Annotated in this window: 81 protein-coding genes, 1 tRNA gene, 3 pseudogenes and 1 riboswitch (2 of these 86 only partly in view); of the genes and pseudogenes, 48 read left to right on the forward strand and 37 right to left on the reverse strand. The window is 59.2% G+C overall.

All coding sequences use genetic code 11. The annotated features are described in order from the left end of the window. The 6 genes from H3V09_RS06545 to H3V09_RS06570 form a co-directional block, all read left to right on the forward strand. Positions 1-1,016: the 3' portion of a PfkB family carbohydrate kinase gene (locus H3V09_RS06545; protein ID WP_198191209.1), read on the forward strand. Its footprint begins 856 nt before the window's first position; the window shows 1,016 of its 1,872 coding nt (coding positions 857-1,872); its start codon lies off the left edge, out of view; the stop codon is at positions 1,014-1,016. A gap of 514 nt (positions 1,017-1,530) precedes the next feature. Continuing rightward, positions 1,531-3,600, forward strand: a complete 2,070-nt coding sequence (locus H3V09_RS06550; RefSeq protein ID WP_198191208.1) for a glycoside hydrolase family 31 protein — start codon at positions 1,531-1,533, stop codon at positions 3,598-3,600. Between the two features lie 466 nt (positions 3,601-4,066). Continuing rightward, the gene (locus H3V09_RS06555; RefSeq protein WP_198191207.1) at positions 4,067-5,233 is read left to right on the forward strand and encodes an ImmA/IrrE family metallo-endopeptidase; all 1,167 of its coding nucleotides are present in this window, start codon (positions 4,067-4,069) and stop codon (positions 5,231-5,233) included. After that, positions 5,230-5,763, forward strand: a complete 534-nt coding sequence (locus H3V09_RS06560; protein ID WP_198191206.1) for a DUF4411 family protein — start codon at positions 5,230-5,232, stop codon at positions 5,761-5,763. The genes H3V09_RS06555 and H3V09_RS06560 overlap by 4 nt, the downstream gene beginning before the upstream one ends. 117 nt (positions 5,764-5,880) lie before the next feature. Further along, complete coding sequence (locus tag H3V09_RS06565; RefSeq protein ID WP_110425957.1) at positions 5,881-6,276, forward strand: VOC family protein; 396 nt, start codon at positions 5,881-5,883, stop codon at positions 6,274-6,276. A gap of 303 nt (positions 6,277-6,579) precedes the next feature. After that, positions 6,580-7,473 (forward strand): 3-hydroxyacyl-CoA dehydrogenase, encoded by an 894-nt coding sequence (locus H3V09_RS06570; RefSeq protein ID WP_198191205.1) that lies wholly within the window; start codon positions 6,580-6,582, stop codon positions 7,471-7,473. A gap of 181 nt (positions 7,474-7,654) precedes the next feature. Here H3V09_RS06570 and H3V09_RS06575 read toward each other — a convergent pair whose 3' ends face one another. Genes H3V09_RS06575 through H3V09_RS06585 form a run of 3 tightly spaced genes read right to left on the reverse strand, consistent with a single transcriptional unit; the run spans position 7,655 to position 13,035 of the window. Continuing rightward, positions 7,655-8,899, reverse strand: a complete 1,245-nt coding sequence (locus tag H3V09_RS06575; RefSeq protein ID WP_198191204.1) for a glycoside hydrolase family 1 protein — start codon at positions 8,897-8,899, stop codon at positions 7,655-7,657. Between the two features lie 5 nt (positions 8,900-8,904). Further along, positions 8,905-11,751: an alpha-L-rhamnosidase gene (locus H3V09_RS06580; RefSeq protein WP_198191203.1), complete on the reverse strand. Its 2,847-nt coding sequence runs from the start codon at positions 11,749-11,751 to the stop codon at positions 8,905-8,907. Positions 11,752-11,766: 15 nt separating this feature from the next. Next, positions 11,767-13,035, reverse strand: coding sequence for an MFS transporter (locus H3V09_RS06585; protein WP_181415182.1), 1,269 nt, complete (start codon positions 13,033-13,035; stop codon positions 11,767-11,769). A 274-nt stretch (positions 13,036-13,309) separates the two neighbouring features. Here H3V09_RS06585 and H3V09_RS06590 point away from each other — a divergent pair, with 274 nt between their 5' ends. Together H3V09_RS06590 and H3V09_RS06595 are read left to right on the forward strand one after the other, a co-directional pair. Further along, complete coding sequence (locus H3V09_RS06590) at positions 13,310-14,116, forward strand: IclR family transcriptional regulator (RefSeq protein WP_198191202.1); 807 nt, start codon at positions 13,310-13,312, stop codon at positions 14,114-14,116. Between the two features lie 361 nt (positions 14,117-14,477). Continuing rightward, the gene (locus tag H3V09_RS06595; protein WP_198191201.1) at positions 14,478-16,172 is read left to right on the forward strand and encodes an MFS transporter; all 1,695 of its coding nucleotides are present in this window, start codon (positions 14,478-14,480) and stop codon (positions 16,170-16,172) included. Between the two features lie 211 nt (positions 16,173-16,383). On the opposite strand, the gene H3V09_RS06600 is transcribed toward H3V09_RS06595, so the two are convergent. Beyond that, positions 16,384-18,342 carry a right-handed parallel beta-helix repeat-containing protein gene (locus tag H3V09_RS06600; protein WP_198191200.1) on the reverse strand — a complete coding sequence of 653 codons (1,959 nt, stop codon included), beginning with the start codon at positions 18,340-18,342 and terminating at the stop codon, positions 16,384-16,386. 283 nt (positions 18,343-18,625) lie between these two features. On the opposite strand from H3V09_RS06600, the pseudogene H3V09_RS09110 reads away from it, so the two are divergent. From H3V09_RS09110 to H3V09_RS06625, 4 genes and pseudogenes are all read left to right on the forward strand, one after another. Further along, positions 18,626-19,808, forward strand: a pseudogene (locus H3V09_RS09110) (extracellular solute-binding protein). Between the two features lie 35 nt (positions 19,809-19,843). Then, on the forward strand, positions 19,844-20,749 hold the full coding sequence (locus H3V09_RS06615) for a carbohydrate ABC transporter permease (protein ID WP_110425966.1): 906 nt from the start codon (positions 19,844-19,846) through the stop codon (positions 20,747-20,749). Next, a complete protein-coding gene (locus H3V09_RS06620; RefSeq protein ID WP_110425967.1) occupies positions 20,749-21,579 on the forward strand; it encodes a carbohydrate ABC transporter permease in 831 nt (276 codons plus the stop codon). Before H3V09_RS06615 ends, H3V09_RS06620 begins: the two co-directional genes overlap by 1 nt. A gap of 184 nt (positions 21,580-21,763) precedes the next feature. Then, on the forward strand, positions 21,764-22,387 hold the full coding sequence (locus tag H3V09_RS06625; protein WP_110425968.1) for a TetR/AcrR family transcriptional regulator: 624 nt from the start codon (positions 21,764-21,766) through the stop codon (positions 22,385-22,387). 42 nt (positions 22,388-22,429) lie between these two features. Here the strand turns inward: H3V09_RS06625 and H3V09_RS06630 are convergent, their stop codons facing one another. After that, complete coding sequence (locus H3V09_RS06630) at positions 22,430-22,831, reverse strand: DUF4186 domain-containing protein (RefSeq protein ID WP_198191197.1); 402 nt, start codon at positions 22,829-22,831, stop codon at positions 22,430-22,432. Between the two features lie 189 nt (positions 22,832-23,020). Between H3V09_RS06630 and H3V09_RS06635 the strand changes: the two genes are divergently transcribed. Next, complete coding sequence (locus H3V09_RS06635) at positions 23,021-24,310, forward strand: class I SAM-dependent methyltransferase (RefSeq protein ID WP_198191196.1); 1,290 nt, start codon at positions 23,021-23,023, stop codon at positions 24,308-24,310. Between the two features lie 113 nt (positions 24,311-24,423). Here the strand turns inward: H3V09_RS06635 and H3V09_RS06640 are convergent, their stop codons facing one another. The 8 genes from H3V09_RS06640 to H3V09_RS06675 form a co-directional block, all read right to left on the reverse strand. Then, positions 24,424-24,969 (reverse strand): FMN-binding protein, encoded by a 546-nt coding sequence (locus H3V09_RS06640; RefSeq protein ID WP_198191195.1) that lies wholly within the window; start codon positions 24,967-24,969, stop codon positions 24,424-24,426. A 1-nt stretch (position 24,970) separates the two neighbouring features. Beyond that, positions 24,971-25,798 carry an ABC transporter ATP-binding protein gene (locus H3V09_RS06645; RefSeq protein ID WP_198191432.1) on the reverse strand — a complete coding sequence of 276 codons (828 nt, stop codon included), beginning with the start codon at positions 25,796-25,798 and terminating at the stop codon, positions 24,971-24,973. Between the two features lie 44 nt (positions 25,799-25,842). Then, positions 25,843-27,009: an ABC transporter permease gene (locus H3V09_RS06650; RefSeq protein ID WP_198191431.1), complete on the reverse strand. Its 1,167-nt coding sequence runs from the start codon at positions 27,007-27,009 to the stop codon at positions 25,843-25,845. A 16-nt stretch (positions 27,010-27,025) separates the two neighbouring features. Next, complete coding sequence (locus H3V09_RS06655; protein ID WP_198191194.1) at positions 27,026-28,336, reverse strand: ABC transporter permease; 1,311 nt, start codon at positions 28,334-28,336, stop codon at positions 27,026-27,028. Positions 28,337-28,357: 21 nt separating this feature from the next. After that, entirely contained in the window at positions 28,358-29,632 is a 1,275-nt protein-coding gene (locus tag H3V09_RS06660; protein WP_198191193.1) for a DUF2318 domain-containing protein, read from the reverse strand. Positions 29,633-29,645: 13 nt separating this feature from the next. Continuing rightward, on the reverse strand, positions 29,646-30,269 hold the full coding sequence (locus tag H3V09_RS06665; protein ID WP_110417790.1) for an iron transporter: 624 nt from the start codon (positions 30,267-30,269) through the stop codon (positions 29,646-29,648). Beyond that, the gene (locus tag H3V09_RS06670; protein ID WP_198191192.1) at positions 30,266-32,080 is read right to left on the reverse strand and encodes an FTR1 family iron permease; all 1,815 of its coding nucleotides are present in this window, start codon (positions 32,078-32,080) and stop codon (positions 30,266-30,268) included. Before H3V09_RS06670 ends, H3V09_RS06665 begins: the two co-directional genes overlap by 4 nt. 159 nt (positions 32,081-32,239) lie before the next feature. Further along, a complete protein-coding gene (locus H3V09_RS06675) occupies positions 32,240-33,730 on the reverse strand; it encodes an amino acid permease (protein ID WP_198191191.1) in 1,491 nt (496 codons plus the stop codon). A 305-nt stretch (positions 33,731-34,035) separates the two neighbouring features. Between H3V09_RS06675 and H3V09_RS06680 the strand changes: the two genes are divergently transcribed. Then, positions 34,036-35,499, forward strand: coding sequence for an amino acid permease (locus H3V09_RS06680; protein ID WP_198191190.1), 1,464 nt, complete (start codon positions 34,036-34,038; stop codon positions 35,497-35,499). 15 nt (positions 35,500-35,514) lie between these two features. On the opposite strand, the gene H3V09_RS06685 is transcribed toward H3V09_RS06680, so the two are convergent. Beyond that, positions 35,515-36,471, reverse strand: a complete 957-nt coding sequence (locus H3V09_RS06685; RefSeq protein WP_198191189.1) for a 3-hydroxyacyl-CoA dehydrogenase family protein — start codon at positions 36,469-36,471, stop codon at positions 35,515-35,517. Positions 36,472-36,623: 152 nt separating this feature from the next. Further along, a riboswitch (Lysine riboswitch) is annotated at positions 36,624-36,802 on the forward strand. A 96-nt stretch (positions 36,803-36,898) separates the two neighbouring features. Here H3V09_RS06685 and H3V09_RS06690 point away from each other — a divergent pair. Both H3V09_RS06690 and H3V09_RS06695 read left to right on the forward strand, forming a co-directional pair. Continuing rightward, positions 36,899-38,374, forward strand: coding sequence for an amino acid permease (locus H3V09_RS06690; protein ID WP_198191188.1), 1,476 nt, complete (start codon positions 36,899-36,901; stop codon positions 38,372-38,374). A 205-nt stretch (positions 38,375-38,579) separates the two neighbouring features. Beyond that, a complete protein-coding gene (locus H3V09_RS06695) occupies positions 38,580-40,085 on the forward strand; it encodes an amino acid permease (RefSeq protein WP_198191187.1) in 1,506 nt (501 codons plus the stop codon). A gap of 295 nt (positions 40,086-40,380) precedes the next feature. Here the strand turns inward: H3V09_RS06695 and ilvC are convergent, their stop codons facing one another. The 6 genes from ilvC to fbaA all read right to left on the reverse strand — a co-directional run bounded on the left by ilvC (position 40,381) and on the right by fbaA (position 47,370). Beyond that, positions 40,381-41,430 carry a ketol-acid reductoisomerase gene (gene ilvC / locus H3V09_RS06700; protein ID WP_121912809.1) on the reverse strand — a complete coding sequence of 350 codons (1,050 nt, stop codon included), beginning with the start codon at positions 41,428-41,430 and terminating at the stop codon, positions 40,381-40,383. A 264-nt stretch (positions 41,431-41,694) separates the two neighbouring features. Continuing rightward, the gene (locus tag H3V09_RS06705; protein WP_195760154.1) at positions 41,695-42,951 is read right to left on the reverse strand and encodes an MFS transporter; all 1,257 of its coding nucleotides are present in this window, start codon (positions 42,949-42,951) and stop codon (positions 41,695-41,697) included. 401 nt (positions 42,952-43,352) lie between these two features. After that, positions 43,353-44,321 (reverse strand): FAD:protein FMN transferase, encoded by a 969-nt coding sequence (locus tag H3V09_RS06710; RefSeq protein ID WP_198191186.1) that lies wholly within the window; start codon positions 44,319-44,321, stop codon positions 43,353-43,355. A 9-nt stretch (positions 44,322-44,330) separates the two neighbouring features. Further along, a complete protein-coding gene (locus H3V09_RS06715; RefSeq protein WP_198191185.1) occupies positions 44,331-45,632 on the reverse strand; it encodes an adenylosuccinate synthase in 1,302 nt (433 codons plus the stop codon). Between the two features lie 142 nt (positions 45,633-45,774). Further along, positions 45,775-46,113 (reverse strand): hypothetical protein, encoded by a 339-nt coding sequence (locus tag H3V09_RS06720; protein ID WP_198191184.1) that lies wholly within the window; start codon positions 46,111-46,113, stop codon positions 45,775-45,777. Positions 46,114-46,305: 192 nt separating this feature from the next. After that, a complete protein-coding gene (fbaA, locus tag H3V09_RS06725; protein WP_198191183.1) occupies positions 46,306-47,370 on the reverse strand; it encodes a class II fructose-bisphosphate aldolase in 1,065 nt (354 codons plus the stop codon). Between the two features lie 273 nt (positions 47,371-47,643). Between fbaA and H3V09_RS06730 the strand changes: the two genes are divergently transcribed. The 8 genes from H3V09_RS06730 (at position 47,644) to rlmB (ending at position 60,177) form a co-directional block, all read left to right on the forward strand. Beyond that, positions 47,644-48,636 carry a nucleoside hydrolase gene (locus H3V09_RS06730; protein ID WP_198191182.1) on the forward strand — a complete coding sequence of 331 codons (993 nt, stop codon included), beginning with the start codon at positions 47,644-47,646 and terminating at the stop codon, positions 48,634-48,636. 13 nt (positions 48,637-48,649) lie between these two features. After that, entirely contained in the window at positions 48,650-50,053 is a 1,404-nt protein-coding gene (locus H3V09_RS06735; RefSeq protein WP_198191181.1) for an MFS transporter, read from the forward strand. A gap of 839 nt (positions 50,054-50,892) precedes the next feature. After that, positions 50,893-51,474 (forward strand): dCTP deaminase, encoded by a 582-nt coding sequence (gene dcd / locus H3V09_RS06740; RefSeq protein WP_198191180.1) that lies wholly within the window; start codon positions 50,893-50,895, stop codon positions 51,472-51,474. 248 nt (positions 51,475-51,722) lie between these two features. Next, complete coding sequence (locus H3V09_RS06745) at positions 51,723-55,781, forward strand: fibronectin type III domain-containing protein (protein ID WP_198191179.1); 4,059 nt, start codon at positions 51,723-51,725, stop codon at positions 55,779-55,781. Continuing rightward, a complete protein-coding gene (locus tag H3V09_RS06750) occupies positions 55,771-57,219 on the forward strand; it encodes an MFS transporter (protein WP_198191178.1) in 1,449 nt (482 codons plus the stop codon). The genes H3V09_RS06745 and H3V09_RS06750 overlap by 11 nt, the downstream gene beginning before the upstream one ends. After that, the gene (locus H3V09_RS06755) at positions 57,216-58,265 is read left to right on the forward strand and encodes a LacI family DNA-binding transcriptional regulator (RefSeq protein WP_232339474.1); all 1,050 of its coding nucleotides are present in this window, start codon (positions 57,216-57,218) and stop codon (positions 58,263-58,265) included. The genes H3V09_RS06750 and H3V09_RS06755 overlap by 4 nt, the downstream gene beginning before the upstream one ends. A gap of 50 nt (positions 58,266-58,315) precedes the next feature. Then, positions 58,316-59,092, forward strand: coding sequence for a carboxymuconolactone decarboxylase family protein (locus tag H3V09_RS06760; RefSeq protein ID WP_046323551.1), 777 nt, complete (start codon positions 58,316-58,318; stop codon positions 59,090-59,092). A 92-nt stretch (positions 59,093-59,184) separates the two neighbouring features. Further along, positions 59,185-60,177 (forward strand): 23S rRNA (guanosine(2251)-2'-O)-methyltransferase RlmB, encoded by a 993-nt coding sequence (gene rlmB / locus H3V09_RS06765; protein ID WP_046323552.1) that lies wholly within the window; start codon positions 59,185-59,187, stop codon positions 60,175-60,177. 417 nt (positions 60,178-60,594) lie between these two features. On the opposite strand, the pseudogene H3V09_RS06770 reads toward rlmB, so the two are convergent. From H3V09_RS06770 to H3V09_RS06780, 3 genes and pseudogenes are all read right to left on the reverse strand, one after another. Further along, positions 60,595-61,956 (reverse strand): annotated as a pseudogene (locus tag H3V09_RS06770) (DUF4032 domain-containing protein); the annotation flags it as partial. A 171-nt stretch (positions 61,957-62,127) separates the two neighbouring features. Then, positions 62,128-63,255 (reverse strand): ABC transporter ATP-binding protein, encoded by a 1,128-nt coding sequence (locus H3V09_RS06775; RefSeq protein WP_046323554.1) that lies wholly within the window; start codon positions 63,253-63,255, stop codon positions 62,128-62,130. 204 nt (positions 63,256-63,459) lie between these two features. Beyond that, the gene (locus H3V09_RS06780; RefSeq protein WP_198191175.1) at positions 63,460-63,858 is read right to left on the reverse strand and encodes a carboxymuconolactone decarboxylase family protein; all 399 of its coding nucleotides are present in this window, start codon (positions 63,856-63,858) and stop codon (positions 63,460-63,462) included. Positions 63,859-64,030: 172 nt separating this feature from the next. Between H3V09_RS06780 and H3V09_RS06785 the strand changes: the two genes are divergently transcribed. From H3V09_RS06785 to H3V09_RS06820, 8 genes are all read left to right on the forward strand, one after another. Beyond that, positions 64,031-66,022 carry a serine/threonine-protein kinase gene (locus tag H3V09_RS06785; RefSeq protein WP_198191174.1) on the forward strand — a complete coding sequence of 664 codons (1,992 nt, stop codon included), beginning with the start codon at positions 64,031-64,033 and terminating at the stop codon, positions 66,020-66,022. A 61-nt stretch (positions 66,023-66,083) separates the two neighbouring features. Next, positions 66,084-67,007 carry a DsbA family protein gene (locus H3V09_RS06790; protein ID WP_198191173.1) on the forward strand — a complete coding sequence of 308 codons (924 nt, stop codon included), beginning with the start codon at positions 66,084-66,086 and terminating at the stop codon, positions 67,005-67,007. A 110-nt stretch (positions 67,008-67,117) separates the two neighbouring features. Then, positions 67,118-67,191 (forward strand) — tRNA-Thr (locus H3V09_RS06795). Positions 67,192-67,592: 401 nt separating this feature from the next. Continuing rightward, the gene (locus tag H3V09_RS06800) at positions 67,593-69,026 is read left to right on the forward strand and encodes a G5 domain-containing protein (protein ID WP_198191172.1); all 1,434 of its coding nucleotides are present in this window, start codon (positions 67,593-67,595) and stop codon (positions 69,024-69,026) included. A 33-nt stretch (positions 69,027-69,059) separates the two neighbouring features. Further along, entirely contained in the window at positions 69,060-69,941 is an 882-nt protein-coding gene (gene rsmA / locus H3V09_RS06805; RefSeq protein ID WP_121912791.1) for a 16S rRNA (adenine(1518)-N(6)/adenine(1519)-N(6))-dimethyltransferase RsmA, read from the forward strand. Further along, on the forward strand, positions 69,938-70,858 hold the full coding sequence (locus H3V09_RS06810; protein ID WP_198191171.1) for a 4-(cytidine 5'-diphospho)-2-C-methyl-D-erythritol kinase: 921 nt from the start codon (positions 69,938-69,940) through the stop codon (positions 70,856-70,858). Before rsmA ends, H3V09_RS06810 begins: the two co-directional genes overlap by 4 nt. A gap of 10 nt (positions 70,859-70,868) precedes the next feature. After that, on the forward strand, positions 70,869-71,480 hold the full coding sequence (locus H3V09_RS06815; RefSeq protein ID WP_198191170.1) for a LytR C-terminal domain-containing protein: 612 nt from the start codon (positions 70,869-70,871) through the stop codon (positions 71,478-71,480). A 233-nt stretch (positions 71,481-71,713) separates the two neighbouring features. Beyond that, on the forward strand, positions 71,714-73,948 hold the full coding sequence (locus tag H3V09_RS06820) for an InlB B-repeat-containing protein (RefSeq protein WP_198191169.1): 2,235 nt from the start codon (positions 71,714-71,716) through the stop codon (positions 73,946-73,948). 152 nt (positions 73,949-74,100) lie between these two features. Here the strand turns inward: H3V09_RS06820 and H3V09_RS06825 are convergent, their stop codons facing one another. Next, positions 74,101-75,513, reverse strand: coding sequence for a CCA tRNA nucleotidyltransferase (locus tag H3V09_RS06825; RefSeq protein ID WP_198191430.1), 1,413 nt, complete (start codon positions 75,511-75,513; stop codon positions 74,101-74,103). 108 nt (positions 75,514-75,621) lie between these two features. On the opposite strand from H3V09_RS06825, the gene H3V09_RS06830 reads away from it, so the two are divergent. From H3V09_RS06830 to H3V09_RS06850, 5 genes are all read left to right on the forward strand, one after another. Continuing rightward, entirely contained in the window at positions 75,622-76,263 is a 642-nt protein-coding gene (locus H3V09_RS06830; RefSeq protein ID WP_415873503.1) for an NUDIX hydrolase, read from the forward strand. Next, positions 76,260-78,455 carry a DUF6049 family protein gene (locus H3V09_RS06835; RefSeq protein WP_198191167.1) on the forward strand — a complete coding sequence of 732 codons (2,196 nt, stop codon included), beginning with the start codon at positions 76,260-76,262 and terminating at the stop codon, positions 78,453-78,455. The genes H3V09_RS06830 and H3V09_RS06835 overlap by 4 nt, the downstream gene beginning before the upstream one ends. Continuing rightward, positions 78,452-82,654, forward strand: coding sequence for a murein biosynthesis integral membrane protein MurJ (locus H3V09_RS06840; protein ID WP_232339443.1), 4,203 nt, complete (start codon positions 78,452-78,454; stop codon positions 82,652-82,654). The genes H3V09_RS06835 and H3V09_RS06840 overlap by 4 nt, the downstream gene beginning before the upstream one ends. Positions 82,655-82,897: 243 nt before the next feature. Then, a complete protein-coding gene (locus H3V09_RS06845) occupies positions 82,898-84,181 on the forward strand; it encodes an aminotransferase-like domain-containing protein (RefSeq protein ID WP_198191166.1) in 1,284 nt (427 codons plus the stop codon). A gap of 3 nt (positions 84,182-84,184) precedes the next feature. Next, positions 84,185-85,387, forward strand: coding sequence for a D-alanine--D-alanine ligase family protein (locus H3V09_RS06850; RefSeq protein WP_198191165.1), 1,203 nt, complete (start codon positions 84,185-84,187; stop codon positions 85,385-85,387). A 1,244-nt stretch (positions 85,388-86,631) separates the two neighbouring features. Here H3V09_RS06850 and H3V09_RS06855 read toward each other — a convergent pair. Next, the gene (locus tag H3V09_RS06855) at positions 86,632-86,982 is read right to left on the reverse strand and encodes a hypothetical protein (RefSeq protein ID WP_198191164.1); all 351 of its coding nucleotides are present in this window, start codon (positions 86,980-86,982) and stop codon (positions 86,632-86,634) included. A 109-nt stretch (positions 86,983-87,091) separates the two neighbouring features. Here H3V09_RS06855 and trxB point away from each other — a divergent pair, with 109 nt between their 5' ends. Then, positions 87,092-88,036, forward strand: a complete 945-nt coding sequence (gene trxB, locus H3V09_RS06860) for a thioredoxin-disulfide reductase (RefSeq protein ID WP_198191163.1) — start codon at positions 87,092-87,094, stop codon at positions 88,034-88,036. A 795-nt stretch (positions 88,037-88,831) separates the two neighbouring features. Here trxB and H3V09_RS06865 read toward each other — a convergent pair. The 8 genes and pseudogenes from H3V09_RS06865 to rpmH all read right to left on the reverse strand — a co-directional run bounded on the left by H3V09_RS06865 (position 88,832) and on the right by rpmH (position 97,480). Then, positions 88,832-90,424, reverse strand: a complete 1,593-nt coding sequence (locus H3V09_RS06865) for a ParB/RepB/Spo0J family partition protein (RefSeq protein WP_198191162.1) — start codon at positions 90,422-90,424, stop codon at positions 88,832-88,834. Positions 90,425-90,428: 4 nt separating this feature from the next. Continuing rightward, on the reverse strand, positions 90,429-91,376 hold the full coding sequence (locus tag H3V09_RS06870) for a ParA family protein (protein ID WP_046323942.1): 948 nt from the start codon (positions 91,374-91,376) through the stop codon (positions 90,429-90,431). A gap of 2,045 nt (positions 91,377-93,421) precedes the next feature. Beyond that, on the reverse strand, positions 93,422-94,306 hold the full coding sequence (locus tag H3V09_RS06875; RefSeq protein ID WP_046323567.1) for a 16S rRNA (guanine(527)-N(7))-methyltransferase RsmG: 885 nt from the start codon (positions 94,304-94,306) through the stop codon (positions 93,422-93,424). A gap of 357 nt (positions 94,307-94,663) precedes the next feature. Next, a complete protein-coding gene (locus H3V09_RS06880) occupies positions 94,664-95,305 on the reverse strand; it encodes a Jag family protein (protein WP_046323568.1) in 642 nt (213 codons plus the stop codon). 177 nt (positions 95,306-95,482) lie between these two features. Further along, the gene (gene yidC, locus H3V09_RS06885) at positions 95,483-96,505 is read right to left on the reverse strand and encodes a membrane protein insertase YidC (RefSeq protein ID WP_198191161.1); all 1,023 of its coding nucleotides are present in this window, start codon (positions 96,503-96,505) and stop codon (positions 95,483-95,485) included. Between the two features lie 2 nt (positions 96,506-96,507). Further along, positions 96,508-96,819, reverse strand: coding sequence for a membrane protein insertion efficiency factor YidD (yidD, locus tag H3V09_RS06890; RefSeq protein WP_198191160.1), 312 nt, complete (start codon positions 96,817-96,819; stop codon positions 96,508-96,510). Positions 96,820-96,926: 107 nt separating this feature from the next. Beyond that, positions 96,927-97,319: pseudogene (gene rnpA, locus H3V09_RS06895) on the reverse strand (ribonuclease P protein component); the annotation flags it as partial. Positions 97,320-97,345: 26 nt separating this feature from the next. Continuing rightward, positions 97,346-97,480 carry a 50S ribosomal protein L34 gene (rpmH, locus tag H3V09_RS06900; protein ID WP_015022700.1) on the reverse strand — a complete coding sequence of 45 codons (135 nt, stop codon included), beginning with the start codon at positions 97,478-97,480 and terminating at the stop codon, positions 97,346-97,348. 331 nt (positions 97,481-97,811) lie between these two features. Here rpmH and dnaA point away from each other — a divergent pair, with 331 nt between their 5' ends. The 8 genes from dnaA (at position 97,812) to H3V09_RS06940 (ending at position 109,888) form a co-directional block, all read left to right on the forward strand. Then, complete coding sequence (gene dnaA / locus H3V09_RS06905) at positions 97,812-99,554, forward strand: chromosomal replication initiator protein DnaA (protein WP_198191158.1); 1,743 nt, start codon at positions 97,812-97,814, stop codon at positions 99,552-99,554. Between the two features lie 414 nt (positions 99,555-99,968). Further along, positions 99,969-101,093, forward strand: coding sequence for a DNA polymerase III subunit beta (dnaN, locus tag H3V09_RS06910; RefSeq protein ID WP_198191157.1), 1,125 nt, complete (start codon positions 99,969-99,971; stop codon positions 101,091-101,093). 29 nt (positions 101,094-101,122) lie between these two features. Further along, positions 101,123-102,385, forward strand: a complete 1,263-nt coding sequence (gene recF / locus H3V09_RS06915) for a DNA replication/repair protein RecF (RefSeq protein WP_198191156.1) — start codon at positions 101,123-101,125, stop codon at positions 102,383-102,385. A gap of 8 nt (positions 102,386-102,393) precedes the next feature. After that, entirely contained in the window at positions 102,394-102,879 is a 486-nt protein-coding gene (locus H3V09_RS06920) for a DUF721 domain-containing protein (protein ID WP_390895321.1), read from the forward strand. A gap of 292 nt (positions 102,880-103,171) precedes the next feature. Further along, a complete protein-coding gene (gyrB, locus tag H3V09_RS06925; RefSeq protein WP_110424643.1) occupies positions 103,172-105,220 on the forward strand; it encodes a DNA topoisomerase (ATP-hydrolyzing) subunit B in 2,049 nt (682 codons plus the stop codon). A gap of 135 nt (positions 105,221-105,355) precedes the next feature. Then, a complete protein-coding gene (gene gyrA / locus H3V09_RS06930; RefSeq protein ID WP_408610693.1) occupies positions 105,356-107,983 on the forward strand; it encodes a DNA gyrase subunit A in 2,628 nt (875 codons plus the stop codon). Between the two features lie 104 nt (positions 107,984-108,087). Next, the gene (locus tag H3V09_RS06935) at positions 108,088-108,714 is read left to right on the forward strand and encodes a DUF3566 domain-containing protein (protein ID WP_110424635.1); all 627 of its coding nucleotides are present in this window, start codon (positions 108,088-108,090) and stop codon (positions 108,712-108,714) included. A gap of 58 nt (positions 108,715-108,772) precedes the next feature. Continuing rightward, positions 108,773-109,888, forward strand: a complete 1,116-nt coding sequence (locus H3V09_RS06940) for a VanZ family protein (RefSeq protein WP_198191154.1) — start codon at positions 108,773-108,775, stop codon at positions 109,886-109,888. On the opposite strand, the gene H3V09_RS06945 is transcribed toward H3V09_RS06940, so the two are convergent. After that, the gene (locus tag H3V09_RS06945) at positions 109,834-110,787 is read right to left on the reverse strand and encodes a DMT family transporter (RefSeq protein WP_121912772.1); all 954 of its coding nucleotides are present in this window, start codon (positions 110,785-110,787) and stop codon (positions 109,834-109,836) included. The two genes, H3V09_RS06940 and H3V09_RS06945, sit on opposite strands and share 55 nt — an antisense overlap. 196 nt (positions 110,788-110,983) lie before the next feature. On the opposite strand from H3V09_RS06945, the gene H3V09_RS06950 reads away from it, so the two are divergent. Continuing rightward, positions 110,984-111,694: a LytR/AlgR family response regulator transcription factor gene (locus tag H3V09_RS06950; protein ID WP_046322082.1), complete on the forward strand. Its 711-nt coding sequence runs from the start codon at positions 110,984-110,986 to the stop codon at positions 111,692-111,694. Further along, a complete protein-coding gene (locus H3V09_RS06955) occupies positions 111,691-113,058 on the forward strand; it encodes a sensor histidine kinase (protein ID WP_198191153.1) in 1,368 nt (455 codons plus the stop codon). The genes H3V09_RS06950 and H3V09_RS06955 overlap by 4 nt, the downstream gene beginning before the upstream one ends. Here the strand turns inward: H3V09_RS06955 and H3V09_RS06960 are convergent. From H3V09_RS06960 to H3V09_RS06970, 3 genes are all read right to left on the reverse strand, one after another. After that, on the reverse strand, positions 113,022-114,071 hold the full coding sequence (locus H3V09_RS06960; protein WP_198191152.1) for a glycosyltransferase family 2 protein: 1,050 nt from the start codon (positions 114,069-114,071) through the stop codon (positions 113,022-113,024). The two genes, H3V09_RS06955 and H3V09_RS06960, sit on opposite strands and share 37 nt — an antisense overlap. 170 nt (positions 114,072-114,241) lie before the next feature. Beyond that, the gene (locus tag H3V09_RS06965) at positions 114,242-114,913 is read right to left on the reverse strand and encodes a hypothetical protein (protein ID WP_198191151.1); all 672 of its coding nucleotides are present in this window, start codon (positions 114,911-114,913) and stop codon (positions 114,242-114,244) included. Further along, positions 114,906-115,343: the final stretch of a glycoside hydrolase family 3 C-terminal domain-containing protein gene (locus H3V09_RS06970; protein ID WP_198191150.1), read on the reverse strand. 1,992 nt of this gene lie beyond the right edge of the window; 438 of the gene's 2,430 nt are visible here — the last part of the coding sequence; its start codon lies off the right edge, out of view — the gene reads right to left on this strand; it ends in the stop codon at positions 114,906-114,908. Before H3V09_RS06970 ends, H3V09_RS06965 begins: the two co-directional genes overlap by 8 nt.

The raw sequence follows: 115,343 nt of genomic DNA on the forward strand, positions 1-115,343 counted from the left end.
ACCTGTGCCGACGGATCATCCACACCATCGAACATGAATCCCAGTCAAGCGAGGCTTTCGAGCACGTCTTCGCCTTGGACGGCGAGCAGACTGTCGGCCGGCCCCCGGACCAGCAATGCAAGAAGATCGTGGTGGTCGGCAGTATCAACGTGGACACCTACCTGACCGCCCCCAACCTGCCCAAGGCGGGCATGACCACCACGACCAGAAACTTTGCCTCCACACCGGGCGGCAAGGCCACCAACCAGGCTGTAGGCGTGGCCAGGCTGCAGCATCAGGTCTCCCTGATCGGCAATGTCGGCAGTGATCCGGCCGCAGACTACATCTACAAAACCATGAGGCAAGCCCATGTGGATGCCACCGGTGTGCGCAGAGTCACCGGCGCGGACACGGGCAAAGCCTACATCTTCGTCGACAGCAAGGGCGAGTCGATGATTTCCCTGGTGGCAGGCGCCAACGAGTCTCTGACCCCGGACGACATCACCGAGCGCGATCAGATCTTCCGGAACGCCGGCTACTGCCTGATCCAAACAGAAATTCCCATGGATACCGTCGCCGAGGCATGCAGAACAGCCAAGCACCACCAGGCCGCCACCATCGTCAAACCGTCATCCTGCGACCACCTGCCTGAAGACCTGCTGACTTCAATCGACATCCTGATCCCGAATCTCAACGAGTTGAACACCCTGATACCCGGACCAGGATCCGTGGTAGACAAGGCGAAACAGTTCATCGACGGCGGGGTGGGCAAGGTCATCATCACCCTGGGTGAGCGCGGCTGCACCCTGGTCACTGCCAGCGGGCACAAGGACTTCCCGGCCCACGAGACCCGAGCAATCGACGACACCGGCGCCAGCGATGCCTTCATCAGTGCCCTGGCCTCCTATCTGTGCAGCGGATGCTCCCTGGACAAAGCCGCCCACATCGCCAATCTGGCCGCGGGCTTCAGCGTCGCCCACGAAGGCGTCATCCCCTCCCTGATCGACCGCCGTCAGCTGGAGGGCCTGATCGACTGAGGAATCTGGGCGTGAGTAAGGTCCGAAGGCTGTGATTGTCCTAGGCCTTGCTCTGACTCAAGCTGAACGTCCCCAGGTCCTCCGACTGCCGTGTCTCTCTTCACGATCTACAGTCATGGCCACGTCTCGGCCTTTTGGCGTGCATCCCCGGTCCGATCACTGCGGATTCCACAGCAACTGTGCCATTCGCCGTCATGCTGCTTCACATTGGCATGTATTCACAACTATCGCGACGACCTCGCTGTTCTCACTGTTTGGTATGGCCTGACTTCATGTTTTCGTCAACGCCGGATTCCGACGGGGCCGCATGCATCCCATCACGATGGGCCCCTATAATTTTATAGGGCGCAGAATCAGAAACGAGGGCCATTGATGGCTGCAACTGTTCTGACTTCGGCGCCAACCGCAATACTGCTTATGGTCGCACGGGAATATGTCATTGCGGGAGTTGCAACAGGTGCGATAAAGGACTGATCTCAAAGGTGAATCAACCAGTTGGAAGGGTACCGAATCAATGCAACATTCAACATTTACTATCGACGGCCAAGCTCTGAAGTGGACAGGCGACGGTGAATACCTTCGCATCGAGCCCTGGGGAACAGATTCGATACGCGTCCGATCCTCGCAGATGCACGAACCCGAAGACCCGGACTGGGCGCTTTTACGCGACCACCACGAGCCTGCCGATGCGGTGCACATAAGCATCGATGACGAACAGGGACAGGCCACCATAATCAACGGATCTCTCATGATCAAGGCACAGACTTCGGGAGGCATTGACACAGGCAACGGTTATACCGACAAGTGCCTGCTCAGCTTTTGGCGCACCGACGGCAGGCTGCTCTTCAGTGAGATGAACGATGGCGGCTCCTTGAATTTAAGAGCGCGTTCTTTCACTCCCATCGTGGGAGGCGACCACCAGGTCAAGGTGACATTCGTGCCTCCAGAAAACGAACGTCTGTATGGCATGGGCGAATATCAACAGAACATCATGAATCTGAAAGGCTGCACTCTCGAACTGGCCCATAGGAACTCGCAAATCTCCATACCTTTCGTCGTTTCCAGCTGCGGATACGGATTCCTATGGAACAATCCAGCCGTGGGTGCTGTCAGTTTTGGGAAAAACAAGACTCAATGGTCGGCGGACAGCACTCGACAGATTGATTATTGGATTACAGCCGGTGCCGATTATCGCTCAATTATGGCCCATTACGCAGACGCTACCGGCCATGCTCCTCAGATGCCTGAATGGGGTCTCGGATTTTGGCAGAGCAAGCTTCGCTATTGGAACCAGGATCAATTGCTGGAGGTTGCCAGAGAGTTCAAAAAGCGCGATATCCCTCTGGACCTCATTGTCATCGACTTCTTCCATTGGCCTCACATGGGTGATTTCAGATTCGAGGACGAATTCTGGCCAGATCCCGTCAGCATGAGCAACGAATTGCACAAGATGGGGATTCGACTCATGGTGTCAGTCTGGCCGCAAATAGCACTGACTTCTGAAAACTATCCAGAGATGAAAGCCAAGAATCTGCTGGTACGAGCAGACCACGGCGAAGACATCGGCATGATGTTCGAGGGGCCCAGCCAGTTCTTTGATGCCACCAACCCTCGAGCCCGCCAATATGTATGGGAGAAATGCCGTGAGCACTACGCTGATGTCGGTGTCGATGCCTTCTGGCTTGATGAAGCCGAACCGGAGTATGGCACTTACGATTTCAGCAATTACCGCTACTGGGCTGGGCCTGCTCAGCAAACAGCAAATTTGTATCCGCGGGAATACAACAAGGGATTCTACGAGGGGCAATTGGCCTACGGGCGCCAGGGACAGATCGTTAATCTCACCAGATGCGCATGGGCCGGATCCCAGCAATATGGGGCTCTTGTATGGTCGGGCGATGTTGCATCCACCTTCGAAGCGTTCAGAGCACAAATCACTTGTGCTATCCATATGGGCATGGCCGGCATTCCTTGGTTCACCACCGACCTTGGCGGTTTCCACGATGGCGATATCGACGATCCTACGTTCCGTGAACTGCTGTTGCGGTGGGCGCAATTCTCCTGCTTCTCGCCCGTCATGCGCAATCATGGTGACCGTAGCCAGCATCACCCCGATGGAACCACCAAGACCGCTGTCACTACAGCGCGAGGCGAACGACGATTACCGTCCGGGGCGAGCAATGAACCGTGGAGCTACGGAAAGTCTGTCGAAGACATCTATGTCAAGTTCATCAAGATCCGAGAACGTCTTCGCCCTTATTTGCGTGAGCTGTTTACTCAGGCGCACGAGGATGGGCAGCCGCTTATCAGGGGATTGTTCTACGAATTCCCCCATGACGATGCCGCCTCCGATATCGCCGACGAGTATATGCTCGGACCTGATCTGCTGGTAGCCCCTGTAGTAGAGGAAGGGGCCAGATCTCGACAGGTTTATCTTCCTGGAGACGCGACTACGAAGTGGCAGGATCTTCGCGACGGAGCAATGTACGACGGCGGTCAGACGATCACCGCAGAAGCCCCGCTGGATACCCTGCCGGTATTCGCCAGGAACAGCAGAAACCACGAGCTGCTGGGCATACTCTGATCTATCCGTTAATAGTCACAGATGTTCATCGTCATTCGCATCGGGTCAGGGCTGCTCGTCCTGACCCGACTTGTCAATCAAGACATGATTCATCCCGTTTCCAGTTTCCCTGAACTTTCATGCTCATATTCCACCCTGCGCAACGTTCACTCAGGAAGTTTGCCAAGTTATTGAATAGCGAATCACCGAGTGACGAGCCGTAAAGAGTTCATCTCCTGGAAGGCAGTTGTAAGGTAATCGATAAATGGAGCAACAGGCCAACAAACGGATGCCGATGACCATGATTTCTACCAGCATCAATTCCAACCGGCCTGGTCAGCAACTGTCACCAGAGCCCCTGATAGGCTTGCTCATAACTTTCAAAGAGCGAATAATGATGTCCAAAGTGCTCTGCGAAAATGACTAACTAGCACGCAATAGCCGTACCTATGTCCAGATAGGATTCGAGATACAGAAAGGGGGAACGATGGCTCAAACAGTACGCGTCAATGTTCCCCGCACCATTCTCGATTGGGTCATATCCATAGGTGCCGAAGACCGTCTAGGTGAGAACCAACGTCAGAATATTGACGCATGGAAACAGGGCACCAAACGGCCTACTGTCTCTCAGCTACATGACATTAGCGACAAGTTGCACGTGCCATTCGGCTACTTCTTCATGGATGAGCCCATTGATGATACGCCACCCATCTATGCCAAACGCACTGTCGGCAGTCAGCAGCCACAAGGACGTCCTTCCCGAGATCTTGTGGACACCATTGACCAGATGACTGCCATTCAGGACTGGGCGAGGCAAGACCGTATCGATAATGAAGGCAGCCGACTGGAACAGGTGGGTTCCCGAACCATCAATGATGATAGCAAGCTTATTGTCGAGGATGTTCGTCGAGCTCTGAAGATTAATAAACATTGGTATCGCAAATCCGGCCTGTATAAACCGGCTAAGGCTTTCAAACTGCTGCGCGAGCGCGCTGAGGGCACCGGAATTCTCATCATGCAGAACGGAGTGGTCGGCAATAACACACGCAGACCACTCGACCCCCAAGAATTTCGGGCCTTTACACTCATCGACCCATATGCCCCATTGATATTTATCAACAAGACTGACGAACCCGAAACCGCTCGCCTCTTCTCCCTGGTGCATGAGCTGGCACATGTTTGGTTGGGAGCAGATGAATTATACAATGACACCGTCCTACCCACCGGAGTCACCAGGCTTGAACAGGTCTGCAATGAAGTAGCGGCAGCCATATTGTTGCCGGACGAAGACTTCTTGGAAACTTGGCAGAGCATTCCGGACGACACCACATTGGACGAGCGGATGAAAGAGCTAAAGAAGCACTTCCCTGTCTCCCCCACCGCTTTGGCCCTTCATGCCTTGAAGCATAAGCTGATCAGCCAGGAAACTTTCCAGAAATGCAACCAGGCCGCCCAAACCTGGTCAGAAGAAACTGAAAATCAGCAAGGTTCTCCAAACTTTTATAACACCGAACTGAGCAGATTCGATTCCCGATTCCTGGAACGACTAGCAAGCAGCGTGGCCAAAGGGGGAACCACATATTTAGATGCCTATCGTCTCACAGGTATCACTGGCGACACTTTCACTAAGCTCATGAAGAGAGCCGTCTCATGACACAGCCATCGTTCATGGATTCGCCTTTTCTTATTGATGCAAACTGCCTGATCGAACCATACAATCGGTACTACAGCCCTCAGTTTGCTTTGTCGAAACCGTTCTGGAAGCATCTACATAATCTGGTCAACAATGGCAAAGTGGCAATTATCGACAAAGTTCGCGACGAGGTATATGGTCACAACTGCCCAGAAGTCGATACCTGGTTAGACGAAATAAAAAGCATTATGGTCACCTGCGAGAAAGAGGATGGCATTGTAGAAGCGTATGGGACTGTGCTTAACCAGGTCACCCGCCCTGAAAATGGTTATCAACGCACAGCAGTACGTGAATGGGCCGACAAACATATCGCCGACCCCTGGTTAATTGCCACGGCCAAGTTTTACGGCTCTACCATCGTCACTTTCGAGCAACCTCAAGCTGAATCGGATCGCCCGTGGAGACATCCCAAGATACCGACTGTCGCCTCCCAGCTCTCGGTTAATACTGAGAGCCTGTTCGCTTTCATGCAGAACGATGGAGGCTTCTGAAGGTTCAGACTACAAAGCCTGTCCCACTTTCCATCTCACCCTCATCTCCAGACGCACCATCGCCTAGAGTAGATGTAAGGGAACATCGCAAATCAAGGTACCAAAGGAGCAGCCATCATGAGACCAATGTCGGACTATGCCAAGGATCTGCAACACTCGGGCATGATTGCCCGTGATCTGGACGAGACCATCGACTTCTACACCAACAAACTCGGGTTCGAGCTGGTCGGTATCTACCCCAACGGGGAGAACCGCTGCGCCTTCCTGCGTCTGGGACATTTGACCATCGAAACCTGGGAGGGCGAACCTGCGCCCATGCGTACCGGGGCCATCAACCACTGGGCGCTGGATACGCCAGACATCGATGCCGCTTACGAGCATGCCCTGGAGATGGGATTGAAGATCAGAGAGGACTCCATCCAGTCCATTCCCACCTTCTGGCAGCGCGGAATCCGCTATTTCAACATCATCGGCCCCAATCAGGAGACCATCGAGTTCTGCCAGATTCTCTGAATGTCTTTTTTGATGTCCGGTGACTTTTCCCTCTTGCAGATACCGAGGAATGCAGGTGGCCGATTGCGTAATATAGCAACCCTCGACCCCACTGCGACGACGGTCGCCGTATAACATTCATGTGAGCGAAGCGACAAAATTCTCAGTGTTCCACACAATTAATTAAACGGACGAATAAGCCGTGATACCTCCTGTTATTCCAGCCTTTCAGCGACATAGGAACGCCCAGAATAATCCCAGGCACTGCCGGTATTATGGAATAAGTATCCAAAGATGGATGCATTGCAACGAAAAGAGGTTTCTATGACGAACATTCATAATGTCACGGTTGCCGGCGGCGGGGTGCTTGGCAGCCAGATCGCCTATCAATCAGCCTTCAAGGGTAAGAAGGTAACGATCTACGACATCAACGACCAGGCTGTGGCGGCCGCCGAGGAGCGCGTCAAGAACCTGCGCGATTCCTACAAGCACGACATCAATGCCACTGATGAGCAATTCGACGCCGGACTGAACAACATGTCCTTTACCGCCGACATGGCCGAGGCCGTCAAGGACGCTGACCTTGTCATTGAAGCAGTCCCGGAGAAGCCCTCGATCAAGCATGACCTTTATCAGAACCTGGCCAAGATGGCTCCCAAGGATGCCATCTTCACCAGCAACTCCTCCACCTACGTGCCCAGCACCTTCGCAGCCGACACGGGCAGGCCGGACAAGTTCCTGAACATGCACTTCGCCAACCAGGTTTGGCTGTACAACACGGCTGAGATCATGGGTACCGATCAGACCGACCCCAAGGTCTTCAATGAAATCGTGGACTATGCCAAGGAGATCGGCATGGTTCCCATCGTCCTGAAGAAGGAACAGCCTGGATACGTCCTGAACACCCTCCTCATCCCCCTGCTTGAAGCCGCCTCCTACCTTTGGGGTCAGGGCATCGCGGATCCGGAGACCGTGGACAAGACCTGGATGATCGCAACAGGCGCACCCATGGGACCCTTTGCCATCTTTGACGTTGTGGGACTGCGGACCGCCTTCAACATCACCAAGGAACAGCGGGGAGACAACCCTGACTTCAAGCCCTTCCTGGAGAAGATCCAGAAGATGATGGACGAGGGCAAGACCGGCAAGGATTCGGGAGAAGGGTTCTACACCTATCCCAACCCCGCCTTTGCTGATCCTGACTTCCTGAAGGCCTGACAAGGTACGGCAGGAATACGGCAATCCAGACGGTCGGCCAGAGGGAAAGCGATTGATCGCTGAACTGTAGTCCGACGAAAATCGAATGACCCCAACGAACTCCTTTCACGGAATCCGCTGGGGTCACCTATCAGAAATCTCCGAACCGCCATACAACATGTCGTACGGTCGGACCCTGGTTTCAGATAACAGTGTTGGTCACGATGTCGCGGTAAACCCCGGCACTCTTCTTGGGGGTGCGATCGAAGGTACCGTGCTCACGGTCCACTGAGCAAAGGCCAAAGTGAACGTCGAAGGCACTGATCCACTCATAGTTGTCCAGAAGCGACCAGTGGAAGTAGCCGAGGACCGGAACACCATCACGGACGAGTTCAATCAAGGGCGGTATGGACGCTTTGAGGAAGCGGCACCGCAACTCATCATCCTGCGTGGAAACACCATGCTCGGTGACAACAACAGGCAGGCCCGTCAGATGATGGATGTAATTGACGGCATTGACCAGCGACTCGGGGTGGAGGGCAGTACCGGTCTCGTTGACCTCTTCGCCTGGCTGAGCTGGGATGGGACCATCGTCGCCGAATATCTCACGCTCATAGTTCTGGACGCCAACGAAGTCGTCTCCCTGGACGGCCTGAGCCCAAGGACCATAGCAGGACCGACGCTTGGCCATGGCTAACTTCTTACCCTCCTCAGTCCTATAGCTTTCGTCAATTACAGCCAGGGAGAGGCCCACCGGCAGTTCGGGACAGACCGAGCGCACAGCCTGCACGGCAGCACGATGGGCGCGGATGAGGCCGAACTCCAACTGGGTCACCTCTTCAGGGATGACCACATTGCCTGAACGGTACTGTTTCACACCGGCCTTCTTGGTGGCCGCGTTGATGCATGCGCGCTGAAGGTCCACCGCCTCCTGGGGCAAGCTCCCGTTGTCCAGAATCCTAGGCAAATCAGGTTCATTGAATGTGACGGCCAAAGCCACCCGGTCCCCAATCCGGTCCAGAACACGAACGCACTCATCGGCGAACATGGCGGGAGCATCATGATTGAGCCACCCTCCCTTGGCTGCGAACCAGCTAGGAATCGTGAAGTGGCAGAGGGTGATCGCAGGATCAATCCCGCGCTCCAGGCACCCGTCCACCATACGATCGTAATGATCCAGGGCATCCTGGTCGACATTGCCCTCCTCGGGCTCAATCCGCGCCCACTCGACGGAGAAGCGGTAGGAGTTGAGTCCCATCCCTTTAATCAAGTCCAGATCGTCGGCCCATCGTTCCCAACTCCTGCAGGCATCTCCGGCTGGCTCCTTGAATACCGAGGGAGAAACGCTCTCCAGGAAGGTGGTATCGGCAGCGGTGTCACCTCCGTCCACCTGATGGCCGGCCGTAGAGGCCCCCCACAGAAAATGATCAGGCAGGATTGCTGTCATGGTAATTACTCCTTTTCCTTTGTGTGCAAATCTTGTTTTTTCAGACCAGCCAGAAAACTCCTGCAGACCCGCTCTATCTCGTCTGCTCCCGGAACGTACCCCTGCTGGGAGGCGACATCGGGCAAACGGTCCAGATCTGCATCCAACCACGGCTTAGCCGCTTTGGTAAAGGCCACATCCGCCTGATCACCCACATAAACCGGCGATCCGGGTAACTTCAGAGCCTCGGTCAACCGATCCATGGACACGGTCGAATCAATCAGGTCGCGAATAGTTCGGATCGGACTCGATGGCCCGCAGACCTGGTCTAATGGAATGTCCCAGGCATACCGGCCATGTCGGCAAGTCTCTTCCCTCGCTCCCGGCAGAGCTACACAGGCCTGGACACCGACAGGAATCTCCAGCTCCAGATGGAATGTTTGGCCGCAGATCGCCCAATTCAATCGAATAAGCCCGTATGGCGTCTCCTGACTGATATCGACATGGGCGACGGCTGGATCGACAACTGGAGATACGCAGACCTTCCTCCAACCTGGTTCGCGCATCTGCAGGCCGGCCAGACCCTCAAGCATCCAATGGACAATGGCACCCAGAGCGTAGTGGTTGAACGAAGTCATCTCCCCAGGATTGATTGAACCGTCGGGCAGCATGGAATCCCACCGCTCCCAAATGGTGGTGGCTCCCATTGTGACTGGATAGAGCCAGCTGGGGCACCGGTCCTGCAGAAGGAGACGAATGGCCAGGCGTGGATGCCCACTTTTAACCAGGGCCGGGCATACCAGGGGTGTGCCGAGGAAGCCGGTGGAAATACGGAAACCGCTGACCCGAATGATGTCAGCCAGGCGATCACCCGCACCCTGACGCTGGTCTGGGGTCTCCAGAAGGTCCCAAACCAGCGCCATGGCGTAGACCGAGGCACAGTCAGAAATAATTGCACCGTTGGCAGTCACATATTCTTCGCGGAAGGCACGAGCCACCTGGTCGGCCAACAGACTGTAGTGACCAGCCTGGTCCTCTTCTCCCAGGGCCTGATGCGCCCGAGCCACCAGACGGGCCGAATGAGCAAAGTACGCAGTGGCCACTACATCCGGGTCGGCTTTGGAACCTCCGGGATTGTCTGGCGGTGCATCCGGATCCAGCCAATCACCAAACTGAAAGCCTCCACGCCAGAGACGGGAGCCCCCACAATGGACTTCGACACCGTCTACGAACCGGTCCATCATGGGCAGGAAGCGACGCAATACCGCCTTATCCCCTGTAGCCTGATAGATCGCCCAAGGGACAAGTACAGCCGCATCCCCCCAGCCACAAGTCAGTTTGGGTCCGTCCAAAACGTCTGGCACTACTACGGGGATCCCCCCGTCAGAAGCCTGGGTGTCAGCCATATCCTCCAACCAAGATGCCAGAAATCCTCCGGCACGGAAGAGGGCGAGTGCCGTTGGAGCGAACATGGCAATATCGCCAGTCCAGCCCAGGCGCTCATCACGCTGGGGGCAATCAGTGGGAAGCACGATGAAGTTGTCCATAGTGGACCAGCGGGCGTTCTGGAAAAGCCGATCCAGCTCGGCTCGCGAGGACTTGAAAGTTGCCAGAGGCCTCATCTCGGCTGAGACCAGACAGGCTTCCAGATCCTGAGCTCGAAAATCCTCCACACCCTCCACCTGGACATAACGGAAACCATGCTGGGTGAAGAGGGGCTCCAGGTCTTCCTCGCCTCCGGAGAGGATGAAACGATCTGTCGCCTTCGCGTTGCGAAGAGGACGAGTACCTAGTTCACCTTTTTCAAGCACCTCGGCATGGCGGAGGATCACTTCCTGCCCAAGTTGCCCGTGCCTGATGTGCATGCGGACCCAGCCGGACACGTTCTGGCCGAAATCCACAATTTTCCCTCCGGATGGGGTTGTGATGATCTCCAGACCAGGCAAGCGATCCAGAATCCGCGCGGGCGGCGCCTCCTGTGGTCTGATTCGCGCCGCCGGCATCGGCAAGGCCCGAACCGGGTGGGTCTGTCCCCCCTGGTTGAGCAGTGGGACGCGCATGTCCCGGGTTTGCCCGTCATAGAGGTCATTCGCCAGAATGGGCGAAGACCTCCACGTCCAATCCTGATCGGTGGCAAGCCTGTGCTCCCCATCCTGGTCCCGCCAGAATAGATTGGCCAGAAGCCAGAGATTCTTCCCATAGACTTCGGTTCGGCAGGTCCAGGTGAGTTGACCGCGGTACCACCCGTTGCCCAAGATGACTGCAAGCTCGTGCCGGCCCGGAGCAAGCACCTGTGTCAGATCGTAGGTCAGAGCATTCATTCGTTTTCTGTAATCAGTCCAACCGGGCGTCAACTCATCGCAACCAATACGGCATCCATCCAGATAGGGGATGAAAATACCCCCCGCTGTCAAATCCAGGCGACCCAGATCACACCCCTGACCCACGGTAAAAGACCGCACCATGATAGGCGCTGGATCTTCCCGGCCAACACCCGGATCAGGCTCAATCGGTGAACCCGACCAGTCCTCATTGCTGAGCAGTCCGGTCTCCACCAGAGTTGGGTCGGACCAGGAGGACCAGTTACCGTCTTCTCCTGCAGCCCGAACTCGAACACGGGCGCACTGATGCGACTTCAAAGGGGTGGTCGGCCAAGGCAGGCAAATCTGATCCGCTCCTTCAAAGTCGTGAATCTGAGGTGGCTGCCCACCCTGGGCGATCTCAACCTGAGCTCGATGCTGCTCCCAGCCGTGAGGAGCTGAAAGAATCCTCCACGAAAGAGAGGGCCTCCGATCCTCATATCCTATGACCCGATCAGCAACAGGGTGTTGCCCGAAACCAACCTTGCCGACTGTCACTGCTGCCATGGTCATGCACCCTTCCCCTTCCTATTTGATTCCCCTGATGAGGGGCATTATGACTACACTGCAGAGACTGAGCACTGCACCGATGAACCAAAGCAGCGGGTAATTGTTCCCACCGGCGCTGTTGATGACAATAGGGGCGACGGCGGGCACCAGAACGTTGGCCCCGTTCAGAGCCAGTGCGAAGACGCCCATATCCTTGCCAGCATCCTTGCTCTCAGGCAGGACGGCGGCGCAAAGGGCCAGATCCACGGTCAAATACATGGCCTGCCCCACGCAGAAGATCTCCCAAGCAATCAGGAATTGAGTGAAGCTATGGGATGTCCCGCCCAAGCAGAGAGCACCCGCCATTATGATGGCGGCCAGAATGACAAAGGGCTTCTTCCGGCCCAGACGATCGGTCAGAAATCCGGAACACGAGAAGAAAATAACCGATATTGGCGCCGAGCACAGCGTAAGCAGTCCGGCCTTGCTCCCCACTTGGTTGAGGGGGACGCGCAGACCGGAGATCAGGTAGTAGACGAAGTAGGTCTGCATGGAAGCCATGGCAAGACCGACAAGGAAACGCGCCAACCAGGTCCATCCGAAGTTGGGATGTTTGCGGGGGTTGACGAAGAAACCACCAAAGAGTTTTTTCAGGCTGAGCGGTGGCACTTGGCTGCGCTTCTTAACCGGGTCACGGTATAGGAGAAGCAGAGGAATCGAGGTGAGCAAACCAAGCAGTATGGGCACTGTCATGAGCAGAAGGCCGTTGCCCACCAAGGCACCCGTGAGGTAGGTGCCTGCCGAAAAGGAAAGGGCCCCAAAGAGTCCCATCAGCCCCATGACTGTTCCTCGTCTATTCTCCGGTACTCCCTCCACGGCGATGACCGAGTAAGCATTGAACCCGGCCTGCATGAAAACAACAGCTATCACATAGGCAACCCCCATGATCCAGACGTTGGTGGAAAGGCCCACGACTGCAGCCGCCGCAAGACAGACCAGGAGGCAACCTACAATCCAAGGCCGACGGCGACCGAATCTGCTTGTCGTCCTGTCTGAGAGACCTCCGACCAAGGGAATGAAGAAGAGCATGAGCAGAGAACCTACCGAAGTTATACGGCTGTAGACCGTATCTTTCTGGTCCGGCATGACTGAAGCTACTCGTAGGGAGAGCGCCGTACCCAGACTCATGCACATGATGTAGAGACCAACTGCGGCAATCAGGACTAAAGCGATGGTCTTGCGCGGGTCGGGATACTCAGAAGGTAGATACCCTGGATCATGATCCGGCTTCCTGCCTGGTTCACTCATGTCAAGTCCTCCTTTGGACTGTAAAACTCGTTTACTTCTTTCCCGGGTGCATGCCCTCCGTAATCTGCATCCAGATCCGGTCACCGTTGCTATTTCGCATCGTCGCTTCCTGGCCACCAGCTCCCTGGATCTGATCCAACCCGGGTACACATCCGTTTCTATTCGTCCCATCAAAGGAGCACGAAGTCGATTCCCATCCAGTGGAAAAGGCATGGTTTGACCCAATGGGCCTTCTTATGGTTGCCTGTAAAGGATATGGGAGCAGATCAGAGCTATGGCAGCAACTCACGATTCCAGCAGAGCCGCACGCAGCGGCGTGCTTGACCGTGCCTTCGCCATATTGAGTTGCTTCACTTCGGACCAGCCCTCGCTGACGCTGACCCAGATCATGCATCGGACAGGACTGCCTGCCAGCACTACCAGCAGATTATTAAAGGAACTCACCGCTCACCAGGCTCTGAGCAGGGACCGGTCAGGCTCCTATTCCATCGGCCCCTTGCTAATGGAGATCGCCCAATACGCCCAGCCTATGCTCTACATACGCGAGGCAGCCTCCCCGGTTCTGGACAAGCTGTCAAGAATGACCGAGGAGCACATCCAGCTGGGGGTCCTAGACGGCCAGGAGATGGTGGTCCTGGACAGGCGAGAGGGTAGGCATCGGATTCCGGTCTACTACCATATCGGTGACCGCCTGCCTGTGGTTCCCACCGCCGTCGGCAGGGTCCTCCTGGCTTATGCCGACCCTGATACAATCAACGAGATTCTGGATCAGGAACGGTTCATTTGGCCCACATGGCAGACACCACGACCTTCATCCAAAACGGTCCGCCGTGACCTGGAGATAATACGTCAGCATCAAGTGGCCCTTCTGAAAACGCCCAAGGCATCGGTTCACTCAGTAGCCGCCCCCATCTTCGGCCATACCGGGGCTGTCATAGCAGCTATAAGCATCGTAGTGGGCTCCGACGAGCAGCGTCTGGAGCAGTATGTACCTCTTATCAAGGCCGGAGCCAGGGCCATCACCAATCGGATCAGCGGGCCAAGGCCCTCACGCATCCTCCCACCCTGGGATGGAGAATGACCTATCCAGGCAACCGCCAGACATCATCACTCCGACCAACGATTGCATATCTCCTTCCCGACAACATCGGCGATGAATACCTCTTCGGCTGGATTACGCAGCGCTCTGTTGCTGTCATTAGAGAGCGAACCAACCCAAGGTATAAAAGTCGATGAGTCAGCATCCAGCTGTTGCTCCTCATCGTTTGGCGCCATGCCTCACAACCGTTCGCGGATTAGCTGCAAGGGATGAACTGGGAGAAAAATGGCCTTGTGGTAAAATGTACATTTATGACGTTTTTGTAAAGCGTTCGAGAGGAGACCGCTGCGGCAGAAGACAGACCTCGGAGTAGTACAACGGCCCCATGGCCGGAGAAGGAATAATGGTAGAAGACGAAACAAATTCGACCAAGCATGACGGTCTCAGCGAGAAACAAAACCAGAAACAACTGAAGAAGCAGCAGGCCGCGGCAAAACGCAAGGCCCGCAAGCAGAACCCCAGACCGCATCGGGGCTGGAGCGAGCGCCTGCATCTGACCGACATCAACGTAGTGGATAGATCCACCCTCAAACGGGCCATCGCCGGCACCGTGGTCGGCAACTTCATGGAATGGTACGACGTGGGGGTCTACGGCTACCTGGCGGTGACCATCGGCCGTGTCTTCCTGTCCGACGCATCCGATGCCGTGCAGCGGCTCTTCTCTCTTGGTGTTTTCGCCGTCACTTTCGTTGCCCGACCGCTGGGCGGCGTGGTCCTGGGCCAGTTGGGCGACAAGGTCGGCCGCCAGCGCATTCTGGCCTTCACCCTGCTGAGCATGTCCGCAGCCACCCTGCTGATCGGCCTTCTGCCCAGCTATGCTGCCGTCGGTCCGCTGGCACCTATTCTGCTTATCCTGCTCAAGCTGATTCAGGGCTTCTCCACAGGCGGCGAGTACGCAGGCGCCTCGACCATGGTCACCGAATATTCCCCTGACCGGCATCGTGGCTTCTTCGCCTCCCTGCTGGACGTGGGATCCTACCTGGGCTACGCCTTCGGAGCAGCCTTGGTCTCCCTCCTGGAGTTCTCCATCTCCCCGGAAGCCATGCTGGCCTGGGGCTGGCGCATCCCCTTCATCATCGCCCTGCCGCTGGCTGCCATCGCAGTCTACTTCAGGGCCAAGGTCCAGGACACCCCTGCCTTCCGTCAGGCCCAGGATGCAAGCGACGAGAAGACCAAGAGCCAGCACAAGAGCCTGCTGGACCTGATCCGGGGCTACTGGCGGGAACTGCTCATGGCTTTCATCCTGGTGGCCGCGGCCAATACCCTGAGCTACACGCTGACCGCCTACATGCCCACCTACCTATCAGGCACCCTGCACTACAACACAGCCCAGGCCAACCTGCTCTCCCTGCCGGTCCTGCTCATGGTGGCCTGCTGCATCCCCATCACCGGAGCCCTTTCCGACCGCTTTGGCCGCAAGAAGGTGCTGTTTATGGGAGCATTCACTGGACTGTGCCTGTCCCTGCCGGCTTTCCGACTGTTGGAGCATGAAACCACGGGTGCCGTCTTCGGCGGACTGGTCCTGCTGGCCATCCCAGTCATCTTCTTCGTGGCCAACCTGGCATCCACCCTGCCGGCTCTCTTCCCAACCGCATCCCGTTACGGCGGCATGGGACTGTCGTACAACCTGGCCGTAGCCGTCTTCGGCGGAACCGCACCTGTCATCATGGAAGGGCTGGTGACCGCGACCGGCAAGTCCCTGGCACCTGCCTACTGGATCATGTTCACCTCGACCTGCGGTCTGATCACCGTGCTCTTCCTGGCCGAGACCGCCCGGCGCCCCATGCCCGGCACCCTGCCCACCGTGCTCAACCGGCAGGAGGCCCGCGACCTGGTGGCCACCCAGGACCGCAATCCCGACCTGGACGTGAAGACCATCATCAAGGATGCCGAAGAGAGTGGCGTGCGCAAGACACCGAAAAAGCTGGTCGCCGAGACACGCAAACTTCTGGGCATTCCCCGCTCCGGAGACAAGAAAGCCCGTGAGGCAAAGCAACCGAAAGATGCTGAACCCTCAACGAAACCCGCGAAGTCATAGCACTCCGTGAATCTGACATGCTTCCTCAGCTGATGCGCCAAGGAAGGTGATCTCCTCCCAGTCAGCAGATCACCGCCAACATCCGGACCCGAGACCTTTGCGCCTCTCAGCCCATGAAGACATCCATCGGCATTCAAACGAAAAGGGTGGACGGGGTTCATAGCAACTTCCGTCCACCCTTTCTGGCTTCAGGCCAGCCGTGATTCAACTCCTACATAAGCCGCATGTGGTTCTTCCCTGGTGTTAGCCCCTCAAGAGGGCCGGGTACCGGGTCATCCCCACGAATGACGCCCGTCAGGTCCCTATCTATAGCAATCGAGCTGCCATCCGGGGCCTCATACCGTTCTTCGGACATGCGCGGCGCTCCCAGCATGGCGGTGTCGACAATGCGGCAGCCCATGTGGAACATGGCCTCAGGCAATTCCCCATCCAGCCAAACAGATCCGTCGTGGTCTGTTACGACTTTGAATCTCGGATTATCGGGAATCTTGCAAGCATCGCTGTCCTGAGAGCATGACTGTGCGCCATTAAGATAGACGTTGCGGTCAATATAGGCAGGTTGCTTCACTCGTTCGAAAAGCTCAAGGTCCCCCGGACCATGAGCATGAACCAGTTCCCGGTACTCGTCCATGCTGCCTGGGCACCCCTCATAGGTCTCTGTCCCCCTAGTAGTTACCCCAGGCAGATAGGCCTCTCCTCCCACAAAGATGTTCTGATAGATTCGGTCGTCGCCTCCATAGACGCAGGCCGTGCCAGCGACAGTGGTCGAATGCGGCAAATGGTAGGGGGTGAACCGGTCGAGGACGTCGCGGCGCTGGGCGGACCCACAGAACAGGTTGTGCACAAAAGCGGTGCCCTGTGCCACATTGTCCAGGTTGTATGCCGAGGCGAACACATTGTTGTCGACCAGGCAGGGGCCATGAGTGACTTCAATCATAAAATCACGGATATTGTCATTGAAGACATTCGAGCTCACCCGCGTCCCCTGGGCTTCCCAATCCAGCCAGATTCCCAATGTGGATTCATGGATGTGATTATGCCGGATAATCACATCGATTGCGGTATGCAGCTTGATGCCGGCTATCTCATGGCCGAAGAACTCATGCTTATTGCCAATATCATGGATGTCATTGTCCTCAATCACCGAACGGATGCAACCCAGATGCCCGACGACTCCATTCTGACCACAGTCGTGGATATGGTTATTGCGCACGAGATGCGAACCGACGGTCTCCATATCCCACCCGGCATGGCGAGCGCGGAAAACCGTCTCCAATTGCGTCTGATACCCAGGCTTGTATCCCCACCGGGTGGATTCGCTGTCACCAGTGGACCAGTCCTTGCCCAGCGAAACTGCGCTGCACCTGGCATCATGCAGATCATTTCCCTCAATGACCCATCCCTTTGACCAGTGGGTGCCGATCAGACCCTGCTGGTCACCCGTGGGGGGAGCCCATTGGCAGGCAGCCTGGGCCATCTCGAACCCGGTTACTGTTATGTAGTTGATGCTGGTACGCAATGGGTAGAAGCAGGTCGGGCGCACATTGATCTCCACCAGACTGACGTTCGGATCATACCCTTGGAAATTCGCCCAAATGCAGGTTGTCCGATCCCCGACCTGTGCATACCACTGATAGACCGTATCCTCTGGATGAGCCACCGGCTCCTCCTCCTTGACCCAGTCGGGTCCGAAACCGGTCTTGCGCATCTGGGGATTGCGCACCGACTCCACGTCCGGAGCCTGGTACATCGACTTCCCATTGATATAGACCTCGCCGAGAGTCATATTCCATGTACTCGGCCGTTCCAGCCAATCACCTTTCAGAGGGGTTGCAAAGGGGTTGAAGCTTCCGAACAAGCTGTTGTCGATTTCGGCCGTCCAGACTGAATTCCCACGATCCTGCCAGCAGTTGACGCGCTCTGAACCCTTGATCACCGGATGCTCGCCGGGAGCGGCAGTATAGGTGATCCGGTCATACCGGTCCTTGCCGCCGTTGATTGGATTCACGCTCTCCCTGTATGTGCCAGCATGCACCATGACCACATCGCCGGCCAAGGCCACATCGGCTGCCTGCTGAATGCTGCGAAAAGGCCTTTCCACGCTGCCATCGCCGCAGTCATCAGAGCCTTCCTTCACGTGCAGAACCCGGCTTCCAGTGTCTGGTCTCATTATTTCCTCCTTGAAGACACGAGAATTAAATCAATGAACTAATTTGCACTTAGTAATTACTAAGTATATAGTAATCATCGACTCCCGACGACGGAAGCCCTCGGGATTCAGATAAAGCGAAGAGAAGATAGGACTCAAAGAGGAGACTGACATGAAACGATCGGGCAAACTCATTGCAGCCATAGCATCCACGGCCATGCTACTAGGAGCCTCCGCCTGCGGTTCCCAGCCTGGAAACTCGTCAGGCAGCAAGGCGGAAGGCGCCAATGTGACGACCTGGGCTATGACGGATGCACCCTGGAACCCCGTAAAGGATGCCTTCAAGGAATGGAACAAGGACCACAAGGATGCCCAGATCAGCGAGGAGAGCTTTGCCAATGACGCATACAAGGAGAAAATCCGCACTGCAGTCGGTTCGGGCAACGCCCCTACTTTCTTCCCCAGTTGGGGAGGGTCGCCGCTGACCGACTACACCAAGAGCAAGGCAATCACCGACCTGACCCCTGAACTCAAGACCGATATTCAGGGCAAGGTGCTTGATTCGGTTGCAGCGGAAGGTTTCCGAGACGGCAAGCTCTATGCCGTACCCACCGGACAGGCCCAGCCTGTTCTGATGTTCTACAACAAGAAAGTACTCAAGGAGGCGGGCATCGACTCGGCCCCACAGACCTGGGACGAACTGGTCGCCGATGTTTCAGCACTGAAAGCCGCCGGCAAGACCCCCATCTCCCTGGCGGGTGGCAGCAAGTGGCCATACCTGATGTGGGCCGCATACCTTGTTGACCGCATCGGAGGCCCTGAAGTCTTCAACAATGTGCTCAAGGGGCAAGAAAGACGCCTGGAGCGATCCCGCGGTGACCAAGGCCATGGGGATGATTCAGGAGCTGGTCAAGGCAGGCGCCTTCGGCGATTCCTACCAGTCCCTGACCGCCGATGACAGGAAAGACACTGCACTCATCACCACTGGGCAGGCGGGATTTGAACTCATGGGATCCTGGGTGTATTCGGACCTGATCAGCATCAGCAAGGACTTCACCGCCAAGGACCTAGGCTATGCCCCCTTCCCGACCGTCAAGGACGGCAGGGGTGACCCAAATGACCTGACAGGAAATCTGTCCAGCTACTGGCAGCTTTCGTCAAAGGCCAGCAAGGAACAGAAGAAGACCTTCGTAGACTTCATCAAGACCAAGAACTATTCCGACACCATGGTCGATGCCATGCTCAAGCAGGGGCAGGTCCCTCCGGTGAAGAACATCGAATCCAAGATCAAAGCTGCTGACGATGGTTCAGGCTACTACCCCTGGCTGTACCAGGCCGTAAAAAAGGCGCCGAACTATCAGCTCTCCTGGGATGTTGCGCTTCCCTCTGAACAGGGTCAGGCCATACTGAACAACCTGGAGCAGGTGTTCCTGAACACCATGTCTCCTGATCAGTTCGTTTCGGCGATGAACAAAACGATCAAATAGCTCCCAAGGTACAAACAAGCTATGAGAGGAGCGCTATGAGGAAAACACATCAAAGGGGCACGGAGAAGACCCTGCACAAGGGACCGTCATTATGGTACGCCTTGCCGGCCCTGCTGCTGTTCGGTCTATTCGCGGCAATTCCCCTAGTAGGTGTGGTCATTCTGTCCCTGACCAACTGGGACGGACTGGGGGCGGTTACATGGAATGGCATCGGCAACTGGATCAGAATGCTCCATGACCCGCTGGTGCTCAACGGTCTGAAGCTCACTGTGATACTCACTGTTGTCAGCTGGCTGGTGCAAACTCCCATCTGCATCCTTTTGGGTGTCTTCATGGCAGGAAAACAGCGGTACAGGGCCTTCCTGTCAGTGTTCTACTTCATTCCGCTCCTCTTCTCGTCCACTGCGGTCGCCATAGCCTTCAAGAACCTTCTGGATCCGCAATTCGGCCTTGGGAAGGCTTTGGGGTGGAAGTGGCTCGCACACAACTGGCTGGGCGATCCCAACACCGCCCTCTGGACCCTGATCGTTGTGGTTTCCTGGTGCTTCATACCATTGCATTCACTGCTCTATCAGGGTGCGGTACGGCAGATACCCCAAAGCCTGTATGAGGCAGCCATGCTGGACGGAGCAGGGACTGTACGCCAGTTCTTCTCCATCACCCTGCCGCAGATCAAATATACCTTTGCCACCGATTCGACCCTGATGATTGTGGGATCGCTGACCTATTTCGATCTGGTCTATGTCATGACCGCAGGCGGGCCGGGAAATGCCACCCGCATTCTTCCCCTGGACATGTATCTCAAAGGTTTCAAGAGCTATGACATGGGCGGGGCGAGCGTCGTGGGGGTCATCATCCTCGTCATGGGCATTGCCATATCGCTCCTGCTCAACAAGCTATCGGGTTCCGACAAGATGGAAAGCCAGATGGAGGGAGTCTGATGATCAGGATCAAAGGAAAGCAAATCAACATCGCCGGAGGACTCCTAGGCTGGATCTGGCTGGCCGTCGTGGTAGTGCCCGTTTACTACATTCTGGTAACGTCGGTCCGGAATCAGAACGACCTGTTCTCCCAAAACCCGCTTTCGTTGCCAAGCCATGTCACTTTTGACGCATATCGAAGAGTCTTCCAGAATCATTTCCTCAGATACATCTGGAATTCGGTCTTCGTCACAGTCGTCACCGTAGCCATAATTCTGCTGGTCACCTTCATGGTGGCTTACATGATCGTGCGCAGAAACGACAAGTGGTCCCGACGGGTCTACAAGTTCATCATCACCGGCCTGGCCATTCCCATGCAGGCCGTGATCATCCCGGTGTATTACCTCATTATCCGCATCGGCCTCTATGACACTTTGTGGGCCTTGATCCTGCCGTCAGCAGCCTTTGCGATCCCCATCTCGGTAATGATATTGACCAACTTTCTGAGAGACATACCCCAGTCTCTTTTCGAAGCCATGTCAGTGGACGGGGCCAGCGAGTTCATGACCATGACGAAACTCGCTGTTCCGATGGTCAGGCCCGCAATCATTACAGTGGCTATCTATGACGGCCTGAATGTCTGGAATGGTTTCCTCTTCCCGTTGATTCTGACCCAGTCTGCAGATAACCGCGTGATACCCCTGTCGCTCTGGCTTTTCCAGGGGCAGTTCACTGTAGATACACCAGGAATACTGGCAGCAGTGGTTATTTCGGTGCTGCCGATCCTGACGGCCTACATCTTCGGCCGCAAACAGATGGTCGCAGGCTTGACAGCCGGGTTCAGCAAATAATCGTAGGCAGCCCAGCTGAAAGAACAGATCGGGACCAAGCGGAACGGCTTTCTGCTTGGCCCCGATCTGTCCAGACGATGCATTGCCGGTTGACGGATTATCCTGATATAAGTGGTTGCATCAAGTACATTGAATACGGATACAATGCTGTTGGTACACGTCGACTTTCTCAGAGGGATGACCAATGAATAGGCGAAAGCGTTCTACCTCGTCACCGCGAATGTCGGCCGACCAACGCAGAACAAGCATTCTGAAATCAACCATCGCTTGTATTTCCAAGTTCGGCTTCTGGGGGTTCACCATACGTGATGTAGCGGAAGCTGAGGGAGTGACTGAGGCAGGGCTTCTGTACTACTTCAAATCCAAAGAGGAACTTCTTGTCAAAACTCTGGAATATGCGGACAGCATCAACGCCGAAGCCATCGCCAAGCGCCTTGGAGTCAGCGAGGAAACCGATATTTCAGATGGACTGGGATACCACGGTGATTTCAGCCTCAAGACCCTGACCACTGCAACTGTGGAAGCGAACGTCTCCCGACCGCAATTGGTCAGTCTCTATATCGTCCTTCAAGGCGAATCCCTGGAAGACAAGCATCCCGCCCACCAGTTCTTTCTCGATCGCGAGCAGAAGGTTCTTCACGAGTATGCCTACGTTGCCAAGAGGGACAGGCTTGAGAACCCCGATCGAATAGCCCTGCAAACGCTCAGTGCCATGGATGGGCTCCAGCTGCGGTGGCTGACAGGCGGTAAAACCATGGATTTTGTTGATGAATGGAAACGCTTCATCAACATCATCATTCCGGACTGATCCATAGCCACGATTAGTGACAGAAGCGTCGCAACATCAGTATCAAGCCGGATGATTGACCAGGTCGCGCTCGATCCAGGCCATGACCAGCCTGGCCAGGGCATCAACTTCTGCATCTGTCAAAGCCCGGCCTCGCGGAATGTGGTGCCAGCGCTCGATGCACCCCCGGCAACAGGTGGCCGTGGCATGCTGTGCCGTGAAAACCGGATGCCCCCGGTAGGGGGTCTGCTTGCCATCCTTGAACGGATGGGCAGGCCCCACACGCTTGGCCAGCATCTCATGGGCATGGCGATTGATAGTATCCTTGCCCTTGGCGCGGGCGTAGGCGCGGTCCTTGGCTGACAGGGAGAAACCGGCCCGGAAGCGCGAATGCCCCAATCTGGCAAGAGTGCCCTGAATCCAGGCCTCATCTGCCCCAACCGACGCTGATCCGCTGCTGGCCATTTCCTGCTCGCCTCCATGCTCAGCCTTACCAAAGAGTCTGTACCCAGGCAAGGTTTCCCATGCGGAATAATTCCCCGAACATGACACCGATAGGGACCAGTGTCAGGGGTAGGGTGAAGACAGTACTTGTATCCACTAACTACCAGACCCGCCATGTTCGGTCATGTCCGGGTCACACAAGGGGGCTTCATGGCCAAAAGCAAGATGACTGTAGCCGAGATGATCGGGCTCTTCCTTACCCCTGACGCGCCTGTGCAGGTGACCGCCTTCGACGGGTCGGTCTTCGGGCAGGACCAAGCGCCGCTGCATCTGGAAGTCAAGAATTCCCGTGCTATGTATTACATCACGGAAAATCCCAATGACCTGGGTCTGGCCCGCGCCTACCTGCAGGGCGATTTGGATTCTCCCGAGCTGCTGCCGGGCAACCCCTACCAGGTCCTCAAGGAACTGATGGGCCTCAAGCACTTCGTCAAGCATCCCAGCAAGATGGAGCTGGCCCGGGCGGCCGGAGCCGTCTTCTCGCACGGAGTGCGCGTGCCCGAGCCGCCGGCCATTGAGGGACCTTCCTTGGCCAAGCGACTGACCGAAGGCATCCGCCCCCACACCCGCCGGGGCGACGCAGCCACCGTCAGCTACCATTACGACCAGTCCAACGACTTCTATCGGCTCTTCCTAGGCTCCTCCATGACCTACACCTGCGCCGTCTTCGAGAAAGCGGAAGACAGCCTGGAGGACGCTCAGTGGCACAAGCTCAACATGGTCCTGGACAAGATGCACCTGAACGCGGGTGACCGTCTGCTGGACGTGGGTTGCGGCTGGGGCTCCATGGAGATCGCGGCCGCCCGCCGCGGCATTCACGTCATCGGCGTGACCCTGGCTGAGGAGCAGGTCGAGTGGGCCCAGAACTGGATCCGCCAGGAGGGCTTGCAGGATCTGGCCGAGGTCAGGCTGATGGACTACCGCGACGTGCCCGAGTCCGGCTTCGACGGAATCTGCTCCATCGGCATGATGGAGCATGTGGGCTACAAGCAGTACCCCTCCTACTTCAAGGAGATGATGGACAAGCTGCGTCCGGGCGGCATCCTGCTCAACCATCAGATCACCCGCACCAACTCCCACGACCACAAGCGGGCCGGCGGATTCATCGACCGCTACATCTTCCCCGACGGTGAGCTGGCCAGCCCGGCCGAGATCGAACTGGCCATCCAGGACACCGGCTTCGAGGTCATCACCCAGGAGAACCTGCGTCAGCACTATGCGCTGACCCTCAAGCACTGGACCGAGAACCTCCAGGAGCATTGGGGCCAGGCCAAGCCCATGGTGGGCGAGCCCAAGGCGCGTCTCTGGGGTCTGTACATGGCCGGCGCGCGGCTCAACTTCGAGCTCGACAACATTCAGATACACCAGTTCCAGTGCATCAAGCCTGATCCTGAAACCGGCACGGACACCTATCCGCTGCGGCCCTGGTGGGATCGGTAGTTGGTCTGAGGCGACCGATATAACTACACGACCTATAATATAGAAAGCTTGAAAAGGGGCGAGGAATCAAATCCTCGCCCCTTTTTGTTTCTGCCACCCGTACGGCCCGGTTCTCAGGAAGACCTGTCCGCCGAAGCTTCCAGCCGAGCCAGATCCAAGGCCTTGTTGAAGGCATCCGAGGTCCAGCTGGCCCCAGCCACCTTGTCCACCTTGAGGTCCTTGAGTGGGCGCCCCTGGACTACTCCAGGCACAGCCTTGGCGAAGCGTTCCATATGACCACGCGAAATGGGCGAGTCCGAATGTCCCTGGACCTGGACCCGGGTCACCTGGCCTCCCGACAGGTCCAGATCCACATCGATGTTGTCAGCCCCATCATGCCCGTACTTGCCCGTCAGAGCATAGGTGCCGTCGTGATAGTTACCCGTGTCAGCTGGAGCAGTCGGCAGTCCATCGCGGGAGACGGCCGAGGGGTTGCCCTCGCCCGCAGCACCGGCTCCCGACTCTGGAGCAGAGCTGGACTCGGTGCCCGATCCGGCGAACTCGTCGTCCATGGGCTTGGCCTGCTGGCTTCCGCAACCGCCTAGGAGCGAGCCGACCGCCACCAGAGTCACCAATGTTGCCGAAGCCGTGGCCAGCCCACGAGACTTGCTTGTGGCCATCTCAGCGCCCTCCTTCTGATTCAGCGGCCGATCCCGGCAGGGAGCCGCCGGTCTTGGCCATCTTAGTGGGGTCATGGAAGCCCACTGGAATATCCTGGTCCCCGATGTCTCCAGGAGCTCCACTGAAGGCCGGACGGCCTCCGGCAGCAAGGTAGGCCCGCTTGGCCTCCTCATCATTCCACTGCTCGCCGGCCAGCACACCATGGTTGAGCATGATCTCCCGCTGGGCGCAGGAGGCCACCAGGGCATCGTGGGTGACCACAATCAGGGAGGTCCCCTGGTCATGCAATTGCCTGAAGAGGTCCAGCACAATCCTCTCATTGGCCTCGTCCAGGTTGCCAGTGGGCTCGTCAGCCAGAATCAACTTGGGCTCGTTGATCAACGCCCGGGCCACGCAGACCCGCTGCTGCTCGCCACCCGAAAGCTGACTGGGCAGGTGGCGGGCCCGATCCGCCAGACCCACCCGGTCCAGAGCCTTCATGGCCTGGTCCTCGTCCACCACCGAGTGGTAGTACTGGGCCACCATGACGTTCTCCAAGGCGGTCAGATGCGGGACCAGATAGAACTTTTGGAAGACCAAGCCAATCACGTTCTTGCGCACATCGGCCAGCTGGGACTGGCTCAGATCCTCCAACGGCCGTCCCTGCAGACGGACCGAGCCCCGGCTGGGGGTGTCCATGCAACCCAGAATGTTCATCAGCGTGGTCTTGCCTGAGCCGGATGACCCCACCACGGCCAGCCACTGACCTTGTGGAACGCTCAGATTCAGGTCGTCCAAGGCATACAGATCGCCGTAGATCTTGGATACATGGTCCAAGTCCAGCAGCATGCCGCCGCCCGACTGGGACTCGCTCGCCTTTGCCTGCGTCATTGTCATTCCTCCCTCAAAACCAGGGCCGGGTCGATACGCGAAGCCCGGAGGACCGGCCGGATGGATGCGATCATGGATATGGCCACGCTCAGCAGAACTGTGCCCAGAGCCAGCCACCAGTTGAAGCCCAGCGGCCGCTGGAAGACGGACAGGCAGAGCAGCCGAGCGAAGCCATAGCCCAGGGCCGTGCCGATCAGGCCTCCTGCCAATCCGTAGCAGGCCGATTCCGCCAGAAACTCCATAGCTATCCCCCGCGAGGAAGCGCCCAGGGCCTTGCGCAGGCCGATCTCGCTGCGCCGCTGGGAGACGATGGAGGCCATGGTGGTCCCCACGCCCACAAAGGTCAGGACCAGCACCACCACCGAAACCAGCCAGAAGAGCGACTGGAGCATGGCGATGGTATGGCTGTCGCCCGATGTGATCCTGGTGACCGGCCGGGCCTTGACCCCCATGGAGGTCATGTCGTTGATGCCTGCGGCAATGGTCTTTAGCCCCGAGGTCATGGTGTTGACCGAGTATTCGATGACATCGGTTCCCCGCTTGGCCCCGGTCAAGAGCTCCAGGTCAGCCAGGTCGGCGTAAATGATCCGATCTTCAGAACCGCCAGTATCGACAATGCCTCCAACACGAAAGTCACGACCCTGGCCTCCGGCCTTGCCCGTGGCTGTGACCTTTCCAGCGGGATAACCAATAGTTATCTGCTTGCCGGTGGTCAGCCCCAGCGAATCTGCCAGATCCCGCCCCACCATGACTGAACCGGGCTGCGGCCAGGAACCCTCCACGCTCCAGTGGCGGTTGAGCTGACGCACCTGGTCAGGGTGGATGCCAGCCATCACGCGGGCCCCAGCATTGACCTGCACTGTCTCATATCGATAGGTGGCGTACCTTGCCGGAGCCTTGACGGTCACCATATGGGTGGTGTGGTCCACCATGCCCTGTTCAATGCCGGATCCGGACCGATTGCCCCCCTGAATGGGCGAGACGATCAAATTGGCCCCGTAGGAACGCATCTCCTGGTTGATCTGTCTAGGGGCCTCGATGCAGACCGCCGCCAGGCAGAAGAGTGTGGCCGCCCCCACCAGGGAGGCCACCACCGCCATCAGTGCCCTGCCTCGACGACGGAAGACGGCCCCGAAGAGCATGGTCAGGAACATGCGGGTATTGGTCATATGGCTCTTATGGCGATCAGCGGCCATGAAGCACCTCCGCCGGCCGAAGCCGCAGAATGGATCTGATGGACGAGATGGATGCCAGCAGCACGGTCAGGGCCAGCAGCACGAAAACCAGCACGAAAACCATGGGCCGCATGGTGATGCCTGAGCCGAAGACCACCCTGCCCACGATCTGAGCCACTCCGGAGCCCATCAGAGCGCCGACCAGAGCCCCGGCCAGGGCAATCAGGGCCGTCTCGGCCAGCACCAGTCTGGACACGGCCCCGTCAGTGGCGCCCAGAGCCTTGAGCAGGGCGAACTCCGAGGACCGCTCGGATATGGAGGATGCCATCAGGTTGGCAACGGCGATGGCTGCCGCCAATAGGCTGAGCACGGTCATCAGGATCATGACCGCCTGGGTCTTCTGCAGAACGTCGCCCTGCAGTGCCGCCACCTGCCTGACCTGCTTGGCCATGGACCCGGGGATGGCCTCCTCGATCTGGTAGGCGATGGATGAGGGGTAGGCCGTGCAGTACCAGGTCTCCCATTCGTCCTGGGAAAGGGCAGCAGGGTTTCGTGCGGCCTTTCGGGCCAGGTCGTTCTCTGGCGTGGTCAGAGCCTTGACCTCCACCTGGTCGATCTGATCGGTCAGGCCGGACATCTCCTGCAACGGCCGAGTGGGCAGGTAGAGGGAGGCGGCATCAGCATCACCGGAGTCGAAGATGCCCACAACGGTGACAGTCTGCTGTTTACCATCCAGACCCACCTTGACCTGGTCGCCAACCTGACGGCCGCCCAGTCGTGCAGCCAGCTCTTTGCCCATCATGGCCTCGGTCCTGCCGCCGGACCCAGCCTCGTCCTTGGGCCAGCGTCCTTGAACCTTCCACCAGGGTCGAAGACCTTTCAGACCCGCAGTGCTGCTCTCACCGCTGTCCACCTTGACGGTCCGGCCGAACCAGGTGCCCACCAGAGGGGCGCTGACCTGGTCCACAGTGCCACGAAGGTCCAGGCGGGGGGCGAAGTCGGTGATGTTGTAGGCCCAGAAGATGGTCTTGATCTTGGGCACCTGGGACTCCTTGAGGAAGGCGGTCGGCGTTGACTCGTCACCTGAGGGGCCGCCCTCCTGGTCGCCGTAGAGGTCGGAGACCACGGCATCCGCCTTGGCCTGGACCGTGATGTTGGATCCATAGGTTGACAGTTCCGCGTTGAGCTTGTCACCTACGTCGAAGACCACCCCCAGCATGGCCGTAGCCACGCAGGCCGATAGGCAAACCGTGACGGCGATGAGCATTCTTCGCCCGAACTGGCGGCTGAATGACCGCAGCATCATTCGCATGAAGAACATACCAACCGCTCCTTCCCTTTTTCAGCTCTTGAAGTGTGAGGACAGGGCATCCAGGTCGGCGGTGCTGATCAGTATGGCGCCCCGGCCGGTTTTGTATGGCAGGGGTACGGGATTGCAGCCGCCCTTGAACCCGATGGTGGCCAGGTTGATGGCCACGTCGCACTTCTTGCAGATGATCTTGCCGTCTTTTTCGTAATAGCCCGCATCCCCGCAGTTCTCGCAGGCATCCAGCCCGACCCCATAGGCTGCACCATTCTTGCGGATGATGATGAAGCGCATCTCAGTGCCGTCCTTGGCCCGGTAGCTGAATCGATGCAGGTGGCCATCCTCCACCTGGGAGAAACGAATGGTAGCCGTATCAGCGGTCAGGGAATACCGCTCAGGAGGCGAGAGCACGGGCACCTGGTGGGCCTTGGCGGTGCCCACCGTCAGTGCCAGGGTGACGCCGATCATGGCCACCAGGCTCCAGACCGCCGATGCCAGGGCCCTTCGGCGGAAGGCCCGGTGGCTACGGTCGTCGGCTGTGGAAGCTCCAGTCACCGGCATGCGCCAGCCCGCAACCAGGCAGGCCAGAACCGGAATGATGAAGACCAGCACCTGGGCAAGAACCAGGATCAGGTCGGCGTTGTATCCCAGGGCCATGACCCGGAAGGCCCATCCATGCAGAAGAATCAGGCCGGTGGTCTGCATCAGGGCTACCAGGGCTACGGCGTGCCGGACCAGCAGCAGGATCACCATGAGCAGAGCGGCCAGGCGGAAGGCTATCCGAGGGCAGGAGGTATGCATGGTCCTCAGAATGGCGGCCACCGTCACAGCGGCAGCCAGACCGAGCAGGAAGCCCAGGGCCCGCAGGAGCATGGCCGAGGTCAGCACAGGCTCCCCCGGCTCCACAAAGGCCGTAAGCTGCAGGATGACATCGGGCAGGGCACGGAAAGTGGTCAGCGCTATGGCCAGGGCCGCCAAACCGTTAGCCAGATCCATGGCCCAGGGGCGGCGATGCCAGTCTGAGACCAGCCGGTCGGCGACCAGCACCACCACGATGGCCGCCAGATCGGTCAGAACGCAGGCTACCAGGGTCGGGTAGTTGACCATGGTCCGGCGGTTAATAATCACGGTGGCGCGCAGGAGGGCAAAGACCAACGCCCCCAGCACGCCGACCCCCAGGCCAATCAGTCGCCAGGAGGAGGAGCGGGGCCGATCGCGGCCCTCGCCAACCCCCAGAAGGACGCTGAAAACCATGACCAGGAGGGCCGGGGCCAGCGTCCCTGGCAAGACCGTGACAAATTGCTCAAGCATGGCGCATAGCAGCTTACCACTGGTGGGGCGTGTAGTCCCAGTCCCAGCTGACCACAATAGGCTCGGTCCAGAAGTGTCCCTTCACGCCGGTCTCCGGGTCGACGTGCAGCATCCATCCCTTCTTCTCCGGAGAGTCGATGGAATAGGTCAGCTTGTAGGATCCGGCCTTCTCCATCTTGATGTTGGCTCCGTAATGCGGGCCGTCCGAGGCGTTCATCTGCATGAAGGTGCCGGACTGCTTGTCGTTGGGGTCATCCTTGTTCTGGATGGTGTAGTTGACGGTCAGATCCGGAACGAACTCACCTTTGGCATAGCCCAGGTTGTTGTTGGGCAGGGCATGGATATCAGCCTCCAGGTGCAGGCTGGCATCGGCTGCCTTCAGACCCATGGATGCGGGCTCCATGTCGATGGGCTGGAAGAAGACCGTGCCAATGTTCAGGGGACCCTTCTGCTGATCGTCGGGCGGAATGGGGATCTCCTCGAACCCGGCCCCCTTGCCCGCCGAGGACTGGGAGGCACCGGAGGCCTCAGGCGCTTGGGCCTCACGGGTGCCTGACCCGCTGGAGCCGCACCCGGCCAGGGCCAAGGTGCCTGAGAGCACCAGCGCGACCAGGGCGGTCAGTTGTCTCTTCTTCATGATTGTCCTTCGCTCTTTGGTGTTTGCATGGATGCCGTGACCTCAGAGGGCACAGCCCCTTCGGCGGCCTGCTCGGCTTCCGTCTGATGGACGGTTGCCGACGGCGACCCGCCGGAGTCCTGATTCGACTGCGCCTGCTCCTGCTTGTGCAGGCGGTGGGTCGACACAATTGCCAGCACGACCACGACCAGGGCCGCCAGAATCTGGGCGCCGATGGTCTGCGTGTAGGGATACAGCCCTATCCAGTCGCTGGTGGGCACACCAGGCAGATAGGTGGCCGGCACCAGGTCGCCCTCGATCAAAGCATGGACGCCACCCCCGGCAAAGATGACCACCATGACAGCCATGAGCAGGCTGGTGATGATGAAGAAGGGCCGGATAGGAATTTTGACCGAGGTGAAGCGGATGAGCACGAAGACAATGACCAGGACCACGGCGGCAGCCGCAAAACCAGTCCAAATCTCCCGTCTGCCACCGGGAGCCATGGCGAAAATGGCCTGGTAGAACATGACCGTCTCGGCACCCTCCCGGAAGACCGCCAGGAAGGAGAGCAGGGCCAGGGAGATAACGCTGCCATTCGAGATGGCCGCCACTGTCCGGCTTTGAATGTAGTGGTTCCAGGATTCCACAGAGGACTTGGACAGCATCCAGTTGCTGGTGTAGAGCAACATGAGCATGGCCACCAGAGCCACCACGCCCTCCAGAATCTCCTGTTCGGGGCCGTTCCCATTGAAGAGCAGGGTGAAGAGCAGGGCCACCAGCCCGCTGGCTACGAGGCCCGCTGCAATGCCCCAGTAGATGTGCCGAACCTTGTCTTTATGGCCGGACTTGACCAGGTAGGCAATGATGGCGGCCACCACCAGGATGGCCTCCAACCCCTCCCGCAACAGGACCACAAAAGCCTGTCCGAAGGCGGAGGTCAGGAAGGACGTCCACCCGTTGACCTGGTCTGCGGCGCCTCCGTCCAGAATGGCTGCGTCCTCGACCAGCATGCTCTTCAGGTCGTTCACCAGGGTCTTGGCCGGCTTGCCCGCCACCATGGCCATCCGGGTCTCCTTGAACTGGTACTCGACCTGGGAGACCCTGTTGCCGCTGATGGCATTCATGACGTTCTTCTCGAAGCCCAGCTTTTCGTAATACTGGTAATAAGCCTTGTTGACCAGGTCGGACCCCGCCTGGCCCTGTCCCTTGGATGCCTCGGCGAGCGCCTGATCCAGGATGGGCGTCATCTCGTGGGCCACCTGAGTCCAGGTCCGATCGCCCTTGCCGTTATTCCGATGCTTCTTGGCTGCGTCCAGCCTTCGACGGTCCGCCTTGATCTGCTCCTGCTGAGCCCTGGCATAGGCACGGGGATTGGCCAGCCCTTGGGTGGCATCCAGCTGGGTGGCCGCAGCAGCCAGATCGGCCTTGAGCTTTTCACTGCCCTGGGTCAGGGCCTGCCCGTTATCCGGAGCGTAGGCCTGGTTCTGCAGGGCCTGGAACTGCCCGTCCAGACCGTTGCGCTTATCCTGCCCTAAGGTCGACTCCACGACCGAAACGAACCCAGAGCCCACATAACCCACGTTGTAGGCTCCCATGAATTGCGAGGCGGCCCCGGCGCGATCTCCATGGCCATAGTCCTCACACCCTCGGTCCAGCTGATGGGATACGGAGTCAGCCACCTGGGTCCAGCTGTCATAATCCGTGGCCGCGCTCGCCGCCATGGCCGACTGCGGGGTTTGCAGAACCAGGAGTATCAGGGCCAACAGCAGGTATGAGAGCAGGGAACCAGCGGTCCTGGCCACTCGCGTCCTGCCGACCTGTGCAACCATGGGCGATGATCTCCTTCGTCAATCCCTCGTTATCGAACCCACGAGAAACGAAGGCCGATTTGACAGCTACCGAAAATCAATCTAGCCCAAGCACAAACGGAAAAACAGACTTGTTTATAGCCCTTTAAGGCCATATAATGCGCCCGCGCTCGCAGAAGGTCAGTCGACCGACAACGGCTCACCCTTATGCTTCCACAGGCAGATGCCGCCGAATACCAGCAGCCAGACCAATCCCAGTATGGCTGGATACCGGGTGTCGGGAGCCAGGAAGAGCGAGAGGTAGATCAGGACGAAGAAGGCGATGGCAATGGCTCCAGTCACCCGGTAGGCCGGCATGATGAACCCATCAGGCATGAAGTCCGGGCTGGTCCGGTAGCGGCGGTGAGCAAGCAGGGTCAGAATGTAGATGAAGATGATGACCGCGCTGGAGCAGGAGGTGAACAGGACGAAGGTGTTCTCGAAGCCGGGCAGCATATGCAACACCGGAGATAAGAGGATCAGCACTCCGGACAGGATGATGGCCCGGGCAGGCACCTTGCCGCGGCGTGAAATCGTATGAAGGCTGCGCATCACAGGAGAGCGGCCGGCGGCGGCCAACTGGAAGAGGTTGCGGCCGGCGGAATAGAGCAGGGAATTCAGCGAGGAGCTGGCTGCCGTGATGACCACGAAGAAGACCAATGCGGCCGCCCAGTCCACCCCCGCGTAACGAAAGACCATGACGAATGGCGAGGTGAAGCTGCCGTCGGCGTTGGGGCGGAAGGAGCGCCAGGGCACGATCAGCATGATGGCGACCAGGGCACCCACGTAGAAAATCAGTACGCGCAGGATGATCTGATTGATGGCCTTGGGCAGGACCTTGCGGGGATTCTGCGTCTCGGATACGGTCACCCCTACGAATTCGATCATCTCGTAGGCGAAGAAGACCATCTGGAAGCTCATGAAGAAGGCCATCCACCCGTTGGGCGCCAGGCTCAGACCGCTGGTGATGTTGTCCAGGCCGGCATGCCCAGCCGGGCTGATCCGGTCCTGTCCCGGCATGTGGACGGCCGGATAGTGGAAGCCTGTGATGACCATGACCACAGCCGTGACGATCATGGCCAGAATCAGGGTGATCTTGATCATGGAGAACCAGAACTCGGTCTCCCCGAAAACCCTCACGGCAATCAGATTGATGCACACCATGGCCGTCAGGAAGCAGAACTCAATCAGACCCCGCCAGGCGCTCAGATCAATGCCGAAGGTGCCGAAGAAGGTGACGAAGTAGGTGCCCACGGCAGTCAGCTCGGACATGCCGATCAGGATGAGCACGATCCAGTAGGACCAGCCGGCGAAGGACCCCCACCCCTGGCCCAGGTAGCGGCTGATGAAGGCGATGAAGGTGTGCTGGACGGGGCTGCGATACATGAGCTCGCCAATGGCCCGCATGAGCAGGTACATGATCAGCCCCACGCCGATGTAGACCAGAATGATGGAGGGACCGGTCAGGGCTATGGACTTGCCCGACCCCAGGAAGAGCCCGGTGCCGATGGTGCCGCCGATGGCGATGAACTGCACATGACGGTTGCTCAGACCGCGTTCCATACCGTCGCCTGCCGAGGCGCTGTCACCTTGATTCTGTTGCGCCAAAGGGCCATTGCCCGTACGGTTCATGCGACTGCACCTCCTTGTCTTCACAACCCATTAATCATCGCCGTCCAAGAAGGGACATCCTGTCGAGGCCGGTAGGACAGCAATACCACAGAGGTGTCGATAACCGGGAGCAGGCGGCAGGCACCGACGCCCATGGTAGGACCCAGCGGTCACGATTTGGTGAATTGAACGTCTCATATGGCGGACGCCTATATTCCACAATGCAAAGGCCTGGTCATCCTGCGCGGGTCGGCTTCGATAGGGTTGGGCCTGTCAGCCGGCGGTATCCAGTTGACAACCATCACCATCTAAGGAATGACATCCCCATGGATCAACCCAAGGAGTCGCAGGGCAAGGACCTGCGCAAAACCCTGAAGAACAGGCATATCCAGCTCATCTCGCTGGGCGGCGCCATCGGAACGGGACTCTTCTACGGGTCCGGGGAATCCATCTCATTGGCAGGGCCGGCCATCATCATCGCCTATCTGATAGGCGGTCTAGCCATCTTCATGATCGTCAGGGCCATGAGCGAAATGAGCGTGGAAGACCCCAAGTCCGGCGCTTTCAGCTACTACGCCACCCGCTACTGGTCCAAACGGGCAGGGTTCGTTTCAGGGTGGAACTACTGGATGAACTACGTGCTTGTATCCATGGTCGAACTCTCCGTAGTGGGCACCTTCGTCAACTTCTGGTTCCCGGCAATACCCGCCTGGGTATCTGCGGCCTTCTTCCTGGTGGTCATCACGGCAGCCAATCTGATGGGCGTCAGCAAATTTGGCGAGTTTGAGTTCTGGTTCGCCATCATCAAGATCGCAGCCATCGTGGCCATGATCATCGGCGGACTGGCCGTCGTGGTCATGGCCCTGCCCACGGCCAACGGACTGCGGGCCTCCTTTGCCAACTGGTTCACCGTGGGCGGCGGATTCCTGCCCAATGGACTGATGCGTCATGGCGCCAACGGCCAGTGGACCGGTCTGCTTATGTCGCTGGCTGTGGTCATGTTCAGCTTCGGCGGCACGGAACTCATCGGCATCACCGCCGGAGAAGCCTCGGATCCCCGTCGGACCATCCCCAAGGCCACCAACGCCATCATTTGGAGGATCCTGGTCTTCTACATCCTGACGCTTGGAGTGATCATGGCCGTGGTTCCCTGGAACGCCATCGGCAAGCCCAATGCCCAGGGCATGGTCGTCAGCCCCTTCGTCCAGATTTTCGACTCGGTGGGAGTCCACGCGGCCGCAGGCATCCTCAACTTCGTCTGCCTGACCGCAGTCATGAGCGTCTACAACTCGGCCCTCTACTCCAACTCCCGCATGCTCTTCTCCCTGGCCCGGCAGGGCAATGCCCCCAAGTACCTGGGACGGCTGTCCAAGGGCGGCGTGCCCTACGCAGGAGTGCTGACCTCGGCCTGCATCATCGCCCTGGCGGTGGTCGTGGTCTTCCTCTGGCCCCAGTTCGCCTTCAACTACCTGATGAGCATCGCCACGATCTCGGCCATCATCAATTGGTCCATGATCATGGTGACCGAGATGCTCTTCCGGCGTGCTGTTGCCCGCGGTGAAGGCCCCGGCGACCTGGCGGGCAAGACCGGCGAAAGCGCTCTGAACGCCCTACACTTCAAGCTGCCCTTTGCCCGGGTGACCCCCTGGGCGGTCCTGGCCTTCCTGGCCATGATCGTGGTACTCATGTGCTTCTCATCCAGCTACCGGGTGGCCGTCATCGCCGGGCCTATCTGGCTTATCGTCCTGCTGGTGTCCTACCAACTGACCCAGCGGCGAGCGCGCCAATGATATAAGCGGGAGAACTCAGCGGTCTTTCTCTTTCTTGTGGTCCGCGACCAGCGCCTCCAGCAGCCGCTGGTCGCGGTCGGCGATCATGGCTTGGCTCTCGGCCCCCTGCCATGAATAAAACCCCTGGCCGCTCTTGGCGCCCAGCTGACCGGCCTGGACCTTGGACTTCAGAACCGGGTCCTCGCCCGGACGGTTGTCCAAATCGTCGTAGAGGTACTTGGAGATATTGTCGAATACATCCAGTCCGCCTAGATCAGCGCTGGCGATGGGCCCAAGGATGCTCCACCGTCGGCCCAGGCTGTAGGTGACGATCTCATCCACGGCCTGCGGGGTGGCAATGCCCCGTTCCACGATATTCAGGCACTCTCGAATAACAGCCGCCTGGATGCGGTTGCCTACGAACCCGAGCGATTCCGTGGACAGCGCCACGGCATGCTTGCCGATATGGTTCATAAGCTCGACCGTGGTATCCACCACGCCCTGGTCAGTGTTCGCAGCAGGCACCACCTCGACCAGGGGCATGAGCTGGGCGGGATTCCAGAAGTGAGCCACCAGGAACCGCTGGGGATGCCGCAGCACCGAGGCAATTCCAGTGGGTCCCAGTCCTGAGGTGTTGGTGGCCAGAATGGTCTGCTCGCCAACTATGGCCTCCACCTGCTGCCAAACCTGGTGCTTGACGTCCATGTCTTCCAAGACGGATTCGATAACAAAGTCAGCGTCAGCCAGAATGCCGTAATCAGTGTCCTCTTGGATGCGATCCAGCACGCCCTCCCTCTGATTCTGGGAAATCAGACCAGCACCGATGAAGGTATCCAGATCATGCTCGATCAGTCCCCTCCCCCGGTCCAGGGCCTGGCGGCTGGAGTCCACCAACCGGACCGGATACCCCCGCATGGCGAACTGGAGCGCCGTTGCATGCCCCATGGTGCCCACCCCGATATTACCGATTACCTTGATATCATCGACCTTCATCAGTCACTGCCTTCTTTCCTAACGAATTCACGCCCATCCTACGCGGTCAATAGGCGCAGCCAGGATTGCCAGCACGGCCATGGACATTGCAGAAAAGCAGAAGCCATTTGGGCCTTGTCTGAGAATCACTCTATGCTGTCTCGTGATTACAAAACCACTGATGAGGTCGCCGAACCTATCAGTAACCGGGATCAGACAGTGCGGTGTCGCATACTCCCGGTGAAAGGAGGTCCGGCCGAAACGGTTCGGATCCGCCCATCCGACTCGTTGGGCCCGGGTCGAACAGGTCCGGGACTGTCGCAACCAGATGTTGCGGAGCGCTATGTGCAGTGTCACAGACAGGCAACCTGCCTGGATTCCGCCTGAGCGGAACTGGCCGGAACCGTCGTCATAGGGCTCTCAGATCAGTTCGAGGAGAAGAGCAGTCATGGCGACCAGGCAGGGCGAGAAAGACGACCCCTCCGCATCCGACGACCGGGTCCAACGCAACCTCAAGACCCGACACGTCACCATGATCGCTCTGGGCGGCTGCATTGGCACCGGCCTGTTCATGACCTCCGGGTCCACTATCGCCAAGGCCGGGCCGGGAGGCGCACTGGTGGCCTACGCGGCCATGGGTCTCATGGTCTACTTCCTGATGACCAGCCTGGGTGAGCTGGCCACCCACCTGCCTATCTCCGGCTCCTTTGCCGCTTACAACGCCCGCTATGTGGATCCGGCCCTAGGCTTTGCCATGGGATGGAACTACTGGCTGAACTGGGCCATCACCGTGGCTGTGGACATCTCCACCGCAGCCCTGCTGATCCAATACTGGCTGCCACACACCCCTGGCTGGGTCTGGAGCCTCCTGGTCCTGGTGGTCATCTTCCTGATCAACGCCCTGACCGTGTCCACCTTTGGCGAGACCGAGTTCTGGCTCGCACTGATCAAGGTGGTGACAGTGATCGTCTTCCTGGTCATCGGTCTGGCCATGATCTGCGGAATCATGTTCCGTCCGGCCATAGGCTTGGGCAATTTCACCTACAAGGACGCCCCCTTCGTGGGCGGATTTCCCGCCATTCTCAACGTCTTTCTGATTGCAGGCTTCTCCTTCCAGGGCACCGAGCTGATTGGCGTCACTGCCGGCGAGTCCGAAAACCCCGGCAAGGCGGTCCCCAAGGCCATCAACGATGTCTTCTGGAGGATCCTGCTCTTTTATATTCTGTCCATCTTCGTCATCGCCGCGCTGATCCCCTACACCAGCCCCAATCTGCTCAGCTCCGCCGAAGGGGACATCGCCATGTCACCCTTCACCATGGTCTTCCAGCGGGCGGGCCTGGCCTCGGCAGCCAGCGTCATGAACGCCATCATCCTGACCTCGGTCCTCTCATCTGCCAACTCAGGTGTCTACGCCTCCACCCGAATGCTCTACGCTCTTGCCAAGGACCATTACGCCCCGGCCTTCTTCGGGCACACCACCCGACACGGCATCCCCATGGCCTCGCTGGTCGCCACTCTCGTGGTCTCCCTGGCTACCTTCGCTGCCAGCATCTTCGGTCAGCGGATCTACATGTGGCTGGTGGCCGCCTCGGGGCTGACCGGATTCATCGTCTGGATCGGCATCGCCCTGAGCCACTACCGCTTCCGCCGCGCCTGGGTGGTCCAGGGCCACCGGGTTGAGGAGCTGCGCTACCATGCCAAGCTCTTCCCCCTGGGGCCAATCCTGGCTCTGATCCTTTGCGTCGTCGTCATCGGCGGGCAAAACATCGAGGCCTTCGTCAACTGGAACTGGCAGGAGATCGGCGTCACCTACATCAGCGTGCCTCTGGTGCTTGCCCTTTACCTGGGCTACAAGATCCGACACCATACCCGAATCGTGCCCTTGGAGACCATGGATTTGAGCGGGGATCCTGAATCGCTATGAAAGATTTGTCAACTAGCATGACACATTATGACCATGGGAGCTGGAAAGCCACACCAATGGCATAGACTCCCTAAGCGTTCGAGGACCGGCCCAAGGACCCGGCTATATGAATCTATTCCGACATCCAGCCGGCAATATCAAGAATCACAATTTCAGTACGACCCCGGACTCCCCGGTGCGTCGCCCAGCCAAAAGGAGGAGGATCATGACGCAGAACACCAGCAATGCAGCGTCGAACACCAATCAATCCGACCGGGCCGGGCAAGAGCACCATGGCTATGGCAACGTCAAGCGCAACCTCAAGACCCGCCACATCTCCATGATCGCCCTGGGCGGCTGCATCGGCACCGGCCTGTTCATGACCTCCGGCTCCACCATCTCCACAGCCGGCCCCGGCGGAGGACTTCTGGCCTACATCGCCATGGGCGTCATGGTCTACTTCCTGATGACCAGTCTGGGCGAGCTGGCCACCCACCTTCCGGTGTCGGGATCCTTCGCCGCCTACAGCGCCCGCTACGTGGATCCGGCTCTGGGCTTTGCCATGGGCTGGGACTACTGGTTGAACTGGACCATCTCGGGTGCCGTGGACATCTCCACCGCCGCCCTGCTGATCCAGTACTGGCTGCCCCACACCCCAGGATGGATCTGGAGCCTGCTGGTCCTGGTCATCGTCTTCCTGATCAACGCCCTGACGGTCTCCGCATTCGGCGAGACGGAATTCTGGCTTTCTCTGATCAAGGTGGCCACCATCATCGTCTTCCTGGTCATCGGCATGGCCATGATCTGTGGAATCATGTTCCAGCCGGCGGTCGGCCTGAAGAACTTCACCTACAAGGACGCCCCATTCGTGGGAGGATTCCCGGCCATCATGAGCGTCTTCCTGATCGCCGGCTACTCATTCCAGGGCACTGAGGTCGTGGGCGTAACCGCCGGCGAGTCCGAAAACCCCGGCAAGGCGGTTCCCAAGGCCATCAATGACGTCTTCTGGCGAATCCTGCTTTTCTATGTGTTGTCCATCTTCGTCATCGCCGCCCTGATCCCCTACACCAGCCCCAACCTTTTGGGAGCCTCTGACGGGAACATCGCCATGTCACCATTCACCCTGGTCTTCCAGCGGGCGGGCCTGGCCTCGGCGGCCAGCGTCATGAATGCAGTGGTGCTGACATCCATCCTCTCGGCCGTCAACACCGGGGCCTACGCCTCCAGCCGCATGCTCTACGGACTGGCCAAGGACCACTATGCTCCGGCCATCTTCGCCAGGACCACCAAGAGGGGCATCCCCCTGGCAGCCCTGGTAGCCACGGTCTGCATGTCCCTGGCCACCTTTGCCTCCAGCATTTTCGGCCAGTCCTTCTATATGTGGCTGGTGACCGCCACTGGGTTGACCGGGTTCATCGCCTGGATCGGCATCGCCCTGAGCCACTTCCGCTTCCGGAGGGCCTTCAAGTTCCAGGGGCACGACCTGAGTGAGCTCAAGTACCACTCCAAGCTCTATCCGTTCGGCCCGGTCCTGGCCATGGTGCTCTGCGTCATCGTCATTGCCGGACAGGACATCCCCTCCCTGCTCAGCCTGTACTGGTCGCACATGGCCATGACCTACTTCAGCGTGGTGCTGGTCCTGGTCCTCTACCTGGGCTTCAAGTTCGTCAACCACACCAAGATCGTGCGCCTCAAGGACATGGACGTGTCCGGTGCCGAATCCGCCCGCTGATGCAGCAGACGCGGAGAACAGCCCGTAAGTGGTTTAACGTCCGTATATAACCAATGGTGCCCCGCAGATGGTCGTTCCATCCGTGGGGCACCGCCGTATATCCTCCGGTTTTGAAAATTTCACACATCCATATGACCAATCCGGTCAACGAAAAATCTGATCGTGCAACTGAAATATGAATGTCAGGAATAACTAAATGGCCGTTCCCTCATCGGCATTGCATCCGGATGAGGGAACGGCCATTTGCTGAATGGTCAGTCGGACCAAGCAGGGTCCTCCCGACAGGACCTAGAGGTCACTGCACCTGGGAACGGGCGATCTTGCCGGTGAAGGACTGGGCCTCGTCGGCATCCTTGACGTCCTTGTTCCAGGAGAACATGGCGCGCAGCTTGGGGCCGACCTCCTCGATCTTCTCGTGGGAGTACTTCTCCTGGAGCTCCTTGAACTTGGGGGCGCCGGCATCCTGGTCGTCGATGAACTCCTTGGCGAAGGAGCCGTCCTGAATGCGCTTCAGCTGGTGACGCATCCTGTCCTTGGTGGACTCGTCCACCACGGTGGAGGTGAAATCGCCGTACTGGGCGGTGTCGGAGCAGGACCAACGGGCCTTGTTCAGGCCGCCCTCGTTCATCAGATCGACCAGCATCTTGAGCTCGTGGCAGACCTCGAAGTAGGCGATCTCCGGCTGGTAGCCAGCCTCGGTCAGCACCTCGAAGCCGGCCTCGACCAGGTGGTTGACGCCGCCCATGAGCACATCCTGCTCGCCGAAGAGGTCGGTCTCGGTCTCTTCCTTGAAGGTGGTCTTGATGGCACCGGCGCGCAGGGCGCCCAGAGCCTTGGCATAGGCCAGGGTGATGTCCCAGGCGTCGCCGCGCGGATCCTGCTCCACGGCCACGACCACGGGCACGCCACGGCCAGCGACATACTCACGGCGGACTATATGGCCCGGGCCCTTGGGGGCCACCATGAAGACCGGGTGGTCGGCACTGGGCTTGATGTAACCGTAATGGATATTGAACCCGTGGGCGAAGGCGACTGCAGCACCCTCCTTGATGTTGGGCTCGATGTCGTCCCGCCAGATGTTGCGCTGGTACTGGTCGGGGGCCAGAATCATGACGATGTCGGCCTCCTTGGTGGCCTCAGGCACGGTCTTGACCTCCAGGCCCTGCTCCTTGGCGAAGGGCACCGACTTGGAGTTGGCGCGCAGGCCGACCACCACATCCACACCGGAATCACGCAGGTTCAGTGCATGAGCATGTCCCTGGGAACCGTAGCCGATGATGGCCACCTTCTTGCCATCCAGAACCGAAAGGTCCCCATCCTTCTCATACCAGATCTGTGCTGCCATTATCTACACTCCTTTATGTGCGGTCCAACCGGACCGGCTCTTCCAGGCCGGGGAACGCAAAATACTGTGAATTCCTGTCGTTGTTCCAGGCGGACGATGCTCTTTCGACCGGGGCGACGGATTTTGTCCTTGACCCCGATCCGTACCCAATGGATACGGTATGCCTCCAACCATACTCGTGATATGGCCAGATGGACTGTCCGCAATTCGTTGTTCGGACACCGGCGCGATTCCAATAACCGGCCGGCGGGATGCATCCAGGGCTTACTTGGTGAAGTCCACATCCTTGGTTTCGTGGCAGGTCAGCACTGCCACCAGGCAGCAGACCGCCATGACGGCCAGGTAGAGCCCGACCGAACGCACTCCCCAGTGGGAGGAGAGCCAGGTGGCGATGGTAGGCACGAAGGCCGCACCCACGATGGCCGCCAAGTTGTAGCCGATGCCGGAACCCGAGTAGCGCACGTTGGCGTCAAAGAGTTCCGGCAGGAAAGCGCCGATAGGCCCGAAGGCGATGCCCATCAGGGCGAACCCGACGCAGAGGAAGACCATGACCTGGAAGGTGTTGTGATGGGCCATGAGCAGGTAGGGGAAGACCAGACTGAAGACCACCAGCATGACTGAGCTGCCGATCAGCACCCGGCGACGGCCGATGCGGTCCGCATAGACGCAGGCCAGCACGATGAAGAGGGCGAAGACCAGGATGGAGACCATGAGCATGAGCAGGTACTCCTGGTTGGTGAAGCCCAGTCCGCCGCCGCCCTGGGACTTGGGCTTGGTGCCGTAGGCCAGGGACCAGGTAGCCAGGGTGTAGAAGAGGGTGTAGGTGACCGCGACCAGGAAGGTGGCCTGGAGCACCTGGCGCCAGCTCTTGCGGAAGACCTCCAGCAGCGGGGTCTTGACGACCTTCTGCTGATCCAGGGCCATCTGGAAGATAGGCGTCTCTTGCATGGAGACGCGCACAGCCAGTCCTACGACCACCAGGATGGCGGAAAGCAGGAAGGGCACACGCCAGCCCCAGCTCAGCATCTGCTCGGGAGTGCAGAACATCTCCAGCAGGAAGTAGGTTCCGTTGGCCAGGAAGAAACCGATGGGAGCGCCCAGCTCAGGGAAGGAGCCGTAGAGGGCCCTCTTGCCTTCCGGGGCGTTCTCGGTAGCCACCAGAGCTGCGCCGGACCACTCGCCGCCCAGACCGATACCTTGCACGAACCGGCAGAGGCAGAGGACCACCACGGCCCAGAGCCCCCAGGTGGCATAAGTGGGCAGAACGCCGATTAGCACCGTGGAGCAGCCCATGGTCAGCAGGGAGACCACCAGCGTGGTCTTGCGTCCCTGGCGGTCACCGAAGTGTCCGAAGATCAAGGACCCCAAGGGCCGCGCGATGAAAGCGATGGCGAAGGTCAGCAGGGATGCCAGCAGGGCCACGGTCGGATCGGTCTTGGGGAAGAAGAGCTTGGGGAAATAGTTGGCCGAAGCCGTCCCGTAAGCGTAGAAATCGTAGAACTCGATGGCCGTGCCGACCATGGAGGCCCCGATGACTGTGCGAACCGAGCTACGGGTCACACGGGTGCCGCCGGACACGGAGGCTGCCGAGGCCGGGGAAGCAACACTAGCGTCGTTTGCCGTCACTTCATCTCATCTCCTTATAGAAAAACCCCGCTGTTGGCAGGGTCTGATGCGATGAAGTCTGTACTCATCCAGCCCCGCCTTCCGACGGGGTCGAACAATGAAGATTGTCGAGTCAGTCCGCCGGTGAGGACGGGCTAATAATTCGTGCGGACACGGTGCCGAATCGGCGGGTGTCTGTCAAGCTGGTCATCACGGCGAACCTCCCTTCATCATCCTCGAATCGGATGCGTTCTCTGCACATCCGCATTGGTGCCGACCATAGGCCTGATCTCAGCCGGTCCAGCGAGACTGGTCCACTATGTGGACGGATGGATATTGGGGTCAGTAAAGAACCGACCAGGAAATTCGTCTGAGATTACGGCCTGACGGTCGGCATACATCAGCGCGCAGGAGAAGGAAAATCCGGCAGCCAGCACATCCGGCTGTACCAGGAAGAGGGCAGTGGCCAGACCATCAGCCAGGCCCGTGGGGTGTTCATTGTCCTTTTCCTCAGTCACTACCCAGGAGGCCAGCACACGGTCAACTGGACGGCCGTCAATGGCATCCAGGATGTGGTGAAGTACCGTTAACCCTGCCGCTGCAGCATCCTCGGACCGGTCGGCCCAATGGCGTCGGCTGGGTGCCGAGGCGCACAAGGAACCACAGGACAGCTCAATCCGGCCCACGCCTGCAGACAAATCACCGGGATCTTCCATAGCGACGGAGATCGGGTGAGAGGTCCGCATACGCATGTCGCCGCCAGCATCGATCAGATACTCCTCGACTTGAGGTTCGAGCAGGTTGGCAATGAGGTCTACTAGATAGCCCTTGCCGACTGCCCCGAAATCAAGGCTGACCGGACCGACAGTCGTAAGGACAGCACCCTGACGTCTGAGGTCATTGCCCCAGGTCGGCCGCCCATGGATCCGTCCCAGATGACCGGCGGCATCGGCCTGCAGCCGGAAAGTGGGCTGCATGCCGTAGCCCAGACGGGTCAGATCCTCGCCCACCATGGGGTCCAAGGCCCCGTCAGTCGCAGAATAAAGCCTGTCATATAAATCAAAAAGACCCCTGCAGTAGTCAGGAAAGACGAACCTACCTCCATGAGTAGCCTGGGCCATTTGCGCAGGTATGGCATCCTGCCTGAACCGTGACAGGGCACGCTCGTAATCCTCGATCAGATTGGCAACGGCCCCGTGCAGCCTTTCTCCCAGAGGCCTGTCCGTAGAGATGATGATTCCTGTCCCGACCGCCCCCGGGAAGGCGGCCAGGTAGGGCAGACCCATGGATCTTCCTCAGTCGATCAGAGAATGGATCTGCACGATCTGGTCGCGGCCCGGGCCCGAACCCACAGCAGAGATGCGGCAGCCGGACAGGTCCTCCAGGCGGTGGATGTAGTCCTTGGCCTTGGTCGGGAACTCCTCGAAGCTCTTGGCACCGGAGATGTCCTCGCGCCAGCCCGGCAGCTCCTCGTACACCGGCTGGGCGGATTGGAACTCGGCCTGGTCCACGGGCATCTGGTCCACCCTGACGTGTGAGCCGTCGGACCGGGTGATGTCGTAGCCCACGCAGACCGGGATGGTCTCCAGGCCGGAGAGGACATCCAGCTTGGTCAGCACGATGTCGGTCAGGCCGTTGATTTGCACTGCATAGCGGCTGACCAGCGCGTCGAACCAGCCGCAGCGGCGGGAGCGGCCGGTGGTCACCCCATACTCGTGGCCTTGACGACGAAGCCATTCACCCTGCTCGTTGTCCAGCTCCGTGGGGAAGGGTCCCTCCCCCACACGGGTCACATAAGCCTTGGCTACGCCGACCACACGGTCGATCTTGGTCGGTCCCACGCCAGTGCCGGTGCAGGCGCCCCCGGCCGTGCAGTTGGATGAAGTGACAAAGGGGTAGGTGCCATGGTCCACGTCCAGCATGGTGGCCTGTCCGCCCTCGAAGAGGACGTTCTTGCCCTGCTCCAGGGCCTGGTTGAGCATCAATGATGTATTGGCTACGTAGGGCTTGAGCCGCTCGGCGTATCCCGCCAGCTCTTCAACGGTGGCATCCACCTCGATGGCCCGGCGGTTGTAGAGCTTGACCAGCATCTGGTTCTTCTGGTGCAGGCTGGCCTCCACCTTGTCGCGCAGGTGGTCGACATTGAACAGGTCGTGCACACGGATGCCCACACGGTTGATCTTGTCGGCATAGGCCGGGCCGATCCCACGGCCTGTCGTGCCGATCTTATGCTTGCCCAGGAAGCGCTCGGTCACCTTGTCCAGCGTCCGATGATAGGGGGCGATTACGTGCGCGGATTCGCTGATCCTCAACCGGCTGCAATCAACGCCACGGGACTGGAGTCCATCGATCTCCTCGAAGAGCGCGGCCGGGTCCACCACGACACCGTTGCCGATGACCGGGGTAATGGCCGGGTGAATGATTCCCGAAGGCAGAAGGTGGAGGGCGTATTCCTGGTCGCCCACCACCACGGTATGGCCGGCGTTGTTGCCCCCGTTGAACCTGGCGACGTAGTCCATGTGCTCGCCGATCAAATCCGTTGCCTTGCCCTTGCCCTCGTCGCCCCACTGGGCCCCGACGATCACGATTCCAGGCATACGATGCTCCTTATCCACTGGTCGCCATTCAAGGAAAACAAAGGCAGACCATCCATAGACGAGCCTAACCCCATGTATGGAGCTGGAGGTCGTTCAGGCCTTTCAAATCAGCATGGGTAGATCCGAAATAGGAAAAGACTTGTCAGGTCCTGGAACCGACCATGGTGTCCCGGCCCCGGTAGAGCAGGAAGGCCGCACTGACGAGCAGCCCTAGGATGACCGGGATCAGGGACGCTTCGATGCCGAATGATCCACCGGTCAGCAGGGTCGGCCCCTGAACCTTCATGACCATGAAGCCATATATATGCTGGCCGGAGACCGGAATTCCCAACAGGGCCTCAGTGAGGTTCCACCCTATATGAAAGCCTATGCAGATCCAGAGATTATGCCTGGATACCATGATGGAGCCCAGCATAAGACCGGCTTCGATGGCTATGGCCAGACACGAGAAGAGGGTAGCCCCAGGGTTGAGAGCATGCATGAACCCAGATGCCGAAGACCATGAGGAGGATGGCGACCAGTAACTTCAACGACTGAGCCCATACGGCCTGCCCGCTCATCGGGGTCGTTGAGGAATCAAGCATCAGCAATACGCCGAACCCCAGAAGTCCCCAAGCAGCAGTCTTGTGCATTCCCTGTCTGGGCTGGCATGAATTGGATTGCGTATGCTGTTTCATTTCATGGCCCGCCCTGCGCTGCCCAGCTGCTGGCAAGCCTGGACTACGCGCGCCGCCATGCCGTCTTCAGCCTGGCGCCCCCAGGAACGGGGGTCGTACTCGCTCTTTTCGCCGACCTCCCCATCCACCTTGAGGACCTTGTCGTAATTGGCGAACATGTGCCCTGCCACGGCCCTGGTGAAGGCGTACTGGGCATCGGTATCAACGTTCATCTTGACCACGCCATGAGCGACGGCCGATGCGATCTCTCCCGGCTGCGAACCAGAGCCCCCATGGAATACCAACAAGAAGGGCTTGTCGGCAGGGGCGCTCGGGGAGGGGATGCCACTAACCTCCCCATCGGATATGGCTTTGGCGGTCCTGGCCTGGATCTGCCCCAACAGATCAGGACGCAGCTTGACTACACCGGGCTTGTAGGACCCGTGCACGTTGCCGAAAGTGAAAGCCACCATGTAGCGGCCGCGTTCGCCCAGACCCAAGGCATCAACCACCCTGGGGCCATCCTCGGGCGATGAATAGAGCCGCTGATCAATAGCAGCCGAATGACCATCCTCCTCGCCACCGACAGTGCCCACTTCGATCTCCAGAACGGTGTGGGCGGCCCGGGACAACTCCAGCAGCTCTGCCGCCGTGGCCAAATTTTCCTGTAAGGGCAACCCGGAGCCGTCCCACATATGCGACTGGAAGAGCGGATCCTGACCGTGAGCCACTTGCTCCTTCTCATAGGCCAGCAAGGGACGAACCCACTCGTCCAGGTATTGCGGGGCGCAGTGGTCCGTATGCAGGGCCACGGTGATGCTCGGATAGCGGGCGATCACCTCGTGGGCGAACATGGCGAAGGCGATGGAACCGGCCACCCGGTCGGCCAGGCGCTGTCCCGACAGGTAGGCAGCACCTCCCACGGATACCTGGATGATCCCGTCGGACTGGGCTTCGTCCAACCCCTGCAGGGCCGCGTTCAAGGTCTGCGTACTGGTCACATTGATGGCGGGATAGGCGTAGGACCCCCGTCTGGCCGCATCAAGCATCGCCACATACTGTTCAGGAGTCGCTAAAGTCATACCCTCATTATCGTCGGTTGCGCGGAAAAGCGGCCATCAATCCACGAATGCATGATCACCAACAGATTTGCAGGTCTCTGCCCTGATGGCGAACACCCCCCGACGCGCTTTGACAAGCCTCCAAGCCGCAGGTAGTTTAGCTCCGTACAGTTTGATGAAACGTTACATCAAACAGGTTGTTTGTTTCACGGCAGTAACGAATCAGCCTAGGGAAGGCACGACATAGGTAAGCAGAAGGTTGGGGTCGCCCATCCTTCTGGGAAGGAGACCAACGTGTCAGCAAGCAAGGGAACCGTCCGCAAGATCATCCTGGATCTGGACACTGGCATCGATGACACGCTGGCTCTGTCCTACGTCCTGGGCTCCCCTGACGCCGAACTGATCGGGATCACCGGCACCTACGGCAACGTGGTGCTCGACAGGGGCGTCGACAACGATCTGCGGCTGCTGGCCATGTACGGCAGGGAGGACATCCCGGTCTTCAAGGGGATCGATCACCCCAGCACGGCCGACTCATTCAGCGTTCCGCCGGACTCCGAGATCTTCCATGGGGCCAACGGCACCGGCAACATCGAAATCCCCGCACAGACCGACCGGCAGGCCAGCCAGCAGAGCTCAGTCGACTTCATCATCGACGCAGTCCGCCGCTATCCCAAGGGCGAGCTGGTCGTGGTACCCACCGGCGCCCTGACCACCATCGCCGCCGCCCTGGAAAAGGCCCCCGACATCGTCGACCGCATCAGCATCGTCATGATGGGCGGCACACTGACCCAGCCGGGCAACGTGGGGCCCTTCGCAGAGGCCAACATCAACCAGGACCCCGAGGCCGCCAACCGTGTCTTCGCCACCACCGCAGACATCACCATGGTCGGCCTGGACGTGACCACCCAGGCTCTGATGAGCCGCGAGGACACCGAGGCCCTGCGCGCAACAGGCACCAGCGCCGGCCGCTTCCTGGCAGACATGACCGACTACTACATCGACATCAGCGAAAAGGAGAGCGGGGTCTACCTGGGCGGCTGCAATTTGCACGATCCCCTGGCCGCCGCTGTAGCCATCGACCCCAGCCTGGTCACCACCTTTGCCACCAACCTGATGGTCGAGACCGAGGGACCACAGCGGGCCCGTACCATCGGCGACCCCAGCAGGCTCCTGGACACAGTCAAGAACACCAAGGTGGCCCTGTCTGTCGACACCGAGCGGTTCACCCGGCGCTTCATGGACAGACTCCTGACCCTGGTGCGCAAGACCGAGAGCGAACGATAGAAGGACGGCAGTCATGAGCGAATCCATCACCACAACGGCTACCGAAGCGACCATGGAGGAAAACCGCCGCAGCACCAAGCGGGCCCTGCCCGCCCTGCTGACCATCTTCCTGCTGGGCACACTGATGATCCAGGCCTTCAACCTGGTCTTCCAGAACGTGGGCGACTCCCTGGGGATGTCCGCCAACGCCTCGCTGATCAGCACCCTGCCCGGCATCGTCCTGGGTGTGGTCTGCATGCTCTACGGCACCCTCTGCGACTACATCTCCCCCCGTAAGATGACCCTGTTCGGAGTGGGTGCCCTGATCATCGGTAGCCTCCTGGGCTTCTTCGGTGCATCGAACTTCTGGGCTGTCGTCCTGGCCCGCATGATCCAGACCGCGGGCGGTCAGGTGGCCGGCTCGGTCTTCCTGGTCATGGCCATGAAGTACCTGAGCGACAAGGAGCGTGCCTTCTACCTGGGCATCTTCAACGCCGTCTACTACGCATCCTCCGCTGTGGGCATCTTCGCCGGCGGACTGATCACCTCCATCGACTGGCGCTACCTTTTCCTGGTACCCCTGGTCTCCGTCCTGCTGATTCCTCCGGTGCTTAAGTACACACCTGACACCGGCATCAAGGGTGAGCGCATCGATGTCTTCGGCATCGCGCTGTTCGCGCTTATCGCCGGATTCGTGGCCGTCTACTTCTCCTTCCCGGCCACCTGGATGTTGGGGGTGCTGGCCGTCCTGATCCTGATCTTCGCCGGCTATGTCTGGAAGGGCGCCAACCCCTTCCTGAGCCGCGGGTTCGTGACCAACGGAGCCTACATGGCTGTCCTGCTGGCCCTCTTCGTCTTCTACTTCTTCAACTTCGCCTGCGTGCCCATCTACAACGTGATCGGCGACCGCATCTACGGGATCTCCCTGAGCCAGGTCTCCCTCTGCCTGACCATCGTCTACATTGTGGCCACCCTAGTGGGCTGCCTGTCCGGAGCCATCATGAACGCCATGGGACGCCTGCCCATGCTGATCCTGTCCGCCCTGCTCATGATTGCCGGAGCTGCCGGTTCTGCCCTGATGCTCACCTCGGGCTTCTGGGTCCTGACCGCGCTGGCCTCGGTCTTCATCGCCGGCATCACCATGTCCTACACGCCCCTCTACGACTCCTTCTCGGCCACTTTGCCCGTGGACCAGAACGGACGCGGCATCGGGATCGGAGATCTGATGATGAACACCTCGGCCTCCATCGGCATGGCTGTCTACAGCGGGCTCATGGCCAATCCCCAATTCGGGTCGCATGCTCTGGCAGGTGTCAAGACCGGCATCCAGGCCCAGGTGGCCAACATGTTCTGGGTCATGGCGCTGGCCGCCCTGCTGGCTCTGATCATCGTGGCCGTCTTCCACAAGGCCATGTCAGCCAAGGCTCCCCAGGAGTAAGGCTGGTGTGACCCACACATACTTGGTCGGATAGCCGCACTGCTTGGTCCACTCTTCCCGGCCTCGGGAATGAGTCAGGCCCAGCACCGGCACCCGGCCGCTCGAACCGGGGAGGGAGCGGAGTTCGGACTGCTTTCGGCAAAGTGATAGTCCCCCTCTTCCCTCAGCCGCCGAAGGCAAGAAGATCGCCGCCCCTCCCCACGGTGAAGAACCCCCGTCATAGCCATAACTGACGGGGGTTCTTCCATATCTTCAGTTCCTGTCTTCAATCCTGCGCCTATAGTTCAGGCCGTGCGTTGAAGCACAACTTTTATACAGACGCCAGAGAAGAGGAATCTGAGAATGCAGCTGCGTGGAACTTTCGATTCCATCTTGGAGATCGGCCAAACTTGAGTCTCGGATCCAAAGAAGATAGAAGATCAACGAGCAGATGACCGGCCCAGCCAAGCATCAGGCGACCCATGTGTTGCACACGCCTGACCATCCTGTATAGGCCTTAACGAACTCAAGCAAACCATTGGTCATGTGGTTTCACGTGAAACGTCGGCGCACCAAAAGCCCCCTCAAAATGAAGAGAACCCGGCGGTGCGTGAACACCGCCGGGCGAGAGAGAAGAAAGGGAAATCAGTTGTCGGGCGAAGGTCAACCGCCCATCGGTTTTTGAGCCGACATATATAGTAAAGAACAGCTACCTTATGGTGACGATAGCGTTATCTGAAAATTCTCTGTGAATCCAACCGGATCAGAAAGCGGGTATAGGGCCGGTTAAACTGGATTCAGAATGGTTTCCCGCCAGAGGAGAGACCCTCGACCGACGAACCTAAAGGAGATACCTAGGCATGTTGCTCAGCGACCATGACATCCTGGATGCCCACCAGGCAGGACACCTGAATCTGGACCCGTGGACGCCCGACATGGTCCAGCCCTCCAGCGTGGACGTACGCCTGGACCGCTACTTCCGAGTCTTCAACAACCATCAGTACACCTATGTTGATCCGGCGGAGGACCAGGGCGCACTGACCGAGCAGTTCGAGGTACCCAAGGACGAACCCTGGATCCTGCACCCCGGCGAGTTCGTTCTGGGATCCACCTGGGAGTATGTCAAGTTGGACTCCACCTTGGCCGCCCGGTTGGAGGGCAAGAGCTCCCTGGGCCGTCTGGGCATTCTGACCCACTCCACCGCCGGATTCGTCGATCCCGGCTTTGAAGGACACATCACCCTGGAGCTGTCCAACGTGAGCACCCTTCCGGTCAAGCTCTGGCCCGGCATGAAGATTGGCCAGATGTGCTTCTTCCAGCTCTCCTCGCCCGCCCAGTACCCTTACGGCTCCAAGCACAATGGATCCCATTACCAGGGCCAGCGCGGGCCAACCCCTTCCCGCTCCTACGTTAACTTTTACAAGGCCGACGTCTCGGACTGATCAGTCCCAGGCCTGGCCCATAAGGCCTGGCATCTGCATGCTTGTGCCTGTATATTCACCGACCTTCCCAGAACGCTCAGGTCAGAAGCCTGCCTTCAACCGCCATGTTTGAAACAAGCCTTGCCCCCACTACCCGGGTCCGGATTGGCAATAAATGGCAATGCCTTAATTCGATGTACTCTGCCTGTTGACCGGCCATAATGACCGGTCGGGAACTGACACAGCAGCAGGCAGCGAGGCGAAGCGGCGTGAAACTCAATCTCAACGGCATCTGGGCCTTCCACCCCGACGACGGAGACCGGGGATATCCCGTCATGGTGCCCACCTGGTGGGACAGCTTGCCAGAGACCACCGGCTATCCGGCCTCCTGGAGCCGAGACCTCCGCCATGGCGTCTACCTCAGGGAATTCTTCCTGGACACCCTTGACCCGAATGAGGATATAATCCTGCATCTGGATGCCCTAGCCACCTTGGGCAAGGTGTCAATCAACGCAATACCGGTGGGGCCGTCATCCACCAGGGGCTATCTGATGACGCTGCTCCCCTATGACCTGGATGTCACGAGGGCGGTTCATGCCGGACGCAACCAGATAAGAATCGAAATCTGGAGCGTCAAATCCCTTCCCACCGATGCCCTGACTTCTACAGAGGGCCCTGACCGGCTGCTCTTCCCCTTTGGCACAGAGAATCTCGTCGGGCGGTTAGGGTTGGGCGGCGACGTCTGGCTCAGCAGCAAGCCCAAGATCCGCATCGAAGATCTACAGATCATCCCCGATCTGGGCGGCGATGCCGACCCTTCCAACGACCTGCTGGAGCTCAATGCAACGCTGATCAACACCAGCGAGCGCCCATGCGATCTGCGATTCAGGGCCGAAGTCCGACCCTGGAAACCTTCGATGCCCAAGGGCCGGACCGTGCTGGCCTTCAACCCGGTATCCTGCTCTCTGGATCCCCGCTCCTCCAAGATCATCCACCTGCAGATGGCCTGGCCGGACGCACACTACTGGTCCCGGACCGACCCCTTCCTGTATGTCATGCAGGCTGTTCTCGACATCGGCAGCCATGTAGTCGACCGTGCCCAGGAGCGATTTGGCTTCCGGCAATTCCAGCGCCAGGGAGACCGGTATCTGCTCAACGGCATCCCCATCCGGTTGCGCGGCGACTCCCTCTGCCTACTCAACCAAGGCAGCCGCGACCTGATCAACGAGGCCGGCGATGCCTATGGGCTGATCCTTGACGACAACCAATCCGGTCAGGACATGACCAAGGCCTGGGTGGATGCCTATCGACATGCCAACTTCAACATCCTGCGCAACCACATCCGCTCAGTCCCCTCGCAAGCCCTGGCCGACCGAGCCGACGAGACCGGCATGCTCCTTGAGGAGGAGACGGCTTTCTGGAATCCGGGCTCTCCAGCCAATGTTCAACTGAATCCGCCATTCCACATGAGCTACGGACCTGAAGCCATCGGGCACTATGTCGAGTGGACACAGCGGTGGGTGCGGGCCTACCGGAACCACCCCAGCATCGTCCTCTGGTCCACCACCAACGAGGCATGGAATCCAAAGGATGGCGACCTGCTCATCCCAGCCCTGCAAGCAGCCGTCCATAAGCAGGACGGTACCCGGCCAGTGGTCAATGACGGCTTCAATGCCCCCATTACCGATGAGGATTCCCGCCACTATTACGGTGGGTATCCCTCGGGTATGACCTCGGCTCCAGACATCTATGCCCTCTACGACATCGATTCACCGCTGCCCTTGGCCGCCGGCGAGGAATTCTCGGTCTCCACCGCGGGAATCCCCCGCTACGATGAGCAGGGGCAGATTGCCGACATCTACCATGGCCGGCTCAACGGCGATCCGGACACCATCTCCCGGGCGGACTTCGGCCGGGAGGTCGGACGGGTGACCAGGGGCATACGGACCACGCGAGTGGTCGACTGGAAGCCCTTCTGCATATCCGCCTTCATCTACGACAACATCGAGGCCTGTCTGGAACCGGACCGGCGCAGAATCCGCGGGGGGCTTAACCCTAAAAGGTTGCTGCGCCCCCAATTCGATCCCTGGCGCGGCAAGGATGAACCCTGGCAGGAGGGGCCGGCCTTTGGATATATAGCCGCCTCCTTCGCAGATGTCGCCGCCTATGACAAGGAATTCGACCGTGAACCGCGCCTGGGGCAGCCCCACAGGATCTACCCGCGCGGAATGACCAGCCGACGCACCATCATCGTCCACAATGACGAGGAGCGTCGGGGGACTGACCTTGAGCTGATCTGGCAAGTGGCCTGGCAACGTGGCCCAGGGCGCAGACGGGTAGTTGTCGAGCGAGGTCGCCAAAGGGTGCAGGTGCCATACGCCTCCTGGCGGACCGTACCTGTGACCATCACCGTGCCCGAGGATCAGGCCAGCCAGGGGGCCCGACTCCTCCTGGTCCTGTGCGTGCGCAAGCAGGGGCGACAGGTCTTCCGGGAAGAGAACTTCCTGGGATGGATCGACTGGGCCGCTCCGCCTCGGCTGGGAACCGCACGCCCCCGCATCGACCTGGGCCGGGTGGAATGGGTATCACGGGAGGTCAAGCACTGCATCCATCTACGCCAGGAGGGCGGCGCAATGAGCGAGCACTGGACCGCCCAGGTCCTGGAGGATGCCGAAGGCGCTTTCAGCCTGGAAAGCATGAACGGGAACCTGCGCCACGAGCAGGATATCTACTACACTGTCAATCCCTCCGGGCTGGAACCTGGGCATCTCTACCGGGCCCGCGTGCGCTTCCAAGGGGCGCTGCAGGAGACTGCCACAGTGACGGTCACCTTCACCGCAGGGCGGCGGCCTCCCCGACAGGCCCGGGCCAATCTTGCCGCAGGGGCCCGAGTCCAAGTCTCCTCCCAGGCTGATCTGCCGGGATGGACAAGGGCTGCCCTGGTCGACGGCCGTCTCGGAGCCGCTTACGACCGATTCGGCTGGTCCAGCAACGTCAGCAACCGGAACCACCGGGAGTGGATTCTCCTGGAGATGCGACAGGCTGCCACCCTGTCCCAGGTGGTCCTAGCACCCCGGGGCCGCAATCCGTCCGGAGATGCCAGCCAACCCAGCCAGCGATCAGGCACCGATTCCTTCGGCGTGATGGAGTACGCAACCAGCAGCAGATCGACTGACCCCAACCAGGGTCAGGGCTTTCCGCTGGACTTCTCCATCAACCTTTCATCGGACGGCCACAGCTGGACTCGGGTCTGTAGCTGCAACAACTATCCACTGCCGGGGGACGGTCGCCCGCAGGCCTTCGATTTCGCCCCAATGAGCAATATCAGGTTCATCAAAATCGAGGCAACCCGGCTGCGCGCCAACCCTTATCAGGGAGGACGGTACGCCTTGCAACTGAGCCAGATCATGGCCTTCACCCGCCATCGTCTGCCAGCCATACCCGCAGCTCCCAAGAGCATCGACGCCCGGCCTCACGGACACCGTCTGCGCCTGGCTTGGCAGCACGGACCAATCCGACACCGGGCCGACGCGCCCCGCACAGCCCAAGTCCTTCTGCTTGACCGAAAAGGCCGGGCCATGACCTTCTACCTGGATCGGCCTCAGGGACGGGCCGACCTGGACGGAATCCCCTTCGGCTCCTGGCGGATGATCCTGCAGGAGTGCAACTCCACGGGCATCGGCGAACCTGCAGACCCGCTTGAGCTGCATATAGGTCCTCAGAAAGCCGGAAGGACTGATCCGGCGCTGCCCAGGCCCAGCGACCCCCAGGTCAGCGTTGATTTGGCGGACATGACCGTACATGTGACTGTTGACCAGGTCCCTCAGGGGTTTTCAGGGTGCGAACTGACCTTGAAACCGACCGACGACCATGAGCCCGAGCCGACCGTCTGGCTGCCCGCCGGCGGGCAGACCCACAGTTTCCGACAGGTTCCGCCAGGCATCTATCGCGTCATGGCAGCCTTCACCACCGAGGATGGCCGGGTCTCGCCCCCCTCTCCCCAAGGCGATCCCTTGATTCTGGGACATGCGCCCGGGCGCCCGGCCAAACCCGGGCTGACCTCTTCCGGTAAAACCATGCAGGCATCCTGGTCGCCCCCGGACGATGGAGGCATCCCTCTACAGGCCTATCTGGTCACCATGCGCGAAATGAGCAGTGGGCAGAGTACAAGACTGCGATTGGCTGCGAAACAGACCACCTTGACCCTCGATGATCTGGAGCCCGGCAAGTACACGGTCAGCGTCAGCGCCATCAATGCGGCAGGAGCCGGACCTGAATCCCCCGCCTCCCTTCCCTGTCTCATCACCGAGGGCGACCATGAAGGCTGAGCCCCTGCCCAGGTCCGCCATTCTGGGCTATGGACTGGGCGATGCCGCCAACAACGTCGGTTGGCAGATGACCAACCTCTTCCTGACCACCTATTACCTCTACTTGGGCATGGACCCCATGCTGGTGGCCGACATCTTCCTGGGAGCCCACCTCTTCCAGGCCCTGGTCTACCTGGTCGCCGGAAGAATCACCGACGGACGCGCCAAAGACCGGGAGGGCGGTCTGCGGCGGCTGGTGGTCGTCTTCGGCCTGCCGATGATGATCTCCGTCACCCTGATGTACACCATTCCGGCGGGCGCCCCCATGCCGGTGCGCATCGGCTGGGCCATCGCCACCTACCTGCTTTATCAGCTCCTTGGAGCCCTGGGCGGCGTGCCCTACGGAGCCCTGCTGGGAGCCATGACCCGGGACCCCGACGACCGCCAGCGCCTGGCGGCCTCCCGCACTTTCGGCGGAGCGGCGGCAGGGGTCGTCCTGACCTTTACCCTGGCCCCGCGGGTCAACGACATGGACCCCTCCCGCCTCTTTCTTCCGGTGGTCGCCGCCTGCTGTCTGCTGGGCTCCCTGGGTTATCTGATCATGGCCCGGACCACCAGGGAGCGCTACCTGCCTCCGGCAGCCCCTCGCACCTCCCTGAAAGAGGATCTGCGGCTTCTAGCCGACAATCGCCCCCTGCTGGTGGTCTGTCTGGCCACCCTGTTCATGACCAATCCTGTGGCCTCGCTTGCCCCGATCGTCGCCAAGGAGGTCCTGACCGTCGGCAACCCTGGGCTGACCGGACGAATCACCTTTGCCCTGACGCTGGTGGGCGTCCTTGCCGGGGTGGTTGTAGCCCCCTGCTCGCCATGGCTGGTGCAGCGTCTAGGTAAACGGGGCACCTGGACCTTAGGCGGGCTGATGGTCATCGGATCCTCGCTGGCCTTCATCCTGGTCCGGTCCGCCTGGCCTGCCGTTGCCTGCATAGCCTTGAACGGCATCGGAGTACAGGTCATCACCCCCTGCATCTGGGCCATGCAGGCGGATTCGGTGCAGTACGAGCAGTGGCGAACCGGCAACGGGAACACCGCCGGAGCCTCCATGGCCGCGCTCAGCATCACCCGCCAGGTCGGAGCGGCCATCAATGGATGGGCGGGGCCGGCCATCCTGTCTTTCCTGGGTTACAGGCCGGGCATGAATGTTGCCCAGGATCCGGCTCTGGGCGTCAACATGCGACTGGCTGTGGGCCTGGTACCGGCTGCCATGTTCACCATCTCAGTCCTGCTCATCCGTTGCTATCCGCTGACCGAGGAGGTCTTCGGACGCATCAGCGCCGATCTGCAGGCAGGGCGCCTACAATGCCAGTGCAGCCATATCAGGCAAGGAACGGAGCATCAGGCTTGTCCAGAAGATCCCCGGAGCCCGCACAGGGGCGGGAAGGGCACCGACGCGTGCGCATGATCGACGTGGCCGCAAAGGCCGGAGTGTCTCCGTCCACGGTCTCCCGCGCGCTCAACAATCCCAGTCGGCTGAACTCGCAGACAGCCAGCCAGATCCGCTCCCTGGCCCGATCCATGGGATACCCCCTGCCTGATCATCCTCCCAGCGGGGATGCGACCGGGCCGGTCATGATAACCTTTCTGGTCCAGGACACCTCCAACGGCATCTCCTCCCAGATCCTTGCCGGCGCTCAGGAAGCTCTTCCTGAGCAAGGTGCAGTCGGCATCATCGAAGCCGGAGCCGAGCTGGGGCATACGGAAGACCTGCTGGAACAACTGGTCGGGCACACTCGTGGAATCATTCTGGCCACTGATCAGGTCCGAGCATCAACGGCTCGGCGCCTGGGGCGCCGCCTGCCTCTAGTGGTTCTCAACCGTCCCATGGAGGGTCTTCCCTCCGTCCTGCCTGATGCCTCCACCGGCCTGGCCCAAGCCTTGGAACTGATACGGCGGCAGGGACGACGTTCTGTGGTCTACATAGCCAGTCGGGTCGGAGCCTGGTCCGACCGATCCCGCTGGGAGAGCGTGCAATCACTCAGCCGGACTATGGGGCTGGAATGCCGGCGAATGGGTCAAGTGGATCCTACCGTCCAAGGCGGCAGGCAGGCTGCAGCCGCTCTGGAGCAGGAACCTCCCGATGCTGTGGTCGCTTACAATGATCTGATCGCCGCCGGAGTCATTCTGGGACTGCAATCCAAAGGAATCACCGTGCCTGACAGGGTCGGCGTCATCGGATTTGACAACACCATGGTCGCCCCTGTCGTCAAGCCGGCCGTTGCTACGATTCGGATCCCCCGCCGAGCCATAGGACATGCTGCAGCGGATATTCTGCTTGGCCGGAAGCCCGAAACCGGGCAATCCCGCCAACAGTCCGCCCTGATCGCCCGGCTGCGCAAAGCCGGCATCCCGCCTGTCACCGAGGATCCTGGAGCCCTGACCCTGCCTACCTCGCTGATCATCCGGGACAGTCTAGGCATTTTGACTTCGAGCACACTCGAAGGGGTATAGCTGAAACTGCCGGAATGACCCGGCCAAGATGATGGCAAGGAGACTAACTCATGGCAATCAAACAGACGGCGGGCCACGACCGGCTCGGTCGGTTCGCACCGCAATTCGCCCACCTCAACGATGATGTGCTCTTCGGCCAGATCTGGTCCCGCGAAGACGAACTTTCAGCTCGGGACCGCAGCATGATCACCTGCGCAGGTCTGATGAGCATGGGACTCTTCCCCCAGTTGAAGAGCCATATGGCCATGGCCAAGGGTAATGGCGTCACCCGCACTGAAATGGTGGCGCTAATCACCCACCTGGCCTTCTATGCAGGCTGGCCCAAGGCATGGTCGGCTTTCGACCTAGCCAAGGAGGTCTACGGTGAGGGCGACCGTGACGACGAGAGCCGGGACACCACTGCACCTGCAACCGCAACTGCTGCCGGGACGGAACCGGATTCAGGACCCTACCCCTTGGGAGATTCGGCTGATGGTCCCAACTTCACCGGTCATGTCTGGCTGCACCGACTGACTGATCCAGACGCGGAATGCTCCGCCAGCAATGTGACCTTCGCACCCGGATGCGTCAACCGTTGGCACACCCACCCGCATGGCCAGCTGCTGATCGTCACCGCCGGGCAGGGGTGGGAACAGGAGGAGGGCCATCAGCCCCGCAGGCTGGAACCCGGCGACGTGGTCTTCTGCCCAGCTGGCGTCAGGCACTGGCATGGGGCCTCGGGCCGGTCATCCATGGCCCACATCGCCGTCACACCTGCCTCAAGCGGGCAGTCCCCTGTCGAGTGGATGGAGTTCCCAGATCCTGACCAGGTGGCCGCCCTGGGATGACTCACACGGCCTGGTTACAGCGTGTCTTCACCCTGCAAATATTGAGGCCGACAGACAGCTGAACAGTTCCCGCCTGCCTTTACACTGAAGACATGGCTAACAAGAAAGGCCCGACCAAGGGTTCGGGCGGCAAGCACCGCAACAAACTGCGCGGCCGGGGACCTACCCCCAAAGCTGAGGATCGCGTCTACCACAAGGCCTACAAGGCTCGACAGGCGGCCCAGCGCAGGCAGGCGGCCGATCCACGTCTGGCAGCCCGCCGCCGGGCCGACCGATTCACCTCCGATTCCGATGATCTGGTCATCGGCCGCAATGCAGTCCTGGAAGCCCTGCGTGTAGGAGTCCCAGCCAGCCAGCTCTATCTGGCCGCCCGGATGGAACACGACGACAGGACCAGAGAAATCGTACGGCTGGCCGGACAGGAGGGACTCAACCTGCTGGAAGCCGACCGTCTGGAGATGAACCGCATCGCCCGGTCCAGCAACCACCAGGGCGTAGTCCTCAAGGTGCAGCCCTACCAGTACGCCTCCCTGCAGAGCCTGGTCGACAGGGCCGAGAAGCACGCGGCTGCCCTGGAAGGAGCCGATCAGGCGACCAAGGTTGCCGCCCGTCCGCTGTTCATCGCCCTGGATGGGGTCACTGACCCGCAGAATCTCGGGGCCGTAATCCGTTCAGCAGCGGCCTTCGGGGCCTCTGGTGTAGTTCTGCCTGAGCGACGCAGCGCCTCGGTCACAGCTGCGGCCTGGAAGGTGTCCGCCGGAGCCGCCGCCCATCTGCCCGTGGCCCGCGTGGTCAATCTGACCAAGGCCATCCAAGGGCTCAAGGAGCGCGGCTACTACGCGGTTGGCCTGGACGGCGCAGGCACCACCACAGTAGGCGAGACAGGCTTCGAGACCGATCCGCTGGTGGTGGTCCTGGGCTCCGAGGGCAAGGGGCTGAGCCGCCTGGTCCGCGAGAACTGTGATGCCCTGGCCTCCATCCCCATTTCCAGCTCGGTGGAATCCCTGAACGCCTCGGTTGCAGCCGGCATCAGCCTCTACGCCGTAGCCATGGCACGCCGACGGTCCGCCAGCCAAGCGAAATAGCCCCAGGCAGGCACCGGCGATCTGAAGACGGACAGGCCAAGCGGCAACAGCTTGCGCGCAGCAGCCAGCATGCAGCAGACCCTTGCCGCACAGATCAAATAATCAGCTGGAAGCCCAGACTGCATCGTCCTGATCGTCCTGGTCGGCAGCCGCATCCAGGCTGCCAGGGGCGTAGACCGATCTCAGCGAGCGTCGGCCGCCATTCGCGTCCTCAAATGCCGGCTGTGACGACACCTTCTCGACAGCCCGGTCACGGTCCGTCTGGATGCCTGCTCGGGTCTGGCCTCCAGCATTGGTTTGGTCAGGCACCTCACTGTCAGCTGCGTCTTGGCCTTCCACTTCACGGCCATTCGCATCCTTGTCGGTCCGATCGCGGCCGGCTTGCTCACCTTGACCGGCCTGGGCATGGCCGCCCTGCCAATTCATCTCGTCGTCGACCACCCCGGCATCGGCCTCTTCGTTAATGGTCTTCATGTCCTCGGAATCCAGCCGGTACTCGGGCAGGGACTCGCTGATATAGCTCTGCACGGCCTCGGCCATGGGCACATCGTGGCCGGCCTTCTCGGCCATCAGCCAGCGGTGGGTCAGCACCTCATGGAAGAACTGGGCCGGTTCGATCTGCGAACGATATTCCGGCGGGATCATGCGCACAGTAGGCTCGAAGACCTCGCGCATCCAGTCGGTGGCCACGATCTCCAAGTCCTCGCCCTGACGCCAGGTGGAGGCACGATAGGCATCCAAATCGTTGAGCAGCCGCCGGGCCTGGTTCTCCTGCACGTCCAGACCGGTCAGCCGCAGCAGCTTGCGAGAAGCGTAGCCGGCATCGACCACCCTGGGCCGCACCAGCACCCGGTTGCCGTCCTCCTCGGTCTTCATCTCCAGCTCGTCCACGTCGAAGCCCAGATCGTTGAGCCGGTTGACGCGGCGCTCGATCTTCCACATCTCATCCGGGTCGAAGCTGTCCACGTCCGTCAGGGCGCTCCAGAGTGAGTGATAGCGGTCCACCAGCCGGTTGCCTACGCCGACCTCGTCCACCTCGCCGGCCAGCAGGTTGCCGGAATCCAGATCCATGAGCTCGCCGATGATGTTGGTCCTGGCCAGATCAATGTCGTACTCGCGCTGGCCGTCGGTCAGGCTGGGATGCAGATCGCCGGTCTCGGCATCGACCAGGAAGGCCGAGAAGGCATCGGCATCACGCAGGAAGAGCACGTTGGACAGGGAAACGTCGCCCCAGTAAAAACCGGCCAGATGGAGCCTCACCAGAAGGACCGCCAGCGCATCGATCAGACGCTCGGCCGTGTCCGGGCGCAGATTGCGGGCGAATAGGGCACGGTAGGGCAGTGAGAACTTCAGGTGCTGGGTGACCAGCATGGCCTCAAGAGGCTCGCCCTCGCGGGTGTGCCGACCGGTGACCACGGCGATGGGATTGACCGTGGGCAGCTCCAGTTTTTTCAGCTTGCGCAGAAGTTCGTACTCACGCTCGGCCACCCGCTGGGTGATCTCCTTCATGGCGTAGACATCGTCGCCCACGTGGACAAAACGCACCACATGCCGGGAGATGCCTCTGGGCAGGTTGGCCAGCAGATCCCGGGGCCAGGTGGCCAGCGGCCGCTCCCAGGGCAGGGTAAACATCCTGGGGTTGGAGCTGGTGGCCGTGATGTGCAGGGCAGTCGGCTCCTGCTCAGAGGAGGGATCGGCCGTGGTCTTTATCGAAGTGGCTTTCAGGGCACGAGGGTCCAGAGAGGAGGCCGTCGCCCGGTTGATGTTCACGCTAGTCATGCTTCATCCATCCCATCGCCGCCCATCCTATACGGGAAAAGCCCCGCACGGATGCGCCGCGCGGGGCTCCTGGTCACCCGGTTAACAAGGAAAGGAGATGATATCAATGATCGATACGGGCCCTGTGGGTCGGCGGGAAACCGTGGCCGAACCACAGGGTCACAGGAATGCTCAGTTCAGCCGCAGCTCACTGGCCGGGGAGAAGAGGTGCATCTTTTCAGGATCGATGTGGATCTTGACCACGTCACCCACCTTGGGCAGGTCGCGCGGGTTGACACGGATGGTGGTCAGCTTGTTCTGGTCAGACATGACGATGGCCTGCTCAGCCACGCTGTTGTCGGTCAGAATATTGCCGTAGATGTAGCCGTCGGAGCCCAGATCCTCCACGTTGGCTACCTTCAGGGAGAAGGCATCCGGTTCGGAGGGACTGGCCAGACCGGCATTCTCGGGACGGAAGCCGACGACGATCTTGCCCTGATCCTCGGGGGTCAGCTTGTCGACGGCCTCGCGCGGCAGGCTGATGGTGTCCTCACCGATCTTGGCCTGGCCGTTGACCACGGGGTGGATGTTGATATTCATGGAAGGCGAGCCGATGAAGCCGGCCACGAAGACATTCTCGGGCCGATCATAGAGCTCGGTAGGCGCGCCCACCTGCTGCAGGACACCCAGCTTGATGACGGCGATCCTGTCGCCCATGGTCAGAGCCTCGGTCTGATCGTGGGTAACGTACAGGGTGGTGACGTTGAGCTGACGTTGCAGGGCGGCGATCTGGGTACGGGTCTGGACACGCAACTTGGCGTCCAGGTTGGACAGGGGCTCATCCATTAGGAAGACCTTGGGCTGACGCACAATAGCGCGGCCCATGGCCACACGCTGACGCTGACCACCTGACAGAGCCTTGGGCTTGCGGTCCAGGTACTCGGTCAGATCCAACACCTCGGCGGCCTTCTCCACCCGCTGGCGAATCTGGTCCTTGGGGGTGCCGGCAATCTTCAGGGCGAAGCCCATGTTATCGGCCACGGTCATGTGGGGGTAAAGTGCGTAGTTCTGGAAGACCATGGCGATGTCGCGGTCCTTGGGCTGCATGGTCGTCACGTCTCTGTCACCGATCATGATGCGTCCCTTGTTGACCTCCTCCAGGCCGGCCAGCATGCGCAGGGTCGTGGACTTTCCGCAGCCGGAAGGCCCAACCAGAACAAGGAATTCACCGTCTCTGATGTCCAGACTGAGGTCACTGACCGAGGGCTCATCGTTGCCCGGGTAGATACGAGTGACGTGGTCGAATACCACTTCTGCCATTGTTCATCCTTTCATCGGCAGGTACGTGCCGAACGATCCGTAGTGAAGGGTTGATTTTCACTGTGGTTTCCGTCCCGGGGTCAACACCGACATCGGCATGGCCATGCGACGGTTTTCTATTTTGTGGTTAAGAGAAACTCTCCCTTGAGCCAGTGCCCACTATACACCAAGGTCTGAATTCGACGTGGAAACCCTTGCCGAGACTCAATCCTTGGGCTTGTCGGAATCCTCAGAGCCGCGCTCGAAGACCGTCCTGGCCACGTTGATTGCGTTGATGACCCTTGGGAATCCCACGTAGGGAGCACATTGGAGTATGGCTTCGACCACGGCCGCCTTGCTCAGCCCCACATTCAGGGCTCCCTGTATGTGGACAGTCAGCTGTGGAACCGTGTCACCCTGCGTCACCAGACTGCCTATAGTGACCAGCTCACGCTGCTGAAGATCGAGTCCTTTCCTGGTGTATATGTCACCAAAGGCGAATTCGACAATCCAACGGCCAAGGTCCGGCGCTATATCCTGAAGGGAGTCGATGACAGCCTGACCTCCCTTGCCGTCAATAGCGGCCAAGGCCTCGGATCCCTTTTCAAAGCGCGAAGCTTCCATGGAAGCCCCTTCTTTCTGTTGTTTTGTATATTTTCCCGCCGAGAATATTGTATCAACGCCTGTTTGCTCATTATGCCGTCGGCAGTCGAGCCATCTGAGGCAATCTCGGACGGGGCGAAACAGCAGAGGTCGCAATCAGGTGCTTTTCAACCAGTCGGGGCACAATGGAGATATGAGCGATCTTGAGGGTTTGGACCTGAGGCCGGGACGGCTGGTAGGGGGCTACACCCTGATCGAGCCCCTGGGCGGCGGTGCCATGGGGTCCGTCTGGCGCGCACGTGATGGCGGGGGCCAGGACTACGCCATGAAGATCCTGCGGGAATCCCTGGAGGAGGATCAAGTCCCGTCAGACAGCCCTGACGAACGCGACCGCGCCTCGGCCCGCGAGCGCCTGCGGCGCGAGGCTCTGGCCCTGCAACGGATTCGCCATCCAGGCGTCTGCCGGATCGTGGATATGGAACTTGATGATGCCCTGGCCTTTATCGTGACCGAACTGATCGAGGGGCGCAACCTTCGCGACGACGTGGCCGTCAACGGCCCCTATCAGGGTGACGATCTGGAGCGGCTGGCACGGAAGCTGACCGATGCCGTCGCAGCCGTCCACCAAGCGGGCATCGTCCACCGGGACATCAAGCCCACCAATGTCATGATCTCGGTCTCGGGGCCGGTACTGGTGGACTTCGGCATCGCTATGGGCCAGGGGCAGAGCCATGTGACCCGGACCGGGCTGGTCATGGGGACCCCTGGCTTCATCGCCCCGGAGATCATTGACGGAGCCGAGGCCGATCAAGAAACCGACTGGTGGAGCACGGCAGCCGTTCTGGCCTATGCAGCCACCGGACGAGCGGTCTTCGGTGACAAACCGATGATGGCGGTCCTGGAGCGGGAGGCTTCGGGCAATGCTGATCTGTCCGGGCTGCCTATCGGCACCATGAGAGCCCTGCGCTCGGCCCTCTCCCCCGACAGGGGGGCACGTTGCACGCCTGAGGAACTTCTGGAGGCCATCGGTCGGGATGCCATGGATCCGCAGGCCTGGCAAGGGGAACAAGACGATCAGGCATCCAGCAAGAACAGTCAGAAGACGATGCGCCCTTTTGGCGGCGGCTCTTCGGAGTCTGAGGGACAGGCCGACTCGCCCACCATGGTCGTGGAGCCAGCCACCATGCCCATGCCGCCGATCGCTCAGGCTGATCCAGACAGTCCGCGCACGGCTTGGTCACGACCTCCGACTGAGGAAGAAGCCGATGAACAGACGACCCTCCTACCCGACACGGAACAGCCCACCAGCCTGTTGAATCCCCTTCCCACAGCCGAGGAGCAGACACAGGCATGGCAGGACCAACAACCATTAGCCGACCGACAAGATCTTCAAGCCACCACCGTTCAGGATCCGCTACCGCCAGCACAGCCCCTGCCCAGCGGATACCGCAATGAGGCGAATGCCCACTGGCTGGGAGACCAGCCTCCAGCTCAGATGCGGCGCCTGCGCTACCTGAAGGCAGGAACCCCCTGCCTGGTCATGCTGGGAATCCTCCCCGCCCTGCTGACAGCTCTGGCCCCGGTCTCGGCACTGGTCGCCGCCGGAATCCTCCTCTGGGCCCTGAGCACTGCAGGATGGAGCATCAAGGCCCAAATAGAACGGGAACTGCGCCGCGAGGGCCCTCGGCGGGGCACCGACCGTCTGTTGAACGCGGCCGCCCTTCCCTGGCACTTGCTCAGGGGCCTGGCGGCCTGCCTGCTCCGCCTGCTGGGCATAATCCTTGTCCAATCCTTGGCCGCTCTGCCGCTGACCTGGGTAGGCGCCCTCACCACCGTTCATACGAGTCTGACCCTGGGCGGGCACCTGCTGATCTTCCCCCTGCCAGCGGCCAGACCACTGTCCGCCGGCGGACTGGCCATGGCCCTGGCGACGCTGGCCGGCTGGCTGTTGACGACCCTGCCGAAACAGGACCGTTCAGCCTCCAAAGCGAGCAACGGCAACACGGTCCTGCGTCTGGCGGCAGGCCGCATCCCCATGGGCCGTCAGGAACCCGAGACGCCGGACAGCCCCCTCCGCAGGTGGGTCCTGCTCCTGCTCTGGTTGCTGATTATTGCCGTCCTCCTGGCCGGGCTGATCACCCAGCCCTCCATGGACTGGGCACCCATCCACCTCCTGCGCGCCTAAGGTCGCGCTTCACCCCTGGCGGCTACACTATGCTCAGTATGCCAAGGAAAGGATCCAGGTCATGTCCAAGGGCAAGCAGAACCATCAGGCCGCGCTCAAGGCCCAGGAAGAAGCTCGGCGGCTCCAGGAGGCCAAGGAACGCCGCCAGCAGACCATGATCGGCATCATTGTCACCGTGGTGCTCATCGCACTGATCGCTCTGGGCGGATTCTTCTACTGGCGCAGCCATCGCCCGGTCAAAACCCAGGACCTGGAGCAGGCCCGGCAAGCCGTCGCCCAGGTCAAGGAAAAACCCTCGGCCGCGAATGACCAGGGTGGCTTCCTGATCAGCTCCCGGGGGCTGGGCAAGCCGGTGGCCAAGGCACCGACCGTGGAGATATACATGGACTTCATGTGCCCGGGCTGCGGCGCCTTGCATCGCGGGCTGGACTCCACCTTGACCGGTCTGGTGGATGCCGGGCAAATCAACCTGGTCATCTACCCCATGAGCTTCATGGACCGGCTCTCCACGGACAACTACTCGACCAGGACGGGCACGGCCACCATCTATGTGGCCCAGCACGATCCGGACCACCTGCTGCCCTTCATAGCCAATCTCTACGCCAAGGACTTCCAGCCGGACGAATCCAACTACCAACCCGTCAGCAACGACAAGATCCGCCAGCAGGCCATCAAGGCCGGGGTTGATCCCAAGGTTGCCGACCAGGCGCTCAAGGGCCACTACAGGGACTGGATCAAGGCCATGGACGCCTATACCCCCATGCGTAAGGAGCTCTGGAATCCCTCCGGGTCCAACAAGGGACAGATGACCACGCCCACGGTCCGCATCAATGGCACTTACTGGGATCTGGGCAACCTGTCCCGGGCCGGCCTGGACTACCGCGCAGGCCTGCTCAAGGCTTTGGGCCTGGATCAGTCCAAGGTGGGCATCAAGGGCGCCATGCCCGCAATCGGCGCCTCCGGCCATCCGCGCTCACTGGACTGAACCGGGTGCGGCGAGAGAAATTTCGCGCCCAGCGTCCCCTTGGGGGCATGGTGATGGTACGATATCATTTCGTACCGCGGCCCGGAATGCTGTAATGGACCACCGGGACCGCCTCCTTAGCTCAGTTGGCCAGAGCAGCCGCCTTGTAAGCGGCAGGTCGTCAGTTCGACTCTGACAGGAGGCTCTACGCCAAGAACGAACTATTAAATCCAACTATTCATTTTTCTTCTTGGCAGGCTACAATAATGGACATTGCCTGGATAACTACAAATACTTCCCTCGAGTAAGTCATTTCGGAGGCTCGTCCTCCGAAGTACGAACGGAGCATTTCCCCAACCATCTCCGTTCGTATTCGAGGACGGGATCATTCCCCTTCATTCCCGTCCTCTTGACGTTGACCCGCCGACCAGGACCCGGGTCTTGAAAAGCCGACTGACCGATGATGGCCAAGTCGGCTTTTTTATTGCCGTCCGTCTACCACAAATGTGGATGTTTGCCCGACCTTGCGAATTGTGCGGCCTCGCTCCATGCCCGCACCGCTAGAATTGCCGGGTACAGACAAGGCAGAAACGGGGAGGCGAGCACATGGCCAGACGCTGGACACCGCGGCGTTTCGTCGTGCTCAGAAGGATCCGCGTGGCCTCTTGCGCCCTTCTGGTCGTTCTGGCCATGATTCTGACCTTCGGCATTACTGCACGCAAGAGCGTGGCGTTGAGCGTCAACGGACAGACCAGAATGGTGACCACTTATGCCTACAGCGTGGACGGCCTGCTACGCCAGCAGGGGATTAAGGTCAAGACCCACGACCTGGTCGATTCCACCTCCGGAGGCCAGCTGCGCAACCATGCGGCGGTCACTGTGCGCTCCGCCTATCAGACCACCATCGTCATTCAGGGGCAGCGGGTGCCCTTCTGGACCACGGCAACAAGCATGGACCAGCTGCTGGGATTCTTTGAGGAGAACCGCAAGCAGGCCATGAAGGTCACCGTGGATGTGGGCAACGTCTACAACCAGCTGACCGGCGGTCTGGTCATCAATCAGGCCGGGCCGGTCACGGTCGTGGCTGACGGGAAGACCTCCGTGGCCCCTGACGGAAAGCTTCCAGCCGCCTCCATCCTGGACTCCAAAGGTATCGTGCTGGGCAAAGAGGACCGGGTCAGCGTAGAGCATGACCAAGGCACCACTGTGCTGCGTGTCCAACGGGTCACCCACGGAAACACCCAAAGGACGGTTCCCCTCCCCTTCGCCACGAGGACCGTGGTCGACCCGAGCCTGGCGCCCGGTCAAACCCAGGTACGGCAGGCGGGCGTAGCCGGTCAACGCCTGCAGACCATCCAGGTCACCTACGTGGATGGACAGGTCGAATCGGAGCAGGTGGTAAAGGAGGAGACCGTAGCCATGCCAGTGGATCAGGTGGTGGCCGTCGGTCCCGACAAGCCACAGGAGGGCCAGAACAGCGGGCAGCAGTCCAAGGGCAACGCAGGCAAGGACTCCCAACAGACGCAGAAGACCCCCTCTCCGAGCCCCTCGCCCAGCCAGGATTCGCAATCGTCAACAGCACCGGCCCCTACGCCAGCACAGACCAAGCCGCCGCAGACCACGCAGCCGGCACAACCAAGCAAGCCGGATAAACCGACCACCCCAAGCAAGCCCGAGGACAAACCAGCCCCGTCTCCAGCACCGAACCCATCTCCAAATGGTCTTTGGCACGCCAGCGTGGACTTAGCCCAGACCTATGCCGGTGGTGCTGCCGCCCAGCGCGGATGGACGGGTTCGGAGTTCACGGCTCTAGTGGAACTGTGGAACAGGGAATCAGGATGGCTCTGGTATGCCGAAAATAAAGATTCAGGCGCCTACGGCATTCCCCAGGCTTACCCCGGCTCCAAGATGGCGCTATTTGGAGCCAACTGGCATGACGATGCCGCTGTCCAGATCGATTGGGGCCTCTACTACATTGCGCAGCAGTACGGGAATCCTAGTACGGCCTTGCAATACCAAAAACAGCATAATTCGTACTAATCCCCAACCACACCCGCCGAGCAACGAACCGACATGAACACTAAACCCGAAAGCGACCGCCTCCTGGGTGCCGCCGACATCCGACGCATCGCCGACCAGATCGATATCCACCCCACCAAGCGATTGGGGCAGAACTTCGTCATCGATCCAGGAACTGTCCGCAGAATCGTGCGTTTGGCGAGAGTGGAGTCCGACCAATCCGTTCTGGAGGTGGGTCCTGGTCTGGGATCCCTGACTCTTGGGCTGCTGGAGGCTGGCTGCCTGGTGACCGCCGACGAGATCGATCCAGTCCTGGCCCAGCAGCTTCCGCAAACCGTCCGCGAGCGCATGCCGGAGAGCCTGGACCGGCTGACCGTAATCAACCGTGATGCCCTGACCTTGACCCCTCAGCTGGCAGGCGACGCGGGCACGGCCACCGACCTGGCCATGGTGGCCAACCTGCCATATAACGTTGCCACTCCGATCATTCTGACTCTCCTGGTCCGGTTCGCCAATCTGAGCCGGTTTTTAGTCATGGTCCAGAAGGAGGTGGCGGACCGGCTGACGGCAGCCCCGGGCTCCAAGGTCTACGGCGCTCCCAGTCTGAAGCTGGCCTGGTACGGGCATGCCGCCCAAGCGGGCAGAATCGGGCGCCATGTCTTCTGGCCAGCCCCCAACGTGGACTCGGCCCTGGTTTCCTTCACCCGGGACAAGGATGGACGCGGACGAGGGGACGAGGGGACGAGGACCGAAGTCTTCGCCCTGATCGATGCCGCCTTTGGACAACGCCGCAAAACCCTGCACGCCGCCCTGAAGGGTCTGGTGACCACCGAAGCCTTCCAGGCAGCAGGCATTGACCCTGCACGCCGGGGGGAAACCATGACCATCGAGGAGTTCGTAGCCCTGGAGCAAGCCCGCCGTGAGGTGACCGCGTGAGCCCGGCAGCCGGAAGGGACGGCGTGGGCCTCTGCTGTCCCGCCAAAATCAATCTGAGACTTCGCGTTGGCCCTACCCGAACCGACCTTGGAGGACGACACCGCCTGGACACCATATACAGCGCCGTGGGGATCTGGGACCGGGTGGAACTGCGCCCGACAGAACCTGGCAGCGGCTTCCGCCTGAGCTTGGAGGGTGAGCACCTTGGCGACCTGAACCGCCGGGATGCCGATCCACACGCCAACCTAGCCGTCAAAGCCCTCCTGGCCATGGCCCAGGCCACCGGGCACGAGCCTGATGTGGCCATCCACATCGTCAAACGGATACCGGTGGGCGCCGGCCTGGCCGGCGGATCAGCGGATGCTGCCGGAACCATGCTGGGCCTGAACCGGCTTTGGAATTTAAGGATAGCTGCCGCCGACCTGGATCGAATCGCCGCCAGTCTGGGCGCGGATCTGCCCTTCTGCCTGCATGGAGGGCTCAGCAGAGGCACAGGTTTCGGCCAGATTCTGGAACCCCTGGATCCTGATGGCTCGCAGGCCCAGCGGCTGTCCCGAGCTGGGCTGACCGGACACCTCCTGATCGGGGCCTACGAGAGCCAACTGAGCACAGCCCAGGTCTACAAGGCCTTCGATCTGATCGGACCCGGCTCCCACGATCTGAACGACCTGCAGGAGACCGCCTGCACCCTGCACCCGCGCTCACGCCAAGCTCTGGACCTTGCCCGACGGGCAGGCATCGGGCCGGCTTTCGTCTCTGGATCAGGCCCCTCTGTTGTGGTCATGGCCCCTCGACCCGAGCAGGCAATCGCACTGATAAGGCTCTGGCGGGAGCAAAATGCCGTGGACAGGATCATCGAGGCTGACTCGCCAGTCATGCCCAGGATGGTCCCACTGCGAGTCACCCATGGACAGTAGAGTAGGCAACATGACGAATCCCGAACCACTGGACGAACGCGAGGCCCGCAGGCAGTTCGTACGACGGCGGCAGAAGATGGTCTTCACCATAGTCGTCAGCGCCCTAGTGGCCATCCTGGTCATATGCAGTCTGATCATCTTCGGGTCCATCGGGCATAACGCCAAACACACCAGCATCTCCAAGCCCAACTATGGGGTCGCCGTGCCCTGCCCGCCTGACAAGTCCAAGCTGGTCAACCACCCCGACATCCGCGTGCGGGTGCTCAACGGAACCAACAAGACCGGTCTGGCCACTGCCCTGGCCTCGGCCCTGCGCAATCGGGGATTCAACATGCAGGATGTGGCGGACTATCCAGGCAAGACCGAGACTGCACGCACCGAGATACGCTTCGGGGCCTCGGCCATTGACCGTGGCTACACAGTGGGATCCCAATTCAACGATGCCGTGCTGATCATGGACGACCGCGGCGACGATCTGATCGACGTCGTCGTCGGGGCCACCTTTAACGATCTGAACGACGAGGACAGCACCTCTGTCGTGGGCCGCAAGATCGAAGCCATCAAGGGCTGCCAGGCCGACCCCTCCTCCATGAAGAACCTGCCCAAGGCTCCCAAGGCCTAACGCTGCAAGAATGTTGCCGGCCTGGCATCTCTCCCAGGATTGCGGACCCGGCTGTCGCAGAACCCTCAACCGCAGGCGTTTGCGCGCGTGCTAAAGTAGGGAGTACACCACCCTTGGGTCGTGGGTATTTGCGCGCTTGGTACAGTTTCTTAATACAGCTTCTTAGTACAGTTTGAGTGTGATGTCCGGGGGGATGCTGTAGCAGGCTCTGCGAAGAGGGGAGTCAACTCATCATGCGTCAGCATTCGGGCATGGCAGCCGCCGCCCTGGCCTTTCTCCTAGCCCTGTCCTGCACACCCGCTTTGGCCGGGAGCACCAGCAGCCCATCCGGAGCAGCCACGCCCACCACCCTGGACAAACAGCAGGGGGGAGGGGGTCTGAAGAACCCCTACGGGGATGATAGCCCGCAGGCCGCATCGCCGTCTTTCCCCCTGCCAACGTCCTCGCCCCTGAGCCACACGACTCCGACGCCTGCCTCACCCACGCGCGACACTGCCGGCGATGCTGCCGGCGTCCAGGACCGGTCTTCCGCAGCCTGGACGGTCAGCTTCGACACGGCAGGCGGCGGCAGCGTCGACAGGCAGACCATCCCCGACGGGGGCCAGGCCAGTCGGCCCAGCCCCGACCCCGCCAGGAACGGATACCTGTTCGACGGCTGGTTCCAAGGTGACGTCGCCTACGACTTCACCCAGCCCGTCACCGGCAGCACCACCCTCACCGCCCACTGGACCAAGGGAGACGGCCATTGGGCCATCAGCCCCAGCCAAGGGCCCATAGCCGGGGGCGCCAAGGTCACCCTTACCCCGCCAGCGCAACGCAGCATCAGATTCAGCCAGCTCAGCATGGGCGGCCTTCATTCCGCAGCCATCAGCTCGGACGGCAACCTCTACACATGGGGAGATAACGGTGCCGGCGAGCTGGGCGACGGCACCAACACCAACCGGTCCAGGCCAGTCCAAGTCAAAAAGCCCGAAGGCACACCAGAAAAATTCATTTGGAAACAAGCCAGCATAGGCTGGGACCATTCCGCGGCGTTCGGCTCCGACGGCAACCTGTACACCTGGGGAGTCAACGGCAACGGCCAGCTGGGCAACGGCACCACCACCAACCGGAACACGCCCACCCTGGTCAACTTCCCCGGCGCCGCCGCACCCACCAGCGTCCTGTTCGGCCAGGCCAAGGCCACAGGGATTACGGCCAACCAAGACGGCACCTGGCAGGCATCCACGCCCAAGCATGAGCCGGGGGGCGTGGACGTGACAGTCGGTTGGAGCCGGAACGGGTCCCAGCCGGACGACCACCTGCAATACACGTACATCGCCCCCGAATATCAAGTCGGCTTCACTTCCAAAAACGATTCCTGCCCCGCCCCCACGGGCATGCCCCCCAGCCAGTCCGTCACCCAGGACGGGCAGGCGGAACGCCCCTACCCGGACCCGAGGGCCGAAGGCTGCCTGTTCGACGGCTGGTTCCAAAGTGACGTCGCCTACGACTTCAGCCAGCCAGTCACCCATGACACCAGCCTGACCGCCCACTGGACCAGGGAGGACACGCAGCGCTGGTCCATCAGCCCGAACCACGGGCCCGAGACCGGCGGCACCGAGGTGAACCTGACTCCGCCCGCACAGCGAGGCATCAGATTCAGCCAGATCAGACTGGGCTACAACCATTCCGCGGCAATCGGCTCCGACGGCAACCTGTACACCTGGGGAAGAAACGACGACGGCCAGCTGGGCAACGACACCATCACCAACCAGAACAGGCCAATCCTGGTCAACAAGCCCAAACGAGCACCAGAAGGATTCACCTGGACACAAGCCAGCCTAGGCGACGGGGATTCTGCAGCTTTCGGATCCGATGGGAACCTGTACGTCTGGGGATGGAACAAATACGGCGAGCTGGGCGACGGCACCACCACCGACCGGCACACGCCAACCTTGGCGGGCAAGCCCCAAGGAGCGCCCGACGGGTTCACCTGGAAACAAGCCAGCCTGGGATGGTATCATTCCGCAGCCATCGGCTCCGACGGCCAGCTCTACACCTGGGGAAGCAACAGCAACGGCCAGCTGGGGCGCGACCCCTCCAACGCCTGGCCGTCCGGCCGGCCGGGCCCGGTCGGTTTCCCCGGAAAACCGCAGACCACCAGCGTATGCTTCGGCCAGAATCAGGAGCAGGGCACGTGCCTCGCCGCAGGCAAGGATCTCAAGCCCAGCCCCGACGGCACCTGGAAGGTGACCACTCCCCCATACACGCCGGGGCTGGCGCCCGTGGCCATCGACTGGACCCAGGACGGTAAACAGCAGGAAACCGACAAGGGTAACACCTATCGGTACCTGTCCATCGCCAGCCTGCCCCTCACCGGAGGCGACGGCATGCTCCTCCTGCTCGCCACAGGACTACTCACCGCAGGAGCTGCCACAGCCGCCAAAAGCCGCCAAAAGCAGGCCCGCACGAGACAGACAGCATGAACACTTCACACGAGTAAGCAATAGCCCGGGCCCATAGGCGGGACCGCCATCGCACCCTCCAACCCCGAAAGCCAGAACCAAAGGGCATCCGAACCCCCCAGAATGCAGACCAGGGATGCTCAGCTAGGACTAGAGCCAGGCCTGACCTAGCCCTAGCCCTGGCTTTGCCACCAGTCCCGCAGCTCCTGCTCGGCCGTTTGCCGGTCGACAGAGCCCTGATCCAGGCGGTAGTCCAGCATGTGCCGGTAAGCACGTCCCACCTGCGGTCCGGGCTTGAGGCCCAGAATCTGCATGATCTGTCGTCCATCCAAGTCGGGCCGGATGGCATCCAGATCCTCCTGCTGGCGCAATTGAGCCACCCTGTCCTCCAGCTCGTCCATAGCGGAGGAGAAGACCTGGGCCTTGCGCTTGTTTCGGGTGGTGGCATCGGCCCTGGTCAGGCGATTGAGCCGCTCATAAAGCGGACCGGTCTCCCGGGCATAACGGCGGACGGCCGCATCGGTCCACCGCTCGTCCACATAGCCATGGAAGCGCAGGTGCATGGAGATCAGGTCGCAGACGTCGGCGATCAGGTGGTGGTCGAAGCGCAGGGCTTTCAGGCGCTTACGGGCCAACCGGGCTCCGACAGCATCATGATGATGAAAACTGACCTTGCCACCGGGCTCAAAGCGTCTGGTGGCGGGCTTGCCGATGTCGTGCAGCAGGGCAGCCAGGCGCAGGGTCAGATCCGGGGCGGGCACAGGTCCGTCAGGTCCGGTCTCCAGGGCGATGGCCCGGTCCACCACCATCAGGGTGTGCTCGAAGACGTCCTTGTGCCGGTGATGCTCGTCTATCTCCAGCTGCAGAGCCGGCACCTCGGGCAGAACGATGTCAGCCAAGCCGGACTGCACCAGGGCCTCGATGCCCTGGACGGGGTGTTCGGCCAGCATGAGCTTGGTCAGCTCATCGCGAATCCGCTCGGCCGAGACGATGCTGATTCGATCGGTCATGCGGGTGATGGCCTCTGCGGTCTCCGGAGCGATGGTGAATCCCAGCTGGGCTACGAACCGCACGGCCCGCATCATCCGCAAGGGATCGTCGTCGAAAGACTGGCGGGGATCCACCGGGGTCCGCAGCACCTGCTTGGCCAGGTCGTTGGCCCCCCGGTAAGGGTCTACAAAGACCAGGTCGGGCACCCGCAGGGCCATGGCATTGACGGTGAAGTCGCGCCGTGAAAGATCCCCCTCGAGGCTGTCCCCATAGTCCACCTCGGGCTTGCGGGAATCGGGATCGTAGGTGTCTCGCCGGTAGGTGGTCACCTCCACCTTGACCTCGGTGCCGTCAGGACGCCGCCGCAGCGCGCCCAGGGTGCCGAATTTACGCCCCATGTCCCAAAAGCCCGACCCCCAGTGACGCAGAATGGGCTCGAACTGCTCGGGTCGGGCCGAGGTGCAAAAGTCCAGGTCGTGGGAGGGCCGACGCAGGAGCAGATCGCGTACAGGACCCCCTACCAACGCCAGTTCATATCCCTGCTCGGCGAAGAGGCGCCCGAGCTCAATGGCCTCCGGCCAGACTTGGAAATCCACGCTCACCCTTTCCTACGGAGTTGATGCGCCTACTAGCATACCGTTACCCCACCTGCACATTACCTTACGTAAAGTTGGAGTATGATTACGCCCGCAGACATGGCGCGCATGCTTGCACATAGCGCCAACTCTGCGGACACCCATGCCCGCGGCCAACAGAGGCGGGACCATCTTGTGGAAACCGTAAGCGAACGTCTGGATCCGCAGGTCCGTGAGCACATACAGGCAGAGGATGACGCTCCCACGCCTGCCCTCATGCCCCGGCATAAGCAGGCATCAGGACCTTCGACCTTTGCCTCCCTGGATGCCCAGGAACTGCCCGTGGTGCGCGAGTATTCGGCGGGTGGACTGATCTTCGACCGGCATGACCGGGTGGCCATCATCGCCCGGCACTCCCGCTCGGGCCACCTGGAATGGTGCCTGCCCAAGGGCCATATCGAGAAGGGGGAAACACCCGAGCAGACGGCGGTGCGCGAGGTTCACGAAGAGACTGGGATACTGGGCCGGGTGACCGATTCCATCGCCACCATCGACTACTGGTTCACCGGAACCAACCAGCGGGTCCACAAGTTGGTCCATCATTTCGTCCTGCGAATGATCGGCGGCTCCCTAAGCGTGGAAGGCGACCCCGATCATGAGGCCGAAGATGCCATCTGGGTGGACTTCTCCGACCTGACCTCGGTGCTCAGTTACCCCAATGAGCGTAAAATAGCCTGGCTCTACGCGAGGAAGTACAAAAAACAGCCATGATCCAGACCCCCCTGCGCCCGAGCGGGCGCACCAGCCAGCACACTCATGCCTTCAATCGGTGGACCCGGTGGGCTCGAATCCTGCTAACGATCGTCCTTCTACTGACCCTGGTGATGGCTCCTTGGCATCCAGCACCAGCCTTGGCTGCCACCAATCATCAGAGCTCTGCTGAGGTGGCCCTGCGCTGGTCGACGCCAGTGGTGACCGACAAGTCCGGCTACACTCTGCGCGCTGCGGTGACCAACACCGCCAACCAGCCCATGGAGAATGCCCATCTGAGCGTATCCACAAACGCCCTGTACTCCTTTAGCTCCCGGGCCGATATGCAGGCCTGGTCCGAAGGCCACGCTCGCATCCCCACCCCGGACGTGCTGGGTACGCAGACCGTACCGACAATCCCGGCAGGGCAGAGCGTCGAGGTTGCAGTCAACGTGCCGGCTGATCAAGATGCGATCAAGAAGATGACCAGCTGGGGGCCCAAACCTGTCCGGCTCTCCCTGAGCGACGATCGGGACCAGGTCCTAGGCGATGTGTTTACCTTTCTGACCCGGACCTGGGATGGCCTGCCTACCGCAGGTACACCCGCCCTAGCCCTGACCATGGTCATGCCGCTGACCTCCTCGGACTGGAACATTGACGACAAGGCCATGACGGCGCTGATGACTCAGTCAAGTCCGGGCGACGATAAAAACCGCAGCGTGACACTGACCCGTCAAGGGGCCCGCCGCCAGGGGGATCAGAGCCAGTTGCTGACCAAGCATGGGTCCCTGCAGGCCCTGGGCGATCCGGTCTATCTGTCCGCCTTCGCCAATCGTCCCCAGATCCAGGGACTAATTCAGCCGGCCGACTTCGACATCACTGGGTATGCCTCCCAGAATCAGGATCGTTATGCCCAGGCTGGAGTCACCCCCGGATCCTGGAGCGCCAAGACTTCGGCCAAACTCTATGCCGACAGCGCGCCTGACACATACGCCTGGCAGGGCAGACAGGAGTGGACCGTGGAGTCCATCACCGCCGCTCGCCGTGCCGGCTATCAGACGGTCATCGCCCCCCAGGGCTTCGAGGTCGATGCCGGCACCTCCGCCCACACGGGCAAGTACACCATCGAAACCAAAGCCGGAAAGGTAACCGTCCTATCGGCCCAGCGCGAGCTCAGCAACCTGGCCAGGGGCCACCCCAGCTCCACGCGTGCCACCGGGGAGCAGACCCAAGCCGGGCAGACGGCCCGCTTCATAGCCCAGAGCGCCTTCTATCAGATGGAGCAGCCCTACGCCGAACGTTCCCTTCTGGTCTGTTTCGATACCGATGAAGACACCCAGCAGGCGGACCGGATCATGACCGAATTGGAGCATGCCCCATGGATCAGCCTGAAGTCCATGGACGACCTGATGCAGGCGCCCGACTTCACCGGCGGATCGTCGGGTCTGCTCAAGGCTCTGGAACTCGGCAACACCAAGGGCAGCGCCAAACATGGCGATGGCTCGACGGGCACCTTGGACTCCCTGATCGCCAGCCGGTCTGAGATCGACCGATTCGCCACCACTATCCTGGCTGACGGCAAGCAGGATTCCCAACCCACCGCCAGCGCCACGGCAGGCAAGACCGACAGCCAGGCCCTGGCCCGCCAGGATGCCGACACCACCGCCCGCCAGCCCAAGGATCCGCATCAGTGGCTGAGCCAGCTGACCGCCGCCCACGACGACCTGGCCCTGAAGTCACTGGGCGGAACCGCAGCCGCCGCTGGTTTGGCCGATCAGGCCGAGGCCATATCCCACCGACTCCTTGATGGTGTCAGCATCACGCCCAGCGAATCTCTGAACGTCGTCAGTGAGACGGCTTCCATGCCCGTGACCGTCAGCAACAGTCACCCCTACCCTGTCCACGCCCGCATCAGCGCCCGAACCGACTCCATGGAGATCGTCACCTCGCGTATGGCGGAGGCAGTCATTCCCGCCCGATCAGAAGCCCAGGTGACTTTCAAGGTCAGGGTGGCAGCAGCCGGCAGAGCCAATGTGGATATCGGCCTACTGGACCGCCAAGGCAGACCCTTCGGCCAGGTTCGCCGGGCTCAGATCACCAGCAATCTACGACTGAGCGACATGAGCGGCCTGATCATTATTGTCATCGCCGTGCTTCTGGGACTCCTGGGGCTCTGGCGGCAGTTCCACCGTACGAAGGACCCGGACGAATGAGTTCCGTAGGGCGCAATTCCGCCATCATGGCCACGGGCACCGCGGCCTCCCGTGTGACCGGGCAGATCCGCACCATCCTGCTGGCAGCCGCCATAGGCACCACCGGAATCGCGGCCGACGCCTACCAGACCGGCGCCATGATTCCTCAGGTCATGTTCACCCTGATCTCGGGCGGCATCTTCAACGCCGTACTGGTCCCGCAGATCGTACGCACCCTCAAGGAGCGGGACGCAGCAGACCGGCTGAACAAGCTGATCACGGTCGCCATGGTCCTCCTGGCCCTGTTGACCCTGCTGCTGATGCTGGGCACCCCGGTGCTGACCACCATCTATCTGAACTCCAAGTGGAACCCGGCCCAGCGTGCCCTAGCCAACTCCTTCACCCTCTGGTGCATGCCGCAAGTGTTCTTCTATGGGCTCTACACGGTCCTGGGTCAGATCCTGGCCGCCAAGGGCCGGTTCACTGCATACGCCTGGAGCTCGGTGGGTGCCAACGTTATCAGCTGCCTGGGCTTCCTGGTCTTCATCCTCCTGTTCGGCAACGCCCGCAATCAGCCGGTCGGCTTCTGGGACGACGGTAAGGTGGCCTTGACCGCTGGAGCCTGGACCCTGGGCGTGGCCTTCCAGGCACTGGTCCTCTTCATCCCCCTGATCATGAGCGGCTTCCGCTATCGCCCTCGCTGGGGTCTGCGTGGAATAGGCCTGCGATCCATGGGGTCGGTAGCGGCATGGAGCATGTGCGTGGTCATCGTCGACCAGCTGGCCAACGTGGTCAATGCCCGCATCAACAACGGCGCGCCCCTTGAAGGCAACCCGTTCGACATCGCTGGCAACGGCTCCTATCAGAACGCCTACACCATCTTCATCCTGCCCTATTCCCTGGTAGCCGTCTCGGTCAGCACGGCCCTCTTTCCCAAGCTGTCCAAAGCGGTTTCGGACGGTCGCATCGGGGATGCCCGCAATGATCTGAGCCAAGCCCTGCGCAACGTCGGACTGGTCATGTTCTTCTTCGCCGCAGTCCTGTTGGCAATTCCAGTGCCCATCACACGAGCCCTGCTGCCCTCGGTAAGCGTCCATGAATCTGTCCTTATCTCAGGACCGCTGATAACCCTGTCCCTGGGGCTGGTCCCCTCAAGCGCCTTCCTGCTCATTCAGCGCACCTTCTACGCCTTTGAGGATGGGCGGCATCCTTTCATCTTCGCAGCCGTCTCCAACACCATCCAGGTAGCACTGGTTCTGATATCCATACGCTTGTTCCCTCCCCGCTACTGGGCAGCGCTGGTAGGTCTGAGCCTGTCCCTGAGCAGCATCCTCAGCTTCCCTGCCCTGACTCACATGCTGCGCAGCCCCTTCCAGGGGAATCTGGACGGGCGGCGGATTCTGACCACTTACGCCAAGGCTTTCCTGGCTGCGGGATTGGCCCTGGCAGCCGCCCTGACAGTCAAGACCCCGGTGACCCACCTGGTCGGCGCCTGGATTCAGGGCCGACAGGGCCACATGAGCTGGGTGCAGGCACTCTTCATCTGCGTGGTCATCACCCTGCTGACGGCGGTCATCTATGTCGTGACCCTGGTAGCCCTGCGCACTGAGGAATTCACCCAACTCCTGATCGACCTGGCCCGTCGACTGGGCAGGGCAACCCGGCACCCCGTCCGCAGCATGGACGCTCTGCAGGGACGACCCTCCCGGCTGGCCGACCGCTCGGTCAGGGTGGTGCACTCCTCCTCCCCTGACTCCGCTCTGCCCGGCATGGACGCAGCACTGGAGAACTTCGAAGAGGCCCATGAGTCCGACGCTGATGGAGAATCCGCGATAGCCGGACCCCCACCGGCCCCTCCGACCCAGCAACCCGTTAGGATTGTACCTAGGAACAGTAAGGTCCACCACGGTGTCGCCGACTACAGGCGGCGCCCCACTTCTGATGAGAGCTCGGCAACCATGAACGCGCATATCGGAGACACCATCCTCGGCAGATATACCCTGGTCACCCTGCTCCGCCGCGCGAACGGTCTGAGCGCCTGGCGGGCCAAGGACAAGGTCCTGGACAGGGACTGCCAGCTCTTTATCGCCGGGGATTCCACCTGCATGGACCGGATCAACGTCAACGCTTCCAGCCTGGCGCTGAACAAGGACCGCCGCTTCACCCCGGTCTACCAGCTGCACACTCGTGACAAGGTCTCCCTGATCGTCACCGCCCCCGATGCCGGCATGTCCCTGAGGGACTACATGCACGGACCCGCTGGGGGAACGCTCAGTGACCGGGCCATCGGCACCATCATGGGAGAGGTCACCGAGGCCATGCGCACCCTGCATGCCGCCGGCATGGTCGACTATGCGGTCTCCACGAGCACCATCAGGCTGGCACCAGCCTCGATCACCCTGGCCGATGCACCTATATCGCCCATGCTCGAGTACCCATCGGTCTCGACTGAGATGGGACTGACGGACGAGGAGTATGCCATACACGAGCTGGCCGGCGTGCTCTATGCCATGCTGACCAGACGGGCCAATCAGGACGGACGACAGCCTAGTCTGCAGGAGCTGCCCAAGCAGACCCCGGAAGAGTTCAAAATCATCTGCATGCGTGGGCTGGGCCTGGCTAATGAGCAGGGAGCCGTGCCGGTTCCGCTGGTCACATTGGCAGAGCTCTCGGCCCTGCTCAGCCCCTGGGTCCCGCCAGAGGAGCTGACCGACAGCGATCTGATTTGGCCTGAGATGGACGGCCGTGCCTCCATCGAAGCCGTGGCCCTGCGCCCGGTGGATCCCAAGAATGTACTCCCGCTTCCCGCAGGGCTGACCTCCTCGGCCTTGCCTGCCGCGCAGACCGTATCTCACCATGAGCCGCACTGGAAGACCAACCAACTGCTCTTTCCCGGTCGCAGCGAGATTGAAATGCTCAATCCAGAGGATACGGATACCGACCTCTTCTCGCTCTTTGACGAGCGCCAGCGGCTGCGCTCGCTGAACAGCTCCTCCCGCAAGACCGCAGCAATGGATGTGAGCGCACTCAGGGCGACGACAGCCAGACCCTCAGCCATGAATGAGGAAGAGTCCAAAGCTGTAACCGGACGGGTGCCGACCGTCAAAAGTGATCAGCGTAAACCCTCCGAGGCTCTCAGCGGCAACGGCGTGACTGCCGACAATCCCGTGGAGCGAGGCTTCTCCCAGTGGGACTTCCATAAGTCCGGCAACAGCCAAGCCAAGCCAACCTCCAACCTGAGCGCCCCACAGGGCAACGTCGATTCGCGTGCGCGCCAAGCAGGAGCTGCGGCTGCCGAGCCTATTGTCGCAGGAGAATCTGCAGCCCGGAATGCACACTCCCCTTCCGCCGCTGCTGACAATACCAAGGCACCTAGCAAAGCGCCCAGCCAAGCGAACCGGTCCTTTAAGAACCACGATTTCGATGAAGAGGAGCAGGAAACCACAGTTATGGAGCCGCTGCCCCCCAGCTTCACGCCTGAAATCCACTCCATGCCCGTTCCGGTGACTTACTCGGTTCTTCCCGACGATGAGCAGGATAATGATCTGGACGATGAGGCCGATATGGCTAACACTCGCCTGTTCGGCCGCTTCACGACTCGCTCAGTGGTTATTGCCATAGCGGCGGTAATCGTTGTGGTGGCACTGGTCTGGGCCCTCTCGACCATTACCGGGTCCCGATCCAAAGTCGGCAAAAGTGAGGGCGGCTGGCCGGTCATGTCCAACGTGCCCTTCCCAGGCAAGACCAATGAGAGTGAAGAAGCAACCCCCTCAAGCAACGACAACGGCGATGACCAGGCCCAGGCCGGCACTAATGCTAGGAAAGACAAGGTCAGCCACGCTGACAAAAAGGCGGGCAAGGTTCCCGATCCGCCCAAGCCCAAGAACACCACGGCCTATCCGATTAGCCGCCAGCTCTTCCTCAACAAACCCGCCGGCCTGCAGGGCTATGGGTGGTATATGCATCTGACTCAGCCGGAAGAGGTCTCTCGCCTGACCATCGTCGCGCCTCAGAGCGGTGGCCATGCCCAGATCTATGCGAATTCCACGGCGGCTCAGCCCAACCAAGGACAGCCGCTGGCCGACTTCAGCTTCGATGCCTCGGGAACCACCCAGGTCACCCTGCGAGAACCGGTGACGACTCAGGACCTGGTCGTCTGGGTCCCCATGGATGGCATGCCAGGAAACACCCTGCGCTTCACTTCCGTTCAGGCTTTCTGAGCATGACTATGGGTCGACGGCAACACATGCGAATCATCCCGACGTCGACCCACAGACCACTCGTCGACCGCAATTGCCTGCAAGCCCCATGGACCCAATCAGCCAGACATGACTGCCTACCCATCCGTATGCCGATACTATGGGTGTACCGAAATGGTAATGTGTTGGATTTTTCCTCCTACATAGCGTCCGCAGGTAATACAGTTTCCTTAGACAACGGCGGCAGGAAGGCGGAAGTCAGTTATGGCGGATGATCCCAATATCGCGTCCAAGGTCATCAAGAATGATCCTTGGTATAGCTCCTATGCAAAACGAGCCGAGAAGATGCGCGCCTCCGAGATTCGCGCCCTCTTCGCCGTGGCCAATCGGCCCGAGGTGGTCTCCCTGGCCGGCGGTATGCCCTACCTGGGCCGGATGCCTTTCGATAAGTTGGCCGATCAGCTTGGCGACATGCTGCGGAGCAAGGGCCAGGTGGCCTGGCAGTATGGGTCAGCGCAGGGCGATCCCCATCTGCGCGAAGACGTGCTGCCCATTATGGAGCTGGAAGGCATCAAGGACGTCCAGCCGGATGATGTGGTTATCGTCAACGGTTCCCAGTCGGGACTGGACCTGATCACCAGGATCATGTGCGACCCCGGCGATGTGGTGCTGGCTGAGGCACCCAACTATGTAGGTGCATTGGGCGTCTTCCAATCCTTCCAGGTCGATGTGGTCAATGTGGCCATGGACGGAGACGGACTGATTCCCGAGGCTCTGGAGGAGACCATTCTGGAGCAGCGCCGCCAGGGCAAGGCGGTCAAGTTCCTCTACACTGTGCCCAACTTCCATAACCCAGCCGGCGCCACCATGAGCGTCGAGCGGCGTCCACGAGTCATCGAGATCGCCCGAAAGTACCATGTGCTCATCGTGGAGGACAATCCTTATGGACTGTTGGCCTTCGACGGCCAAACTTATCCGGCCCTGCGCTCTTACGACTCCGAGGGCATTGTTTACCTGAGCAGCTTCTCCAAGATCATCGCTCCGGGCATGCGAGTGGCCTGGATGGTCGCGCCTCCTGGCATCCGACAGAAGCTGGTTCTTGCCAACGAGTCAGCCATCCTTTGTCCTTCCAACATGAGCCAGATGACCATCACCACCTATCTGGACAACTTCGACTGGAAATCGCAGATCAACGATTACCGGGGGATGTACAAGGAACGCTGCGATGCCATGGATGAGGCTTTGAAGGAATACCTGCCCTACTGTTCATGGCTCAAGCCCAAGGGTGGCTTCTACATCTGGCTGAAGATACCCCAGGGGCTCAACGCCAAGGAGATGCTGCCTAGGGCAATCACCGCCAAGGTGGCTTACGTGTCCGGCACAGCCTTCTACGATAACGGGGAGGGCGCGGACCATATGCGCCTGTCCTTCTGTTACCCCACTCCCGATCGGATCCGAGAGGGAATACGCAGACTGTCCACGGTCATCGAGAATGAACTCGCCACCGTCCGGCTGTTCGAGCCCGACAGCGGCAAGGAAAGGGGCTGAATCATGGCGGCCAAGCACAGCAAGACACCACGGCAACAGACCGGCGGCAAAACCCCGGCAGTCGGCAAGGCCAAGACAACCGCGAGCGCAACGACGACCACAGCCGCCAGCCCGGCCAACACTGCGTCCACGGCTACTGGCGAAGTGGTCAAAAGAGCGAGGCGAACCTCGCATCGCTCCATCCGCGAGGCCACGCCGGTCACCATGGACGATGTCCTATCTCTGGCGAGCAAGGCCACCAAGCGTGCCGATAAGTCGCTTTTGGTTATCTGCGGCGGCCTCAGCCATGAGCGCGATATCTCCATAAGCTCGGGCCATCGAGTCCAAGGATTCCTGGAGGAGGCCGGATGGACGGTCCACGTCCACGACATGGACGGCTCGCTCCTGCCCTACCTGACCGACGAATCGACCCGCCCTGATCTGGTCTGGCCTTTGCTGCACGGCGCCAACGGCGAAGACGGCTCCATCCGTGATGTCTTGGAGATGGCTGAATTGCCATACATCGGATCCCGAGCCAAGGCCTCCCGGACCGCCTGGAGCAAACCCATCGCCAAGAACGTTGTCCGCATGGCCGGATTGCAGACGCCACATTCCGTGACGCTGCCCGAATCCATGTTCCGCGAGCTGGGAGTCGAACCCGTTATCGACATGCTTCTAGGTTCGCTGGGACTCCCGCTCTTCATCAAGCCCACCATGGGCGGCTCAGCCATGGGTTGCACCATGGTAACTGAACAGAGTCAGCTCACTCAGGCGTTGATCAACTGCTTCGCCTACGGTGATGTGGCCCTGATCGAACAGGCTGTAACGGGCACTGAAGTCTCCGTCTCCATCCTCGAATTTGACGGACACCCCCTGGTTCTGCCTCCGCTCGAAATCTGGACTCCCTCAGGTACCTACGACTTCGAGGCTCGCTCCACCCCCGGTCCGACGGAGTTTTATGTTCCGGCCCGACTGGATGCCAAAACCACACAGGCTGTGAGCGATGCTGCATTGACCGCCCACCGGGCTTTGGGACTCCGCGATATCTCACGCACCGACTTCATCGTCGATGCCCAGGGTCAGCCGCAATTCCTGGAGTCCAACGTGGCGCCCGGCATGACGGACACCTCGCTTCTGCCGCAATCAGCCCTGGCCGCCGGCTACAACCTGCCAGAGCTATACACTGCATTGGTTCAATCGGTTTTGGATCAAAAACGAACCGACTGAAACCACAAAGCCTGCCTGGTTCTGCCTACCATTCAGCAGGCACGAGCGAAGCCCGCATGATGCATGGCATGCAAGTTGCGCTATATGCATCACGCGGACTTGTAATATACGTAGTTTGCAAACATAGGCAGAGCTAATAGTGCGTAAGACGAGCACACTGCGCACAGCACGAACTAACAGTTTGTAATCATTAAACCCGATGTTCTATTCTGCGTTCATTATTCTCAGCATCATTCTTCTCTGGAGCCAAATACCTGTTATTCACCATTCATCATCCACCATTCATCGTCAGTTATTTCCTTTCCCCCTATTTGCTAATCTCGACTCCCAGCTTCTCCTTTGCTCTCCTATCCCCCCCCCTTACTATTCCGCCAAAGCCAACATTGAAACCAACATTGAAGCCAACTTCGATTGAGAGATTTGTTCAATCAGGTCCCTGTTTTTATATTGTCGGCTAGGTTGACTCGCATAAGAGATGCAATCCAATAAATGGCCGGTGTCAGAATGGCTAGTCACTCTCCAAGATTCAACTCACAATAGACTGCTGTATCGCCCCACATCCATGCATGCAATCGTGGTCGGTATCGAATGTTTCACGTGAAACATTCTGTGATGATCAACTTACTTCGTCGACTCCTGCGAGAGTCCCACACGATACAACACCTATGACCGGCTGCGAATGTTGCCCGCCAAAAGTGCGAGTCTAATAAAGATATGAGTCAGATAACAATGAAGACAACCTTGATAGGATTGCGACGCTACAGGGTCTATATCAGTCAACACAAGATAGGTTTACCCAAGATGTTTATCAAGCAGACTTGATTACATATAGTTATAGGCATCTAATTATAGGCATCTCTGCTTTTCCATCTTCGAAAAGCGAGCCATCGCTACTGTGTCATCAAGAACTTCGAACGAGCACTGAGCTCGCATCGGTAAATCGCAATGCCATCACCGGCATTGCTGCATCAATTCATTGACCCCAATTCGTTCGTCCTCATCGCTGCGAACACGATCTTCCTATCCGAATTCACTGACCGAGTCATATCGCTTACGGCCGGCTCGCTCCCCCGCTACCATCCTAAGCCCATTAAAAGCCAATAGACACCTTGCAGGTCAGTGGATACATATGTACAGGCGCAGCCGTCCTTATTAAAAGACCATACTTTCGTAAGACCGAACAAACAATTGAAACCGTACCCACCGAGATTGAATCGTCTACGACCTAGCTAGCCGGATATTCCCTACTTGTCTCTTTTGCTTTCCTTGTTCTTGTCCGATGCGCGCCAAGAACTTTCAACAGGTTCTTCTTGAATTGATGATGAATATCGTTCGCTACTCCCAGCAGTCATATCTTCATCGGCCCCAAGGCTTTTGTCTGTTGTCAGAGAATCAGCATCCAACTCGTCGTCATTGTCATCAGGGCTTGGTGGGTTCCAAAAACGCCAGCTATGCCAGCTGTCATCCCCGCTCTTATCATCTGTTTGATGGCTGGGATGCTCCCGCAGCAAACGGTCAACTCGGAGCATAAACCAGATCAGCACCAGAATCGTCCCAAGATTGGTTAGGATGGCGACTATCACAGTTTTCTCCATGATTCAAGAATAGCCTGCCGGTGTCAGAACCGAGCTTACTGTGAGATAACAAGCGCCCTTTTCGCCCACCGCATGTGACTCGGTCATCCTGAATGGATACAGTAGCGTTATGAAGCAAACTGTTCATGATGCGATTGTTATAGGGTCCGGACCCGCAGGTTACACCGCCGCCATTTATCTTGGCAGGGCTGGATATGCTCCACTCGTTATTGCAGGAGCCCTAACGCCCGGCGGTCAGCTTATGAACACGACGGAAGTAGAGAACTTCCCTGGATTCCCCAAAGCAGTACTCGGCCCCGATCTGATGGATCAGATGCGCGATCAGGCCGAACATTTTGGTGCTCAGATTGAATACGATGATGTTGTTTCAGTTGACTTGAGCGGAGACGTCAAGCGGATCACCACCGATGGCGGCGAGGAATATCAAGCTCGAGTCGTCGTCATCACCACTGGCTCGCAATATCGTAAATTGGAAATCCCCGGCGAGCGCGAGTTTTCAGGACGAGGGGTATCCTACTGCGCCACATGCGATGGCTTCTTTTTCAAGGACAAGCCCATTGTAGTCGTTGGTGGAGGCGACTCTGCCATGGGTGACGCGGACTTCCTGACCCGCTTTGGTTCTTCTGTCACACTGATCCACCGTCGCCAAGGCTTCCGCGCTTCAAAAATCATGGTGGACCGTGCCAAGGCCAATGACAAGATCAACTTCCTTCTTGATTCAGTCGTTACACGGATCAACGGCGACGATAGCGGCGTAACCTCTTTGGATGTCCGCAATACAGCCACTGACCAGCAATCCACTATTCCAGCTAATGGAGTCTTTGTCGCCATTGGATTCACCCCTCAGACCGCTTTCCTTAATGGCCAAGTTGATCTGGATCAGGACGGCTATATCCTGGTCGAAGGTGGGTCAACGAAGACTTCTACACCTGGAGTCTTTGCCGCTGGTGATGTCACCGACAAGATCTATCGTCAGGCCATCTCTGCGGCCGGCATGGGTTGTCGTGCTGCTTTAGATGCTCAGGAATATCTTACGAGTTTGGATAACCGATAGAACTCGATACGCACCCCCACAAACATGAATTCACGTGCCTGGCAGTTTACGATTGCCAGGCACTTCGTTTATCGATTATGCGCAGCTGCCTACTTAGTTTGCTTTTATTTCTCCATTGACTGCCAGCGGACACCCTACTCAACAAGAACATTTCCTACCCTACAGCTTCTTAAATCATCCTCTGCTGACGCAAGTTACTTCCCACTGACGCAACTTTCCACAACAGAGCCCCCTCCCCTCTAACGCACAACTAGAATTCCCAAAGTTACGCTGCCCGAATTGGTCACCCCACCTCAATGACTAAGACCAACTTCAGTGAAAAGCCGCACAAAGCGAGGGCTTATTACCTACCAAATGACAAACACAAAAACAGAAGTTCCATCATGGCCGACTAAGTGGCCTCTCACCAACGACTAACTGGATATCTTACGATTGAATATACCTATCACACTACTGACAACTATGAAGGCGAGAGACCAATCTAACCAGACACAGCTGCCCGACAAAATGACCTGGGTGACCAGGCTCTAGCGATTCGCAATCCAACTCTTTGCGGCCGACTGTTTGCCAGCTCCATGCTATTTATCAAACTTTTCCGCACAGATATATCTGGTCAGTGAATCGGACATACCTAGGACGCCCAATCATTCCGACTTTCCCAATCATTCTGGCCTTAAGGTAATTTCAGCGATTGCTCATCAGCTCATACCAAACTCGATCGGGCTATGAAGCAATCGCTCAATTAACAGCAAGGTTCGGATGAGCAAACCCTGAAGTCTCACTTCCAGAATGGGATCAAACCCAGCCTTTATCGCCAGAATGACTGTCATTACTTGCAGATTGATTCTTTTCCAAGAGAATGGCTACAATGCGGTCCATGTCTTCAGGCGAAGAAAACACGATTTCTATTTTCCCGTGCTTTTTAGTGCCCTTGATGGCCACCTTGGTATCAAAGTGGCTTTCCAGATCCTGGCGTACAGGACTGTCAGCCCAGGCGTTTACCCTAGGCTTCTTTGCTTTCTTCTTCGTCTGTCCAGTCTGCAAGGCGACAAGTTCCTCAGTAGATCTTACCGACAGACCTTCAGCAATGATCTTGTCTGCCAGAGTAGTCATAGACTTTTCATCCGGCAAAGTAAGCAAGGCGCGAGCATGCCCAGCTGACAACACACCTGAGCTTACTTTTTTCTGCACACTAGGGGGCAATTTTAACAAGCGAAGTGTGTTCGTGATCTGAGGCCTGGACTTAGAGATTGACTTAGACAAGCCGTCCTGAGTCAAGCCGAACTCATCAATCATTTGCTGATAAGCGGCTGCTTCTTCCAACGGATTAAGAGCCACTCTATGGAGATTCTCGAGCAAAGCATCACGCAACATGGTGTCGTCGCTCGTTGTTTTCACAATTGCAGGTATGGTATCCAGACCAGCCAATCGAGTAGCACGCCAACGACGCTCACCCATTATGATCTCATAATGGGTTGTTTGCTGTAGACCCGCTTCCCTCTGATTTGAAAGCTGACTCGATTGTTCCTCACCGGTCTTAGCGCCAATTGCTCCGGATTTGCTTTCCGCGCCGCCAACTGAGGTTGTCTTATTTTTGATTGTTCCTGGACGGTCTATAAGAGTTGATCTTCGCACCACTATGGGCTGCAATACGCCAACTTCTTTGATGGAGCGTGAAAGCTCCAACAGTTCGTCTTCATCGAAGATTTGTCGCGGTTGCTGAGCATTGGGCCTAATATCGTCCACACGCACTTCAGCCAAGTACCCGCCTTGGACGGGTTTCAGCTCCTCTTGGCTATTGCTCTCGGTCTTATTCGGCTCAGTAGCATTGCCAACAATAGGTGCACGGTTGACGCTTTGCTGAGTCTCTTTTGTCCGATGATCGACAGCCCTACTCGATCCCATCATCGGCAATGTTTCACGTGAAACATTTGTCGTCGTAGGACCAAAGAATAGATCACTTGGGTGTTCCAGGCTACTGATGGACGGGACTGACCGACGCTTTGTAGTTCTCTTCGAAGTGGATGTTTCACGTGAAACATCCTCATTAAGAGACTCGGAAATGCTGACACGCTTTTGTCCCTTGTTGGAACGTTTACGACCGCTCCCTGAAGACTCTGCCGAAGCCGCTAGTTGAGTGCTTGTGCTCCCCGAATGCGTAGTACTGCGTTCTCTTTTGGCTTCGTCTTCTACTGAGGCATCTATATCTTTGCGAAGTCGTCCGTCCGATTCAGCACCCAAGCCCTGAAGAGTGGGCTGCTTGTTGCCGGAATTCGGTACTTTGTTATCTTGCTGACGGCCTTTGTCAGCATTGGTTTCGTCATCTTCACCTGGCAGGGCGGGAAATAGAGCCCCCAAGCCCTTGCCTAACCGTGAACGGCTTGTCATGTCCTCACTCCCCCTGTCTTCTATTGGCAATATGTTCCAACACTTGCTCGGATCTCTGGGCGATTTCTAACGCTGCCTCTTCGTAAGCAATAGCGCCAGCTCCTTTAGGGTCGTAGGTGACAACGCTTTGCCGGAAGCTGGGAGCCTCAGAGATTTTGACAGAACGCGGGATGGTCGTATTAAGCACTATCTCTGGATAATGTTCCTTGACTTGATCAAACACTTCTTTGCTGAGCAGCGTTCGCCTGTCATACATGGTCAACAACATGGTTGAGATTACGAGATAAGGATTATAGCTTTGCTGAACAAGTCCTATGGTATGCAGTAATTGTTGCAGTCCTTCAAGAGCATAGTATTCAGCTTGCACTGGGATCAATACCTCATTGACCGAACACATGGCATTCAGAACTAATAATCCGAGACTAGGAGGGCAATCAACGAGAACATAGTCATAATGCTGGTGGCAGATTTTAAGATAGTCAGCAACCGCTTTCTTCATGAGCTGATTGCGGTTGGGCATATCCGCAACTTCCAGCTCAGCACCACTGAGGTCAATAGAAGATGGTACAACCTCTAGGTTGGGGAATTGAGGGGATACTACCTTAACGTCGTCAATCCCAAGACGACCCTCGAGCACGTCGTATGTTGACGGCGTCCCGGATTCATGAGCTACACCCAATGCAGTAGAAGCGTTGCCTTGTGGATCCATATCGATTACCAACACACGTTCGTCGAATTCAGCAAAAGCACATGCCAAATTTACAGTGGTCGTGGTTTTCCCTACCCCGCCTTTTTGATTTGCAACGGCAATGAAGCGCGTTTTTGAAGGGTGAGGAAATTCAGCCTGATGTAAGGCCTGATAGCGCGCAGAAAGATCTGCCATCTCCGCACCAGACACCGAACCAGTCCCCTCAGCGAATATTCTATTGAGAATATCCGTTGTCGACTCCATACCTGATGCGGTTGGCGTGGGCTTCTCACCGATATCCGGGGTATTCCCCGAAACGGGTTTCACCTTCTTCGATGCGGTCACGAACCTTCCTCCTTTTGATAACCATTCAATTTTCCCGTCCTAGTTGGACATGTCAGAACAGCCGAAAGTTATACACGGTCACTGTTCATAACTGTGGATAAGTGTGGATAGATCCAACGGAGCCACAGCGGCTGGCCCTTACCCAAGATTATTAGATTTGCCTTGTAATTATTGACAAGTCTGGCACTTCCCACCCCATTCCAGTGTCTTCAAACGACGATGTGGATAATTCGAAGGTCAGGTCCGAATTGTGCATAACTTATTAGCAACAAATCTATAAATCTGTTAACTCGTCAAACCAAGCAACATTATTCATGGTTATATTCAATGATCTTATCCATCTGTACGATAGCCGCTATAAACACCGCTGTAATACCAAAATAAATCCTTCGGATGACAAGCCTTATACAAACGTACAGCAAGAGGGAGGTTTCACGTGAAACATCTATACTGCCTGGGCAGTATTATTACCCCGTTAATTGTCGTCTAACGCAGTCAGCTAACCTAGTTTTGTCTTTTATTTGCAGTATCTATCCATCTACCTCCAATAACGGCTGCCGAATCAAGAAAACAGAACTAAATGCCAATTTTAAGTAGTATTTTAGTGCTGTTAAACAAAAGACTTCATTATGTTTATGGAGACTCTAGTTTACTCCGCAAAATTATGATTGAAGGAGACGTAGCTAAGAAGCAAGACCTTTAACAACTTTTACTAAAAAGACACAGAAAATATTTCGATATCCTCTCGTCTGCGCTTTCATAAAGCTAATCCTGATTATTTCATTCTGGGTTAATTGTTTCACGTGAAACATTACGATCTATCTCTACATAGCGATCATCCACCGGAAGCACCCCCTCGAATATTGCTATATTCTAAGATGCCCTAAATGTAGTCGTTACTGATGGAAGTTCTTGTAGAACATACTCATAACAGTGTGCTAAGTCATCTAGATGAGTTACAGCTGGAACCAATGAAGCCTAGTTTACTTGTGTTGGGTTATAAAAAAGATCCTTTTTCAATGTTTCACGTGAAACATTCTTTAGTGGACACATCTGAAGCGGGTGAACAGCTCTCTTATAGCTCGGTTCGGTTGTCCCCCAACTCCCACATCAGGGGGATTCTCGCCATTCCGGATTATTTTAGAGACATAATCTGTGCTGTTTAATCGATAACTCATGTAATCTTCATGCATTGCAAGAATCAGGATACCCCTATCGATATTTCTATGGAAAGGGAGAAAACCGAACGGTTTAGAAAGCCGAGAAGATCGAGACAAAGGATAGACACAATAAACTGCCTGGAAGTAAGAGAAACACATAAATGATTACAGCAAGAGATGCATAACTTCGACTGTCGAGTAAGGGACGTAGGTAAACGCATAGATCCCCCAGCAACGAAAGTAGAACATCTCCCGAGACTCTTAATGCAAGGATAGAAAGAGATGTCAGTATATCGAACTCAGATATAGGGTACCATACAATCATTCCAATACTACTTGGACGGCAACATCAGGATACAATGAAACCTCCTGCACAACAAACCCGAATAAGTACTTTGATGTGCATTACTTTCAAAATATATAATATCTTTATTTTAAATAATCTAATTGTATATAGCCAGTTCTGACTGTTGTCTACGGCGTTGTCTAAAACTAGAGTATCAAAAAACCTAAGAATGTTTGATGTGAAAGCATACACGAGTCAGACAATAAAAAACACAAGCGTGCTTGCTTTCCTCTTAATCTAATACTCCATTCACCTCGAATGAGTATCGGCTAAGCCGTTGTCCGGAAAAGGCCTACTTAGATCTGATAGAGCTAAATCAATTATCTCTAATCAGGTATTCGATAAGGCTCTATGTTGAATACTGATAATTTATTATCTTACCTAGTCTATTCTTCTCTTTAGATTGAGCAACATCTCAGCATCAAAGTCATTGAATAAGGTCATACCAGTGTTGTACTTTAGTGTTTGTCCACAAGAACTACGTGGGTATCCTCAAGGCCAGGTGCGACTGGAGCTAGGCAAACCCGTGGATTCTCTCCATGACATTTTTTTATCTCTTTGGCAGCCTTATCCAGCTCAGCTTGTGCCGAACGACCCTTAAGGGCAATCAGCTGACCTCTCGATCTTAAAAGCGGCAGGGTCCATCCGGCGAGCTTAGTCATGGGGGCTACAGCTCTGCACGTCACAACATCAAAAGTCTGCGGAATTGAAAGATTGGATTGGACGTCTGCTAGACCCGCACCACCCGTCACCTTCGAAGAGTCATGGTCATTTACATCTTGTTGGCTGTCAGCATTCCTGGCTTCGGTCGAGGCTAAAAAGCCAACACGGCCGTATGCCGAGACAGACTGTTTCTCTATTCGACGACGACCATGACGGCGGCTTTGTGTACCTTTTTTGTTGTGCCGGATCGAAGCCTTAGAGGATTGTGGAACCAGATCCTCTGCACGCTTGCGAATCACAACAGCATTAGCCAGGTGCAACTCATCAACCACTTCCTGCAACCAGGTCACACGCCGCTCCATTGGCTCGACAAGAACAACATTGCACTGCGGAAGGCAGGCAGCCAGTACAATGCCTGGGAAGCCCCCACCGGAACCTATATCCGCCACCGTTGCCGTCTGGCTGTCAGTGCTCAATCGCTCTCGCACGAAAGGCACAATAGCCGCTGAATTGAGTATGTGCCGCTCCCAAATAATGTCTTCATCGCGAGGGCCAATGATGCCCCTCTCCACACCCTCGCGCAAGAGCTTTTCATGAAAGCGCTGCATGGGTACCAGAGCATCGCCGAGCACCTGCCTTAAGAGGGGACTATCGTTCAGCTCATCGTCCACAACAGCCATTTCAACTCCTCACATTCACCTTCCACGCCCAGTCGGCCAAAGCCACAGACCACAACAGGGTTATACAGTCTCGTCATATCCAGCAGGATATTCACACTGCCAGAATCGAAAATAGCTGCATTTCTAAGACCGTTACCACCATATGATTTTCAAACGCAAAAGAGCAATCAGGATTAAACAACATGGCAGACTAAGCACAATCATGAGCCAGACAATACTACACACCTGCCAAATGGCACAGTGCTGGCAGATAGCACAACAAACCTCGACAGTATGACCGCACCAAACAGTGGACACATCCAAAAAGGCCGACGTCATGAACACTTCATCAACGCATAGCCCTGTGAGGCTTAACAGTCACTCCCTATCAGCATCCGCAGGATCATCATCAGCCTCGTAGTCATCCGAATCGACGACCTGATCGGTTTCATCCACGTCCAGCGAGTCGTCATACCCGGCTGGCTCGTCCTCAACATCGTCAGGCAGGTCTTCGTCTTCGCTCTTGGCCTTCAGATAGACAGTGACGTACCGGTGGGGCTCCTCACCGTGGGAACGTGACTTCAGCCCCTCCTCGCGGACCATGTCATGAACGATCTTGCGCTCAAAAGAGTTCATAGGCTTCATATTGACAGGGTCGCTAGTCTCACGAACCTCATCAATCACATCCAGGGCTTGTTCGCGAAGATGTTCGCGCTTGCGCCGCAGGAAGCCATCCACATCCACAATCAGATGGGAACGCTCCCCTATCTTCTGCTGCACGGCCAAGCGTGTCAGCTGCTGAAGAGCATCGACCACCTCACCATCCTTGCCGATCAGATGCTTGATATCCGTATCGTCGTCAGCCACAATCTGTACGGTCGGACGGTGGTTGCGCACCCCCATCTCGATATCGCCCTCGTAATCGACGATGTCCAGCAACCCCTCCAAATAGTCGGCGGCGACATCCGCCTCCTCATTGAGTTGCTCGATGGTCTTTCCCTGGTCCAGAGACTGAGACATCTATGCTCTCCTTACACGCGTTTACATCCGATTCATAACCTCAGGCCCACTGGATTCCTGGTCACCAATCGAGTGTCCAGTATTGAGGATACACGGACGTGATGATTGCAGATTACTCCAGTATTCGCCCGACCGAAAGCCGGGTCACCACGCCGGCCACCACTGCCAGTAGCCGCATCAACGGCCGCGACGTTTGCGGTGGGGCTGGGAACGCTGGTGGGAGATGTTCTTGTTGTTGCGGGCTTCCTCTTCCAACCTCTTGGCCTCCATCAGCTGCTCCTCCTCCAAAGAAGGCAGCCCCTGGCGCTTGCGGCGGGCATTCTCACGGCGGTGGTCACGCTCTTCCTTGCTCTCTGCGGCCGGCGAGCCAGGAGTGGGCATATGGCGGACCTGGAAGAGGGTTCGGCCCAGATTCCAAAGGTTGTTGGTCAGCCAGTAAATCAGCACTGCGAAGGGGAAGTAGATGCCCGAGAAGATGTACATGACCGGGAAGATGAAGGCCATCATCTGCTGCATCTTGTACTGCTGTCCCTGCATGGCCGACCTCGGCATGTTCCGTCGAACATTATGGAACTGCGAGTAGAACATGGCCAAGCACATGAGCACGATGAAGACCACAATGACTATGCGGCCCGCACCTTGGGCGGACATGAAGTTGTCCGAAATCCGCAGCCCGAAAAAGGTGGTCTCTTCGAATTCCCGCGCCACCTGTCGATTGAAGGCTCCCAGAGGTGCCCGCTTGCCACGGGCGATGAAGGGCACAGCCGAAAGCACATAGAACATAGTCATGAAGACCGGGCCCTGCACCAGTGCTGGCAGACAGGACCCCATGGGGTTGGCATGGTTGTCCTGATAGACCTTCATGGTCTCCCGGCTCATGGCCTCTCGGCTGGCCGGATCCTTCTTGTTGCGGTACTTATTCTGGATCTTCATCAGCTTGGGCTGCAGGGCCTGCATTTTTTGCATGGATCGCAGCTGCTTGATGAAGAGCGGCAGTACGCACAGGTTGACGATCAGCACCAGCATCACTACCGAGAGCGCCCAGGCTACGCCGGGACCCTTATGGAACCCGATCAGGGTCAGGAACTTGTGGCAATAGGTCATGATGTAGGTCATGAGCCACTCGATTGGGTACAGGATCTTGTAGAAGAAACCGTATATACCCGTATCGAAGGTGAAGGTGTCGTTGTTGTGTAACATTGTCAGGCCGTCTCCTTGTCTGGGGCCATGGGGGTCAGCCGGGCCTCCTCATGAGCCTTGGACCACGGGAACCGATAGAAGATGGAAAACCTTTGGGGCACGTCATCGATTCCGCCGTTGTTGAAGGGCGTGCAACGCAATAACCGCAGAATGGCCAGGATGGTTCCGCGCAAGGCCCCGAACCGCTTCAAGGCGGTCAAAGCGTACTGGGAACAAGTCGGGTAGTAACGGCACCTCGGCGGCGACAAGGGTGAGATGTGGCGCTGATACCAGCGGACTGCGCTCTGCAGAGCCCGGGAGGCCAGGCCGCTCATACTCGGCATCCTTCACTGGTTTTCAGCTGTTGGACCGGTTGACGCTTGGATCCAGCGAACTGCGGACCTGACTGTCCCTGTACATCAAGACCGCCGGCAGTCTTTCCGGACTTACGCATGAGGTCACGGAAGAGCCTGTCCACTTGCTCCTCCAGCTGCTTGTAGGTGGCTGTAGCAGCGCTGGGTTTGGCGCGCATGACCAGATCACAGGAGGATGGCAGCAGGTCCTCCTTGAATCCCGCAAGTTGCCTGAATCTGCGCTTGACCTTGTTTCTGGTCACGGCCTTGCCCACATTTTTAGATACAGCGAGCCCCATGCGGCGTCTGCCTGCAGGCAGGATGTCATGCCGCCCTTCGTGCACAGCCGGTGCCGTTGGCAGCGGGGTCGCCGTCCGGTCAAGCCCAGGTATCAAATAATGTATGACCAGATCCCTGCTGCTGACTCGATGGCGTCGCCTGAGCACCGCCGTGAACTGCCGGTGGCTCCTCAGCCGTTCCACCTTCTGAAAAAGGATCGGGATCCGACTCAGGCAGAGAGGGTCCGACGGCCCTTGGCCCGGCGGCGGTTGATCAGGGCGCGACCGGAGCGGGTGCGCATGCGAGCGCGGAATCCGTGCTTCATGTGACGACGGCGATTGTTGGGTTGGAATGTCCTCTTCATAATTCGTTGCTCCCGTGTGTAGACATACTCGAGTACGGCTCGTTATGAGTCAAGCTATATCACGGTACACATGAGCCGGGACGGAGTCAAACGAGCTTCCACCACCCAGCCGATTGGGACCGCTTCATGTCCTTCACAAACCCTGTCATAGCAGGAAAAGGACCTCCTCACTTATCCACAAATTACATCACTGTTATTCACATTCATCGCAGATACAACACGCTATCCTGTGGATAACCGCGCAAAGTCGGTGTAACAATGGGCTACTGTCGAATTTGAGAGAAGCAGAAAGACCGGGACAATCAGTCGTCAAGAAGAGAGGAGCACACTGATGGCGCAGGATCCGCTGGATGCCGCTGCCCAGGCCAAGAGAATCTGGGATTCGGTCCTGCAGGTGCTCCGCTATAGCAGTTCACTGACATCCAGGGACAAGGGCTGGCTGGAGGACATCACCCCCGAAGCGGTTTTCGGCACCACCATCGTTTTGCGGGTCTCCTCCAAGGCAACTCAGGAGGCTGTGCAGGGACCGCTCAGCCAGCCCGTCTTAAATGCACTGCAGCTGGTCACCAATCAGGAAATGTTCCCGGCTATTAAAATCGTCTACCCGGAGCAGATGGCCAAGCAGAAGGCTGCCGATCAGCAGAACGACCACCGCGCATCCGCCATGGCCGGCTCCGCACCGGGCAGTGGCGAGTTCCGTCAAGTCCCCAGTCCTGCTCAGGATCCCTATGACGACTACCAGCGTCAGGTCGGCACCGACCGATCCCCCAGCTCAGAGGTCCACTCGGACTGGCGGACCGAGAATCCTGGAACATCCAAGTCCCCGATTGTCTCCGCTAATGACTTCCACGAGGGCACCTATGTGCCCATGACCTTGGATATGCAGGCCGAGTTATCCGAACCCTCCTCCGTGGTAAGGCCAACGACAGGCGGTAATACCGATCGGCAGAGCGAGACAGAAAGAGCCACATCCCGGCCCGCCTTCACCGTGCCCCGCTTCCCCATGAACCAGAACCGGGTGGAGCGCGACCCACAGACTCACCTGAACAAGAACGCCACCTTCGATACCTTCGTCCCGGGCGATTCCAACCGCTTTGCGCGGACCGTGGCCTTGGCCGTGGCCGAAGGATCAGGTCAGGATTTCAACCCCCTGTGTATCTACGGCAGCTCAGGCCTGGGCAAGACCCATCTGCTCAACGCCATCGGCAACTATGCCCTGGTCAAGGATCCCTCGCTCAAGGTCCGATACGTCAACTCGGAGGAATTCACCAACGAATTCATCGACGCCCTGCAGAACTCCACCCAGGGATCGGGTCAGATCGCAGAATTCAATCGCCGCTACCGGCAGGTGGATGTGCTCCTTATCGATGACATCCAATTTCTAGGGGGCAAGGAGGCCACCCTGGACCAGTTCTTCCACACCTTTAATGCCCTGCATGACGCCAACAAGCGCATCGTCATCGCCTCGGACGTGGCCCCCAAGAATCTGAAGGGCTTTGAATCGCGACTGATCTCGCGTTTCGATTCGGGTCTGACTGTGGACGTCAAGCCGCCAGATCGGGAGACACGGGTGGCCATCCTGAGAATGATGGCTTCCATGAACGGAGTCAGTATTCCCAACGAGGTTCTGGATCTGATCGCGGAACGCTTCACCGAAAACATCCGAGAGCTTGAGGGTGCTCTGACCCGTGTCACGGCCGTAGCCAGCCTCAATAATCAGCCGGTCACTACGGCCCTGGCCGAACAGACCCTGCAAGACTTCTTCTCTACGGACGTAGAAATCAAGCCCACTGACATCATCTCCCAAGTAGCCAAGTACTTCCATCTGACCTTCGACGATATCGTCGGCCGTACGCGCACCAAGAACATCGCCCTAGCCCGACAGATCGCCATGTATCTGGCCCGGGAAATGACCAGCATGTCCTTGGTGGACATCGGCGAGGTCTTTGGCGGCCGCGATCACACCACAGTCATGCACGCCTACACCCGTATTTCCAATGAGATGCAGGAAAAGCGAGAGATTTACAACTATGTCATGGAGCTCACGGTCCGGCTCAAGCAGCCTCAAAATTGATGCGACACGCAGACACTGTTGTGGATCGACAGAAAAAGATATCCACCTACTTATCCCCGGATGTGGGCAAACCTTGGGAATAACACACCATTTTTCCGGGGATAAGTGGTGCATTTTCAGCGAATAACTGCGTCTCTTTTGTGGATAACCCAGTAAAAATACATCCCTGTGGATAACTTGGCCTCCTATTCACATCGGTTTCACCGCTTATCCACATCGTCCGATTGAGGTCTATCCACTTCGTTGCAAGGATTTGAGAACTTATCCACACCATCCACCGAGCTTATTACGATGACTCTATGTATATTTATGCAATAACCACCTTCACATTCAAGCACATCTGCTTGTTCCAACCACATCACCTGAGCCATTCGATAGAATGAATCCAGTTCATTCGTCAACAAGAAGGCTCCCATGAAAGTAGAAGTGAATTCATCCGCACTCTCGGATGCAGTGGCCTGGACCACCCGCATCATCCCTTCCCGACCAGCTTCGCCGATTCTGGCAGGCATCAGGATGGAAGCCTCTGATGGAACATTAAAGCTTTCCGCTTTCGATTACGAAGTTTCGGCAAGAAACCACATAGAAGCAGGCATCGATGAATCCGGAACAGCCTTGGTGCTAGGCAAACTGTTGACAGACATCACCAAATCACTACCATCAGAGAAGACTTATCTGTCAACCGAGGGATCCAAGATGACCATCACCTCGGGCAAATCCACTTTTTCTCTGCAACTGATGCCTGACAGCGAGTATCCCGACCTCCCTGCCGTCCCTGAACCTATGGGCCAGGTGGATGCTGAGACCTTTATCCAGTCCATCTCCCAGTCCATCGTCGCTGTTTCCAGGGAAGAGAGCCGGCCGGTCCTGACCAGCGTCAAGACCGAAATCACTGGAGACAAGGTGGTCATGACCGCCACCGACCGTTTCAGATTGTCCCGTTCGAGCTTCACCTGGACTCCTCGTGACGCCGATTTTTCCACCTCCATGCTGATTCGCGGCTCCCTGCTGCGAGACATCGCCCGTTCTCTGGACGAGCATCAGAACGTGACCATGGATTACGAGGCTGACAACCCCACCATCATGGGCGTGGAAAACGCTGGCAAAATATCCACCACCCAGCTGATCGATGGAGAATTTCCGGCAGTGGATCGCCTCTTTTCGGACGAATACCCCATCCAGGCGGTCATCGCCCGGCAGGATCTGATCGATGCCATCAAGCGTGTGGCCCTGGTAGCCGAACGCAACGCCCCCATCCGTATGGTCTTCTCCGGCAGCGAGGTGACTCTGAGCGCCGGCACGGCTGACGAAGCACAGGCCCATGAGGTTCTACAGGCGGATCTGGACGGTGAGGACATCACGGTGGCCTTCAATCCGAACTATCTGATTGACGGGCTGGGTGCCATCGCCGAGCCCTTTGTCCGCATCAAGATGACTTCGGCGGTCAAGGCTGTGGAATTCAACGGCCAGCAGGAGCAGGATTCCGAAGAGTCCATGGATTACCGTTACCTGCTGGTGCCTATGCGTTTCAACAACTGACACCCGGGTAGGTTCGAGGAACGATCGTCGTGCACATCTCCCGTCTGGTTCTGGATCACTTCCGTTCCTGGGAGCATTGTGTCCTCGATCTGGAGCCTGGAGTCACCATTCTTGAGGGGCGCAACGGCCTGGGCAAGACCAACCTGGTCGAGGCCGTCGAGGTCCTGTCCACCGGCGGCAGTCATAGGACCTCATCTTCACTACCCCTGGTAGAACGTGGGCAGTCCAAGGCCACCATCAGGGCCAGGCTGGAGCAGGACGGGACCGCTACCGACTATGAGCTGACCATTGCCGCCAAGGGAGCCAACCGGGGAAGAATCAACGGTGGGCCTTCCCTCTACCAGCGTGACCTGGTGGGCCGGGTACCCTGCGTGACTTTCAGCCCTGAGGATCAGCTGATGGTCTCCGGAGAGCCGGCGGCCAGACGGGCCGTGCTGGACCAGGCCGGCAGCCAGCTCGATGTCGACTACTTCCAGGTCCGGCAGGATTTTCGTCATGTGGCCAAGCAGCGCGCCGCCCTGCTCAAGCAGCTCTCCCAGGCGGGTTATGATCCCTCAGGTGATGGGCGTGACGCCGCCCTTTCTGGACTTGAGGTCTGGACTGGGCAGTTTATTCGCACCGGGCTGGATCTGAGCCGACGACGAGCGGCTCTGGTAGAGGCTTTGGAACAGCCCTTCAGCGATTTGTATGGTCGGCTTGCAGGCCCTGATCAGGATGCTCGATTGACTTACCAGCCATCCCTGGAGGAAATCGGACCCAATAGGCAGACCGGTCCAGAGGTCGCCGAAGCCGTCAGTCGTCACTTTCAGCGGATCTACCCGGGAGAAGTGGCCCGGGGCACTAATCTGATCGGTCCCCAGCGCGATGATTTGGTCTTCACTCTCAACGGCATGCCTGCTCGGGAGTTCGCCTCCAACGGTGAGATGTGGACCCTGGCTCTGGCTTTGCGGCTGGCTCTGCTGCAGGTGGTCAAGGATCGTCGCGATCTGGAGCCCATCGTCATTCTGGATGATGTCTTCGCTCAGTTGGATCGGGGCCGTAGGGATCAGATTTTGAATTTTGCCCGTCAGCAGAGCCAGGTGCTGATCACCGTGGCCGCCGACAGCGATATTCCCTCCCTGCAGGGTGCCAGGCTGGTGGATGTGTCCCGACTGAGGCCTGTACAGCCATCTGATCCGGCTGCCCAGGATCCAGCCATTGCCAGTGCTATGCAGGACCTGCGTCGAACCAGAGGGACGGCTCATGAGGACTCTGATATGCCGGATGGATCGGAGGGGAACGACCTGTCATGAAGGCCCCCATGGTTGAGACTCTGCACCTGGATCAGCGTCGATTGCCGGCCCTGGTCTTCGAGGGCTGCACGCGACGGGCGGCCACTCGTCGGCAGCGGGAGGACAACTCCCGTAAGGCCTGGTATGCATTCGGCAAGCCGGGCCGCGACCCAGCCAAACTGGGAGGTGTGGTGACCAGCCTTGCTGCTGGGAGCGGGTGGACCAGTCATTTGAAGGTTGCTCGGTTGCGCAACCAGTGGGACGGTGTAGTTGGACCCGGCATTGCCGCCCATTCGAGAGTGGTCTCCTACCAGGAGGGCGTGCTGATCATCCAGGCGCAGACCACGGTATGGGCCACTCAGCTGACCTACCTGGTTCCCCAGCTCAAAGCGACCATTGCCAAGCGGCTGGGCATGCCGGTCAGACAGATCCGGGTGACCGGCCCCCACAACTACAGCTTTCGCCGTTCGCGGTTCGATCCGCCCGGCCGAGGCGTGCGCGACACCTACGGGTGAACCCATAATCTGCGAATACCGTCTTCCCAGCTTTCTGTAAGCCTAAAGTCCCATAGCGCTGGTATTCTATAGGTTATAGGGTCAAACGCTTCCAAGGCCCCTTTATGGACGATTTGGAACCTGGTGACCATGAGTCAATCCCCCGCTCGACCACGAACGGAAGCTGCTTTGTCGTCAGTGGCCGACGATGGGGGTGCAGAAAGGACTATCCGTGGCAGATCTCAATACTGACCCGTCCCGGACCCCGCAAGAGGGCCGGGAAAACGAGGAGGACAAGCCTCAGGATGATGGCATGACGGGCCAGGATCAGCTGGATCAGCTGGACGATGCGCAGCTGGATGATTCGCTTTCACCCGAGCACTATGATGCCAGCGATCTGAAGGTGCTGGAGGGGCTGGAGGCGGTCCGCGTCCGTCCCGGCATGTATATCGGGTCGACGGGTCCCAGAGGCCTGCACCATCTGGTCTACGAGATCGTCGACAACTCGGTCGACGAGGCCCTGGCAGGGTATGCCGATCATATTGAAGTCACCATTCTGCCTGACAACGGCATTCGTGTGGACGACAACGGCCGCGGTATCCCTGTGGACGAGGTGCCAGGCGAGGGCAAGAGCGGCGTCGAGGTGGTCATGACCAAGCTGCATGCCGGCGGCAAGTTCGGAGGCGGCGGCTACGCGGTCTCGGGCGGTCTGCACGGCGTGGGCATCTCCGTGGTGAACGCCCTGTCCACCCGTATCGACGTCCAGGTGCGTCGGCAGGGTTACCACTGGCATCAGAACTTCCGCAACCAGAAGCCAACCGCTCCCCTGTCCAAGGACCAGGCCATGGGGCCGGACGAGAGCACCGGCACCTCGGTGACCTTCTGGGCCGATCCCAAAATCTTCGAAACCACAGTCTATGACTTCGAGACTCTGCGCAGCCGTTTCCAGCAGATGGCCTTCCTTAACAAGGGCCTGAGAATCACCCTTACCGACCTGCGTCCCAACGACCAGGCCGGCGACGAGGTGGCTGGCGAGGAGCAGACCCCGGAGCAGAAGGGCCAGTCCGTCAGCTACCAGTATGCCAACGGCATCAAGGACTATGTGGACTACCTGGTCAAGGTCAGGAAGGCCACGCCTGTGGAGGCCGAGGTCATCGACTTCGAGGCCGAGGATCTGAAGCTGGGCATCTCCGCCGAGGTGGCCATGCAGTGGACCACCGCCTACTCGGAGTCGGTCCACACCTTCGCCAATACCATCGCGACCACCGAGGGCGGCACCCACGAAGAGGGATTCCGCGCAGCTCTGACCAGCATGATCAACCGCTACGCCAGGGACAAGAACATCCTCAAAGACAAGGACGATAACCTCTCTGGCGACGATGTGCGCGAGGGGCTGACCGCTGTGGTCTCCGTCAAGTTGACCAATCCGCAGTTCGAAGGCCAGACCAAGACCAAGCTGGGCAACTCCGAGGCCAAGACCTTCGTCCAGCGGGTCATGACCGAAAGGTTGAGCGACTGGTTTGACGCCCACCCAGGCGAGGCCAAGGCCATCATCCAAAAGGCCATGGAGGCCTCCCGCGCCAGGATCGCGGCTAAGAAGGCCCGCGAGAACACCCGTCGTAAGTCCATCTTCGAGACGGCCGGCATGCCCGACAAGCTCAAGGACTGCCAGTCCAGCGACCCCGAAGAGTGTGAGCTGTTCATCGTGGAGGGTGACTCAGCAGGCGGCTCGGCCATACAGGGGCGCAACCCTATGACCCAGGCCATTTTGCCGCTGCGTGGCAAGATCCTCAATACGGAGCGGGCCAGCCTGGACCGCATGATGAAGTCCGACACCATCGAATCCCTGATTACCGCTGTAGGAGGGGGGTACGGCGAGGACTTCAACATCGACAAAGTGCGCTACCACAAGGTCATCATCATGGCCGACGCCGATGTGGACGGCGCCCACATCGCCACCCTGAACCTGACCCTCTTCTTCCGCTACATGCGGCCCATGATCGAAGCTGGCTACGTCTACGTGGCCATGCCTCCGCTCTACCGGCTCAAGTGGACCAAGGGTCCCCACAGCTTCGTCTACACCGACGCCGAGCGCGACAGGGTTCTGGCCGAGGGCAAGGCCTCAGGTCGGCAGCTGCCCAAGGGCGAAGGGATCCAGCGCTACAAGGGTCTGGGCGAGATGAGCTACCAGGAGCTCTGGGAGACCACCATGGACCCGGAGCATCGCATCCTCAAGAAGATCCGCATCGATGACGCCGAGCAGGCCGACGAGACCTTCACCATGCTCATGGGTGACGAGGTCGAACCCAGGCGTCTGTTCATCCAGCGCAACGCGCACGACGCCCGCTTCATCGACGCCTGAGACGCGGACGCCTCCCCTTTTCAACATTTGAGCTAAGGATCGATTTTGGCAGACGATAACAACAACGACAACAGCTCGGACCAGGACGGCCTCAACCTGCCCGACGGGTCTCGAGAGCCACTCAGCCCACAAGAGATGGACAACACCGATTATGGCCTCCTTAAGGGCGAACGGATTCAACCCATTGACCTCCAGCAGGAGATGCGAGAATCATACCTGTCCTATGCCCTGTCCGTAATTGTGGAGCGGGCACTGCCCGACGTCCGCGACGGCATGAAGCCGGTCCATCGCAGGGTCATCTACGCCATGTACGACGGCGGATACCGGCCCGACCGCGGCTACAACAAGTGCTCGCGCGTGGTGGGCGACGTCATGGGCAAGTACCACCCCCACGGCGATGCGGCCATCTATGACACCATCGTGCGCCTGGCCCAGTCCTGGTCCATGCGCTATCCGCTGGTGGACGGCCAGGGCAACTTCGGATCCCCCGGCGACGACCCGGCAGCCGCCATGAGGTACACCGAGTGCCGCATGGCCCCCCTGGCCATGGAGATGGTGCGCGACATCGACAAGGATACGGTCGACTTCATACCCAACTACGATGGCAAGACCCAGGAGCCCACGGTTCTGCCCTCCCGCTTCCCCAACCTGCTGGTCAACGGATCAGCCGGCATCGCCGTGGGCATGGCCACCAACATTCCTCCGCATAACCTGCGCGAGGTATCCAAGGGTGTGCACTGGGCTCTAGAGCATCCCGAGGCCTCCAAGGAGGAGCTGCTCAACGCCCTGATCGCCATCATCAAGGGGCCTGATTTCCCCACCGGCGCCACCATTCTTGGGCACAAGGGCATTGAGCAGGCCTACCGGACCGGACGAGGTCTGATCACCATGCGGGCCGTGGTCAACACCGAAGAGATCCGCGGAAGGATGTGCCTGGTGGTCACCGAGCTGCCCTACCAGGTCAACCCCGATCGGCTTGCCTCCTCCATCCGCGAGGCCGTGCGCGATGGCAAGATCCAGGGCATTGCCGACATGCGCGATGAAACCTCGGGCCGCACCGGCCAGCGCCTGGTCCTGGTGCTCAAGCGCGATGCCGTGCCCAAGGTGGTTCTCAACAACCTTTACAAGCACACCCAGCTTCAGCAGACCTTCGGAGCCAACATGCTGGCCCTGGTGGACGGAGTCCCCCGGACCCTGAGTCTGGACGCCTTCATCCGCCACTGGGTGGACCACCAGCTGGACGTGGTCGAGCGGCGCACCCGCTACCTGAAGCGCGAGGCCGAGGATCGCGACCATATCCTGCAGGGGTATCTGAAGGCCTTGGATATGATTGACCAGGTCATTGCCCTGATTCGCGCCTCCAAGGACGTGGAAACAGCCCGCACTGGCCTGATGGAGCTGCTGGACGTGGACGAGGTCCAGGCCGATGCCATCCTGGCCATGCAGCTGCGTCGTCTGGCTGCCCTGGAACGGCAGAAGATCCTGGACGAGCACGAGGATCTCATGCGCAAGATCGCCGACTACAACGACATCCTGGCCCACCCCGAGCGTCAGCGCACCATCGTGGGTGATGAGCTGGACGAGATCGTCGACAAGTACGGCGACGAGCGGCGCACCCGGATCGTCCCCTACTCGGGTGAGATGAACGTGGAGGATCTGATCGCCGACGAGCAGGTTGTGGTCACCGTCACCCACTCCGGCTTCGTCAAGCGGACCAAGGCCGATGAGTACCGGGCCCAGCACCGCGGCGGCAAGGGCATCCGCGGAGCCAGGCTGCGTGAGGATGACGTGGTGGACCACTTCTTCCTGACCAGCACCCACAACTGGCTGCTCTTCTTCACCAACAAGGGCCGGGTGTACCGGCTTAAGGCCTATGAGCTGCCTGAGGGCTCCCGCGACTCCAAGGGACAGCATGTAGCCAACCTGCTTCAGTTGGGTCAAGGCGAGCGGATTGAACAGGTCCTTTCCCTGCACGGCTATGACGATGCGGACTATCTGGTATTGGCCACGCGGACGGGACGGGTCAAGAAGACCCGCCTGGACGAATATGATTCGCCCCGTCAGGGCGGTCTGATCGCCGTGCGACTGATGGAGCTAGGCACCGTCACCGACGAGGAGGGACAAGAGGTGCCCCAGAGCGATGAGTTGGTGGGTGCAGCACTCTGCAATGCCGATGACGAAATCATCCTGGTCTCCCGCAAGGGCATGAGCGTGCGCTTCTCGGCCGACGACTCCACCCTGCGGCCCATGGGACGGCAGACAGCCGGCGTCCAGGGCATGCGGTTCCGCCCAGGCGACGAACTGCTGAGCATGGACGTGATCGCCAAGGATTCCGAGGATGACCTGCTGGTGGTCACTGATGAGGGTTTTGCCAAGCGGACCGCTCTGAGTGAGTACCGCCTGCAGGGTCGCAACGGCTACGGTGTCAAGGCCATCGCCATGGTGGAGGGCCGGGGATCCCTGGTCGGCGCCCTGGTGGTGAATGAGGACGACCAGATCATGGCCATCATGAAGTCCGGCAAGGTCATCCGCTCCGATGTGGCCGAGGTCAAGCGGACCGGTCGCAACACCCAGGGAGTCACCCTGGCCAAGCCCGACAAGGGTGATGAGATTCTCTCCATCGCCCGCAATGCCGAACGTGACGACCAGGAAGAGGATGCCGATCAGACCGATCTGGCTTCCGCCGCTCCCCTGGCAGCCAAGGATCAGCCCATCGCCACCACCGGAACCGGCGACGGTCAGAGCCTGACCCAGGAGGACTGAGTTGGTCCGCTACCAGTCTGACAAGACTGGTAGCCTCGTAAGAAGTCATGCAGGCCCAGCGGCGGTATGCGCGGGCTATTGAACGCAAGGATCAAGGAGTGCCGATGAGTCAGGATGATCAGAAGCAGGTCAAGGCCGGCAAGCAGGGTGCTGGTAAGTCCCAAAAGGGGAAGACCAAGGCTGATGAATCCGCACAGGGCGAGTCCCGTCGAACTGCATCGGCCACTCCCCCGGCTCCTGCAGCCGGCAGGACGGCATCGGGACGTTCCGCAAGAACCACAGCTTCGGCTGCCGGTCCGGTCAAGGTATCCTCATCCCGTCCTGTTCGACCTGCGGCTTCGGCTTCGGCGGCGCGTCCTCACGTGCCTCGGGCCCGGCGCATGCAACTGTCCCTGACCCGATTGGAGCCCTGGTCGGTGGCCAAGGTCACCTTCCTGTTGGCCATCGCCGGGGGCATCATTCAGGTGGTGGCTGCTGCTCTGCTCTGGTTCCTGCTCAACGCCATGGGGCTCTTTGACAACCTGACTCAGGTCATCTCCAAAACGGGCCTGGACGCGGGCGGCTTCGATCTGGGCCAGGTGCTGAGCCTGGGGACGGTCCTGAGTTCGGTGACCATCTTCTCTATTTTCGAGATTGTCATAGTAGTGGTTCTGGTCACCATTTTCGCCTTCCTCTACAACCTGGTCAGTTCCTTGGTAGGCGGCATCCACGTGACCTTGGGCGACGACTGAGCTCCTGGTCGGCGCAGTCAATCGGTCGATAGGCCCGAGGGCGATTTAGACTGGATTTGTGCTCTCGACATACTTGGACTACTTTAGCGGCTCCTTTGGCATATCTCTGGTCTTTTGGCCCTTGGCCTCGCTGATTCTGACCCTGCCCATTCTTGCCCTGATCTACAACCGGTATCACCGGCTCCGGTTGACAGCAGCCATGGCGGCCTACCTGACTGTCTTATACCTGCTGGCCTTGGTCTTCTTCACCCTCTGGCCTATGCCAGACGACCGTGCCGCCTTCTGCGCCACCCATCATCTGAGCCCCCAGCTCAACCCCCTGCAGTTCCTGACCGATCTGAGCACAGGCGGTCGGATGGCCATGCTGCAGATCCTGCTCAATGTGGCCTTCTTCCTGCCCCTGGGCTTCATCATGGGTCGAGTCTTCCGCTGGCGCTTCATCCTGGCCCTGCTTGTAGCTCTCCTGGTCTCCCTCTTCATCGAAACGGCCCAGCTGACCGGGGTCTTCGGCATCGTCGGCTGTGCCTACCGTCTCTTCGACGTGGACGACCTGATTTGGAACACTTCTGGCGCAATAATCGGCTATCTGGTGGCCATGGTTGCCAACAAACTCATTCCCACCCGTCAGGCTGACGCCGCCCAGCTGGTCACCAACCCAGGGTTCATACACCGTGCCGTCTCCCTGGCTCTGGATCTGCTCCTGGCCACCATCCTGTCCATGTCCCTAGGGATGGGCGTGACCTATGCGGTCCATCGCCTGGGTACCTACCAACTGGATGGCCACTACCGCTTTGGTGGGCTGCTGATCGCCCCCTCCGCTCTGGACGTGTTCGGGACTGTGGTGGATCTAGCTATGTTGCTGATCTTCGAACTGCTTATCCCTCTACCCCGTAGGGGACGGACGCTGGGCGCCACCTTCACCCACATGACCGTCGAGACCAAGCAGCGGCATGGCTGGTCCCGCTTCCTCTTCTATCTGTTCAGAACCGCGATTATCCTGGCTGTCTTCGGCCCATGGACCGGCAACGTTCAGATTGCAACGCGTATCCTGGCCCTGCTCCTGCTGGTCTTCTATCTGATCAAGCGGCAGATGCCTTACGACCTCTTGCCTGGGACAGCCTACCGGGAGGAAGACACAGGTGCAGAGGAATCCGCCGATGACCGGCGGGGGTGAAGCCTGACCTCGGACAGGATGATAGCGGTGAAGATGATGGCGAAGCCCAGCAGATGGGTGGCCGTCAGCTCCTCGTGCAGGACCAGGACCGAGACCAGCATGCCAAACAGGCTTTCTGAGCACAGGATTAGCGAACCTTGGGCGGCGGGGACCCTGGAAAAGGCGATGTTTTGGAAGTTCTGGGCCATGAGCGTCGAAATCAGTGTCAGATAAATCATGGAGCCCAAGGTCGATGGTGTGAAGTCGGCCGCACTGGGCAAGGGATCGAAGATCAGCGCGCAGACCAGAAAGAGGATACCGCCGAACAGTAGCTCCAGGTATGTCAGTGTGGGGGCATCGAACTTCTTGGTCAAAAACCCGGTGATCACCAGGTTGACCCCATAGAGCAGCGCGCCGGCCAGGGTCAGCAGGTCACCAGTGCTCAAAGACAGCCCCTGTCCCCCGCCGTGGGCTGGCAGTGAGATCAGAGCCACACCCAGGATGCAGATGGCAGCCGCGACGAAGTGGCGCAGGGCCGGTCGTCGACGGGCCATGATCCAGACCAGGAAGGGCACAAAGATGCAGTAGGTGGCCGTCAGGAAGGAATTGCGGCCTGGGGCGATGGTGGTCAGTCCCATCATCTGCAGACTGAAGGCCGCCCAGTAGCTGACCCCCAGTATCAGCCCCGGTACCAAGGTGTGTATGGCCCCGGTTCTACGCAGTCGTGGCAGCAAAAAGGGTGTCATGATGGCAATGGCACAGAGGATGCGAATGCCCATCAGCCAGCGTACGGTCAGAGTCTCCATGGCAACCTTTTCGAAGGTGTATCCGGCTCCCCAGGCGGCTGCGGCCATCAGCAGCATCAGGCGGGCCAGCCAGGTGGAGGGTTTCCAGGATGAAGAGGGTGCGAAGGTAGACATGTTTCGACTCTAATCGTTCCCGTCCACAAGTGAGAATTGATTCGCAAGGCAAAAAGCGAACAGTTCAAACCATGTTTGTCCGAGTTCGGCTTCAGACAATCGCGGTCTGCCATGCGGGCATCTTCGATATCATGGAAGAACGGTGATAACGGCGGCCGTAGGTCCTTGGCCGACGGGGTAAGGAGTGTGCACCAGGATGATCAGAATCGCAGTGGTGGATGACGATTCCATCAGCTGTCGAACCATGGTCAATTACCTGAGCCGCTACCGCAAGGAACGTCAGGAGGAACTGACGGTCAGCGTTTTCACCGATGGCAAGGCTTTTGCAGATGGTTATAGGCCTGTGTATGACATCCTTCTTCTGGACATTCAGATGACCCCCATGGACGGGATTGAAGTGGCCCACAGGGTGCGTGCCCGCGATGAGTCGGTGGTCATCGTCTTCATCACCTCCGCCCCCCAGTACGCCATCAACGGCTATGAAGTAGGCGCACTCTCCTACCTGCTCAAACCACTGCCCTGGTTCGCTTTCTCCCAGGAGCTGGACCGGTCCATCGCCCAGGTGCGCGGCCGCGTGGACCTGTCCATCCTGATTACCGAGGGCGCCCGATCCACCAGAATTCCCCTCAAGGACATCGTCTTCATCGAATCCGTCCGCCACAGCAGCGTCATCCACACATTGGATTCCTCGCTGACCACGAACAGCACGCTGAAGAGTCTTGAGGGACAGCTGGACCAGCGGGGATTCTTCCGCTCCAACTCCTGCTACCTGGTCAATCTGGCCCATGTGACGGGCATGGAGGACCAGGACTGCATTATGTCTACCGGTCAGCGGCTGCGGGTCAGCCGGCCCCGCAAGAAGTCCTTTATGACGGCCCTTACCGCTTACGTGGCAGGTCGGCCATGACCACCACCCACATCCTCAATGCCCTACCTGACATCCCCCGGCTCTATACAGCCATCAGTGAGTGGCTGGGTTGCCTGGTCTACCTGTTGGCCATCGGGCCGAGGATCTCTCGGTTGCGGATGGTGGCGGTCCTTCTGCCTGGTCTGGCTGTGCTGATCGTGGTTCAGTACTGGGCTGGCACCCTGCCTATCGCCTTCTGGATCATCAGCATGTGCCTGGCTGTGGTTTGCATGTACGCCATCATTATGCTGGCTTCAGGGTTGGGTGCGCTGGATGGGGCCTATCTGCTGGCCCGCGCCTTCGTCCTGGCTGAGCTGATCGCCTCCCTGCATTGGCAGCTGGACTCCTTCATGCGGCCATCCAGTCACAGCCTGTACGACCCAGCCTCACTGATTCTGCTGGTGTTGATCTACGGCGGCGTAGGGCTGCTGGCTTGGGTGGCTGAGCGACGTAACTTCGCCGATGCCCAGCCTTCCGTGCCTGGCCGCAGCGTCTTCATAGCCGCGGTTATCGCAGTGGTCACCTTCGCCATGTCCAACCTGAGCTTCGTCTCCACCAATACCCCCTTCTCCGGTCGGGTTGGCCTGGAGGTCTTCTATATCCGCACTCTGGTGGATCTGTGCGGGTTCGCCATGCTCTACGCCCAGCAGGAGCAGCTGCGGGAAAGCCATACCAGCGCCGAGCTGGCCTCCATTAACGCCCGGGCTTACAGCCAGCATCGGGAGTACATGCGCTCCAAGGAGAATCTTGAGGCTATGGGTAGGCTTGCACACGATCTCAAGCATCAGATCGCCGCCCTGCGCTCGCAGATGGATCCAGAGCGTAAGTCCCAGGACTTTGAGGAGCTGGAGGCTGCGGTCGGACGGTACGGGTCGCAGCAGCACACTGGTAACCCCATTCTGGACGTGGTCATGTCAACCAAGGAGCGCATCTGTTCCGAAGAGGGGATCACCCTGACCATGGTGGCCGATGGCTCGCTCCTGGAGGGGATGTCGCCCATGGATGTCTCCACTCTCTTCGGCAACGCCTTGGACAATGCCATTGAGGCCTTGAGAAAGGTCAAGGAGCCCGACCGCCGCCTGATCAAGGTGGCTTTATATGCTCGAGGACAGTTCGTCGTGATTCGCATCGAAAACTATTTCGCCTCGCCCCTGAATTGGAAAGGCAATGGCGAGCTGGCCACCACCAAGACCAGGACCGACGATGGTCTGCATGGGTATGGTGTCAAGTCCATTCGGCACATAGTCCACCGCTATCAGGGCGAGATGACCCTGCGCACCGAGCATCATTGGTTCAGCCTATGCGTGCTCTTGCCAAGGGAGGGCGATCAGTTGAAGCCCATGGCGGCTTCGGCGGCTTTATAACCCAGGCGGATGGCCAGGCGGCCCGGTCTGCCCGGCATGTTGATCATCCGGCAGAGCAGGGTGGAGCGGACATCGGAGGCGATGGCAGGGGAGCGGTGCTCCAGCCTGCTCCAGAGCATGTCCTTGTTCCTGTAGTTGCTGGGCTTGCGAGAGAGGATCAGAAAGACCGAGGTCACCACACAGTTGATGGACAAATAGTGGATCATATAACGATAAAGTCCACGGGGAACCGTCCCCGGGTCAGGCGTGGAATCCGCCATGAGCCCGTTGACCAGCAATAGTTGTGAAACTCGGGCGATCATAATCGAAGTCTGCACCGACTGGCCTTTGCGGCCGGTGTGATAGCGGTAGAAATTCGTGTCCAGGTAGAGCAGGGTATGCACCCAGGGCAGGGGCTGATAGGAGTAGATGAAGTCCACATAGTAGGTGTGCTCGGGCAGGTGGGTGCGGGCCTGGCGGAGCACCTCGGTGCGCAGGATCAGGGCATGCATGATCATGTACTGGGCCAGCCCGAACCGCCGTAGATGGTTCCAGTCCAGCACCTGCCCCGAATCCATGACGCTGCGGAAGTTGATGACCCGCTTATGCTTGCGGCCTTCTTTTTCATAGACGTAGTTGGTGACCACCATGTCCACAGGATTCGTACATCGCGATTGGTCGCACAACTGGTCCAGGACCAGACTCAGTGATGTCGGGTCCACCCAGTCATCGGCATCGACCACTTTGACGTAGCAGCCTCGGGCGGCTGCCAGGCCGGTGTTGACTGCGCCACCATGGCCCTTGTTGGTCTGGGTGATCAGACGGACGGTGTGCGGATGGCGTTCCTGGTATGACTGCACCACTTGCGCTGTGTCATCGGTGGATCCATCATCGACCACGATGACCTCCAGATCGTCCCCCTCCCGGCTCAGGAGCGAATCCAGGCAGGTCGGCAGATGCTGGGCCATGTTATAGGCGGGGACGATGAAGGTGAGAACGGGCGGGCTTGTGGAGGTCTGTCGATCAGCTGTCATGAACGATCACTTCGCAAAAGAATGGGTCGGCGGGTATGTCGGCGGGGTTGCCGTACCCCGCCGGCGGCCGTTGCGACCACTGTACATGATGGGTTTGAGGAAAAGGCCCCGCTCCTTTGGCTCCCGATGCATGCCGGTCCATTGGTAGCCGGGGGAGTGGGGCCGGAATTTTACTGGGCGCTCGCCTGAGGCTCGGTGGGCTCCTGACGGAAGATGACCTTGAAGATGGGGAAGAAGACCCAGAAGGAGATTGCCGAGTTGATGATCATGGTGACCAGGTCGGCAACGGTGGTCCCCAGGCTGCCCCAGTTCAGAGTGTGCTGGAAGAAGCCGTAGATGGGGTCCTTGTACCAGCCCTGCAGCGCCGCCGCGATGATGGTGATGATCACATAGGCCGCCAGGTACCAGAAGGCCGCCTTCCAGACCGAGGAGTTGGACTTGAAGGTGATATTGCGCTGGAGGAAGAAGTTGATGATCTGGGCAATCAGCAGGGTGATCTCCACCGCGAGGAAGTAGGCCAGGCCGCCCCCGCCGCCGTGGCCAATCGACCCGGCCGCATAGTCGAAGAGATAGTAGGGTTTGCCACCGACGGTCCCCATGCGCCAGATCTGGAAGTTGGTGCCCACAAGGGAGGTGCCGTTGAAGATGGCCTTGAGCACGGGCATGAGTACCAGCTGCAAGACGGTGACCCCGTTGGACAGGATGAAGAAGACGATGAACTGGGCCAGGGTGGTGTGCCGGTCGCTAAACCGTTGCCACCAGCGGACAATCGCCCACTGTGATGTCGTCGTCGCTTTCCCCTGAGTCGGCTGTCCGGCCTGCTGGCTGTGCTGATCACTCATGATTGAGCTCCTTTCCGGTCCGGCGGTTGGCGGACATGTTCCTAAAGAATCCGGCGATGAATCCGCCCAGTCCCCGCCATAGGTGGCCATTAGGAATGCGCACGATGGCTTCGACCATGGCCGTGTCAATCAGCCCGTTGGTCATCTTGGCCATGGCCCTGGGGGGCATGTTGAGCAGGAAGAGGGTGTTCAGGTCGGGGTTGCCGGTCTTGGTCTCGTGGCGGCTCTCGTTCTTGGCCAGGAAGTTGGCCACGAACCTGGCCAGAGCGCTTCTGGAGTCCTTCCAGGACGAGAGCGGATCGTTGACGCCGAAGGTACTGATGGCGCTCTGTCGGACCACCGGGTGGCCGAAGAGCGCTGTCATAGCGTCGTCGTCGACTTCCTTGACCCGGCCGGTCAGGTAGGCGCCCAGGGCAGGGTCGGGACTCTG

The organism is Bifidobacterium sp. M0399, from assembly GCF_016100595.1.
GTDB lineage: Bacteria > Actinomycetota > Actinomycetes > Actinomycetales > Bifidobacteriaceae > Bombiscardovia > Bombiscardovia polysaccharolytica.

Excerpts from the sequence above, each read along its gene's own strand:
- H3V09_RS06550 (WP_198191208.1), top strand. The coding sequence starts at position 1,531 with ATGCAACATTCAACATTTACTATCGACGGCCAAGCTCTGAAGTGGACA.
- H3V09_RS06555 (WP_198191207.1), top strand. The coding sequence starts at position 4,067 with ATGGCTCAAACAGTACGCGTCAATGTTCCCCGCACCATTCTCGATTGG.
- H3V09_RS06560 (WP_198191206.1), top strand. The coding sequence starts at position 5,230 with ATGACACAGCCATCGTTCATGGATTCGCCTTTTCTTATTGATGCAAAC.
- H3V09_RS06565 (WP_110425957.1), top strand. The coding sequence starts at position 5,881 with ATGAGACCAATGTCGGACTATGCCAAGGATCTGCAACACTCGGGCATG.
- H3V09_RS06570 (WP_198191205.1), top strand. The coding sequence starts at position 6,580 with ATGACGAACATTCATAATGTCACGGTTGCCGGCGGCGGGGTGCTTGGC.
- H3V09_RS06575 (WP_198191204.1), bottom strand. The coding sequence starts at position 8,899 with ATGACAGCAATCCTGCCTGATCATTTTCTGTGGGGGGCCTCTACGGCC.
- H3V09_RS06580 (WP_198191203.1), bottom strand. The coding sequence starts at position 11,751 with ATGACCATGGCAGCAGTGACAGTCGGCAAGGTTGGTTTCGGGCAACAC.
- H3V09_RS06585 (WP_181415182.1), bottom strand. The coding sequence starts at position 13,035 with ATGAGTGAACCAGGCAGGAAGCCGGATCATGATCCAGGGTATCTACCT.
- H3V09_RS06590 (WP_198191202.1), top strand. The coding sequence starts at position 13,310 with ATGGCAGCAACTCACGATTCCAGCAGAGCCGCACGCAGCGGCGTGCTT.
- H3V09_RS06595 (WP_198191201.1), top strand. The coding sequence starts at position 14,478 with ATGGTAGAAGACGAAACAAATTCGACCAAGCATGACGGTCTCAGCGAG.
- H3V09_RS06600 (WP_198191200.1), bottom strand. The coding sequence starts at position 18,342 with ATGAGACCAGACACTGGAAGCCGGGTTCTGCACGTGAAGGAAGGCTCT.
- H3V09_RS06615 (WP_110425966.1), top strand. The coding sequence starts at position 19,844 with ATGAGGAAAACACATCAAAGGGGCACGGAGAAGACCCTGCACAAGGGA.
- H3V09_RS06620 (WP_110425967.1), top strand. The coding sequence starts at position 20,749 with ATGATCAGGATCAAAGGAAAGCAAATCAACATCGCCGGAGGACTCCTA.
- H3V09_RS06625 (WP_110425968.1), top strand. The coding sequence starts at position 21,764 with ATGAATAGGCGAAAGCGTTCTACCTCGTCACCGCGAATGTCGGCCGAC.
- H3V09_RS06630 (WP_198191197.1), bottom strand. The coding sequence starts at position 22,831 with ATGGCCAGCAGCGGATCAGCGTCGGTTGGGGCAGATGAGGCCTGGATT.
- H3V09_RS06635 (WP_198191196.1), top strand. The coding sequence starts at position 23,021 with ATGGCCAAAAGCAAGATGACTGTAGCCGAGATGATCGGGCTCTTCCTT.
- H3V09_RS06640 (WP_198191195.1), bottom strand. The coding sequence starts at position 24,969 with ATGGCCACAAGCAAGTCTCGTGGGCTGGCCACGGCTTCGGCAACATTG.
- H3V09_RS06645 (WP_198191432.1), bottom strand. The coding sequence starts at position 25,798 with ATGCTGCTGGACTTGGACCATGTATCCAAGATCTACGGCGATCTGTAT.
- H3V09_RS06650 (WP_198191431.1), bottom strand. The coding sequence starts at position 27,009 with ATGACCAATACCCGCATGTTCCTGACCATGCTCTTCGGGGCCGTCTTC.
- H3V09_RS06655 (WP_198191194.1), bottom strand. The coding sequence starts at position 28,336 with ATGTTCTTCATGCGAATGATGCTGCGGTCATTCAGCCGCCAGTTCGGG.
- H3V09_RS06660 (WP_198191193.1), bottom strand. The coding sequence starts at position 29,632 with ATGCTTGAGCAATTTGTCACGGTCTTGCCAGGGACGCTGGCCCCGGCC.
- H3V09_RS06665 (WP_110417790.1), bottom strand. The coding sequence starts at position 30,269 with ATGAAGAAGAGACAACTGACCGCCCTGGTCGCGCTGGTGCTCTCAGGC.
- H3V09_RS06670 (WP_198191192.1), bottom strand. The coding sequence starts at position 32,080 with ATGGTTGCACAGGTCGGCAGGACGCGAGTGGCCAGGACCGCTGGTTCC.
- H3V09_RS06675 (WP_198191191.1), bottom strand. The coding sequence starts at position 33,730 with ATGAACCGTACGGGCAATGGCCCTTTGGCGCAACAGAATCAAGGTGAC.
- H3V09_RS06680 (WP_198191190.1), top strand. The coding sequence starts at position 34,036 with ATGGATCAACCCAAGGAGTCGCAGGGCAAGGACCTGCGCAAAACCCTG.
- H3V09_RS06685 (WP_198191189.1), bottom strand. The coding sequence starts at position 36,471 with ATGAAGGTCGATGATATCAAGGTAATCGGTAATATCGGGGTGGGCACC.
- H3V09_RS06690 (WP_198191188.1), top strand. The coding sequence starts at position 36,899 with ATGGCGACCAGGCAGGGCGAGAAAGACGACCCCTCCGCATCCGACGAC.
- H3V09_RS06695 (WP_198191187.1), top strand. The coding sequence starts at position 38,580 with ATGACGCAGAACACCAGCAATGCAGCGTCGAACACCAATCAATCCGAC.
- ilvC (WP_121912809.1), bottom strand. The coding sequence starts at position 41,430 with ATGGCAGCACAGATCTGGTATGAGAAGGATGGGGACCTTTCGGTTCTG.
- H3V09_RS06705 (WP_195760154.1), bottom strand. The coding sequence starts at position 42,951 with ATGGTCGGCACGGCCATCGAGTTCTACGATTTCTACGCTTACGGGACG.
- H3V09_RS06710 (WP_198191186.1), bottom strand. The coding sequence starts at position 44,321 with ATGGGTCTGCCCTACCTGGCCGCCTTCCCGGGGGCGGTCGGGACAGGA.
- H3V09_RS06715 (WP_198191185.1), bottom strand. The coding sequence starts at position 45,632 with ATGCCTGGAATCGTGATCGTCGGGGCCCAGTGGGGCGACGAGGGCAAG.
- H3V09_RS06720 (WP_198191184.1), bottom strand. The coding sequence starts at position 46,113 with ATGCATGCTCTCAACCCTGGGGCTACCCTCTTCTCGTGTCTGGCCATA.
- fbaA (WP_198191183.1), bottom strand. The coding sequence starts at position 47,370 with ATGACTTTAGCGACTCCTGAACAGTATGTGGCGATGCTTGATGCGGCC.
- H3V09_RS06735 (WP_198191181.1), top strand. The coding sequence starts at position 48,650 with ATGAGCGAATCCATCACCACAACGGCTACCGAAGCGACCATGGAGGAA.
- dcd (WP_198191180.1), top strand. The coding sequence starts at position 50,893 with ATGTTGCTCAGCGACCATGACATCCTGGATGCCCACCAGGCAGGACAC.
- H3V09_RS06750 (WP_198191178.1), top strand. The coding sequence starts at position 55,771 with ATGAAGGCTGAGCCCCTGCCCAGGTCCGCCATTCTGGGCTATGGACTG.
- H3V09_RS06755 (WP_232339474.1), top strand. The coding sequence starts at position 57,216 with ATGATCGACGTGGCCGCAAAGGCCGGAGTGTCTCCGTCCACGGTCTCC.
- H3V09_RS06760 (WP_046323551.1), top strand. The coding sequence starts at position 58,316 with ATGGCAATCAAACAGACGGCGGGCCACGACCGGCTCGGTCGGTTCGCA.
- rlmB (WP_046323552.1), top strand. The coding sequence starts at position 59,185 with ATGGCTAACAAGAAAGGCCCGACCAAGGGTTCGGGCGGCAAGCACCGC.
- H3V09_RS06775 (WP_046323554.1), bottom strand. The coding sequence starts at position 63,255 with ATGGCAGAAGTGGTATTCGACCACGTCACTCGTATCTACCCGGGCAAC.
- H3V09_RS06780 (WP_198191175.1), bottom strand. The coding sequence starts at position 63,858 with ATGGAAGCTTCGCGCTTTGAAAAGGGATCCGAGGCCTTGGCCGCTATT.
- H3V09_RS06785 (WP_198191174.1), top strand. The coding sequence starts at position 64,031 with ATGAGCGATCTTGAGGGTTTGGACCTGAGGCCGGGACGGCTGGTAGGG.
- H3V09_RS06790 (WP_198191173.1), top strand. The coding sequence starts at position 66,084 with ATGTCCAAGGGCAAGCAGAACCATCAGGCCGCGCTCAAGGCCCAGGAA.
- H3V09_RS06800 (WP_198191172.1), top strand. The coding sequence starts at position 67,593 with ATGGCCAGACGCTGGACACCGCGGCGTTTCGTCGTGCTCAGAAGGATC.
- rsmA (WP_121912791.1), top strand. The coding sequence starts at position 69,060 with ATGAACACTAAACCCGAAAGCGACCGCCTCCTGGGTGCCGCCGACATC.
- H3V09_RS06815 (WP_198191170.1), top strand. The coding sequence starts at position 70,869 with ATGACGAATCCCGAACCACTGGACGAACGCGAGGCCCGCAGGCAGTTC.
- H3V09_RS06820 (WP_198191169.1), top strand. The coding sequence starts at position 71,714 with ATGCGTCAGCATTCGGGCATGGCAGCCGCCGCCCTGGCCTTTCTCCTA.
- H3V09_RS06830 (WP_415873503.1), top strand. The coding sequence starts at position 75,622 with ATGCTTGCACATAGCGCCAACTCTGCGGACACCCATGCCCGCGGCCAA.
- H3V09_RS06835 (WP_198191167.1), top strand. The coding sequence starts at position 76,260 with ATGATCCAGACCCCCCTGCGCCCGAGCGGGCGCACCAGCCAGCACACT.
- H3V09_RS06840 (WP_232339443.1), top strand. The coding sequence starts at position 78,452 with ATGAGTTCCGTAGGGCGCAATTCCGCCATCATGGCCACGGGCACCGCG.
- H3V09_RS06845 (WP_198191166.1), top strand. The coding sequence starts at position 82,898 with ATGGCGGATGATCCCAATATCGCGTCCAAGGTCATCAAGAATGATCCT.
- H3V09_RS06850 (WP_198191165.1), top strand. The coding sequence starts at position 84,185 with ATGGCGGCCAAGCACAGCAAGACACCACGGCAACAGACCGGCGGCAAA.
- H3V09_RS06855 (WP_198191164.1), bottom strand. The coding sequence starts at position 86,982 with ATGGAGAAAACTGTGATAGTCGCCATCCTAACCAATCTTGGGACGATT.
- trxB (WP_198191163.1), top strand. The coding sequence starts at position 87,092 with ATGAAGCAAACTGTTCATGATGCGATTGTTATAGGGTCCGGACCCGCA.
- H3V09_RS06865 (WP_198191162.1), bottom strand. The coding sequence starts at position 90,424 with ATGACAAGCCGTTCACGGTTAGGCAAGGGCTTGGGGGCTCTATTTCCC.
- H3V09_RS06870 (WP_046323942.1), bottom strand. The coding sequence starts at position 91,376 with ATGGAGTCGACAACGGATATTCTCAATAGAATATTCGCTGAGGGGACT.
- H3V09_RS06875 (WP_046323567.1), bottom strand. The coding sequence starts at position 94,306 with ATGGCTGTTGTGGACGATGAGCTGAACGATAGTCCCCTCTTAAGGCAG.
- H3V09_RS06880 (WP_046323568.1), bottom strand. The coding sequence starts at position 95,305 with ATGTCTCAGTCTCTGGACCAGGGAAAGACCATCGAGCAACTCAATGAG.
- yidC (WP_198191161.1), bottom strand. The coding sequence starts at position 96,505 with ATGTTACACAACAACGACACCTTCACCTTCGATACGGGTATATACGGT.
- yidD (WP_198191160.1), bottom strand. The coding sequence starts at position 96,819 with ATGAGCGGCCTGGCCTCCCGGGCTCTGCAGAGCGCAGTCCGCTGGTAT.
- rpmH (WP_015022700.1), bottom strand. The coding sequence starts at position 97,480 with ATGAAGAGGACATTCCAACCCAACAATCGCCGTCGTCACATGAAGCAC.
- dnaA (WP_198191158.1), top strand. The coding sequence starts at position 97,812 with ATGGCGCAGGATCCGCTGGATGCCGCTGCCCAGGCCAAGAGAATCTGG.
- dnaN (WP_198191157.1), top strand. The coding sequence starts at position 99,969 with ATGAAAGTAGAAGTGAATTCATCCGCACTCTCGGATGCAGTGGCCTGG.
- H3V09_RS06920 (WP_390895321.1), top strand. The coding sequence starts at position 102,394 with ATGGTTGAGACTCTGCACCTGGATCAGCGTCGATTGCCGGCCCTGGTC.
- gyrB (WP_110424643.1), top strand. The coding sequence starts at position 103,172 with ATGACGGGCCAGGATCAGCTGGATCAGCTGGACGATGCGCAGCTGGAT.
- gyrA (WP_408610693.1), top strand. The coding sequence starts at position 105,356 with ATGGACAACACCGATTATGGCCTCCTTAAGGGCGAACGGATTCAACCC.
- H3V09_RS06935 (WP_110424635.1), top strand. The coding sequence starts at position 108,088 with ATGAGTCAGGATGATCAGAAGCAGGTCAAGGCCGGCAAGCAGGGTGCT.
- H3V09_RS06945 (WP_121912772.1), bottom strand. The coding sequence starts at position 110,787 with ATGTCTACCTTCGCACCCTCTTCATCCTGGAAACCCTCCACCTGGCTG.
- H3V09_RS06950 (WP_046322082.1), top strand. The coding sequence starts at position 110,984 with ATGATCAGAATCGCAGTGGTGGATGACGATTCCATCAGCTGTCGAACC.
- H3V09_RS06955 (WP_198191153.1), top strand. The coding sequence starts at position 111,691 with ATGACCACCACCCACATCCTCAATGCCCTACCTGACATCCCCCGGCTC.
- H3V09_RS06960 (WP_198191152.1), bottom strand. The coding sequence starts at position 114,071 with ATGACAGCTGATCGACAGACCTCCACAAGCCCGCCCGTTCTCACCTTC.
- H3V09_RS06965 (WP_198191151.1), bottom strand. The coding sequence starts at position 114,913 with ATGAGTGATCAGCACAGCCAGCAGGCCGGACAGCCGACTCAGGGGAAA.